This window comes from Mycetocola zhadangensis (assembly GCF_003668565.1).
GTDB lineage: Bacteria > Actinomycetota > Actinomycetes > Actinomycetales > Microbacteriaceae > Mycetocola_A > Mycetocola_A zhadangensis.
Genome location: NZ_RCWJ01000002.1, coordinates 682,705 through 795,302, shown reverse-complemented (window position 1 = coordinate 795,302; position 112,598 = coordinate 682,705). Strand labels below are relative to the sequence as shown.

At 64.0% G+C, this 112,598-nt stretch carries 110 protein-coding genes and 1 pseudogene (2 of these 111 only partly in view); 57 read left to right on the top strand and 54 right to left on the bottom strand.

Annotated features, from left to right (window positions below; all coding sequences use genetic code 11):
- Window positions 1-372, bottom strand: partial view of a prolyl aminopeptidase gene (gene pip, locus D9V28_RS10375; protein WP_121659605.1) — the start only. It extends 585 nt beyond the left edge of the window; the window shows 372 of its 957 coding nt (coding positions 1-372); the start codon lies at window positions 370-372; its stop codon lies off the left edge, out of view.
- 75 nt (window positions 373-447) lie between these two features.
- On the opposite strand from pip, the gene D9V28_RS10370 reads away from it, so the two are divergent.
- The 3 genes from D9V28_RS10370 to D9V28_RS10360 are packed head-to-tail and all read left to right on the top strand — an operon-like array spanning window position 448 to window position 3,161.
- Window positions 448-1,440, top strand: a complete 993-nt coding sequence (locus D9V28_RS10370; RefSeq protein WP_121659604.1) for a malate dehydrogenase — start codon at window positions 448-450, stop codon at window positions 1,438-1,440.
- A gap of 22 nt (window positions 1,441-1,462) precedes the next feature.
- Window positions 1,463-2,467 (top strand): aldo/keto reductase family protein, encoded by a 1,005-nt coding sequence (locus tag D9V28_RS10365; RefSeq protein ID WP_121659603.1) that lies wholly within the window; start codon window positions 1,463-1,465, stop codon window positions 2,465-2,467.
- 31 nt (window positions 2,468-2,498) lie between these two features.
- Window positions 2,499-3,161, top strand: coding sequence for an NAD(P)H-binding protein (locus D9V28_RS10360; RefSeq protein ID WP_121659602.1), 663 nt, complete (start codon window positions 2,499-2,501; stop codon window positions 3,159-3,161).
- A 21-nt stretch (window positions 3,162-3,182) separates the two neighbouring features.
- Here the strand turns inward: D9V28_RS10360 and D9V28_RS10355 are convergent, their stop codons facing one another.
- The gene (locus D9V28_RS10355; protein ID WP_121659601.1) at window positions 3,183-3,953 is read right to left on the bottom strand and encodes a TetR/AcrR family transcriptional regulator C-terminal domain-containing protein; all 771 of its coding nucleotides are present in this window, start codon (window positions 3,951-3,953) and stop codon (window positions 3,183-3,185) included.
- Between the two features lie 79 nt (window positions 3,954-4,032).
- Here D9V28_RS10355 and D9V28_RS10350 point away from each other — a divergent pair, with 79 nt between their 5' ends.
- Window positions 4,033-4,977 carry an ATP-binding cassette domain-containing protein gene (locus D9V28_RS10350; RefSeq protein WP_220700482.1) on the top strand — a complete coding sequence of 315 codons (945 nt, stop codon included), beginning with the start codon at window positions 4,033-4,035 and terminating at the stop codon, window positions 4,975-4,977.
- Complete coding sequence (locus D9V28_RS10345) at window positions 4,974-5,777, top strand: ABC transporter permease (RefSeq protein ID WP_121659599.1); 804 nt, start codon at window positions 4,974-4,976, stop codon at window positions 5,775-5,777. Before D9V28_RS10350 ends, D9V28_RS10345 begins: the two co-directional genes overlap by 4 nt.
- 209 nt (window positions 5,778-5,986) lie before the next feature.
- Here the strand turns inward: D9V28_RS10345 and D9V28_RS10340 are convergent, their stop codons facing one another.
- The 5 genes from D9V28_RS10340 to D9V28_RS10320 all read right to left on the bottom strand — a co-directional run bounded on the left by D9V28_RS10340 (window position 5,987) and on the right by D9V28_RS10320 (window position 12,724).
- Window positions 5,987-8,077 carry an acyl-CoA dehydrogenase family protein gene (locus D9V28_RS10340; RefSeq protein ID WP_121659598.1) on the bottom strand — a complete coding sequence of 697 codons (2,091 nt, stop codon included), beginning with the start codon at window positions 8,075-8,077 and terminating at the stop codon, window positions 5,987-5,989.
- A 451-nt stretch (window positions 8,078-8,528) separates the two neighbouring features.
- A complete protein-coding gene (gene recQ, locus D9V28_RS10335; protein WP_121659597.1) occupies window positions 8,529-10,400 on the bottom strand; it encodes a DNA helicase RecQ in 1,872 nt (623 codons plus the stop codon).
- A 124-nt stretch (window positions 10,401-10,524) separates the two neighbouring features.
- Window positions 10,525-11,250, bottom strand: coding sequence for a copper resistance CopC family protein (locus tag D9V28_RS10330; protein ID WP_121659596.1), 726 nt, complete (start codon window positions 11,248-11,250; stop codon window positions 10,525-10,527).
- Window positions 11,251-11,254: 4 nt separating this feature from the next.
- Window positions 11,255-11,971 carry a YcnI family copper-binding membrane protein gene (locus D9V28_RS10325; protein ID WP_121659595.1) on the bottom strand — a complete coding sequence of 239 codons (717 nt, stop codon included), beginning with the start codon at window positions 11,969-11,971 and terminating at the stop codon, window positions 11,255-11,257.
- A gap of 138 nt (window positions 11,972-12,109) precedes the next feature.
- Window positions 12,110-12,724 carry a hypothetical protein gene (locus D9V28_RS10320; RefSeq protein WP_121659594.1) on the bottom strand — a complete coding sequence of 205 codons (615 nt, stop codon included), beginning with the start codon at window positions 12,722-12,724 and terminating at the stop codon, window positions 12,110-12,112.
- 79 nt (window positions 12,725-12,803) lie between these two features.
- On the opposite strand from D9V28_RS10320, the gene D9V28_RS10315 reads away from it, so the two are divergent.
- From D9V28_RS10315 to D9V28_RS10285, 7 genes are all read left to right on the top strand, one after another.
- A complete protein-coding gene (locus tag D9V28_RS10315) occupies window positions 12,804-13,679 on the top strand; it encodes an EamA family transporter (RefSeq protein WP_121659593.1) in 876 nt (291 codons plus the stop codon).
- An 88-nt stretch (window positions 13,680-13,767) separates the two neighbouring features.
- Window positions 13,768-14,082 carry a GNAT family N-acetyltransferase gene (locus tag D9V28_RS10310; protein ID WP_220700481.1) on the top strand — a complete coding sequence of 105 codons (315 nt, stop codon included), beginning with the start codon at window positions 13,768-13,770 and terminating at the stop codon, window positions 14,080-14,082.
- A complete protein-coding gene (locus D9V28_RS10305; RefSeq protein ID WP_121659592.1) occupies window positions 14,079-15,035 on the top strand; it encodes a pirin family protein in 957 nt (318 codons plus the stop codon). The genes D9V28_RS10310 and D9V28_RS10305 overlap by 4 nt, the downstream gene beginning before the upstream one ends.
- Before the next feature lie 98 nt (window positions 15,036-15,133).
- Window positions 15,134-15,700: an ECF transporter S component gene (locus D9V28_RS10300; RefSeq protein WP_183086491.1), complete on the top strand. Its 567-nt coding sequence runs from the start codon at window positions 15,134-15,136 to the stop codon at window positions 15,698-15,700.
- A gap of 8 nt (window positions 15,701-15,708) precedes the next feature.
- On the top strand, window positions 15,709-17,436 hold the full coding sequence (locus D9V28_RS10295) for an ABC transporter ATP-binding protein (RefSeq protein WP_121659590.1): 1,728 nt from the start codon (window positions 15,709-15,711) through the stop codon (window positions 17,434-17,436).
- A complete protein-coding gene (locus D9V28_RS10290; RefSeq protein ID WP_121659589.1) occupies window positions 17,433-18,242 on the top strand; it encodes an energy-coupling factor transporter transmembrane component T family protein in 810 nt (269 codons plus the stop codon). The genes D9V28_RS10295 and D9V28_RS10290 overlap by 4 nt, the downstream gene beginning before the upstream one ends.
- 85 nt (window positions 18,243-18,327) lie before the next feature.
- Window positions 18,328-19,905, top strand: a complete 1,578-nt coding sequence (locus D9V28_RS10285) for an Rv2578c family radical SAM protein (protein ID WP_121659588.1) — start codon at window positions 18,328-18,330, stop codon at window positions 19,903-19,905.
- Window positions 19,906-20,031: 126 nt separating this feature from the next.
- Here D9V28_RS10285 and D9V28_RS10280 read toward each other — a convergent pair whose 3' ends face one another.
- On the bottom strand, window positions 20,032-22,116 hold the full coding sequence (locus D9V28_RS10280; RefSeq protein ID WP_121659587.1) for a DEAD/DEAH box helicase: 2,085 nt from the start codon (window positions 22,114-22,116) through the stop codon (window positions 20,032-20,034).
- Window positions 22,117-22,489: 373 nt separating this feature from the next.
- On the opposite strand from D9V28_RS10280, the gene D9V28_RS10275 reads away from it, so the two are divergent.
- The 4 genes and pseudogenes from D9V28_RS10275 to D9V28_RS10260 form a co-directional block, all read left to right on the top strand.
- Window positions 22,490-22,765 (top strand): GlsB/YeaQ/YmgE family stress response membrane protein, encoded by a 276-nt coding sequence (locus D9V28_RS10275; protein ID WP_121659586.1) that lies wholly within the window; start codon window positions 22,490-22,492, stop codon window positions 22,763-22,765.
- Window positions 22,766-22,923: 158 nt separating this feature from the next.
- Window positions 22,924-23,208, top strand: a complete 285-nt coding sequence (locus D9V28_RS10270; RefSeq protein WP_121659585.1) for a Fe-S cluster assembly protein HesB — start codon at window positions 22,924-22,926, stop codon at window positions 23,206-23,208.
- A gap of 71 nt (window positions 23,209-23,279) precedes the next feature.
- Window positions 23,280-23,789: a GNAT family N-acetyltransferase gene (locus tag D9V28_RS10265; protein ID WP_121659584.1), complete on the top strand. Its 510-nt coding sequence runs from the start codon at window positions 23,280-23,282 to the stop codon at window positions 23,787-23,789.
- Window positions 23,790-23,834: 45 nt separating this feature from the next.
- A pseudogene (locus tag D9V28_RS10260) lies at window positions 23,835-24,371 on the top strand (DedA family protein); the annotation flags it as partial.
- 146 nt (window positions 24,372-24,517) lie between these two features.
- On the opposite strand, the gene D9V28_RS10255 reads toward D9V28_RS10260, so the two are convergent.
- Window positions 24,518-25,273 (bottom strand): IclR family transcriptional regulator, encoded by a 756-nt coding sequence (locus D9V28_RS10255; protein WP_121659583.1) that lies wholly within the window; start codon window positions 25,271-25,273, stop codon window positions 24,518-24,520.
- A 100-nt stretch (window positions 25,274-25,373) separates the two neighbouring features.
- On the opposite strand from D9V28_RS10255, the gene hutH reads away from it, so the two are divergent.
- From hutH to hutI, 3 genes are all read left to right on the top strand, one after another.
- On the top strand, window positions 25,374-26,960 hold the full coding sequence (hutH, locus tag D9V28_RS10250; RefSeq protein ID WP_121659582.1) for a histidine ammonia-lyase: 1,587 nt from the start codon (window positions 25,374-25,376) through the stop codon (window positions 26,958-26,960).
- A 127-nt stretch (window positions 26,961-27,087) separates the two neighbouring features.
- The gene (gene hutU / locus D9V28_RS10245) at window positions 27,088-28,743 is read left to right on the top strand and encodes a urocanate hydratase (RefSeq protein WP_121659581.1); all 1,656 of its coding nucleotides are present in this window, start codon (window positions 27,088-27,090) and stop codon (window positions 28,741-28,743) included.
- On the top strand, window positions 28,740-29,918 hold the full coding sequence (hutI, locus tag D9V28_RS10240; RefSeq protein ID WP_121659580.1) for an imidazolonepropionase: 1,179 nt from the start codon (window positions 28,740-28,742) through the stop codon (window positions 29,916-29,918). Before hutU ends, hutI begins: the two co-directional genes overlap by 4 nt.
- 1 nt (window position 29,919) lies before the next feature.
- On the opposite strand, the gene D9V28_RS10235 is transcribed toward hutI, so the two are convergent.
- Complete coding sequence (locus D9V28_RS10235) at window positions 29,920-30,264, bottom strand: RNA polymerase sigma factor (protein ID WP_220700480.1); 345 nt, start codon at window positions 30,262-30,264, stop codon at window positions 29,920-29,922.
- A gap of 186 nt (window positions 30,265-30,450) precedes the next feature.
- Entirely contained in the window at window positions 30,451-31,056 is a 606-nt protein-coding gene (locus tag D9V28_RS10230; protein ID WP_121659578.1) for a hypothetical protein, read from the bottom strand.
- A gap of 218 nt (window positions 31,057-31,274) precedes the next feature.
- Between D9V28_RS10230 and D9V28_RS10225 the strand changes: the two genes are divergently transcribed.
- Together D9V28_RS10225 and D9V28_RS10220 are read left to right on the top strand one after the other, a co-directional pair.
- Window positions 31,275-32,312, top strand: a complete 1,038-nt coding sequence (locus D9V28_RS10225; protein ID WP_121659577.1) for a hypothetical protein — start codon at window positions 31,275-31,277, stop codon at window positions 32,310-32,312.
- Entirely contained in the window at window positions 32,309-32,692 is a 384-nt protein-coding gene (locus D9V28_RS10220; RefSeq protein WP_121659576.1) for a GntR family transcriptional regulator, read from the top strand. The genes D9V28_RS10225 and D9V28_RS10220 overlap by 4 nt, the downstream gene beginning before the upstream one ends.
- Window positions 32,693-32,694: 2 nt before the next feature.
- Here D9V28_RS10220 and D9V28_RS10215 read toward each other — a convergent pair whose 3' ends face one another.
- From D9V28_RS10215 to yczR, 3 genes are all read right to left on the bottom strand, one after another.
- Window positions 32,695-33,606: an arginase family protein gene (locus tag D9V28_RS10215; RefSeq protein ID WP_121659575.1), complete on the bottom strand. Its 912-nt coding sequence runs from the start codon at window positions 33,604-33,606 to the stop codon at window positions 32,695-32,697.
- Window positions 33,607-33,708: 102 nt separating this feature from the next.
- Window positions 33,709-37,269: an efflux RND transporter permease subunit gene (locus D9V28_RS16315; RefSeq protein ID WP_229727803.1), complete on the bottom strand. Its 3,561-nt coding sequence runs from the start codon at window positions 37,267-37,269 to the stop codon at window positions 33,709-33,711.
- A 234-nt stretch (window positions 37,270-37,503) separates the two neighbouring features.
- The gene (gene yczR / locus D9V28_RS10200) at window positions 37,504-38,934 is read right to left on the bottom strand and encodes a MocR-like transcription factor YczR (protein ID WP_121659574.1); all 1,431 of its coding nucleotides are present in this window, start codon (window positions 38,932-38,934) and stop codon (window positions 37,504-37,506) included.
- A 62-nt stretch (window positions 38,935-38,996) separates the two neighbouring features.
- Here yczR and yczE point away from each other — a divergent pair, with 62 nt between their 5' ends.
- Window positions 38,997-39,650, top strand: coding sequence for a membrane protein YczE (gene yczE, locus D9V28_RS10195; protein ID WP_121659573.1), 654 nt, complete (start codon window positions 38,997-38,999; stop codon window positions 39,648-39,650).
- A gap of 12 nt (window positions 39,651-39,662) precedes the next feature.
- Here yczE and D9V28_RS10190 read toward each other — a convergent pair whose 3' ends face one another.
- Both D9V28_RS10190 and D9V28_RS10185 read right to left on the bottom strand, forming a co-directional pair.
- Window positions 39,663-40,013, bottom strand: coding sequence for a hypothetical protein (locus tag D9V28_RS10190; protein ID WP_121659572.1), 351 nt, complete (start codon window positions 40,011-40,013; stop codon window positions 39,663-39,665).
- A gap of 104 nt (window positions 40,014-40,117) precedes the next feature.
- Window positions 40,118-40,861 (bottom strand): MerR family transcriptional regulator, encoded by a 744-nt coding sequence (locus D9V28_RS10185; RefSeq protein ID WP_121659743.1) that lies wholly within the window; start codon window positions 40,859-40,861, stop codon window positions 40,118-40,120.
- A 147-nt stretch (window positions 40,862-41,008) separates the two neighbouring features.
- Here D9V28_RS10185 and D9V28_RS10180 point away from each other — a divergent pair, with 147 nt between their 5' ends.
- Together D9V28_RS10180 and D9V28_RS10175 are read left to right on the top strand one after the other, a co-directional pair.
- On the top strand, window positions 41,009-41,308 hold the full coding sequence (locus D9V28_RS10180) for a rhodanese-like domain-containing protein (RefSeq protein ID WP_121659571.1): 300 nt from the start codon (window positions 41,009-41,011) through the stop codon (window positions 41,306-41,308).
- 60 nt (window positions 41,309-41,368) lie between these two features.
- The gene (locus D9V28_RS10175; protein WP_121659570.1) at window positions 41,369-42,019 is read left to right on the top strand and encodes a dihydrofolate reductase family protein; all 651 of its coding nucleotides are present in this window, start codon (window positions 41,369-41,371) and stop codon (window positions 42,017-42,019) included.
- 4 nt (window positions 42,020-42,023) lie between these two features.
- Here the strand turns inward: D9V28_RS10175 and D9V28_RS10170 are convergent, their stop codons facing one another.
- Entirely contained in the window at window positions 42,024-42,539 is a 516-nt protein-coding gene (locus D9V28_RS10170) for a GNAT family N-acetyltransferase (protein ID WP_183086490.1), read from the bottom strand.
- 198 nt (window positions 42,540-42,737) lie between these two features.
- Here D9V28_RS10170 and D9V28_RS10165 point away from each other — a divergent pair, with 198 nt between their 5' ends.
- The 6 genes from D9V28_RS10165 (at window position 42,738) to D9V28_RS10140 (ending at window position 47,533) form a co-directional block, all read left to right on the top strand.
- Entirely contained in the window at window positions 42,738-43,634 is an 897-nt protein-coding gene (locus D9V28_RS10165) for a DUF4097 family beta strand repeat-containing protein (RefSeq protein ID WP_121659568.1), read from the top strand.
- Entirely contained in the window at window positions 43,631-44,260 is a 630-nt protein-coding gene (locus D9V28_RS10160) for a PadR family transcriptional regulator (RefSeq protein ID WP_121659567.1), read from the top strand. Before D9V28_RS10165 ends, D9V28_RS10160 begins: the two co-directional genes overlap by 4 nt.
- A 132-nt stretch (window positions 44,261-44,392) precedes the next feature.
- Window positions 44,393-46,426 carry an APC family permease gene (locus D9V28_RS10155; RefSeq protein WP_229727805.1) on the top strand — a complete coding sequence of 678 codons (2,034 nt, stop codon included), beginning with the start codon at window positions 44,393-44,395 and terminating at the stop codon, window positions 46,424-46,426.
- A 10-nt stretch (window positions 46,427-46,436) separates the two neighbouring features.
- On the top strand, window positions 46,437-46,847 hold the full coding sequence (locus D9V28_RS10150; RefSeq protein WP_121659566.1) for a fluoride efflux transporter FluC: 411 nt from the start codon (window positions 46,437-46,439) through the stop codon (window positions 46,845-46,847).
- Entirely contained in the window at window positions 46,844-47,215 is a 372-nt protein-coding gene (gene crcB / locus D9V28_RS10145) for a fluoride efflux transporter CrcB (protein WP_121659565.1), read from the top strand. Before D9V28_RS10150 ends, crcB begins: the two co-directional genes overlap by 4 nt.
- Window positions 47,216-47,335: 120 nt before the next feature.
- On the top strand, window positions 47,336-47,533 hold the full coding sequence (locus tag D9V28_RS10140) for a DUF3073 domain-containing protein (protein ID WP_121659564.1): 198 nt from the start codon (window positions 47,336-47,338) through the stop codon (window positions 47,531-47,533).
- Window positions 47,534-47,555: 22 nt separating this feature from the next.
- On the opposite strand, the gene D9V28_RS10135 is transcribed toward D9V28_RS10140, so the two are convergent.
- The 7 genes from D9V28_RS10135 to D9V28_RS10110 all read right to left on the bottom strand — a co-directional run bounded on the left by D9V28_RS10135 (window position 47,556) and on the right by D9V28_RS10110 (window position 52,335).
- Window positions 47,556-47,897, bottom strand: coding sequence for a TIGR02611 family protein (locus tag D9V28_RS10135; protein ID WP_183086489.1), 342 nt, complete (start codon window positions 47,895-47,897; stop codon window positions 47,556-47,558).
- Window positions 47,898-47,947: 50 nt separating this feature from the next.
- A complete protein-coding gene (locus D9V28_RS10130; protein WP_121659563.1) occupies window positions 47,948-48,451 on the bottom strand; it encodes a MarR family winged helix-turn-helix transcriptional regulator in 504 nt (167 codons plus the stop codon).
- A 70-nt stretch (window positions 48,452-48,521) separates the two neighbouring features.
- On the bottom strand, window positions 48,522-48,803 hold the full coding sequence (locus tag D9V28_RS10125; RefSeq protein WP_121659562.1) for a hypothetical protein: 282 nt from the start codon (window positions 48,801-48,803) through the stop codon (window positions 48,522-48,524).
- 31 nt (window positions 48,804-48,834) lie between these two features.
- On the bottom strand, window positions 48,835-48,996 hold the full coding sequence (locus D9V28_RS16110) for a hypothetical protein (protein ID WP_183086488.1): 162 nt from the start codon (window positions 48,994-48,996) through the stop codon (window positions 48,835-48,837).
- A gap of 289 nt (window positions 48,997-49,285) precedes the next feature.
- Entirely contained in the window at window positions 49,286-50,743 is a 1,458-nt protein-coding gene (gene purF / locus D9V28_RS10120; protein WP_121659561.1) for an amidophosphoribosyltransferase, read from the bottom strand.
- 45 nt (window positions 50,744-50,788) lie between these two features.
- On the bottom strand, window positions 50,789-51,904 hold the full coding sequence (purM, locus tag D9V28_RS10115) for a phosphoribosylformylglycinamidine cyclo-ligase (RefSeq protein WP_121659560.1): 1,116 nt from the start codon (window positions 51,902-51,904) through the stop codon (window positions 50,789-50,791).
- Between the two features lie 2 nt (window positions 51,905-51,906).
- Window positions 51,907-52,335, bottom strand: coding sequence for a hypothetical protein (locus D9V28_RS10110; protein ID WP_183086487.1), 429 nt, complete (start codon window positions 52,333-52,335; stop codon window positions 51,907-51,909).
- A 90-nt stretch (window positions 52,336-52,425) separates the two neighbouring features.
- Here D9V28_RS10110 and D9V28_RS10105 point away from each other — a divergent pair, with 90 nt between their 5' ends.
- The gene (locus D9V28_RS10105) at window positions 52,426-53,211 is read left to right on the top strand and encodes an EI24 domain-containing protein (RefSeq protein WP_121659559.1); all 786 of its coding nucleotides are present in this window, start codon (window positions 52,426-52,428) and stop codon (window positions 53,209-53,211) included.
- Window position 53,212: 1 nt separating this feature from the next.
- Here the strand turns inward: D9V28_RS10105 and D9V28_RS10100 are convergent, their stop codons facing one another.
- On the bottom strand, window positions 53,213-53,581 hold the full coding sequence (locus tag D9V28_RS10100) for a sterol carrier family protein (RefSeq protein ID WP_121659558.1): 369 nt from the start codon (window positions 53,579-53,581) through the stop codon (window positions 53,213-53,215).
- Window positions 53,582-53,600: 19 nt separating this feature from the next.
- On the opposite strand from D9V28_RS10100, the gene purD reads away from it, so the two are divergent.
- Window positions 53,601-54,890 (top strand): phosphoribosylamine--glycine ligase, encoded by a 1,290-nt coding sequence (gene purD, locus D9V28_RS10095; protein WP_121659557.1) that lies wholly within the window; start codon window positions 53,601-53,603, stop codon window positions 54,888-54,890.
- Between the two features lie 134 nt (window positions 54,891-55,024).
- On the opposite strand, the gene D9V28_RS10090 is transcribed toward purD, so the two are convergent.
- The gene (locus D9V28_RS10090; RefSeq protein WP_121659556.1) at window positions 55,025-55,699 is read right to left on the bottom strand and encodes a TetR/AcrR family transcriptional regulator; all 675 of its coding nucleotides are present in this window, start codon (window positions 55,697-55,699) and stop codon (window positions 55,025-55,027) included.
- 121 nt (window positions 55,700-55,820) lie between these two features.
- Here D9V28_RS10090 and D9V28_RS10085 point away from each other — a divergent pair, with 121 nt between their 5' ends.
- Together D9V28_RS10085 and D9V28_RS10080 are read left to right on the top strand one after the other, a co-directional pair.
- Window positions 55,821-56,861, top strand: a complete 1,041-nt coding sequence (locus D9V28_RS10085; protein WP_229727806.1) for an NAD(P)-dependent alcohol dehydrogenase — start codon at window positions 55,821-55,823, stop codon at window positions 56,859-56,861.
- 96 nt (window positions 56,862-56,957) lie between these two features.
- The gene (locus D9V28_RS10080) at window positions 56,958-57,458 is read left to right on the top strand and encodes a DUF6326 family protein (protein ID WP_121659555.1); all 501 of its coding nucleotides are present in this window, start codon (window positions 56,958-56,960) and stop codon (window positions 57,456-57,458) included.
- A 60-nt stretch (window positions 57,459-57,518) separates the two neighbouring features.
- Here the strand turns inward: D9V28_RS10080 and D9V28_RS10075 are convergent, their stop codons facing one another.
- Window positions 57,519-59,549: a hypothetical protein gene (locus tag D9V28_RS10075; protein WP_121659554.1), complete on the bottom strand. Its 2,031-nt coding sequence runs from the start codon at window positions 59,547-59,549 to the stop codon at window positions 57,519-57,521.
- A 63-nt stretch (window positions 59,550-59,612) separates the two neighbouring features.
- Entirely contained in the window at window positions 59,613-60,674 is a 1,062-nt protein-coding gene (locus tag D9V28_RS10070; protein ID WP_229727807.1) for a LacI family DNA-binding transcriptional regulator, read from the bottom strand.
- A gap of 127 nt (window positions 60,675-60,801) precedes the next feature.
- Here D9V28_RS10070 and D9V28_RS10065 point away from each other — a divergent pair, with 127 nt between their 5' ends.
- From D9V28_RS10065 to D9V28_RS10030, 8 genes are all read left to right on the top strand, one after another.
- Entirely contained in the window at window positions 60,802-62,103 is a 1,302-nt protein-coding gene (locus D9V28_RS10065; protein ID WP_229727808.1) for an ABC transporter substrate-binding protein, read from the top strand.
- A gap of 63 nt (window positions 62,104-62,166) precedes the next feature.
- The gene (locus tag D9V28_RS10060; protein WP_121659551.1) at window positions 62,167-63,051 is read left to right on the top strand and encodes a carbohydrate ABC transporter permease; all 885 of its coding nucleotides are present in this window, start codon (window positions 62,167-62,169) and stop codon (window positions 63,049-63,051) included.
- Between the two features lie 3 nt (window positions 63,052-63,054).
- Window positions 63,055-63,948: a carbohydrate ABC transporter permease gene (locus tag D9V28_RS10055; RefSeq protein WP_121659550.1), complete on the top strand. Its 894-nt coding sequence runs from the start codon at window positions 63,055-63,057 to the stop codon at window positions 63,946-63,948.
- Window positions 63,949-63,956: 8 nt separating this feature from the next.
- Window positions 63,957-66,569, top strand: coding sequence for a glycoside hydrolase family 78 protein (locus D9V28_RS10050; protein WP_121659549.1), 2,613 nt, complete (start codon window positions 63,957-63,959; stop codon window positions 66,567-66,569).
- A complete protein-coding gene (locus tag D9V28_RS10045; protein ID WP_121659548.1) occupies window positions 66,566-67,465 on the top strand; it encodes a phosphoribosylaminoimidazolesuccinocarboxamide synthase in 900 nt (299 codons plus the stop codon). The genes D9V28_RS10050 and D9V28_RS10045 overlap by 4 nt, the downstream gene beginning before the upstream one ends.
- An 11-nt stretch (window positions 67,466-67,476) precedes the next feature.
- Complete coding sequence (locus tag D9V28_RS10040) at window positions 67,477-68,934, top strand: MFS transporter (protein ID WP_121659547.1); 1,458 nt, start codon at window positions 67,477-67,479, stop codon at window positions 68,932-68,934.
- Between the two features lie 17 nt (window positions 68,935-68,951).
- Window positions 68,952-69,446: a GNAT family N-acetyltransferase gene (locus D9V28_RS10035; RefSeq protein ID WP_121659546.1), complete on the top strand. Its 495-nt coding sequence runs from the start codon at window positions 68,952-68,954 to the stop codon at window positions 69,444-69,446.
- An 83-nt stretch (window positions 69,447-69,529) separates the two neighbouring features.
- The gene (locus tag D9V28_RS10030) at window positions 69,530-70,420 is read left to right on the top strand and encodes a VOC family protein (RefSeq protein WP_121659545.1); all 891 of its coding nucleotides are present in this window, start codon (window positions 69,530-69,532) and stop codon (window positions 70,418-70,420) included.
- Here the strand turns inward: D9V28_RS10030 and D9V28_RS10025 are convergent.
- From D9V28_RS10025 to D9V28_RS10000, 6 genes are read right to left on the bottom strand one after another with little or no spacing between them, the layout of a single operon-like run.
- Window positions 70,417-71,577: an alcohol dehydrogenase catalytic domain-containing protein gene (locus D9V28_RS10025; protein WP_121659544.1), complete on the bottom strand. Its 1,161-nt coding sequence runs from the start codon at window positions 71,575-71,577 to the stop codon at window positions 70,417-70,419. The genes D9V28_RS10030 and D9V28_RS10025 overlap by 4 nt on opposite strands.
- 39 nt (window positions 71,578-71,616) lie before the next feature.
- Window positions 71,617-72,366, bottom strand: a complete 750-nt coding sequence (locus tag D9V28_RS10020) for a phosphonatase-like hydrolase (RefSeq protein ID WP_121659543.1) — start codon at window positions 72,364-72,366, stop codon at window positions 71,617-71,619.
- Window positions 72,363-73,553 (bottom strand): TIGR03364 family FAD-dependent oxidoreductase, encoded by a 1,191-nt coding sequence (locus D9V28_RS10015; protein ID WP_121659542.1) that lies wholly within the window; start codon window positions 73,551-73,553, stop codon window positions 72,363-72,365. Before D9V28_RS10015 ends, D9V28_RS10020 begins: the two co-directional genes overlap by 4 nt.
- Window positions 73,550-75,271 (bottom strand): PhnE/PtxC family ABC transporter permease, encoded by a 1,722-nt coding sequence (locus tag D9V28_RS10010; RefSeq protein WP_229727809.1) that lies wholly within the window; start codon window positions 75,269-75,271, stop codon window positions 73,550-73,552. The genes D9V28_RS10015 and D9V28_RS10010 overlap by 4 nt, the downstream gene beginning before the upstream one ends.
- Complete coding sequence (phnC, locus tag D9V28_RS10005; RefSeq protein WP_121659541.1) at window positions 75,262-76,194, bottom strand: phosphonate ABC transporter ATP-binding protein; 933 nt, start codon at window positions 76,192-76,194, stop codon at window positions 75,262-75,264. The genes D9V28_RS10010 and phnC overlap by 10 nt, the downstream gene beginning before the upstream one ends.
- 4 nt (window positions 76,195-76,198) lie before the next feature.
- Window positions 76,199-77,125, bottom strand: coding sequence for a phosphate/phosphite/phosphonate ABC transporter substrate-binding protein (locus tag D9V28_RS10000; protein ID WP_121659540.1), 927 nt, complete (start codon window positions 77,123-77,125; stop codon window positions 76,199-76,201).
- A gap of 232 nt (window positions 77,126-77,357) precedes the next feature.
- On the opposite strand from D9V28_RS10000, the gene D9V28_RS09995 reads away from it, so the two are divergent.
- Window positions 77,358-78,557, top strand: coding sequence for an alpha/beta hydrolase (locus D9V28_RS09995; protein WP_229727810.1), 1,200 nt, complete (start codon window positions 77,358-77,360; stop codon window positions 78,555-78,557).
- Here D9V28_RS09995 and D9V28_RS09990 read toward each other — a convergent pair.
- Complete coding sequence (locus D9V28_RS09990; protein WP_121659539.1) at window positions 78,554-79,177, bottom strand: response regulator; 624 nt, start codon at window positions 79,175-79,177, stop codon at window positions 78,554-78,556. The genes D9V28_RS09995 and D9V28_RS09990 overlap by 4 nt on opposite strands.
- The gene (locus tag D9V28_RS09985) at window positions 79,174-80,424 is read right to left on the bottom strand and encodes a sensor histidine kinase (protein ID WP_121659538.1); all 1,251 of its coding nucleotides are present in this window, start codon (window positions 80,422-80,424) and stop codon (window positions 79,174-79,176) included. Before D9V28_RS09985 ends, D9V28_RS09990 begins: the two co-directional genes overlap by 4 nt.
- A 113-nt stretch (window positions 80,425-80,537) precedes the next feature.
- On the opposite strand from D9V28_RS09985, the gene purS reads away from it, so the two are divergent.
- Window positions 80,538-80,792, top strand: coding sequence for a phosphoribosylformylglycinamidine synthase subunit PurS (gene purS / locus D9V28_RS09980; RefSeq protein WP_121659537.1), 255 nt, complete (start codon window positions 80,538-80,540; stop codon window positions 80,790-80,792).
- A 2-nt stretch (window positions 80,793-80,794) separates the two neighbouring features.
- The gene (gene purQ / locus D9V28_RS09975; RefSeq protein WP_121659536.1) at window positions 80,795-81,490 is read left to right on the top strand and encodes a phosphoribosylformylglycinamidine synthase subunit PurQ; all 696 of its coding nucleotides are present in this window, start codon (window positions 80,795-80,797) and stop codon (window positions 81,488-81,490) included.
- Window positions 81,491-81,809: 319 nt separating this feature from the next.
- On the opposite strand, the gene D9V28_RS09970 is transcribed toward purQ, so the two are convergent.
- The 3 genes from D9V28_RS09970 to D9V28_RS16105 all read right to left on the bottom strand — a co-directional run bounded on the left by D9V28_RS09970 (window position 81,810) and on the right by D9V28_RS16105 (window position 84,670).
- Entirely contained in the window at window positions 81,810-82,625 is an 816-nt protein-coding gene (locus D9V28_RS09970; protein ID WP_229727811.1) for an ABC transporter permease, read from the bottom strand.
- Window positions 82,622-83,527 carry an ATP-binding cassette domain-containing protein gene (locus D9V28_RS09965; protein WP_121659535.1) on the bottom strand — a complete coding sequence of 302 codons (906 nt, stop codon included), beginning with the start codon at window positions 83,525-83,527 and terminating at the stop codon, window positions 82,622-82,624. Before D9V28_RS09965 ends, D9V28_RS09970 begins: the two co-directional genes overlap by 4 nt.
- A 150-nt stretch (window positions 83,528-83,677) precedes the next feature.
- Entirely contained in the window at window positions 83,678-84,670 is a 993-nt protein-coding gene (locus D9V28_RS16105; RefSeq protein ID WP_183086486.1) for an LPXTG cell wall anchor domain-containing protein, read from the bottom strand.
- A gap of 425 nt (window positions 84,671-85,095) precedes the next feature.
- Here D9V28_RS16105 and D9V28_RS09955 point away from each other — a divergent pair, with 425 nt between their 5' ends.
- From D9V28_RS09955 to D9V28_RS09945, 3 genes are all read left to right on the top strand, one after another.
- Window positions 85,096-85,566 carry a DUF3817 domain-containing protein gene (locus tag D9V28_RS09955; protein ID WP_121659534.1) on the top strand — a complete coding sequence of 157 codons (471 nt, stop codon included), beginning with the start codon at window positions 85,096-85,098 and terminating at the stop codon, window positions 85,564-85,566.
- A gap of 79 nt (window positions 85,567-85,645) precedes the next feature.
- On the top strand, window positions 85,646-87,952 hold the full coding sequence (gene purL, locus D9V28_RS09950; RefSeq protein ID WP_121659533.1) for a phosphoribosylformylglycinamidine synthase subunit PurL: 2,307 nt from the start codon (window positions 85,646-85,648) through the stop codon (window positions 87,950-87,952).
- A 419-nt stretch (window positions 87,953-88,371) separates the two neighbouring features.
- On the top strand, window positions 88,372-90,099 hold the full coding sequence (locus D9V28_RS09945; RefSeq protein WP_229727812.1) for an MFS transporter: 1,728 nt from the start codon (window positions 88,372-88,374) through the stop codon (window positions 90,097-90,099).
- Window positions 90,100-90,205: 106 nt separating this feature from the next.
- Here D9V28_RS09945 and D9V28_RS09940 read toward each other — a convergent pair whose 3' ends face one another.
- Window positions 90,206-90,871 carry a TetR/AcrR family transcriptional regulator gene (locus tag D9V28_RS09940; protein WP_121659532.1) on the bottom strand — a complete coding sequence of 222 codons (666 nt, stop codon included), beginning with the start codon at window positions 90,869-90,871 and terminating at the stop codon, window positions 90,206-90,208.
- A 120-nt stretch (window positions 90,872-90,991) separates the two neighbouring features.
- Here D9V28_RS09940 and D9V28_RS09935 point away from each other — a divergent pair, with 120 nt between their 5' ends.
- Window positions 90,992-93,796 carry an MMPL family transporter gene (locus D9V28_RS09935; protein WP_121659531.1) on the top strand — a complete coding sequence of 935 codons (2,805 nt, stop codon included), beginning with the start codon at window positions 90,992-90,994 and terminating at the stop codon, window positions 93,794-93,796.
- Window positions 93,793-95,760: a YhgE/Pip domain-containing protein gene (locus D9V28_RS09930; RefSeq protein WP_121659530.1), complete on the top strand. Its 1,968-nt coding sequence runs from the start codon at window positions 93,793-93,795 to the stop codon at window positions 95,758-95,760. Before D9V28_RS09935 ends, D9V28_RS09930 begins: the two co-directional genes overlap by 4 nt.
- A 242-nt stretch (window positions 95,761-96,002) precedes the next feature.
- On the opposite strand, the gene D9V28_RS09925 is transcribed toward D9V28_RS09930, so the two are convergent.
- The 6 genes from D9V28_RS09925 to D9V28_RS09900 all read right to left on the bottom strand — a co-directional run bounded on the left by D9V28_RS09925 (window position 96,003) and on the right by D9V28_RS09900 (window position 100,964).
- Complete coding sequence (locus tag D9V28_RS09925; RefSeq protein ID WP_121659529.1) at window positions 96,003-96,386, bottom strand: nuclear transport factor 2 family protein; 384 nt, start codon at window positions 96,384-96,386, stop codon at window positions 96,003-96,005.
- 43 nt (window positions 96,387-96,429) lie between these two features.
- Window positions 96,430-97,347 (bottom strand): SDR family NAD(P)-dependent oxidoreductase, encoded by a 918-nt coding sequence (locus D9V28_RS09920; protein WP_121659528.1) that lies wholly within the window; start codon window positions 97,345-97,347, stop codon window positions 96,430-96,432.
- The gene (locus D9V28_RS09915) at window positions 97,344-97,643 is read right to left on the bottom strand and encodes a chorismate mutase (protein ID WP_121659527.1); all 300 of its coding nucleotides are present in this window, start codon (window positions 97,641-97,643) and stop codon (window positions 97,344-97,346) included. The genes D9V28_RS09920 and D9V28_RS09915 overlap by 4 nt, the downstream gene beginning before the upstream one ends.
- A gap of 97 nt (window positions 97,644-97,740) precedes the next feature.
- Complete coding sequence (locus D9V28_RS09910; protein WP_229727821.1) at window positions 97,741-99,135, bottom strand: FtsX-like permease family protein; 1,395 nt, start codon at window positions 99,133-99,135, stop codon at window positions 97,741-97,743.
- A complete protein-coding gene (locus tag D9V28_RS09905; RefSeq protein ID WP_121659525.1) occupies window positions 99,132-99,908 on the bottom strand; it encodes an ABC transporter ATP-binding protein in 777 nt (258 codons plus the stop codon). Before D9V28_RS09905 ends, D9V28_RS09910 begins: the two co-directional genes overlap by 4 nt.
- Window positions 99,909-99,998: 90 nt before the next feature.
- Complete coding sequence (locus D9V28_RS09900) at window positions 99,999-100,964, bottom strand: DMT family transporter (RefSeq protein ID WP_308472466.1); 966 nt, start codon at window positions 100,962-100,964, stop codon at window positions 99,999-100,001.
- Between the two features lie 196 nt (window positions 100,965-101,160).
- On the opposite strand from D9V28_RS09900, the gene D9V28_RS09895 reads away from it, so the two are divergent.
- Complete coding sequence (locus D9V28_RS09895; protein WP_121659734.1) at window positions 101,161-101,892, top strand: GAP family protein; 732 nt, start codon at window positions 101,161-101,163, stop codon at window positions 101,890-101,892.
- 34 nt (window positions 101,893-101,926) lie between these two features.
- Here D9V28_RS09895 and D9V28_RS09890 read toward each other — a convergent pair whose 3' ends face one another.
- Together D9V28_RS09890 and D9V28_RS09885 are read right to left on the bottom strand one after the other, a co-directional pair.
- Window positions 101,927-102,562 (bottom strand): GNAT family N-acetyltransferase, encoded by a 636-nt coding sequence (locus D9V28_RS09890; RefSeq protein ID WP_183086485.1) that lies wholly within the window; start codon window positions 102,560-102,562, stop codon window positions 101,927-101,929.
- Entirely contained in the window at window positions 102,562-103,689 is a 1,128-nt protein-coding gene (locus D9V28_RS09885; protein ID WP_183086484.1) for a lactonase family protein, read from the bottom strand. Before D9V28_RS09885 ends, D9V28_RS09890 begins: the two co-directional genes overlap by 1 nt.
- Window positions 103,690-103,727: 38 nt before the next feature.
- Here D9V28_RS09885 and D9V28_RS09880 point away from each other — a divergent pair, with 38 nt between their 5' ends.
- The 4 genes from D9V28_RS09880 (at window position 103,728) to D9V28_RS09865 (ending at window position 106,882) form a co-directional block, all read left to right on the top strand.
- The gene (locus tag D9V28_RS09880; protein ID WP_121659522.1) at window positions 103,728-104,336 is read left to right on the top strand and encodes a maleylpyruvate isomerase N-terminal domain-containing protein; all 609 of its coding nucleotides are present in this window, start codon (window positions 103,728-103,730) and stop codon (window positions 104,334-104,336) included.
- Window positions 104,337-104,412: 76 nt separating this feature from the next.
- A complete protein-coding gene (locus D9V28_RS09875; RefSeq protein WP_121659521.1) occupies window positions 104,413-105,426 on the top strand; it encodes an ATP-binding cassette domain-containing protein in 1,014 nt (337 codons plus the stop codon).
- Window positions 105,423-106,280 carry an ABC transporter permease gene (locus tag D9V28_RS09870; RefSeq protein WP_121659520.1) on the top strand — a complete coding sequence of 286 codons (858 nt, stop codon included), beginning with the start codon at window positions 105,423-105,425 and terminating at the stop codon, window positions 106,278-106,280. The genes D9V28_RS09875 and D9V28_RS09870 overlap by 4 nt, the downstream gene beginning before the upstream one ends.
- 182 nt (window positions 106,281-106,462) lie before the next feature.
- Window positions 106,463-106,882: an Hpt domain-containing protein gene (locus D9V28_RS09865; protein WP_121659519.1), complete on the top strand. Its 420-nt coding sequence runs from the start codon at window positions 106,463-106,465 to the stop codon at window positions 106,880-106,882.
- Here D9V28_RS09865 and D9V28_RS09860 read toward each other — a convergent pair.
- The 6 genes from D9V28_RS09860 to D9V28_RS09835 form a co-directional block, all read right to left on the bottom strand.
- Window positions 106,879-107,733, bottom strand: a complete 855-nt coding sequence (locus tag D9V28_RS09860; protein ID WP_121659732.1) for a response regulator transcription factor — start codon at window positions 107,731-107,733, stop codon at window positions 106,879-106,881. The genes D9V28_RS09865 and D9V28_RS09860 overlap by 4 nt on opposite strands.
- An 86-nt stretch (window positions 107,734-107,819) precedes the next feature.
- Window positions 107,820-108,560 carry a hypothetical protein gene (locus D9V28_RS09855; RefSeq protein WP_121659518.1) on the bottom strand — a complete coding sequence of 247 codons (741 nt, stop codon included), beginning with the start codon at window positions 108,558-108,560 and terminating at the stop codon, window positions 107,820-107,822.
- Window positions 108,557-109,549, bottom strand: a complete 993-nt coding sequence (locus D9V28_RS09850; protein WP_121659517.1) for a hypothetical protein — start codon at window positions 109,547-109,549, stop codon at window positions 108,557-108,559. Before D9V28_RS09850 ends, D9V28_RS09855 begins: the two co-directional genes overlap by 4 nt.
- Window positions 109,546-110,241: a SipW-dependent-type signal peptide-containing protein gene (locus D9V28_RS09845; protein WP_183086483.1), complete on the bottom strand. Its 696-nt coding sequence runs from the start codon at window positions 110,239-110,241 to the stop codon at window positions 109,546-109,548. The genes D9V28_RS09850 and D9V28_RS09845 overlap by 4 nt, the downstream gene beginning before the upstream one ends.
- 2 nt (window positions 110,242-110,243) lie before the next feature.
- Window positions 110,244-110,840 carry an alternate-type signal peptide domain-containing protein gene (locus D9V28_RS09840; protein WP_121659515.1) on the bottom strand — a complete coding sequence of 199 codons (597 nt, stop codon included), beginning with the start codon at window positions 110,838-110,840 and terminating at the stop codon, window positions 110,244-110,246.
- A gap of 160 nt (window positions 110,841-111,000) precedes the next feature.
- Window positions 111,001-111,546 (bottom strand): alternate-type signal peptide domain-containing protein, encoded by a 546-nt coding sequence (locus tag D9V28_RS09835; protein ID WP_147440963.1) that lies wholly within the window; start codon window positions 111,544-111,546, stop codon window positions 111,001-111,003.
- A 323-nt stretch (window positions 111,547-111,869) separates the two neighbouring features.
- Between D9V28_RS09835 and D9V28_RS09830 the strand changes: the two genes are divergently transcribed.
- Both D9V28_RS09830 and D9V28_RS09825 read left to right on the top strand, forming a co-directional pair.
- Window positions 111,870-112,424, top strand: a complete 555-nt coding sequence (locus tag D9V28_RS09830; protein WP_121659513.1) for an AMIN-like domain-containing (lipo)protein — start codon at window positions 111,870-111,872, stop codon at window positions 112,422-112,424.
- A gap of 128 nt (window positions 112,425-112,552) precedes the next feature.
- A protein-coding gene (locus D9V28_RS09825; RefSeq protein ID WP_121659512.1) for an HNH endonuclease signature motif containing protein crosses the window boundary here: on the top strand, window positions 112,553-112,598 show its 5' portion. The gene runs 2,507 nt beyond the window's last position; 46 of the gene's 2,553 nt are visible here — the first part of the coding sequence; the start codon lies at window positions 112,553-112,555; its stop codon lies beyond the right edge, outside the window.

Below are 112,598 nucleotides of genomic sequence, written 5' to 3'. Positions count from 1 at the left end.
ATAGGCGAGAGCCAGCGAACTGCCCCAGGAGCCGCCGAACACCTGCCAGGTGTCGATCCCGAGGTGCTCGCGCAGCTTCTCGATGTCGGCGACGAGGTGCCAGGAGGTGTTGACCGACAGATCCGCCTCCGGCGCGCTCGCGTGCGGGAGGCTCTTGCCGCAGCCCCGCTGGTCAAACAGGACGATGCGGTACTTCGCAGGGTCAAAGACTCGACGCTGGCTCGGGTTGGTTCCGCCGCCGGGGCCACCGTGGAGAAAGACGACGGGCTTGCCCTCTGGGTTGCCGCTGGTCTCCCAGTAGATCTGTTGGCCGTCGCCGACGTCGAGGTGGCCGGAGGCGTACGGTTCGATCTCGGGATACATTTCGCGCATACCCGACCGTATCGCGATCCTTCAATTGAGCGGATGCTGTCGGTAGGCTTGCCGGCACACCTTTCGGAGGGCGCTATGTCAACTGCCACATCCTCACCGATCACCGTGACGCTGACGGGAGCTGGCGGTCAGATCGGTTACGCGCTGCTCTTCCGTATCGCCGCCGGCGAGCTTCTCGGACCGAATGTGACAGTGCGGCTGAAGCTTCTCGAAATTCCCGCGGGCATCGCCGGGGCTGAGGGCGCTGCGCTCGAACTGCAGGACGGCGCCTTTCCGCTCCTCGACAGCGTGAACGTCACCGACAGTGCGGCTGCCGCCTTTGATGGCACGAACGTCGCGCTTCTGGTCGGCTCGCGCCCGCGCGGCCCCGGCATGGAGCGGGCAGACCTGCTCGCCGCCAACGGGGCCATCTTCGGGCCGCAGGGTGCTGCGATCAATGAGCACGCGGCATCCGACATTCGTGTTGTGGTCGTCGGGAACCCGGCGAACACCAATGCTCTCATCGCGCAGGCGCACGCACCCGACGTCCCGCGTGAACGATTCACCGCCCTCACCCGCCTCGACCACAACCGGGCGCTCGGTCAGTTGTCCGCCAAACTGGGCATCCCGGTGCGCGACATGGACGGTGTCACGATCTGGGGAAACCACTCGGCAACGCAATACCCTGACGTTTCGCACGCGACAGCCGGCGGCACACCGGTGCGCGACCTGGTCGACGATGCGTGGCTTGCGAACGAGTTTATTCCGCGGGTGGCGAACCGCGGTGCCGAGATCATCGAGGTGCGCGGTTCGAGCTCGGTGGGGTCCGCGGCGAGCGCCACAGTCGACCATGTCTTCGACTGGGTGAATGGCCAGCGAGGGCGGTGGACGAGCGTCGCTCTCCCGTCGGACGGCAGCTACGGTGTGCCGGAAGGACTGGTCTCCTCGTTCCCCGCCGAAAGCGTCGACGGCAAGTGGCGCATCGTTCAAGGGCTGGAACTGAACGCCTTCTCGACAAGCCGCATCGCGGCATCCGTTGCGGAACTTGCCACAGAACGTGAGCAGGTGCAAGGTCTGGGTCTTCTGTAACTCGCGGGCGTAGCGTGGCCGCATGGACTATCGATACCTCGGCAACTCTGGCCTGAAAATTTCGGAAATCACCTACGGCAACTGGCTGACCCACGGGTCGCAGGTCGAGAACGACACGGCGAAGCAGTGCGTCGCGGCCGCGCTCGAGAGCGGTATCACCACCTTCGACACGGCTGACGCCTACGCGAACACCGCTGCGGAGACCGTGCTCGGCGAAGCGCTGGCGAACGGACGCCGCGAGTCGCTGGAGATCTTCACCAAGGTGTACTGGCCGACCGGTCCGAAGGGTCCGAACGACTCCGGGCTCAGCCGCAAGCACATCATGGAGTCGATTCACGGCTCGCTGACCCGGCTCGGCACCGACTACGTCGACCTCTACCAGGCACACCGATTCGACTATCACACGCCCCTCGAAGAGACCATGCAGGCGTTCGCGGATGTCGTGCGGCAGGGCAAGGCCCTGTACATCGGTGTCTCGGAGTGGAACGCCGACCAATTGCGCCAGGGTGCTGCTCTCGCGAAGGACCTCGGCTTCTCGCTCGTCTCCAACCAGCCGCAGTACTCGATGCTGTGGCGGGTCATCGAGGACGAGGTCGTTCCGGCGTCGCGTGAACTCGGTATCTCCCAGATCGTCTGGTCTCCGGTCGCGCAGGGCATCCTGTCTGGCAAGTACCTGCCTGGCCAGCCGCTGCCGGAGGGTTCGCGTGCGACAGACGAGAAGGGCGGCGCAGACACGGTGAAGGCGTTCCTCCGCGACGAGGTGCTCACCGCCGTTCAGAACCTGAAGCCGATCGCCGACGAGAACGGTCTCACCCTCGCTCAGTTGGCGATCGCCTGGGTGCTCGCCAACGACAATGTCGCTGCCGCACTCATCGGCGCGTCTCGCCCCGAGCAGGTGCGCGACAACGTGAAGGCGTCAGGCGTGAAGCTCTCAGCTGAGACCCTGGGACGCATCGACGAGGTCCTCGGCTCACTGCCTGAGACCGACCCGGCGAAGACCACATCACCCGAAAACCGCCCGTCCTAGCCGACGGCGCACACCAGCAAGGGAGAATCACATGAGTCGCATCGTGCTCATCGGAGGTCACGGAAAGATCAGCCGCATCCTCACAACACAGTTGGTCGACAACGGCGACGAGGTGGTCAGCGTGTTCCGCAACGCCGACCACGCGTCAGACATCGCCGGCCTGGGTGCTGAACCTGTGGTCTGCGACATCGAGACGGCGTCCGTCGATGACCTCGTTCCAATTCTGACGGGGGCGGATGCTGTTGTGTTCGCCGCTGGGGCCGGCCCCGGTTCCAGCGCGGAACGCAAGCACACCGTCGACTACGAGGGTTCGGTCAAGTCGGCGGCCGCAGCCGAGCGTGCAGGCGTGAGTCGTTTCGTGCAGATTTCGGCGATGGGGATCGACGGCGAGATCGACACGGGCGACGACGTCTGGGCCGCCTATGTCGCTGCAAAGCGCAATGCGGACATCGATCTGAAAAAGACGTCGCTGGCGTGGACAATCCTGCGCCCGGGAGCACTCACCGATGACGAACCGACCGGCATGGTCAAGCTCGAGGCGAGCACCGGCAAGGGTTCGATCCCCCGTGCCGACGTCGCAGCGCTGGTCGCCGCAGCGCTGACCTTCCCGGAAACGGCCGGCTTCACCTGGGAAGCCATTTCAGGCGAAACCCCGATCGCGGCCGCGGTCGCCGCTGGGGTTTCGGCCGGATAGCCGGTTGAGGCGGGCGGCGCCTCAGCCGCCCGCCTCAACGAAGACCAGAATTCCGTCGAGGACCCGTGCGAGGCCGAACTCGAAAGCCAGCTCGGGATTACTGGCCGCCTGGTACGCCTCACCAGCCGCCTGCCCGACGCGTCCGGCGATGGGATACTTCGATCCATCCATCACCTTCTCCAGAACCGGCGCATTCACCTCCCACCACTCGGCATCGCTCACTCCCGATTGTTGCTGGGTGACTTCCTGATCTCTCGCGGTCCGGGCTGCGCTCGACACAAACCCGGCGATCAGGGTCACGACCTGGTCCATGTCGATGTCGCTGATTCCCACGCCATCGACCGCTGACAGCTCCCATTCGTATCGGTTCGAAACGTGGGGTCCGAGTGCGGGCCTGGACGTATCGACCTGTAAGAGCCACGGGTGCCTGCGGTATTCATCCCAGAGGTGCCTGGCCACGGTGTCGAGCCGGCTTCGCAGATCGCCGTCGAGCGCTGGGTGCTCCACCTCACCGGTGACCTGGTCCACCATCAACCCGATCAGCTCCTCCCGCCCAGGCACGTAGGTGTACAGACTCATCACCCCCATCCCCAGGCGCTCCGCTACCTTCCGCATCGAAAACGCGTCGAGTCCTTCATCATCGGCGAGAGCGATGCCGCACTCAACGACGGCGTTCACCGTGGACTTTTGTTTCGGCCCGCGCGCCGGTGGGTGTTCGCCGAGCTCGTGCCGCCAGAGCAGTGCAAGGGCGCGGTCGGGGTCGCTCTGTGCTGTCGGATCGTTCGGGGCCATTGCCCTAGTGTACTTATTCCGTATGGTGTACGCTCATTAATCCTGCTAACTCCGTAGGGCGTACGACATAAGGAGTATTGTGCCTTCCCCCCTCTCCCTCACCGCCTCAGGGCTGCACAAACGCTACGGCGATGTGAAGGCCCTCGACGACTTCTCCCTGGACATCCCGCCAGGCACGATTCACGGGCTGCTCGGCCCAAACGGCGCTGGCAAAAGCACCGCGGTGCGTGCGCTGGCGACGCTCATCGACGTCGACAGAGGCGAGGCAAGCGTCGCCGGGCACAACGTCCGCACGTCTCCGGCAAAGGTTCGACAACGCATCGGACTCGTCGGGCAGGCCGCCGCGGTCGACGAGATCCTCGGCGGCACCCAGAACCTCGTGATGTTCGGCCGACTGTTCGGCCTCAGCAAGAGCGCCGCAACCGCTCGAGCCGCGCAACTGCTCAACGCCTTCGACCTCACCGAAGCGGCCGGGCGACCGGTGTCGGGATACTCGGGTGGCATGCGCCGACGGCTCGATATCGCTGCGAGCCTGATCCTTTCCCCGGCCGTGCTTTTCCTCGACGAACCGACGACGGGACTCGACCCCCGCGGACGCAATGAAGTCTGGCGCACCATCCGCACCATCGCAGCACAAGGAACGACAGTGCTGCTCACTACCCAGTACCTCGACGAGGCCGATCAGTTGGCCGACAGCATTTCAGTGATGAACGCCGGACATGTCGTGCAGTCTGGGACACCCGATGAACTGAAGAAGCAGCTGGGTGCCGACCGAATTGTGATCACGGTAACGGATGCCGCAGAGCTGGCGCGCGTCGCAGCATCCGTTCGTGTCCATACGGAACCGACGATCGACGAGGCCGGTCGCTCGGTGACGATCGAGGCACCAGCCGGAACGGCAGCGCTGATGGCTGCGGTTCGCGCCCTCGACGACGCCGGCATCGAACCTGTCGACCTGGTTCTGCGGCGCCCGACACTCGATGAGGTCTTCCTCGCCCTGACCGCCCAGGAGAACGCATCATGACCACTCTTTTGACGCCACGCTCCCCCGCTCTCCGCAACGGGTGGATCCTCACCCAGCGCGAACTGCTGCACTGGGTTCGCCAGCCAGCACTGCCGATCTTCGGCCTGCTTTTCTCGATCATGCTCCTGCTGATGTTCGGGTTCCTGTTCGGCGGCGCCATCGAGGTGCCTGGCGGCGGCGACTACATCAACTTCCTCCTGCCGGGCATGTTCACCCTCACCATGCTGTTCGGGCTCGAAGGAACCATGCTTGCGATGTCGACGGATGCCACGAAGGGCATCACAGATCGCTTCCGTTCGATGCCGATCCACAGTTCAGCGGTGGCATTTGGCCGGTGCGGAGCCGACATGGCGTCTTCGGTTCTCAACCTGGCCGTGCTGATCGTCGGTGGGCTGTTCATCGGGTGGCGCATCACGACAGATCTCGGGTCTGCGCTCGTCGCTGTCGCACTCCTGCTGTGGCTACGATTCGCCCTGCTCTGGATCGGTATCTTCCTGGGCATCGCCTTCCGCAGTCCGGCCGCGACGATGGCCGTCCAAGTGCTGGTGTGGCCGGTCGGGTTCCTCTCCAACGTCTTCGTGGCACCCGAGACGATGCCGGGTTGGCTCGGCGCCATCGCGCAGTGGAACCCGATATCGGCGACAGCAACGGCGACCAGGCAGCTGTTCGGGAATCCAACCGGAGTAACGTCGGGCTGGATGACCGAGTGGGCCGTGCCCATGGCTTTGCTTTGGCCCCTGGTCCTGACGCTGGTGTTCCTGCCGCTCTCGGCTCGCGCGTATCGGCACCTGCGCCGGTAGCGAAGCACACGGGTGAACACTCGACGAGCACGAATGTTCGTTCCATTCATCGAGTCGGCCCAAAAGGTCATTCGCTCGATCGATCGGTCCGAAAGGGTCATTCCGCCCGAGGCGGAACGACCCTTTCGGCCGGATCGATTTGCTCAGCGTGAAAACGCACGATGCCGCCCTCACCGTGATGGCGAAGGCGACATCGTGCGTTCGCGGAGTTACTTTTTGGGAGCCTTGAGCGACTTCTCGGCAATCGGGGTTTCACCCGAGGCGCGCAGCTCGGCGAAGTACGCCGCCGCTTCCTCCTGACGCTCGGCTTCGATACCCGACGAAATGGGTGCACGCAGGTGCTCCTGGGTGTAGCCGAACGCTTCGACGAGATCGAGCGCGTGCGGGCGGATCCGTGCGAGCAACCGGTCGATGTACGCGGTCACCGCCGACGCGCGCTGACCGGACAGACGCCCATTGATGAGGTACCAGGAGAGGTGCTTCTCAACGAGGCCGAGGCCGAACAGGTCGCGCAGCCAGGTCAGCACCTTCTTCGTGCCGGGGTCGGTGACCTTGGCGAGGGCCTCGGTGAACGCCTCCCACTGCAGCAACTCGGCGTGCGCCCGAGCAGCCTCGATGAGCTCGTTCTGGTTGGCGTTGAACAGCGCTGCGCCCTCGGCCGGTGTGAGTTTGCTCGCGGCACGCAGTCGTCCGGCGACTCCTGCAACCATTCCCTCGACCCGGTCGGTGAGCAGTTCGCGCTGTGTCTCCTCGTTCTGCAGGTGTCCGACGGAGCGAGCGGTCGACCCGAAGTCAGAAACCGTCTGCGCAAGCGAACGGAGACCCGTGCCGTGCACGACCTTGCCACGCGCCTGCTCAGCGGCGAATCGGGCGAGCGTTGCGGCATCCGCTCCCTTGAACCGCTTCGCGTAGTCGCCGAGCAGTCGCTTGCCCACGAGCTGCAGCAGCACGTTGTTGTCACCCTCGAACGTGACGTAAATGTCGAGGTCGGCGCGCAGACTGGTCAGGCGGTTACCCACCATGAAGCCAGCACCACCGCAGGCTTCGCGCGCTTCCTGCAGAGTGTCGAGCGCGTGCCAGGTGGAGAGCGACTTGAGCGCTGCCGCGAGCGTCTCGAGGTCCTGCCTGTCGTCGGGGGTGTCACTCTTGCCGCTGAAAACTCCGTCGAACTTCACGAGCAGCTGATCGTGCGCAAACATCGCCGCGTACGTCGTCGCAAGCTTCGGCAGCAGGCGGCGCTGGTGCCGCTGGTAGTCGAGGATGACCTCTTCACGGATGTCGCTTGACGCGTTGAACTGGCGACGCTGGCTTCCGTAGGTGATCGCGATTTGCAACGCAACAGCGGATGCCGCGACGGCGGCTCCATCGAGCGACACGCGTCCCTGCACGAGAGTGCCGAGCATGGTGAAGAAACGTCGGCCCGGGCTGGAAATCGGTGACGAATAGGTGCCGTCCTCGGCAACGTCGCCGTACCGGTTGAGCAGGTTCGTGCGCGGGACCCGGACATTCGTGAAGTGCAGTTTGCCGTTGTCGATGCCGTTGAGGCCGCCCTTGATTCCGTCGTCTTCACCTCCGATGCCCGGCAGGAACTTACCGTCGTCGTCCCGGATGGGCACATAGAAGCAGTGCACGCCGTGGTTGACGCCGTTCGTGATGAGCTGGGCGAAAAGCGTCGCGGCCTTACCGTGCACTGCGGCGTTGCCGAGGTAGTCCTTCCAGGCCGCGCGGAACGGCGTGTGGATGACGAACTCCTGGGTGTCAGCGTCATAGGTCGCCGTCGTGGCGATCGATGCGACGTCAGATCCGTGGCCGACCTCGGTCATCGCAAACGCACCGGGGATCTCAAGGCTCATGATGCCTGGCAGCCATTTCTCGTGATGCTCCTTCGAGCCGAGGTGCATGACGGCCGAACCAAAGAGCCCCCACTGCACACCAGATTTGATCTGCAGCGACGGGTCGGCGGTGACGAGTTCTTCGAAGCCGGCGATGTTGCCGCCGTGGTCTTCCTGTCCGCCGAGATGTTTCGGGAACGCGCGGTGTACCTGCCCGTTCTCGACGAGGAGTTTGAGCTGCTCGAACACACGATCTCTGTGCTCGTCGAGCGATAGACCCTCGATGCGGTGGAACTCTTCCCGCGCCGCAAGGGTGCGTGCCTTGCTTCGCGCGTCAGGCCAGGTTCCGAGGAGCTGGTGCGCGAGCTCGGGCACGTTAATCCGCGAGCCGTCCGGGCCGCCGGCTGGAAGGTCAGCGAGCACGTCGTCGCGGTGAATTTCGTCCGGTCGGACGGAGGTGTCAACCATTATCGATCCTTTGTCTTTCGGCACTGAAGCACGTCTCCATACCGTACGAGCGGCATCCGTTTGGCGTAAACAAGCCGTTCCCCGACTACAAACCGAACCCGGCGTCGGCACATACCGACTGTGGAAAGCTACAGTCCGGCGGTCAATTACTCGGACACACCCGACAAAGGCCGCGGGTGTGACGGGCCCTCGGTCTGGGAACGTGACCTTCAGCGCGATACGGCGTATGGTCGAGGAACACAGCCGGCGCGGCTGCAGGTCAAAGGAGCACCCATGCCTAGTAAGTCACCCCAGAAAAACTCTGCCAAGAAGGAACCGGCGAAGTCGCTGAAGGAAAAGCGCGCCGACAAGAAGGCAAAGGGCGAGGACAAGGCCCGGAAGGGCTAAGTTCGCCCACACACAAACCCAGGCACAAGCGCTGCGCTCGACTCGAGCGGGGCGCTTGTGCTCGTTAAGCGTCGGAAAGAATCGGCTCACGCCCGGCCACGACGTCGAGCAACTGCTGCCCGTAGGTTGCCCGCTTCTTTTCGCCGATGCCGCTGATTGAACCGAGAGCGTCAAACGAGGCGGGCTTCTCGGTGGCAACGGCACGCAGGGTGGCGTCACCGAAGACGATGTACGCGGGGACACCCTGCTGTTTGGCGGCAGCCGCCCGCCAGGACCGCAGCGCTTCAAACAGCTCAGCGTCTCCTGGGGCGAGGTCGGATACGCTCTGGCGGCGCGCCTTGCTGACCGAGGAGCGCCGTTCGGGCTCGGTGCGCATCGGAACCGACCGAGAGCCGGAGAGAACGGAAGCGCTGTCTTCGGTGAGGCCGAGGGTGCCGTACTCGCCGCGGGTAGCCAGGAGTCGCTTCGCGAGGAGCTGGCGGATAACTCCCCGCCACTGCTGCTCGCTGAGGTCCTGCCCAATGCCCCACGTCGCAAGTGCTTCGTGTTTCCACTGTGTCGTTCGGGGAGTTGTTTTGCCTCGGAGGATGTCGATGAGGTGACCGGCTCCGAACTCCTGGTTGCGTTCCCGCTTCAGGCGAACAACGGTCGAGAGGAGTTTCTGGGCGGGAACTGTGCCGTCCCACACCTCGGGCGGGTCGAGGCAGGTGTCGCAGTTTCCGCATGGCTCCGATGGCTGGCCGAAGTAGCTCAGCAGGTTGGTGCGCCGGCACTCGACGGTCTCGCACAGGGCAAGCATGGCATCGAGGTGTGCCGACATGCGCCTGCGGTGGGGGAGGTCGCCTGGCGACTCGTCGATCATGCGGCGCTGCTGGACGACGTCCTGCAGGCCGTAGGTGAGCCAGGCGACGGACGGTTCGCCGTCTCGACCGGCGCGTCCGGTCTCCTGGTAGTAACCCTCGACACTCTTCGGCAGGTCGATGTGAGCGACGAAGCGCACGTCTGGTTTGTCGATTCCCATGCCGAAGGCGATGGTGGCGACGATCACGATGCCGTCCTCCCTCAGGAAGCGCGACTGCGTCCGCTGCCGAAGCGAGGCGTCGAGGCCGGCGTGGTACGGAAGGGCATTGATGCCGTTCGCCTGAAGGTGGGCAGCGGTCTTCTCAACCGTGTTGCGGCTCAGCGCGTAGACGATGCCGGCCTGCCCCGCACCCTCTTTGGTGAGAAACTCGACGAGTTGCTTGCGCGGCTCGTTCTTGGGCACGATGCGGTACTGAATGTTGGGCCGGTCGAAGCTCGCCACGAAGTGAGCCGCGTTGCCGAGGTGCAGGCGATCCGTGATTTCGCGGTGCGTGGCATCCGTCGCCGTTGCGGTCAATGCGATGCGAGGGACGTTCGGCCAGCGTTCGACGAGTTCACCGAGGGCGAGGTAGTCGGGACGGAAGTCGTGGCCCCACTGCGAAACGCAGTGAGCTTCGTCGATGGCGAAGAGGGCGATCTTGCCGTTCGCGAGGAACCGCTTGGTCGACTCGGAGCTGAGCCGCTCCGGCGCGACGTAGAGCAGGTCAAGTTCACCGGCCAGGTAGGCCCGCTCTACCCGGTCGCGCTCGACCGCATCCTGGGTGGAGTTGAGGAACGCCGCACGCACACCGACCGCGAGCAGCGCGTCGACCTGGTCCTGCATGAGGGCAATCAGTGGCGAAATCACGATGCCTGTGCCGTCGCGCACGAGTGATGGCACTTGATAGCAGAGGCTCTTGCCACCACCCGTTGGCATCAGGACAACAGCGTCACCGCCGGCGATCACCTGGTCGACGATGGCCTGCTGTTCTCCGCGGAACGACTCGAAGCCGAAGACCGAGTGCAGCACGTCGAGCGCTGTGGGGGCGGTTTCGGGGAGGGTCACTCCCGAAACGATAGCCGCTGCACGGAACATCGGTTAATTTCGGCGGCCGCCTGGGGATGCGCTTTCGAGCGTGATCTCGTACTGGGGAGAAGCGCGCGGGCAACAGGTTCCCCTGTCGCCCGCGCAAGGACGGCGACGAGCGCGCCGTTCGGGTTTACTCCGGTCGTGTGTCGTCCGCTGAACTGCCCGCCGAGGAGTCGTCGGCTGGGGAGTCTTCGGTCGAACCGGCGGTCTTCGTGCCCTTCCGTCGAACCACAAGAAGGACAACGACCGCGGCGGTCACGACGATGGCGAGAGCAGCACCGATCCAGAGGATGTCGCTCGGAGCAGCCGATGTGTCTTCCGGAGCGAGTGCATCCGACGTCCCAAGCGAGTCCGTTTGGGTGGTGAACGTCGGCTCCGGAGTCGGCGTTCCCGACTCAACGGGTACCTGCGACACGCCGCAGACCGGTGGCGCAGCCAGTCCAGCGGCGAGCTCCTGCCCGTCGACCGGCTGCCAGGTGAACGTGAACTCACCGTCGATCGGGTGTCCGTCAGCGGAAACAACCTGCCAGATCAGCGTGTACTCCCCCGGCTGCCCGAGGGAAACCGGGGTGGTCAGGGTTTGGCCGTCGATCGTCATGCAGCCATCGCCGTAGTAAAGAGGTTCAGCGCCAGGTCCACGAACCTGGATGGCGTTGGCTGAGCCGCCGGCTTCGAGGAGGGCGTCGTTGGTTGTGATCGAGAAGGTCCCAGGCTGCTCGGTGACCACGGAGCCCGCGGCCGGGTTCGAGGAGACCAGGGAGTTGTGAGCCTGGGCCGGAGCTGCGGCCAGCCCAACCGCAGCGGCGGCGAGCATGCCGGTGAGCGTTCCGATTGCGAGCAGTCGACGGATGCGCATCTGCCTAACCTTCCTTCGATGGGGTGATGGGCCGACGCGCGACCACAGCGAGAATTACGCCGATCGCACCGACGAGAAGTCCGCCGAGGCCGAGTATACGGGCGAGGACATCGGGTTTCGTTGGGACGGCTACTGCATCTGTGCCTGCGGAGGTGCTTGCGATCAGGGCCGTCCCACTGTCGCTTGCCGAAGCATCCGTCACCGTGATTATTGGAGCAGGGGACTCAAGATCGTGCGGGTCTTGCCCGTCGGCCGCGATGTCGGTCCATGCGGTCTCGCCGAGAACGCATGACTGCACAACCGGGAAGGCGAGGCTGTGCCCCGCGGAGTTCTCGGGGAGGGTCAGCTGGAGGGTGACAGTGTCGCGGTAGCCATCGGCGAGCGGCTGCTTCGCTGTGTAGATGACCTCACCCACGCGCTGCGTGAGCGCGGTACCGTGCGCGTCTTCAACCGGGTCGGCGAGGTCGACGCTGGTTTTGGAGACGTCCCAGTTGGGGTTCACGGTCGGTGTGACGGAGAGGACTTCCTCAGGGATCGTGAAGATCAGCGCTGTGGTGGCCGAGCCGTCACAGCCGTGTCCGACCGAAAAAGTGAGTTGGGCGGTTGAACCCGCCGCTGCCGAGCTCGGTGTGACGGAGACGTGTGCGCTGGCCGCGAGGGGCGAAGCGACAACGAGGAAAGCGGAGGCGACGGCTGAGGTCGCCAGGGTGGAGCGTTTCATGGGTGTCCTGATTCGAGAAGATGCGACCGGGCGCGCACAGCGCTGCCGAACGGTCGGTAAGAAAAATGGCTGCGTGGAGCCGAAGCAGTCCCGTCCGCTGCAGCATTCACGCCTACCGGGCAACCCGGTCGACGTGTGTCAGGCGAAGGAGAGAGCCGTTCGGCGAGCGGCAACCGGCGGACCGCGGTGCCGCATCGCCGAAAGCAGGACCCGCTGGTTCGCACCGAGAACCGGAAGCCAGTCGGCGTTCGGCATGGCCGGTCGCCGCACAGGCGCCAGACGAATGCCGACGAGAAGCACGCGAACGCCCAGGCGCAGCGTGTCGAACAGGGAAAACAGCAGCCGCTCGCCGTACACAAGAGCAGCGACGGTGATCATGGCGGCGAGCGCGTGGCCTAGCCACATTGCAGGGCTTGTCGACGCGTGGACGTGAGTTGTGGCATCCGTCGTCATCATCACCATGTCGGCGTGGTGGCCGGGTGCGGTTACGACGGAGCCTGTCGATGCCGGCACGAGAGCGAAGAGCAGGTGATAGCCGAGCTGGCTGAGCAACACCGACGCGGTGAGGCGCCAGGTCGACAGGGTGCGACCGGCGAGCGCGATACACAGAAAGATTGAGAGAACGGATGCTGCCACAAGCGCAAACAGACCGGGAACCTCCGCGCCTGACACGACGTGCGAGAACGCCGCGAAGAAGGTCGCAACGGCTGCAGCGGCGATGCCGCGTGCAACTCGAATTCGCCGAGCGCGCATGTTGCCTCCTTCCTCTCCCACTGTACTTCGGAGCCGATGGGCATCTGGTTCGCGTGTCGCGGGCCATTACGCTTTTCGCATGCTCACCGCGATCATCGGCCTCACCGGAGCGCTCGTCTACGGTGCGGCCGATTTCCTCGGCGGACTCGCGTCGAAACGAATCAGCCCCGTGCGGGTCACGGCGCTGTCGGCGGTGTCGGGTCTGGTCGCCCTTCTCCTCGTCCTGGCTCTTGGTTTCGGGGAGTGGTCTGCCGAGGCTGTGTTCTGGGGTGCGCTCTCCGGGGTCAGCGGAGCGCTCGCGATTTCGCTGCTCTACGCCTGCCTCGCCATCGGGCCGATGTCGATCCTGTCGCCGCTCACCGCCGTTGTGTCGGCGATCGTGCCGATGACCTGGGGGCTAGCGACAGGGGACAAGCTCGCCCTGGTGGGATACCTCGCACTCGGGCTCGCGCTCATCGCCGTGGTTCTCGTGGGCTTTGTGCCCGAGAAGGGCGCAGTGCGACCGAGCTCCCGGGGCATTCTGATGGCACTCGGATCGGGAACGATGATCGGCACCTTCCTTATCCTCATCGACCAGACGCCCGAGGACTCAGGCGTTGTTCCACTCATCCTCAACCGTGCCGTCAGCGCGGCGATCATGTTCACGGTTGTACTCGTGCTGTGGATGCTCGCGCGTCGGGCTGCACCGGGCATCACGCTCGGTCGCCCGAGCACCGGCTGGCGCCCAGGGCTCACCCTCGCCCTGGCCTGTGGAGTGATCGACGCGACAGCGAACCTGCTGCTCCTGATCGGCCTTCGCATAGGTGACCTCGCTGTGATGAGCGTGCTCACCGCGATGTACCCGGCGGGGACGATCCTGCTGGCAGCGCTCGTGCTCAAGGAACGAATCGCGCCGGTGCAGTGGGTTGGGCTGGCGCTCGCGCTGGTCGCGGCTGGGATGCTCGCTCTCGCCTGACCGCGCACATTTCATGCTCGCGCATGGACGTTGCCGGGCATAGGTTGGACAGACACCATCACGTCGTGCGCGAGGAAGCAGAAAATCAGTGGTTGACCAACCTGACCAGACTCTCGTGGTCACCCGCAACGATGAGGCATCACAATATGAGATCCGGATCGGCGACACCCTCGCGGGCTTCGCCGCGTTCCGCATGCACCCCGGGCGAATATCGTTCACCCACACCGTCATCGAGAACGAATTTGAGGGTCGCGGTCTCGGCAGCACTCTCGTGCGCGAGGCCCTCGCCGACGTTGCGGCGCGGGGTGAGACGATCGTTCCGTTCTGCCCGTTCGTTCAGGACTGGCTGAAACGTCACCCGGACTTCGATGGCACCGTCGACTGGAAACCGATCCCCGAATGACCCGCCTCGATCTTCCCGTGAGCGAGACGTTGAGCGCTCGCTGTGACCCCACCGGCGCCACGAGCCGCCTGTTGAACGCGCGCGAAGTGCCACTCGGCGGCATCCGAGGCATCCTCGTTCACCGCTCTTTGCCTCAACGCGCCCTGCCCATGGTCGGCGCGTGGTGTTTCCTCGACCGGTTCGACGACGAAGAGGTTGGCATGCGCGTGCTTCCCCACCCGCATACGGGCCTGCAAACGGTGACCTGGCCCGTCGAGGGAGTGATCCGGCACCGCGACAGTGTCGGCAGCGACGTCGAGGTGCACCCGGGTGAGCTCAACATCATGACGAGCGGCTACGGCATTTCCCACTCAGAGTTCTCACTCGGCAGCCAGGGCCGTCCTCTGCGTGGGCTGCAGCTCTGGATCGCACTCCCCCGCGACGTTGCCGACATCGACCCGTTCTTCGAGCGCCACACCAACCTCCCTGTCTTCGAAACCGGGGGGCTTCGCGCGAGCGTTCTGGTTGGCCACCTCGGCGGAGTCGAATCGGACGCCACGGTTTTCACGGAGTTGATGGGGGCGGATGCCACTATCGACGCGGGTGCACACGTCACGATTCCAGTGGAGTCACATTTCGAACACGCGGTGATGGTGCTGTCGGGGCGCGTGACTGTTGCCGGGACTCCGCTCGATCCCGGCCCGCTCCTGTACCTCGGCACCGAACGCGAGTCGCTCGAGCTCCAGAGCGAGCACGGTGCCCGGTTCGTTCTGCTCGGCGGTGTTCCGTTCGCCGAGGAACTCATTATGTGGTGGAACTTCGTGGCACGAAGCCATGAAGAGATCGTCAGCGCGCGCAACGCGTGGGAGTCGCGCAGCATCCGCTTCGGTGTTGTGAATGGTCATGGCGACGAACGTATTCCTGCCCCGCCACTCCCGGCTGTGCGGCTGACGCCCCGCCGCCGTTCCATCTGACTCGCAAACCTTCAGGCCACCGCCGCTAAACTTAGGGTGACCTCAGTACTTCATTTTTCAGCACAGCCGCGACCCGAACCGAGAGCCCCATGCGAAATGTGAGCACCCGCCTTCTGCTCACCTGCGCGGCCATCGGTGTTGCTGGCGGACTGGTGTTCGTGGTCAGCGGCTACCTCAACGGAGTGATGTCCGCGGCAGTGCCGATCCTGTATGGCTCCCTCGTCGGCGTGTACTTCCTGCCAGGTGTCGTGTCGCAGTCGCTGCTCCGCCGCGGCGGAGTGGCTCTTCTCACCGGACTGTTCGCCGGACTCATCGCCGCAGCGTTCAGCCCCCAATGGTTCCTGCGTTACTTCGGCGCCGGACTCGCGATCGGGCTCCTGCAGGAGGTGCCATTCCTGATCGGACGCTATCGCTACTGGCGAGGGTGGGTCTTCTACCTGGCGGCCGCGATCGCCGGTCTGATCTTCGGTGCCGGCGTGTTCGTCGCGATTGGTGCCGAAAAGTTCGAACCCCTGGCCAACATCGTGTACTTCGGCCTCTTTGTTGTGAGCCCGATGATCTTCACCTGGCTCGGCCGAATTCTCGCCGCCCGCATCGACAAGACCGGAGTGGCCCGCGGCCTGCAGCGTGAGGTCGACCGGCGCGCTCCGCTTCCCACCTCGTGATCCGCTGAATGCCGAAAACCGACCCTGCCCTGCGGCTGAGTGATCTGCGCGTCCGTTATGACGAACGCACCGAGAACCGGCCAAACGGGGTGAGTTTCGACGTCGCACGGGGCGAGGTTGTCCTTGTCCTTGGGCCGTCTGGCTGCGGCAAGTCGACGCTCGCACTTGCACTCAACGGACTGGTCCCACACGCGCTTGCAGCGACGATGACCGGCTTCGTCACCGTCAATGGAATTCGAACGACGGATGCTCCTGTGTCGCGTTTGTCGCAAGAGGTCGCGATGGTCTTCCAGGACCCGGACGCGCAAATCGTGACGGGCACAGTTCTCGACGAAGTCTGCTTCGGCCCCGAGAACCTGCTGCTGCCCGTCGCCGAGGTGCTTGAGCGCTCCGAGCATGCGTTACGCGCCGTCGGGCTCTGGGAACGTCGCCTCGACAACCCGGATGTGCTGTCCGGCGGAGGAAAACAACGACTGGCCATCGCCTGTGCCCTGGCCATGGACACCCCGATCCTCGTGCTGGACGAACCGACAGCGAACCTCGACCCGGTCGGAATCCGTGACGTTTACGCCGTTCTCGGCGATATCGCGGCCGCGGGCACCCACGCGGTCGTGCTGATCGAACACAACCTCGACGCGGCCATCGACCTTGTCGACCGGGTGGTTGTCCTCGATGGCGATGGGGCGCTTGCTGTCTCGGGTCCGACTCGAGAGGTGCTGGCCGGCTCGGCTGAGGAGCTCGCCGCGCTCGGCGTGTGGCTACCGGTGGCAACGCTCGCGGGTCTCCGCCTGCGCCGCGGCGGCATCGAACTCGATTCGCTCCCGCTCACCCCGGATGAGCTCGCGAACATGCTCAATGGCATCCGCTCTCTTCCCGTCCGCCCCGCGAACACACCGAAATCCTCAAACGCAACCGGCGACGTCGCTGTTGCCGTGCGCAACCTGACGGTGACGCGGGCCAAAACCCGGATTCTGCACGACGTCTCGCTCGAGATCGGTGCGGGGGACTTCGTCACGGTGATCGGCGCAAACGGCGCCGGCAAGACGACACTTGTGCAGGCGCTGGCTGGAGTGGTTGCTCCGCCGAGAGGAACGGTTCGGATCGGCGATCTGGATCCGGCGACGAGTGATGCCCGGGCGTTGGCCGAACATGTCGGGTTCGTGTTCCAGAACCCGGAACATCAGTTTCTTGAGAACACCGTGTTTGATGAACTGGCTCACGGGTTGCGGGTGCGGCGGCGGTCGACGCCGGGGTTGAGCGACGCTGAGATTGAGGTGCGGGTAGCCGTCATGCTCGAGCGGTTCGGGCTTGAACGGTTACGAGATGCACACCCATTCCTGCTCTCCGGCGGGCAGAAACGCCGGCTGTCTGTCGGCACCGCACTGATCACGGGCGCGCCGGTACTCGTGCTCGATGAGCCGACGTTCGGCCAGGATCGTGAGCGCGCGAATGAGCTGCTCGCTCTGCTGTCAGGACTTCATCGTTCTGGCACGACGGTGATCACGGTTACCCACGACCTGCAGCTGGTCGCGGAGTATGCGAGCCACGTCGCTGTGATGCACGATGGGCGCCTGCTGGCGTTTGGTGCGGCCGGGGACATTCTCGGCGACCAGGAGTTGCTCGAGCGCGCGGGGCTCTCCCTCCCTCCACTCGCGCGAGCGATGCGGGGTGTGACGAGTCATCCGTCGTGGAGCACTCTCACCCGGATCGCTGACCTTCCAGAGAGCATCGAATGAGCGGGGCGCTCGACCCGTATTCGGCCCGCCCCGGCGTGACGGCGCGGCACTTCCTGCACTGGCTCAATCCGCTGGCAAAGATCGCCGGTCCGCTGCCGTTCATGGTCTACCTTCTGTTCGTGCGCGACATCGCAACGCCGCTCGCATTTCTCTGTTTTGCCCTGCTGCTCATCACAGCGGGCGCTCGACTCACTCCCCGCATGGCGATGGCGCTGTGGCTCGGCCTCCCAGCCGTGGTTGCGGTGCTGTCGGTGAGTTTTGCCCTGTGGACGGATGCCACGCGTGTCGACGACACGCTTCTCCTGTTTCAAATCGGCGAGTACCGTTTCTACCTCGGAGCCTGGCTGATCGGGCTCGCCACAGCCTGCCGTCTCGGGGCGCTGCTCGCACTCGCCCTGATCTCGGGGCTCACGATGACCGGTCCTGACCTGGTGCGGGCGCTCGTGCAGCAGCTTCACGTGCCCTATCGGATCGGGTACACCGCGCTCGCGGCGTACCGTTTTGTGCCGCGGTTCCGGCACGAGCTTGGTGGCATTCGCCAGGCCCATCGGGTGCGTGGGGTGTCCGGAGGCCGAGGCCCGATCGCCGGTCTGCGACGCTACCTCGGATACGTCGTGCCCCTGCTCGTCGGGGCGATCCGACATGCGGAGCGCGTCGCCCTGGCCATGGATTCTCGAGCCTTCGGTGCCCATCAGTTCCGAACGGAGCGGTACCTCGTGCCGTTCCGCGTCCGCGACGGAGTGTTCATCGCCTCTTTCTGGTCGGTCGGCGCTGCATTGATCGTTGCCGCAGCGCAAGTCCCGTAGGTGGCGGCGAGGGACAGTAGAACGACTTTGTGCATCACCACCGTTAGCGGGGTGATTTTCGTCGAATCCATGTTCTAATGGGTGCATGAGGTGGAACGGCCAGCAACTCGGCACGGAGGAGCCGTCGGCCCTGCCAGGGCTGGCCAAGCTCAACAACCTTGTTCGCAGCGTCCAGACGCCGGACTTCGCCGGAGTGACCTTTCACGAGGTGCTCGCGAAGTCCGCGCTCAACAAGGTGCCGCGCCAATCTGAGATGCCGTTCGGCTGGACGATCAACCCCTACCGAGGCTGCAGTCATGCCTGCGTCTATTGCCTAGACCCCGACACCCCGATCCTGATGGCTGACGGCCGCCAAAAGCCGTTGCGGCTGGTCGAGGTCGGCGACGAGGTAATGGGAACCAAGACTCGCGGTTCCTACCGGCGCTACGTGAGGACACCGGTTCTCGCAGCGTGGAACACGGTAAAGCGCGGGTTCCGCATCACCCTCGCCGATGGAACCGAGATCACCGCAAGTGGCGATCATCGCTTTCTCACAGAACGCGGGTGGAAGTATGTGCAGCGCGCGACCGACGGCAGCCAGCGACCGACACTCACCCTGAAGGAATCATTGCTCGGGTTCGGGCAGAGTGTGAACGAGATCAACGATCCAGCATCGATTATCGAAGAGGTCGTCAGGACCAACAACGGGCTGCGCATCCTCTCCATCGAAGACCTCGGCTCCGAGATCGACATGGTCGACATCACCACGGGCACCGGCGACTTCATTGCAAACGGCGTCATCAGCCACAATTGCTTCGCGCGCCCCACCCACACCTATCTCGACTTCAACGCCGGCGACGACTTCGATAACCAGGTCGTCGTGAAGATCAATGTGGCCGACGTGCTCGCCAAGGAAGTCGCAAAGCCGAGCTGGGGAAGGTACCCGGTGGCGCTCGGCACCAACACCGACCCGTATCAGCGAGCGGAGGGCCGCTACGCACTGATGCCGGGCATCATCGAGAGCCTGGCGCACTCCGGCACACCGCTGTCCATCCTCACCAAGGGCACGCTGCTCCGTCGCGACCTGCCGCTGCTCGCCGAGGTGGCCCAAACGGTGCCAGTCGACCTCGCCATGTCGATCGCGATCTACGACGACGAACTGCAGAAGTCGATCGAACCGGGCACCCCGTCAGCGAAAGCACGCCTCGCCACAGTGACCGCTGTCCGCAACGCCGGACTGGATTGCAGCGTGTTCCTGATGCCGATCCTCCCTTACCTCACCGACACCAAGGCACACCTCGACGAGGCGCTGCGGCGGGTGAAGGAAGCGGGCGGAACGAGCGTGCTGTTCAGCTCCCTCTACCTCAAACCGGGAGTGAAACCGTGGTTCATGCACTGGCTCCAGCGTCAGCATCCTGAGCTCGTGCCGAAGTACACCGAGCTCTACGCCCGCGGCCAGTATGCACCGAAGGAGTACCGCACGTGGCTGGCCGCACGCATTTCTCCGCTGATCCGCGCGCACGGCCTGGAGCGGGGCCGCGAAGATCCGGCGACCGGAGGCATCCGTTCGAAAGCGCTCGGAATGCTACGCAATGACGCGGGCGAACGGGTTGCCTTTGCGAGTGATGACGGTTCGACAGGCGCGCGCATTCTGCCGTCGACAGAGCAGGCAACACTGTTCTAGCTAATCGAAAAGGCGAGCGGATGTGAAGCTCGTGAACGGCCGCGTTCTTTTAACGCGAAAACGCCCGTTTCAGACAAGAGCCGGAGGACTCTCGTTCGAAACGGGCGTTTCGGGGATGCTCTGCTGTTAGGCGGTGAGCTTCGCGTTGGTCATGCGACCAGCGAGTTCCTCGATGATCTCGTCGCCGGGGCGAGCCTGAACGTAGTCAGCCTCAATCTCAGCGCGACCGAGCAGGTCGGTCATGCGACGCTGACGCGCCTTCGGGATGATCGTGACGACGGTACCGACCTTGCCCGCGCGGCCCGTACGGCCCGAGCGGTGGAGGTACGTCTTGTACTCGTCTGGCGCGTCGGCCTGGATGACGAGGGTGATGTCGTCAACGTGGATGCCACGAGCGGCGACGTCGGTCGCAACGAGCACGTTCACTCGCCCTGAGGTGAGTTGCGCGAGGTTGCGGGTACGACGGGCCTGGTTCAGGTCACCGTGCAGGGACACCGCACGGATGCCTGCATCCTCGAGCTGGTCAGCGAGACGCTCGGCGTACGCGCGGGTGCGCGAGAAGATCAGCGTCTTCTCGTTGCGGTTGGCGAGCTCCTCGATGATGCGGTCCTTGTCGCGGTGCTCGACCACGAGAACGCGGTGGTCGATTGTCGCAGAGGCCTGGTCTTCACCGGCAACTTCGTGCACGGCGGGCGACGGGAGGAACTCCTTGACGAGCGAGGCAACACCCTTGTCGAGGGTGGCCGAGAACAACAACTTCTGGCCGCCGTTAGCGGTGAGACGCAGAATGCGCTGCACGGGCTCGAGGAAACCGAGGTCACACATGTGGTCAGCCTCGTCGAGAACCGTGATGGTCACTTCGGAAAGGTCTAGACGTCCCTGCTCGATGAGGTCTTCGATACGACCAGGGGTACCGACAATGATGTCGACGCCGCGCTGAAGGGCGCCCACCTGACGGTTCTGCGGAACGCCGCCGTAGATCTGGGTGGTGAACAGGCCAACGCTGCGCGCGATTGGCTGAACTGTACGGTCGATCTGCAGGGCGAGCTCGCGCGTCGGTGCGAGGATCAGCGCGCGGGGCTTGCGACCCATGGCACGCTTCTTGCCTCCGCCGTTCTCCATGAGCTTCTCGACGAGCGGTGCGCCGAAGGCAATGGTCTTGCCCGATCCGGTGCGGCCGCGGCCGAGGACGTCCTTGCCGGCAATGACGTCCGGGATGGTCGCTGCCTGAATCGGGAACGGGCTCGGTGCGCCGAGCTCTGCAAGGGCGGCGATGATGTTTCCGCCAAGGCCGAGGTCGGAGAACGAGATGCCCTCGACGTCGACGGCCAGCGTGGCCTGCGCTTCGAGACGCTCGAGTACTACGTCATCCTCGGGCGTGAAGTTGCCCTTGGCGTCGCGGTTCGGGTAGAAGTTCTTGTCGACTCCAGCGTCGCGGCGCGGACGGTCGAAGTTGCTGTCGCGACGAGGTGCGCGGTCATCGCGGCCCGAGGAGACCCGGCCGGTCGACGGACGCTCAATGCGCTGGCCGCGTGTGAACGGGCGGTCAGCGTTGTAAGCGGGACGCTCGGCACGGTCGCTGCGAGGGGCACGGTCGTCACGGTTGTACGCGGGGCGTTCGGTGCGGTTTTCGCCACGGTTGTACGCGGGACGCTCTGTGCGGTTCTCACCACGGTTGTACGCGGGACGCTCGGTCCGGTTCTCACCACGGTTGTACGCAGGACGCTCGCCGCGGTCACTCCGCGGAGCGCGGTCGTCACGGTTGTATGAGGGGCGCTCGGTCCGGTTCTCTCCACGGTTGTACGCGGGACGCTCGGTGCGCTCGGTGCGCTCGGCGCGACCATAGGAGGGACGCTCGGTCCGCTCGCCACGGGGTGCACGATCATCGCGACCGTACGCGGGACGCTCGGTCCGGTTCTCACCACGGTTGTATGCGGGGCGCTCGCTGCGGTTCGCCTGTGCGCCGCCGTCGTAACGGTCGTCGCGGGGAGCGCGCTGTTCGCGGGGCTCGTCGGAGTGGCGGCGAGCGGCACGCTCGTCGGCGTTCCAACGCGCCTTCTTCGGTGCGTCACCCTCGACCGGGCGGTAACCGCGGTGTCCAGGGCTCCTGCTGCCGGTTGTCGTTCCTGCCGGGCCGCCGCTTTTACGCGCGTAGCTCGGGTCGAAATTCCTGGCGGGGCGGCCGCCTGCTGGTTTTTTGTTCTTGGGCATAGATACTTTCCGGGTTTTAGATCATGCGTGAAGCGCAAATGCACGCAGCAGAGAGCAGCGGCGTACTTATACCCGAGCAGTCGATGACCGGGACCGTTTCACATCAGAGTGAATACAATTCGCGTTTTCGCGATGTATAACCGGCCCACCAGACTTACAAACCCTTCCGCGGTACATCCACGGTGTCCAGAGCCGACTTGGCTACATTACGCCTCTCAGGCGGAATTGTCACGCAAAAAATTTGTTTCCGCAAGGACTAAGAGCAACTCCTCAGAAAACGCCCAAAAGGGGTAATCTCGGGTTACACCAGCCTAACCGGGCGGGTCAAAGGAACTCCGGTAACGGATGTCCACGAGTAAATGGAGGTGGAGCCTTGAGCTTCCTGGCATTTCTTCTTCTCGGTCTGATTGCTGGAGCAATCGCGAAAGCCATTCTTCCTGGCAAGCAGGGCGGCGGCTGGTTCATCACACTGATTCTCGGTGTGGTCGGCGCCCTTCTGGGTGGTTGGCTTGGCGGCCTGCTGTTCGGCATTGACATGGCTGAATTCTGGAGCATCTCGACCTGGCTGACCGCCATCGTCGGATCCATCGTCGTGCTCCTCATCTACGGACTCGTCACGCGCAACTCGCGCAGTGGCAGCCGCGCATAACTCAAAGCGCAAAACGGATGCCTCCTCGCCTTCGGGCGGGGAGGCATCCGTCATTTCCGGACCTCCGTCTTTGGTGTGAATGGGCGGCCTCAGCTTGAGGTCGGTTGGCAGGTTCGGAATGGTAGGACACTCGTATCCGCCAATCGCAAAGGAAGCTCATGCTCACCCTCACCGAGAACGCAAGCACCATCGTCAAGACCATCACCCTGCAGACCACGGGAACCGAGGATGCGGGTCTCCGAATCTCCAGCCCGGCCGCAGCATCGACCGATCTGTCTGTCGCCGTTGCCAGCTCCCCCGAGGCGACCGACGCCGTAATCGAAAGTGGCGGAGCACGCATCTTCGTCGACGAGAACGCCGCACCCGTGCTCGACGACAAAATTCTGGACGCTCAAGTCGATGAAGCCGGAGCCGTCCGCTTCGCCATCGGCGAGCAGGCCTGATAGCACAGGATTTATCACGACGTTGTGCCGCTCGTAATACCGGCGAAACAGGGATGCGGTTTGCTTGCGGGATGACCCTGCCGCAGCCGACCACTTCAGAATCATCCTCGACGCGGCACACGGTGCGGGTGTCGATCGAGTCGCCCCGCCAGCCAGACGTCGTCGAACTGCTCGCACTCGGCACCGCATACGCTGAAGCGCTCTACCCACCCGAGAACACCTTCCTCCTCAATGTGGACGAACTCGAACAACCCGGGGTCAGCGTATATGTCGCCAGGGACGAGGACGGCCGTGCGCTTGGGATGGCCGCCCTTGTTCCGTGGGGCGTCGCCGTCGCTGAACTCAAACGCATGTTTGTCCGCCAAGAGGCGCGCGGGCGAGGTGTCGCATCGAACCTGTTGACGCGGATGGAAGCCGATGCTCGCGCGGCCTCACTGCGCCAGATCGTCCTCGAGACGGGCACCAGGCACGACGCGGCCGTCGCGCTGTATCGCCGCTCCGGCTTCGCCGAGATTCCGCTCTTCGGTAAGTACATCGGCGAACCGTTCAGCGTGTGCATGGCAAAAATGCTCTCGCTGTGAACGAATGTGGTCCCTGAGGCCGACGGCTGGCAATACCTGAGGTGGATGCGTTGCTCCTCCGGGCTTTCTAGCCTCGATACCGGTGCCGCACTTTCGCGGTGCCGTGATCGAACGGTAGCCATGGAATTCCTCACCGATGCCATCCTCTCGACAGTGGCGTCACCCTGGGTGTACGCCGTCATCTTCCTCGTTGTGGTCGTCGATGGCTTTTTTCCACCGGTGCCGAGTGAGACCGTCGTTGTCGCCGCCGTGGCAATCGGGGTTTCCACTGGCTCACCGTCTCCGCTATTGATCGTCCTCGTTGCGGCCCTTGGAGCGGCGCTCGGTGACAATATCGCCTACCTGCTCGGTCGGAGCATCGGCACTGAGCGGTTTCGTTGGATGCGTCACCCCCGAACCATCAGGGCTTTCGACTGGGCCGCGGCCGGGTTCCGCCACCGCCCTGCCGCGCTGATCATCACGGCGCGGTACATTCCGATCGGTCGGATCGCCGTCAACATGACGGCGGGAGCAACCCGCTTCCCCCACCGGCGGTTCTGGCCACTCACCGTTCTCGCCGGAGCGTCGTGGGCGGCATATTCCGTCGGTATCGGCCTCGTGGCCGGGCATTGGGTGAAGGATCAGCCGCTGCTTGGCGCGGCCATCGGCATCGTTCTGGCCATCACGCTCGGCGTTCTCATCGACCGGGTGACGAGCACCGTCAGCCGCCGCCGTGCGGCGAAAGCTCCTCAGCCGCCGATGCGTCGCGAGAGCTCGGCGGCAGCGGCAGACACCGCGGAGACGAGAGTCGTTCTCTCCGAATGGGTGTCGCTTGGAAACGTCACGGCAATGGACGCCGCTGGCCAGCCGACGTGGTCCCTCACCACAACGGCGACGGATGCCATTCCCTCGGTCACTTCACCATCTTCCGTCGCGAATCCCTCGGACGATACGGTGTCGAGCAACGCGCGCAGTTCCCGGTAGCGTGCAGGACCGCTGCCCGTCCGATCGACAAACGCAGTGGCATCCGGAAACAGGGCACGCACTTGCTCTCGAGGCAGGGACGCGAGCATGGCCCGGCCGGACGCGGTGAGGTGCGCCGGGAGCCGCACGCCGACATCCGTGACGAGGTGCGGACGCCGCGGCGCGCGCTCCTCGACGATGTAGAGAACGTCGCGCCCGTGCATCACGGCGAGGTGAGCACTCTCCCCCACCCGGTCGACCAGGTCGGCGAGCAGCGGGTGGCCAAGCCGGCTCAACGGTTGCTGGCGGGCGAATCCGCCCGACAGTTCAAACGCTGCCACTCCGAGTCCATACCGGCGGGCTTCGGGCAGGTGCACGACAAACCCTCGTTTCTGCAGGACTCCGAGCAGGTGGTAAACGGTGGATCGGGGCAAATCGAGCGCGGTGGCAAGGGTCGCGGCAGCAACCGGACCACGCTGGGTCGCGAGGTGACTGAGAATGCGAAGCGTGGCATCCGCTGCTGGAACCTGCGAACCGGGCATTGGTCACTTCCTCATCACCCTTGGCCGGGCGTCTGAGATCCCAGACTAGTGCGGCCGGCTCGCTGTTGTCCGCAAACCGTGTCGGTGATCGAATCGAGGCATGAACACCCTGCCGTCTCCCCCGCGAGCACCGCAAGCGTCCGCGCACGCCGAATCCGTCACTCTCAGCGCACGGCCGCTGAGTTTCGACGAGGTTGTTGCCGTTGCGCGCTTCAACGCTCGCGTGGACCTGGATGCCCAAGCCCTTGAGGCGGTCGCAGCCACCCGCAGCATCATTGACTCACTCGCCACAGATCCGGCTGGCCACTACGGCATCTCAACCGGATTCGGCGCTCTGGCCACCACGTACATTGACCCCGCCAGGCGCACCTCACTGCAGCGCAGCCTCATCCGTTCACACGCGGCCGGCTCGGGCTCCGAAGTCGAGCGGGAGGTGGTCCGCGCGCTCATGCTGCTTCGACTCTCCACCCTTATGTCCGGTCGAACCGGCGTGCGCACCGCGACCGTCGAAACCTACGCGGCCCTTCTTAACGCCGGCATCACCCCGGTCGTCTACGAATACGGGTCGCTCGGTTGCTCGGGCGACCTCGCCCCCCTTGCGGCCTGCGCCCTGGCCGTGATGGGTGAGGGGCAGGTTCGGGATGCCGCCGGGAGCCTCCTCGATGCAGCCGACGCTCTCGGGGCGGCCGGTATTTCATCGATCGAGCTCGCGGAGAAAGAAGGACTCGCTCTCATCAACGGGACAGACGGCATGCTCGGCATGCTTGTTCTCGCCCTCTCCGATCTGCGTGTGCTGCTGCAGACTGCCGACATCGCGGCCGCAATGAGCGTTGAGGCGCTCCTCGGAACGGACGCCGTTTTCGCTGCGGACCTTCAGGAGCTCCGCCCCCAACTGGGTCAGGCCGATTCCGCGACGAACCTGCGGGCGCTGCTGGCCGATTCCCCTCTCGTGGCCTCGCACGCCGGGCCGGAGTGCACCACGATTCAGGACGCGTACTCCTTGCGCTGCAGCCCACAGGTGCACGGCGCTGCTCGTGACACTGCAACACACGCCGCGCTGGTCGCCTCCCGCGAACTGGCAAGCACGATCGACAATCCCGTTGTCACGGTCGACGGCCGGGTCGAGTCCAACGGAAACTTCCACGGCGCCCCGATCGCTTACGTGCTCGACTTCCTGGCCATCGCCGTCGCCGATGTGGCGTCGATATCCGAACGGCGGATCGACCGGCACCTTGACGTGTCTCGCAACAAGGGGCTGCCGCCGTTCCTTGCCGCCGAGGTCGGCGTCGACTCGGGGCTGATGATCGCCCAGTACACCGCGGCCGGCATCGTCTCCGAGCTCAAGCGACTGGCAGCGCCCGCATCGGTTGATTCGATCCCTTCCTCCGCAATGCAGGAGGATCACGTTTCAATGGGCTGGGCCGCCGCCCGCAAGCTGCGCCGGTCGATCGACGGTCTCGGCCGGGTGCTGGCCATCGAGGTGATGACCGCCTCTCGGTCGCTCGACCTGCGTGCCCCGCTCAAACCGGCGCCAGCAACCGGTGCCGTCCGTGATCTCGTTCGCACCGTTGTGGCCGGCCCCGGTCCAGACCGGCACCTCTCGCCCGAAATCGAGTCGGTGTATGACCTCGTCCAAGCTGGATCGATAACGGATGCCGCAACCACCATCACGGGGAGGTTGCGATGACGCGGCAGTCCATAACTCAGCCAATCAGTTCCGGAAAGGCCGATTTGTCGAGGATTTCCGGCCTTCAGCCACGTGCAGGCGGAGTTACGTACACAAGCGCAGGCGCATTCGCCACGAAAGGACCGCAATGATCGACACCCGCATCATCCGCTCCCCCAGGGGTTCAACGCTGACGGCGAAGAGTTGGCAGACCGAAGGTCCGCTGCGCATGCTCATGAACAACCTCGATCCGGACGTCGCCGAGCGGCCGGACGACCTCGTCGTCTACGGCGGCACCGGAAAAGCAGCGCGCAGCTGGGAAGCATTCGACGCGATTGTGCGCACCCTCGAAACGCTTGAGTCGGATGAGACCCTGCTGGTGCAGTCGGGCAAACCGGTGGGTGTCTTTCGTACCCATGAGTGGGCGCCGAGGGTGCTCATCGCCAACTCCAACCTCGTCGGCGACTGGGCAACCTGGCCGGAGTTCCGCCGACTCGAGTCGCTCGGCCTCACCATGTATGGCCAGATGACCGCGGGTTCGTGGATTTACATCGGCACGCAGGGCATCCTGCAGGGCACGTACGAAACCTTCGCGGCGGTCGCGGCGAAACGATTCGGCGGCAGCCTCGCCGGGACCCTCACCCTCACCGCCGGCGCTGGCGGAATGGGCGGCGCGCAACCCCTCGCCGTGACAATGAATGACGGCGTCGTGCTCATTGTCGACGTGGATATGACCCGACTTCAGCGTCGGGTCGACCACGGTTACCTCGACGAACTCGCACCGTCACTCGACCGGGCGATCGATCGGGTTATCGGGGCAAAGGCACAACGCACTGCACTCTCGGTCGGTGTCGTCGGCAATGCGGCCACCGTCTTCACCGAGCTGCTCGAGCGCGGTGTGCCCATCGATGTTGTGACCGATCAGACCAGCGCCCATGACCCGCTGAGTTATCTGCCCGAGGGAGTGTCAGTGACCGACTGGCATACCCTCGCTGATCACGACCCGGCGAGCTTCACCGAGCTGGCCCGAGCCTCCATGGCGAAACACGTCAACGCCATGGTTGGATTTCAGGACGCTGGCGCCGAGGTCTTCGACTATGGCAACTCGATCCGGGCGGAGGCGAAGCTCGGCGGCTGCCAGCGCGCCTTCGACTTTCCCGGGTTCGTACCCGCATACATCCGCCCGTTGTTCGCCGAAGGTAAAGGCCCGTTCCGGTGGGCTGCACTCTCCGGCGACCCTGCGGATATCGCCGCGACGGATCGCGCCATCCTCGAACTCTTTCCTCACGACGAGCACCTCCACCGGTGGATCACCAAGGCGCAGGACAAGGTGCAGTTCGAGGGGCTGCCCGCTCGCATCTGCTGGCTCGGGTATCAGGAGAGGCACCTCGCCGGGCTGAAATTCAACGAAATGGTTGCATCCGGCGAGCTGAGCGCGCCGCTCGTCATCGGCCGAGACCACCTCGATTCCGGCTCCGTCGCCTCACCGTACCGCGAGACCGAAGGCATGGCCGACGGCTCGGACGCCATCGCCGACTGGCCCCTCCTCAACGCGCTGTTGAACACGGCGTCCGGTGCGACCTGGGTGTCGATCCACCATGGCGGAGGCGTCGGCATCGGCCGTTCCATTCACGCGGGCCAGGTGATTGTCGCCGACGGCACTCCGCTCGCCGCCGAGAAAATCGCGCGGGTCCTGGTCAACGACCCCGGCTCGGGTGTGATGCGCCATGTCGACGCCGGCTACGACCGCGCCGCCGAGGTTGCACGAGATCGCGGCCTGCGCATACCGATGCAGGAATCATGACCACCCGGCTCATCACCAACATCGGGCAGCTGGTCACCAACGATCCCGAGCGCGACGGTCTCCTCGGCCTGATTTCGAACGCCGCAGTGCTGATGGAGGACGAACACATCGCCTGGGTCGGCAAGGCAACTGCGGCACCTGACGCAGATTCGGTGACGGATGCTGCCTGTCACGCGGTCCTGCCCGGTTTCGTCGACAGCCACACCCACCTTCTATTCGGCGGTGATCGGGCGAACGAATTCGAGGCGCGGATGGCCGGGAAACCCTATGCCGCTGGCGGTATACGAACAACGGTGGCCAGCACACGGGAGGCACCGGAGGATGAGCTCAGACTCCGGCTGGCCGGGCTTGTTCGTGAACTGGCCGTGCAGGGGACGACGACATTTGAGATCAAGAGCGGGTACGGACTCGACGTCGACACTGAGGAACGACTCGTTCGCCTCGCTGCGGAGGTCACCGACGAGGTGACGTTCCTCGGGGCGCATGTCGTCCCACCGGAGTTCCAGGGCCGCGCTGACGAGTACGTCGACCTCGTAATCGGTCCCATGCTGGATGCGTGCGCGCCCCACGCCAGGTGGATCGACGTGTTCTGCGAGACCGGCGCGTTCAGCACGGAGCAGGCACGGCGTGTGCTCGAAGCTGGCGCCGCGCGGGGACTCGGTATCCGAATGCACGCGGGCCAACTGGGGAAGAGCGACGGAGTCCAACTCGCTGTCGAGCTTGGCGCCGCAAGCGTCGATCACTGCACTGCCTTGAGTGACGATGACGTGCGGACACTCGCATCATCCGACACCGTGTGCACCCTCCTGCCCGGGGTCGAGTTCTCGACGAAACAGCCATACCCGAACGCACGTCGGCTTTTCGACGCTGGTGTGACCATCGCGTTGGCCAGCGACTGCAACCCGGGCTCCAGCTTCACGTCGTCGATGGCATTCTGCATCGCGGTTGCGGTGCGTGACATGGGCATGACGCCCACGGAAGCGGTGTGGTCCGCCACCGCGGGGGGTGCGGCTGCACTCCAGCGAACCGACATCGGCCGGATTGTCGTCGGAGCTCGTGCTGACCTGGTCGAGCTACGCGCACCAAGCTATCTGCACCTGGCCTATCGGCCTGGTGTTCCGCTGGTCGAGCGCGTGTGGAGGGGCGGCGAGCTCGTCTCGTTCGACGTTCCTTGACTCACTCGGGCTGCGCCATCGCGTCCCCGGACGGAACCAGCCGCGCGACTGGCGCGTCGGCGGCGGGTCGGAGCGAATCGTGAAGCCGTTTCCTTGCACGCTCGTAGCGCCCACGGGCCGTTGACTCTGACACCCCCGCGATTCCCGCCGCCTCGCGCAGAGAGAATCCGTCCCAATGGACCAACTGAACAAGCTCGCGCTGGTTCGCAGGCAATGCTTCGATCGCCTCGCGCACCTCGGAGTATTTGTCAGGCTCGTCGACGTACGAGAGTCTAATCGTTGCCCGCCGCACTGCTCCACGGCGATGGTTCGCGAGAACCCGGCGAGCAACCCCGAACAGCCACATTCGCGCCTCCTCGCTGTCGTCGGGCAGCCTGTCGATTCGCCGGTATGCCACCATAAAACGTTTCGCTCAGCAGGTCCGCCGCGTCTTCAACCGGTGACACCCGCCTGGCCAAATAGTTCAGAAGCGAGCCAGAGGCCGCCTCATAAAGAAGCGTGAGGCGCTGAGCGTCGCTCCCGTCGAAAGTGCTCACTCGCCCACCTCGTCACAGGTTCCCATGGATTCAAGCCAGACGCCGTGTTTGAGGTAGCCCGCTTCTTCGAACTCGGAGGTGATCTCATTTGAGGCCAGCATGGACAGGAGGTGCGGATTCGAGATCCCTGCTTCCTCCCGCAACGCTCGTTGCTGTGGGGTCATGGCATCGAGGTATGCCTCGACGTCGTCGAGATCTACGGTGATGTCCGACCAGTCCCCGTCCTGAAGAAATCGTCGCGCCTCGTCCAAATGACGTCCCGCATCCGCGCCACCCGCGTGCTCGTCCTGGCCGACCCGCACGATGACGACGCAATTGGTCAGCTCACCGCCGTCAGTCACGGGAAATTCGCGGCTCACCACCAGATCGGGTTCCCAGGGCGCCCATGCCACCAGCGGCGGAATCGCCGCTGCGGAGGCAGCAACGGCCACCGTGCCAAAGACGAGAAAATTCCACCACCGCGGCCGTCGGGGGCGGAAGGGCTGACCTTCTCCGCTGGCAGCACCGGCCGCCACCTCTCGCGCTCTGTCCGCGACGCCGGGCAGCGCCGTCGCGTCGGGTGGCCTGCTTTCGTTCAGCAATCGATCGAGCCTGTCCGACATATCGCACCCTTTCCTAAATCCGCCCCTAACTACGACATGTCCGGACGACGACACAGTTACACGGTCACGCAAAATCTTTTGCTTGATTGAACCGCACAGTCCCGGGGAACGGGTCGTCAGACGGGGACCGGCGCGAATTTGATGTAGCCGGCTGCACCTTGTACTCGCTATGCGGTACAAGTTGTGCTAGAAAGACGGTACAACTTCGAAGGAGCACAATGCCACCGAGCCCACTCTCCTCCCTCGGCCTGGGGGATCTTGTCCGTGCCGCTCTGTCACTACCGCTGTTCTCGCTCCTGCTCGCGGTTCTGGTCTTCGCCATCGTCCTGATGGTGAACAGGCGACAGGAATCCATCGACCGTTCGGCTGCGGCGCCCCACGTAGTGACCGTGCGGTACCGCCACGAACACCGCATACTCGGCATCGGTTCCCTCGTCGTGATCGCCGTCTTCTCAATCGAGAACGTTGTTCGCGGCTACCTCGTCATGACGCCGGATGTTGTTTCCTGGTGGCGTTTTGCAACGCCGGTATTTGCGGTTTTCGCCGTTCTCGCCGTGGCCCTTGGCTCCATCCTTGTTCGACGGTCGGCACTACCGACGCAGCCGGTGATGCCGCTCGGGCGCCGAACGTGGAGGACCTTCAACTCCACCAGCGACATCGCTCTTGCTCTTTCATCAGTTGCCGCCTTGCTTGTGACGACGATTCTGGCGGGTTTGGCGTCATCTGCTGACAGCCGAGGACGTTTCATTCATCTCCAGATCCCCGTGCCGAACTCGACGGTGGACCCCCTGCGGCCGTGGTTTTATGGCTGGGCGTACGGAGTTCCTGTTCTGATCGGTCTTGCCGGGCTCGCCGTTGTGACAGCGCTGACACTTCATGCCAGTGCGGCGCGCTCGTTTCTTCGCCCGGATACCGTGGGGCCGGAACAGGGCGAGCGGATGAAGACCGCCTCGGGGGTTGCGCGTTTGGCCGCGGCGGCCAGCCTGCTTGCGCTCGGCGGAGCGCTTCGTTTCATCGCGAGAGCGGGTTCGCTTTCAGGCGTGTCCATCGAGGATGGCAATGGGCAGAGCAATACCTACGAGATGATTTGGAAGTACGCAGAATTCGCCGTTGTGGGCGGCTGGCTTGCTCCGGTACTCGAGGTCGTCGCGTTCCTGCTGCTTCTCCTTGTCGCCAATCGACTTCTGCGTCGGACGCCCGCTGCCAGGACCATCGGGCCCCGCGACACCGCGCAGCCGGCGGGGGCCGCGCGTTGACCCTGCAGCCCCTCCAGACATCGGCTGAGGAAACAAACCGGTCCCTCGACATCTACCGCCAATTTCGTGGTCTCATCGTCTCGGGTCAATTGGGCGCTGGTGAACGCCTGCCCACCGTGCGACAGACAGCGCGAGACCTCGACGTCGCGCCGGGTACAGCCGCGAAGGCGTACAAGTTGTTGGAACGGGACGGTCTGGTAGTGACTCGCACGGCCGCCGGTACGCGCGTGGCGGCGTCGGCGGGCACCCTCCCGCTCGCGGTCGTGCGGCGGATCCGCGACCTCGCAGCCGAGGCGCAGGCGGCTGGTGTCGCTGCCGAGGACGTCGCGGATGCGCTCAGAGCCGTTTGGGAGTTCAGCACCACCGAACCCATTCCGTAGCGTTACCGGGCGGCGACGCCCGCCGCGATCTCCAGGACGCACAGCGCGGCGAGCCGCACAGTGCGACCGTCCGGCGCATCGGCAAGGGCGTCGATCTCAGTGATGTCGATCGAACGAACCCGGCCATCACGCCCGGCGGCACGTGCTGCGGCTCGCAACTCATGAGCAGCGAGCCCGCCGGGCACGGACGCGGGGCAGGCGGGGGCGACGGACCGGTCACACACGTCGACGTCGATGTCGACATGGACCGGTCCCCCGGCTGCTCCGGCGACGTCGAGGGCCTCAGCCAGAACATCGGCCATCGGCCGCCCGTGCAGATCGTCGCGACGGACGACCGTGATACCGAGGTCCCGAGCCCGGTCGGTGTACGCCCTCGAGTTGGCAAAGTCGGCGATCCCGATCTGAACGACACGTCGCCCGTCCAGGCCCGCCTCGAGAAGGCGGCGCACGGGCGATCCGTTTGACACACCGTCGCGAAGGTCGTGATGTGCGTCGAGCGTGACAAGACCGGCACTGTCGATCGCGTCGCCCCATGCTCCGAGTGCGGCAGGCACAGTCGCGGCGTTGTCACCGCCCAAGGCGACGGTGACGGCGGCGCGACCGACAGCATCCGTCATTGCCGAAATCGCACGTCGCTCACCTTCGTCACCGTCCGGGTCGATCACATCTCCGACGTCGGCGAACACCAGGTCGTCGACGTTACGACCGTCGAGGGACGCCGCGAACGGCGAGTACCGGCGGAGCGCATTCCGAATCGCCGCCGGAGTAGCTTCAGCCCGGGTCGGCGACAGCGAGGTGCGCCAGGTCGGGATGCCGATCAGGGCCAGATCGATGGCACCGACGATGTCCTTCGGCGACGGCCAGGACCCCGCACGTGGCCACAGCGGATCGGCGGGCAGCGCTGAAGTGACCATGCCGAAACGCTAGCAAGCTGATTCACGCGCGCGACAGCATCCGCTCGCCGTTATGGTCTGGGATTCCAGACGCCCGGTGAGCTGACCTTAATCGAAGGAGAGCTAGGTCGCCGGTGTCGGGTCAGCGACCTCGGCCCGCTCCTTCGCATCGTGACGGTTCTGCCTGCGCTCTCGAGCACCTTCGACGAGGTTGTACAGCGTCGGCAACACCACGAGCGTGAGGACCGTGGACGAAATCAGTCCGCCGATCACCACGATCGCCAGCGGTTGCGAAATGAATCCGCCGTGGCCCGTGATGCCGAGCGCCATCGGCACAAGCGCGAAGATGGTCGCGAGCGCCGTCATGAGGATCGGACGGAGCCTCCGCGACGAACCGTGTCGCACCGCGTCGGTCACCGCCATGCCCCTCGCCCGATACTGGTTCACCAGGTCGACAAGCACAATGGCGTTCGTCACAACGACACCGATGAGCATGAGCACACCGATCAGCGATGCGACACCGAGCGGAACGCCGGTGATGACCTGCAGGGCGATGGCGCCCGTCGCCGCGAACGGCACGGAGATCAGCAGGAGCAGCGGCTGCCGCAGAGAGCGGAAGGTCGCAACCATAACGATGTACACGATGAGGATGGCCGCAAGCATGGCGAGGCCGAGCTGCTGGAACGCGGTTCCCTGGTCGGCCGTGACGCCTCCGAGGGTGGCCGTCGTTCCGGCCGGAAGGTCAGTCTCGTCGAGCATGGTGGCAACCTCAGCGCTTGCCGTTCCGATGTTGTCACTCGCCGGGGTGAGGGCGACGGTCGCTGATCGCTGCCCGCGCACCGAGGTGATCGTCGATGGACCGTCGACCTCTTCGACCGAGGCGAGACTGTCGAGGCGGACCGGTCCGAGGAGGGTCGGCACCTCGAGCGCGGAGAGTTCCTCGATTGACGCTGGCTGGTTCTCCGTGGCGATGTAGATGTTCAGGGTGGTCTCATCGATCACGATGGTTCCGGTTGTTGTCGGCTGCATGGCCTGCGAGACGAATCCACCGAGTGCCACCTCGCTGTATCCCGCTGCGGCGGCGGAGTCACGGTCGACCTGGACAGCGACGTACGGGCGGGAATCGCTGAGGTTATTTGTGACCTGACGCATTCCGTCGAGGTCCTTGCCAGCGTTCGTGATGGCATCCGTTGCTTCCTGCAACGCGTCCTGGTCGGGAGCGGTGATGTCGACCTCGATATCGCTGGATCCGCCGAACCCGCCAGCTGCGGCGAGTTCGATCTCGCCTGCACCGGTGATGTCAGCGAGCTCGGACCGCACTGTGTCTTGCAGCGCTTCCTGATCGGCCGACTCGTCTGTTGTTACCGAGTACGTGATGCCACCTTCGCCGCCCCCAGCGAATGCGGAGAACAGTGAGTTGCCTGACGAACCGATGGTGACCTGGACCGTGTCGATGCCTTCGATGCTGCGCAGGGCATCTTCCACCTGGGTCGCGGCGGCGTCCTGAGCGTCGAGGCTTGTACCGACCGGCAACTGCTGCGAAACGCTGAGCGTGTTCTGACCTGAATCGCCGAGGAAGTTCGTCTTCATGAACGGCACAAGCGCCAGGGTTCCACCGAGCACGAGCACAGCGAGCAGGATCGTGGCGACCGAGTGCTTGAGCGTCCAGTTGATGATCGGCAGGTAGCCCTTTTGCAGCAGCGTGGGGTGGTCGAGTTCGTCTTCTTCTTCGACACCTGACTTGCGGCCGCGTCGTGTGGCGACCTCTCCGGTCGCGGCAGCCATCACGGGCTCGCCCTCCGCGACGGGTTCTGGCTCGGCGTCCTCGACCGAAACGGGGCCCTCAACCGGCTCGACCGAGTCGTTCGTGATCGACGCTGCGTCGGAATCCGTCGGTTCTGCCGCACCGGAGTTGTCGACAGTTGTGTCTGTGACAGCCTTCGGCCGTGCGATGTACGACGGGTCCACGATCGATGGCGAGGCGGACACACCGGCCGGGAGCGCCGTGGTCGGTTCCTCGACCTCCGCCGCGGCGGTGTCGACCTCGGTGTACAGCACCGCGGCCGGTTCACTGGCGGAGGAGCCGTCGGACGCGACGAGCGCCGGCTCCGGGATTGTCGAAGCCTTGGGCGCCTTCGCCGGCTTGGGAGCCTTCGCCGGCTTCGGCGCCTTGACTGGCTTGGCACTCTTGTCGGTGCGAACCTTCGCCCGCAGGAACCAGTACGCGAGCACGGGAACGATGGTGAGCGACACAAACAGCGAAGCGAGCAGCGCAATGGTGACCGTGAGGGCGAACGGACGGAACAGCTCGCCGGTCATGTCGCCAACGAAGGCCAGCGGCAGGAAGACGGCAACCGTCGTGATGGTCGACGCGGTGATGGCACCGGCCACCTCGCGCACAGCGGTGACGATCGAGAAGGCGCGCCCGTCAGCGGAGCGGTCGCGCGCGGACGTCATGTGTCTCTTGATGTTTTCGATCACAACGATCGAGTCGTCAACAACCCGACCGATTGCGATGGTCAGGGCACCGAGGGTGAGGATGTTGAGTGTGTAACCGGTGGCCTGCAGTCCGATGAACGTGATGAGTACGGACGTCGGGATTGAGATTGCCGTGACGAGGGTTGCCCGCACGTCGAGCAGGAACACGAGGATGATGAGGACGGCGAAGATGAGCCCGAGCACACCCTCGGTGGCGAGCGACTCGATCGACTGCTGGATGTACGGAGCCTGGTCGAACACGATGGTGAGCGTGACATCTGAGCCGAGCGTTTCCTCAAGCTCGGGCAGCAGCGCGTTCACGGCCTTCGACACGTCGACGGTGTTGGCCGCGGGCACCTTGGTCACGGCGATGGTCAGCGCTGGTTCGCCGTTGACGCGGGAGATGCTCGTCACCGGATTGTCTGTGAGTGAAACGGATGCCACGTCGCCAAGGGTGAGGACGGCGCTTCCCGGTGCTACCGGGGCTGCGCTGACCAGCGGGAGTGCGGCGAGATCGTCGACCGATCCAAGCTTGGATCCGGTTTGGACCGCGAAGGTACTGTCTTCCTGGGTGATTTCGCCTGCCGGGAGGAGCACGCCATTCTGTTCGAGGGTCGTGCTGATGTCACCGCGGTTCAGTCCGGCCCCAGCCAGCCGAACAGCATCCGGAACTATGGTGATCCGCTGGCCGACTTCGCCAATGAGGGCAGCCTCGCGGACACCCTCGATGTCCTCGATGTCGGGTACGGCGTTCTGCGTGAGGCTCTCGGCCAACGCGTCGGTGTTCTCGCCTGAGCCCGATGCCGCGATCTGGATAACCGGAAGATCGTCGAGTCCCCCGGACAGGACCTCAGGCTCAACGCTCTCGGGGAGGGTCGACTTGATGCGGTTGATCGCCTGGTTGATCTTCTGCTCGGCGGTGGCCAGGTCGGTACCGTATGTGAAGGTGGCTGAGATGAGGCTGAGGTTCGTCGACGAGGTGGTGCTCGTCGATTCAATACCAGGGACACCCTGAATTGCCGTCTCGATCGGCGTCGACACGTCGTTGTTGACCACCTCGGGCGCAGCGCCCGGGTAGCTTGCCACGATCGCCAGCTGCGGGAAGGTGACACTCGGTGCGAGTTCCTGCTTGAGGCTGCCCATCGCGATGCCCCCGAACACGGCTGCAACGATGGTGACGAGCGCGATGAGCGCGCGGTTTTTCATGCTTAGAACAGCAAGGACGTGCACGGTTCTCCTGAGGGAAATGCGAGGGCTGCCGCGAACGCGACGAAACGGGCGGCACGGGCCGCCTATCCCTGAAATTGTGTCACAGCGCCCGTGCAGTAACTGCATGATGGACAAACGCACAGGGTTCCGTTACCGGCGTGGAACACGCGTGAATTCGAACTGCGGGCCAGTGCGGAGAACCGACGCCGGTGACTGAGCGAACGCGCCCGCTCAGACGACTTCTGAGAGGAGCGCCGACTCGGGAACCGGCGCGCGGAGAATCGACTGCCACGCTGTCGCGAGGGCGTCGATTGCCAGTTCGGTGTCATCGACCCCGTAGGTGATCGGAATGCGAATGAACCTCTCGAACGCGCCGTCGATGCCGAACCGCGGGCCGGACGCGATGAGAAGCCCCTGGGTGCGAGCGGCGAGCGCGAGTTGGGAGCTGACCGGAACACCCAGATTGACCCAGATCGACAGTCCGCCGTTGACGCGCGGAACGTCCCAGTACGGGTACCGCTCACCGAGCAGCTCCTCGAGGCGGTCGCGAGTCGCCTTCAGCTGCCCACGCCGGACCTCGAGAATTGCCGGCATCTCGGGGAGCAATTCGAGCACGGTGAGTTGCTCAAGGATGGGTGTCCCGAGGTCACCGATCGACCGCGCGGCCACGAGCTTGCGGATGACGCCACGGTCAGCACGAATCCAGCCGAGGCGGATGCCGCCCCACACAGTTTTTCCCACCGACCCGACGGTAATGATTTTTGCTCCGGCCTCGTCGGTGGCCGCAAAGGGTGGGAAAGAGTCCGGTCGGTCAATGTCGAGGTCACGCGTCGTCTCGTCGATGACAAGCACGGTTCCCTGCCGTGCGGCCGCCCGGCACACCCGGCGGCGAGTCTCGAGCGGCATGCTCGCGCCCGTCGGGTTGTGGAAGTCGGGCATCAGGTAGGCCAGGGTCGGCGAGGAGTTGTCGAGCGCATATTCGAGGTCACCGGCGTCCCAGCCGTCCTCGGCCGTCACCGGGATGGGTACCAGACGAGCTCCGGCCGAACGCAGTGCGTCGTGCGCGTGCGGATAGGTCGGGTGCTCGATCAGGGCGCGGTCGCCGCGGGAAAGGTGGGTGCGTGCGATCAGTCCAATCGCGTGCTGGGCACCGAGCGTCACCATGATTTCGTCCGGGGAGGTGGGCAGCCCGGCCTCAAGGTACCGATCGGCAATCGCCGCCCGCAGCTCTGGCAGGCCAATGGTGTCGTAATCGAAGTCGTCGAGGTAGCGCGGGAGCCGCGCGGCTGCACGAACGGCTGCACCGGTCATCGCTCCGATAGCGGGAAGGGCGGCCTTGCTGAAGTCGAGGTACCCCGACCGCTGGGCCGTCACCGGCCCTGGCCGCACCCCGGGTAGCTGAGCCACGCTGCCCGAGCCACGCACGCTCTCCAGGAAGCCGTTGTCCCGCAGCTCCTTGTACGCGGCCGTCACGGTGGTGCGGCTCACGTCCAGTCGCTCGGCGAGGTCCCGTTCGGCCGGCAGGCGAGTGTCGGCCGGGATCCGTCCGTCCAGGATCAACAGTCGAATCCGATCGGCGAGGCTGCGATAAGCGGCATCGTCGCTGCGCCAGGGGCCAAGGAGGGCGGAGAGCGCACGCGCGGTGATGTGGACGTCGACCATGAGGCCACTATAGGCAGATTGGCCTCTTGCCAGAAGGCCAATTGTGAAATTGGATTGTCTTTATGATCCGCCGTGTCGTCCAACTCTTCCTCGGGCTCTTCCTCTATGGAATCGCCCTCGCCCTCATCATCAGGGCGGCCATCGGTGTCTCACCGTGGGATGTGCTCAGCCAGGGCATCTCGCTCAAGACGGGATGGGGATTCGGGCTCATCACCGTCGTGGTCGGCGCGATCATCCTCCTGCTCTGGATTCCCCTTCGCCAGAAGCCCGGAATCGGCACCGTCTTCAATGTCCTGCTCGTCGGGCCGGCAGCCGACCTCGGTCTCTGGCTGATCCCCGAGAACCTCGACCTCTGGGCGCGGATTCTGTTCTTCGCCGCCGGCCTCTTTCTGCTCGCCCTTGCAACGGGCCTCTACCTGGGTGCCCGCTTCGGCGCCGGCCCGCGGGACGGGTTGATGACCGGCGTACACGAACTCACTGGCTGGCCGATCTGGGTCGGCCGCACCGGCATTGAGATCGTCGTGCTCGCGGCCGGCTGGATGCTCGGCGGCAACGTCGGCATCGGTACAGTGCTGTTCGCCGCGCTGATTGGGCCGCTCTGCAGCACCACCATCCCGTGGTTCCGCATCGCGCTGCCAAGCGATGTGAGCACAGATGAGCGGCTGGAAAGCACGGTCGAGCCGAGCGAGCCGCTTCTCGACTCCCCCGCGCACTGACCCGGGCGCGGCTCAGGCGCGCTCGGCGCGGTATCGCACCAGTAGCCGGTCGAGCAGTGAGCCGAGTTCGGCCGCGAGCTCATCGTCCAACGATGAAAAGGAGAACGTCGCCCGTCCGGTACGCCGAGACTGCAGGGCTTCAGCGGCCAGGGCGACATCCTCGGGGTAGCGATCAGCGATGATCAGATAGAGCCCGACCTTTTCTTTGCCCCGCTTGAGCGCCGCAAAGTAGTCATGCCCCGTAGCCCCAGGCCACACCAAAGCCGGAACACCATAGATCGTTCCGTCGACGAGCTCAGGTCGATAGCGATCCAGCAGCGCCCACAGCCGCTCCTCCACCTGCTCAACGTTCGCTGCGGTCACACTTGCAGCCTAGGGATATCCGCCCAATCCGGATAGCAGTTTTTTCACGTCACCACGTGACATCCGCCGAATTAATGAACGGATGCCACGTGGCCTTCTCTGCACTACAGGTTGCGGTTCGCGTAGATCGCCAGCGCATCGCGCACAAGAGTGGCGCCTGCTTCGCCGCCGTAGTTCGCCGCGAACCGCTCGTCGGCGACGTACATCTCGCCGAGGCCTGTGACGTACTCCTGAACCGCGCCTGGCGTTCCGGGGATCGACGTAAGCCACTCGACGTGGCGTCGAGCGAGTGTCTGCGCCTCGTCACTGTCCGGCGCGACGCCGGCTCCGGCAGCGGCGGTCCAGTCCGAGCTCAGTGACGCGACCTGCGCCTGCCATTTAGCCTTCTCGGCGGCGCTCATAGACCGCCACCAGGAGTCACTGCGCGAGTACGCGTCCTCGCCCCATCGCTCGACGACCTCGTCCTTGTACTGCGTGTGGTCGAACCCGTCAAACATGTTCTCTGCCATCAGTTGTTCACCTCTCTCCATTCTCCGTATGGTCTCTGTCACCGACGCGACCTGCCTGCCGATTCGGTCCTGTTCTTTGTGCAACCAGCTCAGGTGGTTGCGGAGTGCGCCAGTGGCATCCGTCGCCGTCTTCAAAACGTCGGCGATAGCGGGCAGCCCGAGCCCGAGATCACGCAACAGCAGAATGCGCTGCAGCCGCACGAGTGCGGTTGCGTCGTAGTAGCGGTAACCGTTTGATCCGATTCGCGTCGGCGGAAGCAGACCGATGTCGTCGTAGTGGCGGAGCGCTCGCGACGTTGTACCCGCGCGCTTCGCGATGTCTTGAATTGACCACTCCACGTGCTGTTGCATCCGTCCCTCCTCTCGAACAACAGCAACGTTAGAGGTTGACGCAGCGTCAAGGTCAAGGGAAATCTTCCGAGCCGTTTTGCGCATGTTCACCGACGAGCGGAGAATCGAACCGACAGTTCTTGGGAGGACCGCACCATGCAGAGCATCACCGTTACCGAACTCGCCGCGCTCGAGGGAGCCACCGTTATTGACGTACGCGAGCCGGACGAATTCCGTCAGGTGCGTGCTGCTGGCGCTGTGAGCATCCCGATGAGCCAGATCATCGACAGGGTCGACGAACTCCCCGAGGACGAAACGATCTACCTCGTCTGCGCCGTCGGCGGCCGCAGCAGCAAGGTCGCCGAATATCTGGAATCCCGCGACTTCGATGTCGTCAACGTCGATGGCGGCACCTACGCGTGGACGGACGCGGGCCTTCCGGTCGAACAGGGCTAAGCGATACCCTGCTGTTCGCCGCGCCTCACGCCGGGGTATCGCGAACCGCAGGGAGAGATTGTGAAGCTGACGCTCACCGAGTTCCTGAGTCTGGATGGCGTTTGCCAGGGCCCGGGGTCGCCGGATGAGGACACCAGCGATGGCTTCTCGCGAGGCGGATGGTTTGTTCCGTACATGGACGACGGCTTCGTTCGCCAGGCATCGGACTGGCTTGGTGAAGCAGACGCCCTCCTTCTTGGGCGGCGCACCTACGACGCATTCGCACGGGACTGGCCCCAAATCACCGACCCGAACGATCCCTTCACCTGGCGCATGAACAATCTGCCCAAGTACGTCGCGTCCCACACTTTGACGGTTGGCTCGTGGAACCCGACCACGATCCTCTCCGGCGACGTCGCGGCGCAGGTGGCCGAACTGAAACGGCAGCCGGGTCGGCAGCTCCAGATCCACGGCAGCGCCAGGCTCGCCCAGTCCCTGCTCGCAGCGGGCCTGATTGACGAGATACGGCTCGCGATCGCTCCTGTGGTCGTCGGTCAGGGCCGCAGGCTCTTCGCGACGGATGGCCCTTCGATGGGACTGCGGCAGACAAAGAATGAGACAACTCCGGGCGGCCTCACAGTGCAGGTCTATGAGCTGGCAGGCTCAGCTCCGTTTGCGACATACACGGGCATCTCCGACATTCCTGACATTCACGGAACTGTCGACAACTGACGGCCTACCAGTTCAATGCGAACACGATGTCGTCGCCGAGTGCGTCACCAGTCGCTAGGTCAAGATCGGGTCGACGCTCCAACCCAACGGCAAGCGCGGTGCGCTGCGACGCGACGTTGCCGTGCTTCGTATAGGCGATGAGCGGATGCTCGGAGTGATCGGCACGCCACAGCTCGACGGCAACGGCGGCGACTTCTGCGGCGTAGCCATGTCCCCAGGCCCGGGGTATGTACCGGTATGCCAGATTGAGCACGGGACGATCACGCCAGGTTGAGCGGCGGACGCCGGAAAATCCGATGATGCCCGCGTCGTCTCGCACCGCCCAATAGCCGAAGCCATGCTCCCGCCAGTGCCCAAGCCATTCCCCGAACATCTTTTGCGCGGCCGAACGTACAGTGAGCGGCCCAGCCGGATTGAACTGATTGGTCTCCGGGTCGGCGTGAATGGCCCACATCGCGTCAAAGTCCACGACGGAAAGCCGGTCGAGGCGCAGGCGGGCCGTTTCGACGGTCGCACTCATGCGAGGTGCCCCTGGGATGCTGTCATGCTCAAATCCTGCCAGCCACCTCCGACAGCGCACCCCTCTCTCTTCCTGAGTATCACTCGAAAGCCCTTGCCACATCGCGCAACGCGATATATCGTGACTTTCAACAGATCGCGATATATCGCGTTCGAAGCAGCCAGGGTTCTTCAGGGACCGGCAGGAGAAGGAAATCACATGGCACTGGAAAAATGGATCGTGCTCCCCGGTGAGTCACGCGTCATCGATGTTGAACTCGTGCGGTCGCTCAAAGTGGGACTCATCGGCGGACAAATCGACATCCTCGCCCACGACGAACCGGGCGCCCGCGTCGAGGTTCACTCGGTCTCCGGCAAGGACCTCAAAATTTCGATCGACGGAGACGTCCTCGAGATCGACCACCCCCAGTTGGGCTGGGAAAACTTCCTCGACGTCTTCAAGTCGTTCGGCCAGAACTCCGCCAAAGCGCAGATCAGCGTGCTGGTGCCGCGCAAGGTCGCGCTGACCTTCGGGATGGTTTCGGCGAACGCCCTCATCTCAGGCCTCTCGACAAGCGCCCGCCTTTCGACAGTGAATGGTGAGCTGCAGATCGAGGGCGTCACAGGAGACCTCGACCTCAACGCCGTCTCCGGCGAGATCAACGTGCAATCACACACCGGCGCCATCAACGCTCACAGCGTCTCAGGCGACATCGCCGCGTCTGGCAAGATCACCAAATTTTCGAGCGACACCGTCTCGGGCGCGGTCTTCGTTGACGCTATCGGCCGGTGCGACAGAATCTCGACCAACAGCGTCTCAGGCAGCCTCACCGCACGGCTCGATGCGAGCTCAGGCACACGGTACGTGGTCAACACGGTGTCCGGCACGCTCCAGCTCGACAGTTCCGTCATCAAGGGCACCAGGGGTCGAGGGTTCTCAAGCACCACCGAGGGTGACGGCAATTTCTACACCGATGTCCTCGCGAATTCGGTGTCGGGCAACGTCACAGTGATCCGGCGGTCGCAATCCGAAACGGATGCCACGGCTTCCGATTCGCAATCCACTCCCGAAGGCGACGACGACGTGAACGCATTCACCGCCGGAGGTCACGCATGACCCCGGTCTTCAGCCACGGCAGCCTCCGTCTTTACCTGCTCAGCCTTCTCGCGGAAGGCCCCAAGCACGGCTACGAGCTGATCCAGGCGCTGTCGGATCGCTTCGGCGGCACGTACTCACCGAGCGCGGGAACGATTTACCCCCGACTCGGCAAGCTCGAGGAGGACGGCCTGGTCACCAAGGAGAGCGACGGCCGCAAGACCGTGTACTCGATCACTGAGGCCGGCAGGCGGGAGCTTGAGAATCGACGGCTCGATCTCGACGCGATCGAACTCGAGGTCACCGACTCCGTCCGCCGCCTCGCGGACGAGGTGCGCACCGGGGTAACGGATGCGATGCGAAGCCTCAAAGCGGACCTTGCCTCGGCCGCTCGCCAGGCCAAGCAATCCGCAACCAGTGCACCGTTCGTATCGACAGACTCCCCCGACCCGCGCACCACAAGCAGGGTCGCGATTCACGACGCCGACACAGTGCTCGCCGACTTCCGGCAGGCTGTGCGCACCGAACTCCGCTCACACGTCGGGGACGGCGGCACAGTGACAGACAGCCTCGTGCGGCAACTGAAGGATGACCTCGACCGCGTGCAGGCCAGCTTCCGGTCGGCCCTCAGCAGCAGGCAGGGCTGACCAGCCTCATCCACAAGAGCCAGTGATCCGTCCGCGAGGAAGGACCACTGGCTCTTGTGCAACTCCCGCGCGCCGTGATTCCTCTTCGCGACCCGCTTGACTCCGGGAGCCGAAAGAGTAGTGTTCTCGCTCGTGACGAATCAGGGCAAAGAACCTGGGCCTGACAACCGAGTGGTCAAACGTCTTCTTCTCGGTGAGCCTCTCCCCACAGCAAAACTTGAAGGCCAGCTGCTCTCCAAACGACTTGCGCTGCCTATCTTCGCCAGTGACGCGTTGTCCTCTGTGGCGTACGCGCCCCAGGAACTGTTGATGATCCTGACCCTCGGCGGGCTTGCCTTCCTGAGCTTCGCACCCTGGGTTGCCGCCTGCGTCGTCCTGCTGCTGCTCGTCGTGGTTGCCAGTTACCGACAGCTCGTCAAGGCGTACCCGTCAGGTGGTGGCGACTACGAGGTCGCCCATAAAAATCTCGGCGAGAGGGCCGGGCTCGTCGTCGCCTCCGCGCTTCTGGTCGACTATGTGCTCACCGTCGCGGTCTCCGTGGCATCCGGTGTCGACAACATCATCTCCGCGCTACCGGCACTGAACGGCTGGCGGATTGAACTGGCGGTCGGCTTCGTCGTTATCCTCATGGCGGTCAACCTTCGCGGTGTGCGCGAGTCGTCAAAAGCCTTCGCCGTGCCCACCTATCTGTTCATCGCGAGCGTTCTCCTGATGCTCATCGTCGGCCTCATCCGCACCGCCTTTGGAGACGCGCCCGTAGCATCGAGCGCCGCGTACACCGTCGAAGGGGAAGACCTCAGCCAGGCCGCCTTCATCCTCCTGCTCCTCCGCGCGTTCTCGAGCGGATGCAGTGCGCTCACCGGCGTCGAAGCAGTTTCCAATGGTGTTCCGGCGTTTCGACGACCGAAGGTCAAGAACGCGCAGGCGACACTCGTGTTGATGGGCGGGACGGCCATCGTCCTGTTCGCCGGGCTCACCGCTGTCGCGCTCATCTCGCAGGTGCACTACGCCGAGGACGCTTGCCACCTCATCGGGTTCCAGAATTGCGAAACGACACCTCAACCGAGCCTCGTCGCTCAAGTCGCGACCGCGGTGTTCGGAGCGAACAGCGTTCTCTTTTACGTCATTCAGGCGGCAACAGCGTGCGTGCTGCTCCTCGCAGCCAACACGGCTTTCAATGGGTTCCCGCTTCTCGGCGCGGTTCTCGCCCGTGATTCCTACGCCCCGAAGTCGCTCAACACGCGGGGTGACCGACTCGTCTTCTCCAACGGCATGATTGTGCTCGGCCTCGCCGCGTGCGCCATCCTCGTGGTCTATCGGGCCAACCTCACCCAACTGATTCAGCTCTACATCATCGGCGTCTTCGTCTCATTCACGCTTGGGCAAGCCGGTATGGTGCGGCACTGGATGGGTCTGCTTCGCGGCGGCTGTACCAACCGCTCCGAGGTGTGGCGCGGACTCGTGGTCAACGCCGGAGGGGCCGTGCTCACCGCCGTCGTCCTCATTGTGGTGACCATCACGAAATTCACGCACGGCGCCTGGCTGGTCTTTGTGCTCATGCCCGTCCTGTACACACTCATGCTCGGGGTCAACCGGTACTACCGCGACGTCGAGACAGAGATCGAGGTCGACGAAACAACTGCCTTCGGCGCCGATGGTGATCACGCCATTGTTCTCATCAACAAGATGCAGAAGCCGGCGCTCAAGGCGCTCGATTACGCCCTCGCCGCCAGACACCAGTCGATTGTCGCCATCCACATCGCCGCAGATGAGCAGACGGCCCAACGACTGGAACAACAATGGCAGGAACAGAACATCCGCGTTCCCCTCATTGTTCTCGAGTCGCCCTATCGGGACTTCGCGGTGCCGATCATCAGATACATCGCGAAGTACCGCGAGAATCACGGGCCAACTGTCGTGACCGTGTACCTGCCTCAATACATCGTTGGCCACTGGTGGGAGAGCATCCTTCACAACCGTCGCGCCAACCGCATACGTCAGCAACTGATGCTCGTGCACGGCGTCACCATCGCGCTCGTCCCGTGGTTGCTGGACTCGTCTGAACTAATTTATGGGCGTCGCTCACGACCGCTGCCCGGTCAGGAGAGGCGCGGCGAGCCGGTGCGGCCAGGCACACGCGAACGGGTGAGCCACCCGAGGAGATAACCTTGGCGGCATGCTGATGCGCCTTGCTGCCGTCTTCGTCGGCGGCCTGGTCGGCACCGCGCTGCGGTGGGCCGCAGATGCGCTTCTCGCCAGCCCGAACGACGCGTTCCCGTACAGCACTCTGCTCGTCAACGTAATCGGTTCGTTTGTTCTGGCCCTCCTGGTCGGATCGGTATGGGTCAGGCCAGCCGTACCTGACTGGCTCCGTGCCGGATTGGGTGCTGGCGTGCTCGGCTCGTTCACCACATTCTCTGCACTCGCGTCGGCCGTCGTTGTTCAACTCGCGTCGGAACAGTTCGCACTTGCCGCTGTGCACCTCGCCGCCTCACTGGTGCTCGGCCTCGGGGCTGCCTTCGTCGGCATTCGACTGGGACACCACTTCGGGCGCGGTGTAGAACCATCCGACTGGACCACCGAATGACCCCGGCGCTTGCTGCGGCCGTTATCGGCGCCGGTGCCATCGGCGCCGTCCTGCGTTATCTCACCACCCTGCTGTTTCCCCACGATGCCGCGACGGGCAGGCTCCCGCTCGGGGTTCTCGCGGTGAATGCGATCGGGTCGTTTCTCGCCGGCCTGCTTCTCGGTCTCGCCACGCAGTCGCACCTGTCGAGCGAATGGTCGCTCATTCTCATCACCGGGTTGTGCGGTGGGCTGACGACCTTCTCGACGTTCAGCGTTGAGGCGATTCAGCTGGTCGAGAGGGGACGCTGGAGAACGGCGGCCGCGTCGATCGGCGCGAATCTGGTTCTCGGCATCGGGCTGGCCGCGATCGGCTTTATCCTCGCCTGACCGGCCAGCGCTGAGGGTGGGCCATGCTAAGATCGAATTTAGTCTTTATCGTTCCCTGGTTGGTTTAAACCATAGGGCGGATCTCCACCGCCTCGCTACTAATTCGTAAGGGGGTCTCGCATGGGGCGTGGCCGTCAGAAGGCAAAGCACACGAAGATCGCACGTGAGCTGAAGTCGTTTAGTCCCGACGTGAACTACGACGCTCTTGAGCGCGAACTCACGGGGCACGCGCACGACGAGTCGTATGCAGATGAGGCAGCGAAGTGGGCCGAGTACGCCGACGAATACAAGGCGGCAGACGAGCCCAAGCGAGCCTGACCCGACGGTCGGCTACTCGTCGTCAGCTAGCGGCGCGCATGGATTTGCGCGCATCCCACCATGCCCAGAATCTGGCGAGTTGACGCTTGACGAAGGCTGCGAGCCGGTGCGCCCAGGCGAACTCGGTGCCGAGTATCGCAAGGCCGAGAAAAACCACGAGCCATCCCGGGCCAGGTAGCGGCACGAGGATCAGGCCCAGCAGCGCGATGAGTCCGCCGAGCAGGCCGACTCCGATTCGATAGCTGAGGCGGAGCCGTGGGTGGGTATCGATCCAGGAACGGATGCGTCGAAGCATCCGCCGGATCGGGCGGCCCTTGCTCTCGCCCAGGGCAATCTCGCGTTGAAGTTCGCTCTCGGAGACCATCTCCTCAGGGTATTGAGTAAGTCTGGGATTTCTCCTGATGCCGAAGGGCGTTACTTACTGTCGGCAGACTCGAGCCGCTCGATCACATCGGACAGCACCTTCTCAACCGTCGCGGCATCAGCTGGCGACAGTCCCTCCATCACCTCAACCACCGACTGGTGAAAGTTGCCATAGGAGCGCTCGATATTTTCGGCGCCGGCCTCGGTCGGCTGCAGGATCCAGGCCCGGCGGTCCGTCTTGTGCGGTGACCGACTGAGGTGGCCCAGTTCGACCAGGTTGTCGACGATCTTCGTCACCGAGGCGCTCGACAGACCGAGCATCACTATGAGGTCCTTGGGACCCATTTCGCGCTGCTCGCGCTGCGCCTGCAGCAGGTAACGCATCGCGTGAAACTCGTTTTTACCAAGTCCGGATGCCTGACGTACCCGCTCGATGCTGACTTCTTCCGCCCGGTGGAGGCGAAGAACGGCCTGAATCGCTCCGCGGGCGAACGCCCGCCGCGGTTCCCGGGCATACAAATGCTCGGATTCGTGTCGCACGACATTGAGGGGCATGCGTGGCGCATCCTTTCCGATTGTGGCGGACGGAACGCGCGGCCACCCTCGAGCCGAGCTGGTTCGGGGACTACGGCCGGTCGCGCTGCTCCGTGAGCAGTGACTCAAGGTGATCTTCGAGTCTCCGTTGGGCCATCGCGAGATCGGAGTAGTCTCCGATGTAACTTGCGAAGGTGTCGCGGACAAAGTAGTGATCACCCTGCTTGTCAATTGTGCCACCGAAGTAGCCGCGATAGGACGCCGCCCAGAAGTCGGTGTCCGCGAGTCGCCACTCAGCGCGAGTTCGAGGTGCTTCCTCCGTCGCCGGGGCCCATGTGGTTGGGGCCGGTGCGGAGTTGTCAAGAAGTGTCATTGGGGTGCTTTCGTTGCGATGTTTCGAGGCGTTAGTTCCAGCTGGAACCGAGAGCGACGGTAACCACAGCTGTGGCCACCGAGATGAGTCCGGTGGCGCTGGCGACGGTCATCAGGACCTGGTCGCGCGCTTCTTCTCGAACCTCGGTGAATGGGCTGTGCAGCCGCCCGGTGTTTCGCTGTGAAATGCTCATTGCTCTCTCTCCCGTCTTCCAAAACTCTGTCACGAAGTAAGAGATTCACGAAAAAACATTGTCCGCGGTTGACAGGCTTGCGCGTTAATGCGAAGCGTTTGACGTGCCCCGTTCGAGGGGCGATCATCGTGACGGTTCGAGCCGACCAGGCCGATCAGATCGGCGCGGGAAACGCCCATCGCCGGGCATTGCCTCGTATTTACACGCAGACGGATGCCACGGGGCTAGCGGCCACGTGGCATCCAGCACACGCCAAGTCGCGGAGCGCCATCGCGGACGCTTCAAACGGTTAGGAGAGCTGGTTGCGCTCGACCCAGTCGAGGTACTCAGGGGTGACGTTTCCGGTGACGTATTCGCCGGTGAAGCAGCTCATCTCGAGCTCGGTGACGTTTGATCCCTGGATGATCGCCTGCTGCATGTCTTCGACCTCCTGGTAGATGAGGCGGTCGGCACCGAGCTCACGGGCGATCTCGGGAATCTTGCGGTTGTGTGCAACGAGTTCCGTGCGAGACGGCATGTTGATGCCGTAGACGTGCGGGTAACGAACGGGCGGCGCGGCCGAGGTGAATGTCACCTTGTTGGCGCCGGCCGCTCGAGCCATGTCAACGATCTCCTTCGACGTCGTGCCGCGCACGATGGAGTCGTCGACGATGAGAATGTTCTTGCCCTTGAACTCCATCGACATCGCATTCAGCTTCTGACGGACGCTCTTCTTACGCTGGGCCTGGCCGGGCATGATGAATGTGCGGCCGACGTAACGGTTCTTGTAGAAACCCTCGCGATATTCGATGCCGAGCTTCTGCGCGACCTGCATGGCGGCAGGGCGGGACGAGTCGGGGATGGGCATGACAACGTCGATGTCACCCATCGGTGTGTGCTCGGCGATGGTGGTTGCCAGCCGGTCACCGAGGCGGAGGCGAGCCTCGTACACGGAGATGCCGTTCATGACTGAGTCTGGACGAGCCAGGTAGACATACTCGAATGAGCATGGGACGAGGCGCGGATTCTTCGCGCACTGGCGAGAGTACATTTCACCCGAGGTCGTGATGAAGATGGCCTCGCCCGGCGCTACCTCGCGAACCACGTCGTAGCCGGCGCTCTCGAGCACGAGCGACTCGCTCGTCACGATCCACTCCTCGCCGACCAGCCCGGCTGAGCGCTTGCCGAGGATGAGGGGACGGATGCCATACGGGTCACGGAATGCGAGAAGGCCGTGCCCGGCGATCATGGCGATGGCGGCATACGACCCCTCAACACGCTCGTGAACCTGCGACACAGCGGTGAACACCTGGTCGGGGTCGAGCTCGAGGCCGGTGATCTGCGACTGCAGTTCGGTAGCGAGCACGTTGAGCAGCATCTCGGTGTCGCTGGTCGAGTTCACGTGGCGACGGTCGATGTGGAAGAGGTCGTCGGCCAGTTCACGAGTGTTCGTGAGGTTGCCGTTGTGCACGAGGATGATGCCGTACGGAGCGTTCACATAGAACGGCTGGGCTTCCTGCTCGTTGTCGGCGACGCCCTTGGTGGCGTAACGCACGTGGCCGAGACCCATCTTTCCGAGCAGCGAGCGCATATCGCGAGTGCGGAACGCCTCGCGCACCTGCCCCTTGGCCTTGTGCATGTGGAAGGTCGGACCGTCGGCGGTCGCGATGCCCGTCGAGTCCTGCCCACGGTGTTGCAACAGCAGAAGAGCGTCATAGACCTGCTGGTTGACGAGCTCAGGGGAAACGATGCCGACGATGCCGCACATACCTAGCGGGCTCCTTGCGTTGCGGTGGTGTGAACTGCTGAGTTGTTAGTTTGCGTAGCTTCCGACGAGTCGAACGGCGCCGCCATCGACACCCTTCGCTCCCTGCTCGAAACCGCTGATGTCCCTTGAACCAATGTGCACTGTTCCGGCTTGCCAGGCCGGGATGCCGCCGGACGTGAGGTCAGCGATGACCGCTGAAGCGGCATCCGCTTTCACGATTGCAAAGAAGCCGATGCCGAGGTTCCAGGTTCCTTCAGCGCTCTCCAGTGTTGAGCCGGCCATGTCGCTGAGCGCCCGGAAGACGGGAGCGGGTGACCAGCTTGCGCGGTCGACCTCTGCCCAGCTGCCGACGGGAAGCACGCGCGCCAGGTTGGCGGCGATACCACCCCCAGTGACGTGGGAGAGCGAGTGGATGGCGCCGGGGTGACGACCGATGAGGTCGAGAAGAGGCGAGGTGTACAGGCGGGTCGGCTCGAGGAGCACTTCACCGACGACACCCCCGAGGTCAGCCGAGGTGTCGGTGAAGGAGATCTTTCGCTGGGCCAGGATGTGGCGCACGAGCGAGTAGCCGTTGGAGTGCAGTCCGGAGGATTCGAGGGCGATGATCGCGTCGCCGTCCTCAACCAGGTGCGCGCCGAGCAGGTCGTCTGCTTCGATCACGCCGGTGGCTGCTCCGGCGACGTCGTAGTCGTCCGGGCCGAGGAGCCCGGGGTGCTCAGCGGTTTCGCCACCGACGAGCGCGGTTCCAGTTGCCGAGCAAGCGCGGGCGATACCGGCGACGATGTCGGCGATGCGCTGGGGCACGACCTTGCCACAGGCGATGTAGTCGGTCATGAACAGCGGCTTTGCACCGACGACCACGATGTCATCGACGACCATGCCGACGAGGTCCTGGCCGATGGTGTCGTGCTTGTCGATGGCCTGGGCGATGGCGACTTTCGTGCCGACACCGTCGGTGGATGTGGCGAGCAGCGGTCGCTTGTACGAGGTGAGGAACGAAACGTCGAAGAGCCCGGCGAATCCGCCGACGCCGCCCAAAACTTCGGGCCCGTGCGTGTTCGCGACTGCCGACTTCATCAGCGAGACGGCAAGGTCTCCCGCCGCGGTATCAACGCCGGCCTCTCGGTAGCTCGTTGAGGCGTCGTCGATCGGGGAGTTCATGCTCACGCGTTGCCCTCGTTTGTCGTGGGGGGAAGTTGCGGGGGGTTGTGCTCGGAGGATGTGTTCGATGCCGGCAGTTCGGTCTCTGTTCGGGCGTCCGTTTCGTCGGCCCGCACCTCGTGCACCTCCACCTTATCGGCTCGCACGTTGTGCACCTTTCGCCCGACGACGCGGTCAAGCACGATGGCAAGCAAACCGAAGAGCGCGACGCCGACGGGGACGCAGAGAAGCAGCAGGAATCCGAAGACCTGAAGTCGCCCGAACTCGGGGTTCTCAGGGAACGCGAGGGTGAGCACGAACGCCGCAAGAGCACCGACGAGCGCGCCGAGAAGCATGAAGTTCGTGTATCGAGGCGAGCGGCGAACCTGGACGGTTGCCGGGTCTCCTGTCGAACGTGCGGGTGTTACAGGCCGGTCTGGCTCGGAGTTCATGGTTCCATTGTCGCCCATGAATCTGAGCCGGGGCCGCCCGTCGCGACGGGGCGCTCATCGGCCCGGCTGCCGAGCCATTACCCTGAGGTCATGACGATGGAACGAACGAAGCCCGGTTTTCTGGCGGGTTTTGTGATGGGCGTCCGCCTCCTCGGTCGAGGGTTCCGGTTGTGGGTGACCTCACCGCGGCTCATGCTGATCGGGGCAATCCCCGGCCTGATCACGTTTGTCCTCCTGGTTGCGGCAGGTGTTGCGCTCGGCGTCAACCTGGAGAACCTCGGCACACTTCTTACCCCGTTCGCCGAGAACTGGGACGAGGTGTACCGAACGGGCATCCGCATTCTCGTGATGGCGGCACTCGTCGGCGCAGGCGTTCTCATCTTCATCTACAGCTACACGGCGATCACCCTGCTGATCGGGCAGCCGTTCTTCGAGCGAATTTCGGAGCGTGTTGAGGGGTCACTCGGTGGCGTTCCGAACGAGGTCGATGCCCCGATCCTTGCGTCAATCGCGCGCGGCATCGGCGAGTCGCTTCGGATCCTCCTGCTGACAATCGCCATCGGACTCGGCCTGTTCCTGCTCGGCTTCGTTCCGCTCATCGGCACGGTGCTTGCCTGGGTGTTCGGCGCGATCACCGGTGGCTGGTTCCTCGCGCTCGAACTGTCGACCGTCGCGTTCGAGCGACGCGGGCTCCCGCTCAAACAACGCAGGAAAGCGCTCGGCGCTCAGCGCTCAACAACCCTCGGTTTCGGCATCGCCGCGTTCCTGCTCTTCCTCGTGCCGCTTGGTGCTCTCGTCACCATGCCCGCCGCAGCGGCAGGTGCGACGCTCCTCGCTCGACGTTCGCTCGGCGAACCGGACCGCCCGCCGGCCTGAATCACGAGAAGGGCAGCCGCATCACGGGGATGTGGCCTGTGAGGTCTGCGCGCTGTCCTGAAGCCAATACGGTTCCGGATGTCGCGGCATCCGCCCATGAAATTCGCCCGGTCGCGAGGGCGAGCCACGTTTCCGCGTCCATCTCAATGACGTTCGGCGGAGTGCCTCGCGTGTGACGCGGACCCTCGATGCACTGGACGGCACCGAAGGGAGGAACCCGCACCTCGAGGGTGTTGCCCTCCGACCGTTCGGCGAGCAGCTGCAGGGTGTACCGCACAGCTGTGGCAATCTCATCGCGAAGGGCCGCCTCACGCACCGCTTTGTCGACGGCCTCACGCCCAACGTCATCAGAAATCCGTGCACGTGCCATGCGCTCTAGGCTAGTCCTCGTGAAGATACTTGTCCTCGGTTCCGGTGCCCGCGAACACGCCATCATCCTGTCACTTGTTGGAGAGGACGTCACTCACGACATCGTCGCCGCCCCGGGCAACGCCGGCATCGCGGGAACTGTCCCCACCGTGGAGCTCGACCCGAACGACCCGACCGCTGTAACGAACTACGCGATCGCCGAGGCCGTCGAACTCGTCGTCATCGGACCAGAGGCCCCTCTTGTTGCCGGTGTTGCAGACGAACTTCGCGAGCAGGGCATTCCCGTCTTCGGCCCGGGCAAGGCCGCTGCACAGCTCGAGGGCTCGAAAACCTTCGCTAAGCGCATCATGAACGTCGCAAACGTTCCGACCGGCCGTGCAAGCCGCGCAGCGACCCTCGCCGAGGCAGAGGCAGCGCTCGACGCGTTCGGTGCGCCGTACGTCGTGAAGGCCGATGGCCTCGCCGCTGGCAAGGGCGTGCTCGTCACGACGGACCGCGACGCCGCACTCGATCACGCGCGCACCTACCTCGAGCAGGGCAGCGTTCTCGTTGAGGAGTTCCTCGACGGCCAGGAGGTTTCCCTCTTCTTCGTAAGCGATGGCCACACAGTTGTTCCGCTCTCCCCCGCCCAGGACTTCAAGCGCCTCTCCGACGGCGACGAGGGCCCGAACACCGGGGGCATGGGCGCGTACTCCCCCCTGCCGTGGCTTGACGAGGCATTCGGCAGTGAAGAGGCGTTCGTCTCCGAGGTGCTCGAAACCATCGCCCAGCCCGTTGTGAAGCAGCTCGCCGAAGAGCAGACCCCGTTCATCGGCCTGCTCTATGCCGGCCTCATCCTCACCTCGAAGCGCGACAGCGACACCGACCGCGGCATCCGCGTGATCGAATTCAACGCCCGGTTCGGCGACCCCGAGACCCAGGTCGTCCTGCCTCGCCTCGAATCACCCCTGTCCGACCTGTTGTACGCGGCCGCAACCGGAACGCTCTCGACGCTCGACCGACCGACGTTCGCCGTGGCATCCGCTGTCACTGTCGTCCTGGCAAGCGAGAACTACCCGGCAGCTCCCGTGACTGGCCTGCCCATTTCGGGACTAAGCCAGGCGGATGCCATCGCTGGCGTCCACATCGCCCACGCCGCCACCGCGAAACGGGGCGACGAACTGGTGTCGACGGGCGGCCGGGTTCTCAGCGTGGTTGCGCTCGGGGACGGCTTCGCCGAGGCTCGCGCCCGGGCGTACGAGGCGCTCGGCCACGTCTCGCTCGAGGGTGCGCAGTACCGAACGGACATCGCGGCGCGCGTCGCCGACTGATCGGCCGCGTCGAGCGGCGCCGCAAGGTACCCTGCTCGCCACGCACACGATCAGATGCGCTCGAGCCCACTACGACACGGCGTTATGGATCGGAACGGCGGTCCAGAGGGCCGCGCGACGGCCCGAGTGCATCGCTATGCGGAGACTCGCAGGGGCTCGAGGGCGCCTAGAACGAGGTCAAGGCCGAAGAGAAACTCCTCCGCCGGGTCGTAGCCGGCAGCGAGGAGTGCTTGGGCAGACTCGTTGAGGTAGGGGAACTCATCGTGGGGGAGCTGGGGCAGGTAGTCGGCCTCGGCCATGTTCGCGAACTCGTCGGCGGTGCCGAACGGCAGGCTGGTTTCCTGCAAAGCGAAACCGTAGACGTAGCTGTCGAGCAACCAGTTGGCGTGCGTCGCCATCAAGACCGGGAAGCCAGCCTTGCGTAGGCAGGCGGTGACCGCTTCGTGGTGTCGGAGGTTCGCGGGCCCCGCCGATGTCCGCGACTCCATCAGACCGATCGCCCACGGGTGGCGCGCAAGAACCTGTCTGGCAGATATCGCCCGACGTCGCAATGCCGACTGCCAGTCGGCATCTTTGCGTGGGAGATCGATCTCCTCAAACACGATGTCAACCATGGCGTCAAGCAACTCTTCCTTGTTCGCCACGTAGTGGTAGAGAGACATCGCGCCCGCGCCGAGCGCGCCAGCCAGTCGGCGCATGCTCAGCCCGTCGACCCCCTCGCGATCGGCCAGCCGGACCGCCTCGGCCACCACTCGCTGCTTGCTGAGCCCCGCGTCTGACGCGGCCTCGCGTTGTTCCCTCGCAGACACTGATCTCCTTGCTTACTCGAACGGCTTGACAATGGTCCAGCGTACGGTCATAGTACAGTGTACGTGCGTAGTACAGCGTACGAGTTGGCGGAAATCGCCGCGGGGATGCAAGGAGGCTTCCATGGGAATCGAACAGCTAAAGAATGGCGGAGGACGCTCCGCGCCCGGGCGGAGTTCGGCCGGAGCGGCGACGATGCGAGCCGCCGTCCAGCGCCGCTACGGCCCGCCATCGGTACTCGAGTCGTCCGAGATTGGGCTGCCGCTGCCCGGTCGAGGCGACGTGCTCGTCCAGGTGGGCGCGGCAGCGGTGCATCCCGGGGACTACTTCGTCATGACCGGTGAGCCGTACCTGGTGCGGCTGGCGTTCGGGCTGCGTCGGCCGCGCCTCGGCATCCCCGGCAGGGACCTCGCTGGTGTGGTGGCAGCGGTCGGGAAGGATGTCACAGCGCTCCGCCCCGGCGACGAGGTTTTCGGCTGGAGCACCACGGGAACGCTCGCCGAATACGCGTGCGTCCCGGCCGGCAACCTCGTGTCCGTGCCCGCCAACCTCTCGATCGTGAGCGCGGCGGCAGTACCAACGTCGGCCATGACGGCGTTGCAGGCACTACGCAAAATCGCGAACGTTCAACCGGGCCAGACGGTGCTGGTCACGGGCTCATCGGGCGGCGTTGGCTCCTTCGCCATCCAGATCGCCAAGGCACTTGGTGCCGAGGTGACGGGCGTGTGCAGCACCCACAACGTCGACCTGGTCAGGTCGCTCGGCGCCGACCACGTCGTTGACTACACGAGGACCGACTTCACCCGCACCGAAAAGCGCTACGACGTCATCCTCGACAACGTGGAAGCCCAGCCCCTGGCGGTTGTCCGCCGAGCGTTGACGCCCACCGGCACCCTCATCCCCAACAGCGGACGCGGCGGACGCTGGCTCGGCCCACTCGGCCGGAACATCAAAGCGCGCGTGCTGTCCGGGTTCACCCGTCAGCGATTGAAGCCCTTCCTGTCGGTCGAGACGCACCAGGATCTGCTCACTCTGGCGGAGATGCTCGCGACCGGGCAGGTCAAGCCCGTCATCGACCGCACGTACCCCCTCGCAGAAGCAGCTGACGCCCTCCGCTACGTCGCTGCCGGCCACACCCGAGGAAAGGTCGTCGTCACCATATGACGACCGGACCCACGAGAACGACCCAACCCGTGCGCATGCACGCCCAAACCCGCCGCCCCTTTGGCGGTCGGCCCACCCCTCTCGAAAGACGAACCGATGACCATCCGAACGACAACATCGAGACCCCTCGACAACCCGCCGATTCCTGTGCAGGGGAAGATCGCGGCAGCCTGGACCAGCCTGATGTTTTTCGTCATATACATCGACTACTTCCACCTCTACCAGCCCGGCGCCATCGATCAAATCCGGGGTGGCCGCATCTTCGAGTTTGACATCAGCGGGACATTGTTGACCATTTTCGTGGTGGTCATCGGGATCCCGGCCCTGATGATCATGCTCTCCATGACGCTGCCCGCCCGGGTGAACCGTGCAACGAACCTCGCGGCTGCATCGCTCTGCATCCCGCTCATGGTGTTCAACGCGGCAGGGGCATCCTGGGACTGGGCCTCCTTCTACGCCCTCTCCATTGGCATCGAGGTGCTGATCCTGGCCTACATCCTTCGCTCCGCCTGGGCATGGCCCCGAACGGACTCGGTCCAAGCCGGCCGCGACGCGACCGAGCTTGAAGAGGATCTACGACAGGACCTACGACGGTAGGTGCCCGTGCAAACCTCCCGGCTCACGCCCGTCAGGTGCGCTCCTCCGCCGCGAGCTCGGCTACTCGAGCCAGGTGACCTCGTCTCCAGCGGAGTTTGTGTACACGATCCGCGGAGTGAACACCGTGCTAGATATGAAGACGACCTCGCCCGTGGTGCACTCGCCGGCGGCGAGGGTGCCTTCGCTGAGCTGGTCGTCGCTCTCGAGCAGTCGCCCCTCTGTCCCGTCCTCGTTGACCAAGGCGAAGTCGTCAGGTGAAACTGTGCGTTGAACCTCCGGCGGGAGGTCTCTCATGTCGCTGTCGGAGCCCGCGCAGAAGTTGACTATCGCGGTGACGATGTAGTCAGGCTGCTCAGCTCGAGGGAAGAATACGTCGAACTGGCTCGCGGTGATTTCCGTCTCATTCGCGAGCCGCACGGTGTCGCCGAACGTCAACTCCTCCGTGACGGTGGTGTCGAAGATGGTGGGAACCACATTGACGGCTACAACCGCACCCAGTGCCACCGCCAATCCGGCCCATACGCCGGCCCGGCGTCGACGATCTGCCGGTGCGACACGGCGGCGGCGCGACCGGCCTTCTCGAGGTGCCGGAGGGGGTGCGGTCGGCAGCTGCACTTCGCCGAGGAACGACAGTCTCGCCACTCCCGTGAGGTGCTCTTCGACGGCCCGCATGACCCTGTCCGGGTGCGCGAATTGGTTGGGCGCGATGGACACGTTTCTCATGGCCTCGTCGATGAGCGTCACGGTGCCGACCGGATCTTCAACCCTTGCGAGCAGTCGAGAGGTATCGACACCATCCCATTGAACGGCGGGGCCGGCTTCACTCCCGGTGCGGCGGACCGGAACAACAATGCTGTTCGGGGTGACCATCAACGACGTGGAGGGGACGTCATCGGTGGCGAGAGTGTGGAACTCCTGCTCGCCGTCGAAGTTGGGAGCCCAGTAATTCTCGAGGGGCTTGAGGTCTTCCGCGACGCCGCCGAGGTTGAGCCGTGAACCGTTGTCCAGCTCAGCGGCGCTGAGGTCGAGCGCCAGGTGAAGGGTCTCAACGGCGCCGGTGATCGCCCGCTTGATATCGGCGGACGTCGCCGGAAGCACGGGGTCCAGCCCGAAGAGGGCGCGTTCCCGTTCCAGCCGAGGAGACAGCACTCGACTGGATTCGGCCAGGGCGATCTCGATCCAGGGGTCGGGGACAAGACCGAGCATCCTGCTGAATTCGCCCAGAACTGAGCGACGTGTTCTCTCGTCAGGAACTCGGTCTGCAAGGAGGAACACGCAGTACTCGACCCCGAGGCCAACGACGATGGCGCGAACGGTCAGACCGGCCCTGCCGTTGGCCGGGGTTGCATTGAGCTGCGCACGGAGGAGGTCCGCGGCGACGGCGCCCGCCGCTGAGCGGGGAAGCAGGGCCGAGGCCAACACGTCCTCCTCGGGTCGCGGCAGGAGACCGGCACGGTTCCGCGAGTTCCCAGCACCGTCATTGCTCGTACGACCGCCCCGCCGCGGGGCGCCATCGGCCCAGGTCGCCGCCGGGGCTGTCCCCTCGTCGTGCTGCACCGGGAATCCGAGTCCGACCAGCGACTCGTCTGTGGTGAAAAACACGACCGGAACATGACCGGTTGAGGGGTTCAGCTCGGCGAGAAGCCGCCGGGCACGCTCATGTGCGTCGGGAGCCGTCAGTTGCCATCGAGCGAGGGTCGCGGCGTTACGCCCGGTCCGAACGAGCAGATCAGCTGGCCACACCGGCTGCTCGGGTCGCAGCGGCAGCACATCATCCGACACGATGCTCCCGGTGAACAGGACCGGGAGTCGCCGCCAAGACGCTGACACGGCGTCGAGGCTTCCTCGGATGGCGATGGAAACAGTGTCCGTGTGAAGTTCGACGAGGCCTTCGGGGACGTAGGTCTCACCAGCGCCGAGCTCCACGGGACGGGTCAGCTCACTCGTGAGCGCGGCCAAGGCGATTGAGAGTGACCCTGCCGATTCAACCTGTTCATTCAACAGCCCGATACCGAAGGTCACTCCGACCATGGTCAACGGGCCATCCTGATCGATCAGTTGCCAGTTGTTGCCTGCCCACGCTGTCGACATTCGGCTCCCAGGATTGGCTCGTCCACCCCCGGGCTCGGAAGCAAATCGACGCCAATGATATCGTCAGCGGAAGTCTGGGAGCGCCGTGCTCGCCCGCTCGAAGAGCTCCGGAGCGAGAATCACCGTCCTGTGCTCATGCTCTCCCCCTGCCATTTCCTCGAGCAACAGGCCAGCAGCAATGCGACCCATCTCATGGCCTGGTTGGCCAACGGTAGAGATCGGGATAATCGAATCGGCCGCAAAGTGGTTGTTGTCGTAACCGATGATTGCCACGTCCTCGGGAACGCGAACGTTGGAAGCCATCAGAGCTTGAACACACCCAGCCGCGAGCGCGTCCGCTGCCGAAACAATTCCGCTGGGCCGATCAGAAGCGCGGCGGGCCGCGATCTCCGCGCCCAACTCCCTGCCGCTTCGAATCGTCAATCGTTCGGTTTCCGCCACTTCAAGAGTAGCGCCATTGCCCCATTCGGCAACGGCACGCCGTGCACCCGCGAGACGCTCGGCGACGGCATGAAGGCTGAGCGGTCCGCCGGCGAATAACAAGCGGGTGCGACCGCGTTCGAGCAAGTGCGACGCTGCGATAAACCCGCCGTGCTCCTCGTCGACAGTGACGCCGCACGACTGCCCCTCTTCGCCTGGCCAGTTCACCGTGACGACAGGACGACCGTGACTCCGCACCCGCTGGGCGGCATCGAGAGGACCATCGAGCGGAGCGAGAAGCACACCACCAACACGCGCTTCGTCGAACCAGTCAAGATAGTCATTTTGGCTCTCGAAATTGACGTCACTATTGGCGAGAAGCAACTTCATTCCCGCATCGGCCGACGCCTCCTGGGCACCTCGAGCGATGTCGACGAAAAGGAAGTTTCCGATGTCGACGATGACAAACCCAAGGGTGTCAGCGCGACCGTTCGCGAGGGACCTGGCGAGATTATTTCTCACGAAGCCGAGCTCGTCTATTGCGGCGAGCACCTTTGCCCGTGTCGTCGGAGCAACGATCGACGGGCGATTCAGCACGTTGGATACGGTCCCGAGCGCCACCCCAGCACGCTTGGCGACGTCGGACATACTCGCTGTTCCCGGCGCTACGAGCGCGCCGGAGCCTCTCAGATGTGCGTCGACCATGTCAGAGCGACCTCCCTGTCACCGTCGTGAATCGTTATAAAAGTTCCGCTTGCAGATTTTCTAGTCACAGACTAGCTTGTTCGTTGAAGCGCTTCAATACGCCAAACGGGCGCCCATTCAAGGAGGAATGATGACAATCACGACCACGCGCAGCCGTCGCTTATTGGCTGCAGCAGCAGGAGCCGGGATCACCGCTCTTGTCCTCACCGGCTGCGGAGGCGGAGGCGGAGGCGCTAGTTCAACCCCTAAAGAATTCAGCGTCCTGACTAACGCCGAAAACACGGAGATCCCCGACGTTCTCTCCACGCTTTCCGATGACCAGTGCTCCGCCGAAAACAAGACCCTGCCGCTCGACCTTGAAACCGTGCCGCAGACCAATCTCGACCAGCGCCTGCAACTGCTGGCCGGGCAAAATGCGCTCCCTGTGATGTTCTCAGCGGGAAATGCTCCCGCGCTCACGAAGACACTCGCAGATTCGGGCAATGTCCTCGATTTCGAGAAAGCGCTGACCGATCTCGACGCGATTGACAACATCGAGCCGGCGGCAATCTCTACCATCGAGTCGCTCTATGGCGGGTTCAACGCTCTCCCCTTCGAGTACAACATCGAAGGAATCTGGTACAACAAGCTACTCTTCGCCGACAACGGAGTGACCGTCCCCGAGACGTGGGACGAGCTGGTGACAGCGGCGGAAACTTTCAATGCAGCCGGCCTGACGGCTTTCTCGGCAAGCGGTGACCAGGGCTGGCCGATCACCCGCCTCATCGGCAATTACATCTTCCGAACGCTCGGACCCGACGCACTTCAAAAGGTTGCGGACGGTGACGCCAAGCTGACCGATCCTGAGTACGTTGAGGCCGCGCAGGCGATCGCCGACCTCGGCGCCGCCGGTTTCTTCGGGAAGGGTGTCGGGTCAATCGACGCCGACACAGCCGCCAACCAGTTCATGAACGGCAGCGCGGCCATGTACTACATGGGCAGCTGGACGCTCAGCGACTTTGCCGACGCGGAGCGGAACCAGATCGGTGAGGAAAACATCGGATTCATGCCGTTCCCCTCGGTTGAAGGTGGCAAGGGCGACAGCTCGCAGCTCGCAGCCAACGTCGGCCTCCCAGCGACGTTCAACGCGAAGAGCTACGACGACAACGTTGGGGCTTGGCTGGACTGCATCTCGGAAAACTACGGAAGCACCGCACTTTCGGAGAAGCAGCGAGTGTCCGGTTTCAAGCTCAACACCCCGGTCGCGGACATTCCGCCACTGACGGCGGAAGTGCAGGAGCGCATCGGAGCTACGGACGAGACCGTGCTTTGGTTTGAAGCCCTGTTCACCACGAAGGCTACGACAACCAGCCAGACAAACGCGGCGCAGCTGGTCACCGGCGATCTTTCTGCCGAGGAGTTCATGTCCCTCGTTCAAAACGATCTCTAGTATTCACTCCGCGGGAGGGGGCGCGCACCCGCGCCTCCTCCCCAAAAACCCCAAAGGCTCACCATGAAACAGGTCCTGGGCGATAGAAAGTCCATCCTCATCCTGATCGGCCCGGCATTGCTGGTCTACACACTCGTGATGCTCGTGCCGGTTGTGTGGTCGCTCGGCTACACACTCTTCGAGGGCAACGCCATCGTCGGCTTCACCTTCGTTGGCCTCGACAATTTCGCGCGAATGCTCACGGACGCCCGCGTTCACGAAGCGCTGTGGTTCACCATCAGGTACGCCGTCGTCATCACCGTCGGTCAGGTCTTCTTCGGGTACCTGCTGTCACTGCTCTATGTCTTTGTGCTGAAAAAGTCGTCCGGCATCATCCGCACCCTCGCGTTCTTCCCGGTGGTACTCCCTACCGTCGCTGTAGCGCTCATGTTCCAGAAGATGTTCGAGATCGCTCCCCAGAACGGCCTGGTCAACGAGTTCCTCAACCTTTTCGGAGTGGAGTCGGTCGACTGGTTCGGCAGCTCGGGATCAGCTTTCCTTGTGATCGCCATCATGGACATCTGGCGCTCGATGGGTTTCTACGGGGTCCTTCTCTACGCGGGGCTCGTTGACATTCCCGAGGACGTACTCGAGTCGGCGCGAATCGATGGTGCGAGCGGTTGGCGCCTCGTCCAACACATCGTTCTCCCACTCTCGCTCCCGGTTCTGTTGTCATCCATCATTTTCAGCATCAACGGAACGCTCAAAGTCTTCGACAGCATCCTTGCGCTCACCAATGGTGGGCCTGGGACGAGCACGAGCCCGCTCACGATCTACATGTTCCAGACCTCGTTCACCTACGGCGAATACGGGTATGGCAGCTCAATCGCCTTCCTGCTGACCCTGCTCTGCCTCGTGGTCACCCTCTTCATTTTCCGTTCCTCGCGTCGCGACCTCACGAAGGGCTGACACATGTCTACTTCGACGCTCACAGCGCCTGCCCGACCGCAAGCGCCGGCTCAGCGTCGCCCGCGGCGCGCCCGCTGGCTGAAAAAGCTGCCGACGACGATCATCGTCGCTCTGCTCCTGATCGTTGAAATCTACCCGCTCGTCTGGCTGCTCCTCGGTTCGTTCAAAACCAACAAAGAGTTTCTGGAAGAGCCTGTCTGGTCTCTACCCGCGTCTTTCAACTTCGACAATTACGTCGATGCCTGGACGACCGGAAACATCGCGCAGTACGCGACAAACAGCATCCTTGCGGTATTCCCCGCCCTGTTCCTCATGCTGGTCATGGGGACGGCTGCCGGTTTCGCCCTCGAGGTGATGGTTTGGAAGGGCCGCAACGGCGTGCTTCTCGCGTTCCTCACCGGAATCATGGTCCCGGGTCAGATGATTCTGCTCCCGCTATTCACCGTGTACTTCCAGACCGGGTTGACCGGCACTCTGTGGCCTCTGATCATCACATACACCGCAACGGGCCTCCCACTGACGGTGTTCATGATGGCCACGTACTTCCGGTCGGTACCGCGGGAAGTCTTCGAGGCATCGACCCTGGACGGAGCCAACATCCTGCGCTCGTTCTTCTCAATCGGACTGCCAATGATCAAGAACGCGATCTTCACGGTGGCCCTCGTCCAGTTCTTCTTCATCTGGAACGACCTTCTCATCGCCCTGACCTTCACGAACTCGACCGATCTGAGAACCATCCAGGTGGGGCTTCTCAACTTCAATGGCGAGTACGGCAGCACCAACTACGGTCCGTTGTTCGCCGCGATCTGCATCAACGTCTTCGGCACTTTGGTGATCTACCTCTTCCTCAATCAACGTGTGCAAAAGGGCCTCACCGCCGGCTCTGTGAAAGGTTAACCAGCTTCATGACTGCTCAGATCAGCCGAGCCATTCGGTTCGAACACCTTCGCGACCCACTCGGAATCGGGATTGCCTCACCGCGCCTGTCCTGGCAAACCACGGCGGAACCCGGCTGGACCCAGGCCGCATATGAGCTCGAAGTTGAACGCGCGGGTACAATCACGACAACCGGGCGCATCGAGTCCGGCGAGCAAATACTGGTGCCATGGCCGACTGAGCCGTTGATCTCGCGCGAGCGTGCAACGTTGCGCGTTCGGGTGTTCGGTGTCGATGGTTCCGCCTCAGCATGGAGCGACCCGTCCACTGTCGAGGCAGGGCTTCTCAACGCTTCCGATTGGACTGCTCGACCGGTTTCGGCGGCGTGGGATGAGGACACGGACAGCGACCGTCGACCGTCGACCGTGCGGTCGGAATTCTCGATCACCGCTCCGGTGGCGAGAGCTCGTCTTTACGTTTCCGCCCACGGTCTGCAGGAGACGGAAATCAACGGAACGCGCGTAGGCGACGACATTCTCTCGCCTGGGTGGACCGTCTATGGCTCGCGCCTTCGTTATTACACCCACGACGTCACGGATCTCCTCCTGGAGGGCGCGAACGCGATCGGAGCCTTCTTGTCGGACGGCTGGTATCGCGGCCGGATCGGTTTCAATGGCGGTGCGCGCAACCTGTACGGCGACGACCTGTCACTGATTGCCCAGCTTGAGATTGAGTTCACCGACGGCACGCGTCAAACGGTGGCGACGGATGCCAGTTGGCAGGCGTCATTTGGCCCAATTCTGTTCTCGGGGCTGTACGACGGCGAAAGCTACGACGCGACACAGGAGCAGCCCGGCTGGTCAAGCCCGAATTTCCAGGGAACCGGATGGACGCCCGTGGTCGTCGGCGAGAGGGACCCGGCGACGCTCGTCGCGCCGGAAGGACCACCAGTGCGATGCACTGAGGAGCTGCTTCCGACATCGGTCGAGCGCACCGCTGACGGCAGGTACCTTCTCGACTTCGGACAGAACCTCGTCGGACGGTTGAGCATCCGGGTCAATGGCCCGAGCGGCACAACCGTCACGCTGCGGCACGCTGAGGTGATGCAGGACGGTGAGCTTTACACGCGTCCGCTTCGGCAGGCGGCCGCCACCGACACGTTCGTGCTGAGCGGGGACGGCCCTCCCGAGTGGGAACCGCGCTTCACGCTCCACGGGTTTCGGTACGCCGAGGTGTCAGGCTGGCCGGGCGATCTCACCACGGGAGATGTCATCGCCAAGGTGTATCACTCCGATATGGAACGCACGGGTTGGTTTGAGACATCGAATCCGCTGGTGAACAGGCTCCACGACAATGTTCTGTGGAGCATGCGCGGCAACTTCGTTGACATCCCGACCGACTGCCCACAGCGTGATGAGCGGCTCGGATGGACCGGTGACCTGCAGGTCTTCGCACCGACCGCTTCCTTCCTCTACGACGTCACCGGCATGCTCGGATCCTGGTTGAAAGACGTCGCCGTCGAACAACTCGACGACGGAACCGTGCCGTGGTACGTCCCCGTTGTGCCAGGAGGGAACCACTGGACCCCGATCCAGCCGGGAGCGGTCTGGGGCGACGTCGCCGTACTCACTCCCTGGACACTTTTCGAACGGTTCGGTGACGCTCAGATTCTCGAAACGCAGTACGAGAGCGCCAAGGCGTGGGTTGAACTCATCGATCGACTCGCCGGCCCCGATCACTTATGGAACGAAGGCTTTCAACTGGGCGACTGGCTGGACCCGGCTGCGCCGCCGCACGATCCCGCCGATGCTCTAACGGACCGCTACCTCGTCGCGACTGCGTACTTCGCACATTCAACACGGCGGCTCGCTGACACCGCTCGGATACTCGGCCGCGAGACCGACGCTGACCGTTTCGGGAAACTGGCAGATGGCATCCGTCAGTCATTCATTGGCGCGTATCTCGAACCGTCGGGACGAATGACGAGTGACGCTCAGACGGCGTACGCCCTGGCCATCTCATTCGGGCTGCTGCCGGATGACGAGCGAGCAACCGCGGCGAAGCGCCGTCTCGCTGAACTCGTCACGGAGGCGGGCAACCGAATCGCCACCGGATTCGCTGGGACACCGGCGATCTCCGATGCGCTAACGATCGGTGGTGCACTCGAAACCGCATACGCCCTTCTTCTCGAACGCGAATGCCCATCGTGGTTGTACACGGTGTTGCAGGGCGGAACCACGATCTGGGAGCGCTGGGACAGCCTGCTCCCAGACGGCACGGTCAACGCCGGCGAAATGACATCGTTCAACCACTATGCCCTCGGAGCAGTGGCCGACTGGATGCACCGCGTGGTCGGAGGCCTGGCAGCGGCCGAACCCGGATACCGCCGCGCGCGCATTCAGCCGCGCCCCGGCGGCGACCTCACATCGGCATCCGCCACGCACCTGACGCCGTACGGCGAACTCTCTTCGTCCTGGTCGATCGTCGACGGCGTCTTCGTTCTGGACGTCACCGTGCCGACGGGAACGAGCGCAGTGGTCATCCTGCCCGACGGCTCCGAGTACGAGGTGAGCTCCGGCAGCCACAGGTTCAGTTGCGCCGAATCGTCCGCTGCCACCCAGACCGCGATAATGGGAGGGTGAGCGAATCGACAGACCTGGCCGGCTGGAAACACGTCTACTCGGGCAAGGTCCGTGACCTGTACGAGCGAGCCGACGGCGCGGCATCCGACGCCCTGCTCGTTGTCGCCAGCGACCGGGTCAGCGCGTTCGACCACGTCCTCTCCCCCGGCATCCCCGGCAAGGGCGAACTGCTCACAACGCTGAGCCTGTGGTGGTTCGACCAGCTCAACGTGCCGAACCACCTGGTTCCCGACCACGAGCTGACCGCGGAGAACGGAATCGCAGAGGTGATTCCCGCACCGTTCGCCGGTCGCGCCATGCTCGTGAAAAAACTCGACATGTTTCCTGTCGAGTGCGTCGTGCGCGGCTACCTCACCGGCTCCGGCTGGAAGGAATACCTCGAATCGCAGAGCGTCTGCGGGATCCCACTGCCCGAGGGTCTCTCAAACGGCGACCGGCTGCCCGAGCCGCTCTACACACCGGCGTACAAGGCACCGATGGGTGAGCACGACGAGAACATCTCGTTCGAACAGAGTGTCGAACTGGTGGGTGAAACCGACGCCACCGCACTTCGTGACCTGTCCCTCGCGATCTACGCCGAGGCATCCGCTCTCGCTGAAAAGCGTGGTGTGATCCTGGCCGACACCAAGTTCGAGTTCGGTCGCGACAGCTCTACCGGTCTGATCACCCTGGCCGACGAGGTGCTCACCTCTGATTCTTCTCGATACTGGGATGCCACGGTGTACGCCTCAGCGAACACCCCGGCCGAGCGTATGGCCAGTTTCGACAAGCAGATCGTGCGCGACTGGCTTGCGGCGAACTGGGACCAGACCGGCACACCGCCCGAATTGCCGGAGGCCATAGTCGTCAAGACCGCCGACCGCTACCGGGAATTGCTCCGCCGCCTCACGGCGTAAAGTTCTGAGGGATGTCTGAAACTTCCCCTCACGACGCCCCCGCCGACCGCGTCAAGTGGCAATCATTCTGGGTGTGCGCCGGTGTGGCCTGCCTGACGATTCTCGACCTGTCCAAGGTCAACGTCGGCCTGACGTCGATCGAGGAATCGCTCGGCGGCGGCGCAACCGAACTGCAACTGATCGTGGCCGGTTACGCGCTCGCATTCGGGCTCGCGCTCGTGCCGTCGGGTCGCCTCGGCGACTTGCGTTCTCGACGCAACATGTTCCTCATCGGACTGACCTCGTTCATGCTGGCCAGTCTGCTGTGCGCTGTGGCACCGACGATCGAGGTGTTGGTGATCGGCCGCATCCTTCAGGGCGTCGCAGCCGGCATCCAGATGCCGCAGGTGCTCGGCCTGATCCAGCAGCTGTTTCAGGGGCAGGAGCGCGGTAAGGCTTTCGGCCTCTTCGGAGCGACCATCGGCCTCTCGACGGCGTTCGGCCCGACGATCGGTGGCCTTCTGATCGGCATCGGGGGGCCGGAGAACGGCTGGCGGCTGCTGTTCTGGATGAACATTCCGCTTGGCCTGATCGCAATCTGGTTCGCCTGGCGCCTTCTGCCCAAACACCAGGCGCACGAGGGCGGCACCGGCAACCTCGACGTTCCAGGCATCGTGTTGCTCGGCATCGCCACGTTCAGCCTCATGCTTCCGTTCGTGCTCACCACCGGCGGCCCGACCGACGACCCGAACCGCTGGTACTGGCTCGTCGGTTTCGTTCTGGCTGCCGCCGCGTTCGTCTGGTGGGAGCGCCGCTACCTCCGCATCGGTAAGTCACCGGTTGTGCACTTCGGGCTTTTGCGGCTCGCCTCGTATCGCAACGGCATCCTCATCGCGACGGCGTACTTCGCTGCGATCCCCGCAATGTTCCTGATCGTCACCCTGTTCCTCCAGCAGGGGCTCGGCCTCGAAGCCGTGTTCGCCGGCATGGTCTCCATCCCATTCGCGCTCGCCTCCGCTGCGACCTCGTGGATCGGTGGTCGCCTCGTCAACAGGCACGGCCGCAAAATCGTCGTCCTCGGAGTCGCACTCGCAGGAATCGGCATCGCGGCCACGCTGCCGATCAGTGCGTACGCGTCAGAGGCGTGGCTGCCCTGGCTGATGGCCGCCGTGCTCACCATCGCCGGAGCCGGTGGCGGTTTCGTCATTTCCCCCAACCAGACCCTGACGCTGCAGGACGTTCCCGTCACACAGGGCGGCGTTGCCGGCTCGGTCGCGCAGGTAGGCCAGCGTGTCGGAACGGCCATCGGTGTCGCCGTGGCGTCGAGTACCTTCTTCGCCACCCTCTACGCCGGCCAGGGACTGAACGACTCGACGGAGGTTTACCGGGAGGCCTTTGGTCGCGGGACCACCATCATCGTTGCCCTGCTCGTGATTGCGCTGGTGCTGAGCCTGCTCGACCTCCGCAAACGCAAGACACCGACAGCCTGATTCCCCCACGCCACGTCATGCAACAGCCCGCTCCAGCGTTGGCCATTGAGCGCCGGGACTACTCGCATCCCGATACCCGTCGGCTCGTGGAGCAGTTGCAGAACCTGTATGTCCGTATTTATGGCGGCCCAGACGAGACTCCGATCGACGATTCCGATTTTTCGCCACCGCACGGCGCCGTCGCTGTCGGTTACGTCGACGGCGAGCCCGTCGCGATGGGGGCGTGGCGGCGGATGAGTGACGGCAAAGCAGAACTTAAGCGGATGTTTGTCGTCGACAGTTTTCGGGGTCGGGGCTTTTCCCGCGCCGTGCTTTCGTGGCTCGAGGAGTCGGCGTATGAGCATGGCTCGACAGTGATGATGCTGGAGACGAACGAGAACCACCCCTCCGCGATCGCGCTCTACCGCTCGGTCGGCTATCGGGACGTTCCCCACTTTGGTTTTTATGCGAGCAACCCGATGACAGTCTCCCTGGCACGAGTGCTGCGGGGACCGATCGGTGCAAGCTCGTAGCGACCGCAAGCGGTTCGTACCCCACCCGCGCTTCCTTTCGGAGTTATGGGAATGTTGTCGCTACAACTATAGTTACACCCATCATGAACACGCTCGCACCCTCAGACAAACTGGCCGCAGACACCGCGATGGGCCCGGTCACGCTTCTCGTGGCAGACCTCGACGCGATGACAACCTATTACACGGATGCTGTCACGCTCGGTGTCCTGTCGGCCACCGAAAACTCGGTGACGCTCGGTCGCGGCGGCGTGCCAGCGGTCATCCTCGAGCACGCTCCCGAACTCAAACACGCCTCCCCCGGATCGGCTGGACTGTTCCACACGGCCATCGTGTTCGACTCGAAGGCCGCCCTGGCCGCCGCGCTGTACTCGGTCGCGCGCCAGGCACCCGGCACGTTCACCGGGAGCGCGGACCACCTCGTGAGCATCGCGTTCTACTTCACCGACCCCGAGGGAAACGGGGTTGAACTGTACTGGGACCGCGAGCGCACCGAGTGGAGCTGGGTGCACGGGCAGGTCGAGATGGCGACGCTCTACGTGGACCCCAACGAGTTTCTTTCGCAGAACCTCACGGCCGAAGGCCAGACCGCACCGGCCGATGAGTCGATCTTCGGCGGGGCGCAGATCGGGCACGTCCACCTCTCGGTCGGCGACGTCGCCACCGCTCGCGAGTTCTACGTGAACACGCTCGGCTTCGACGCCACCACCTCGCTCGGCAATCAGGCGCTCTTCGTCTCGGCGGGTGGATACCACCACCACATGGCCATGAACGTTTGGAACTCACGCGGCGCCGGCCCCCGCATGCCAGCGCTTGGCCTCGGGCGCATCGACATTCAGGTTCCGGGGGCCGACTCACTCGGCGAGCTGACCGAGCGCCTCACCCACCACAAGGTGCAGGTGCGCGACGACGGCCAGACCTTGAGCTTCGACGACCCGTGGGCGAACCTCATCCGCGTGCAGGCCGCATCGGCCTAAGCTCCCAGGTGCGGGTCGAGCGCCACCCGCTGGTGCGTGCCGGTCGCGGCGAGCGCGAGTGCGTCGTCGACCAGAGCTAGCGGAAAAGTGTTGCCGACGAGCTGCGCGAAGGGATACCGGTACCACGCGTGCTCCAGGTAGTCGACGGCGCTGATCAGGTGCCGCGCGGCGTAGTTGTGCACACCGCGCACGGTGATCAGTCCGCGGACCAGAGTTTCAGGATCGAGACGGATGCCATCACTCGGCGACACGCTCCCGACCAGGACGATCACCCCACCGACTCCGACCAGGTTCATTGCGGTCGACACAGCCGCGGTTGAACCAGACATCTCAAGAACGATGAGCGGTTCGGCCGCACCCGAAGCGGTGAGCGTCGCCAGCACTCCGCCGAGCCCGGTTGCCGATCGGAAACCGGACCGGGAATCGGCGACCGCCGCTGCACCAAAGCTGAGCGCAGCACTCCGACGGAGCGGATCCGGATCTGAGACCACAACGCGCGCGCCAGCATCCGTCGCCATTGCGGTCGCGGTGATGCCCAGCAGTCCGGCGCCGAGGACCACAACCGTCGCACCAGCCAATCGCACCCGATCCGCTGCGGCTTCGAGTGCGGCCGCGACCGTCGCCGTCGCGCACGACGCCGGTGCGGCAACGGCGGCTGGGAGGGCCTCGTCGACGAGGACAACTGTCGACCCGGCACGAACCTGAACGTGCGTCGCGAAGCCACCGCTCAACTCCCACCCACGGTGAACCCGGTCGTGGCCGTATTTCGCCAGCGCCCGGCACTTCTCGGCCAGTCCGCGCGAACAGCGATCGCAGCTGCCGCAACTGACGGTGACCGACCACACCACCCGCATCCCCACGATGAGCGGTGTTCCGTCCGAGGCCACTGCTCCCTCACCGACAGCCGTGACCCGGCCCACCTGCTCATGCCCGAGCACAAGCGGGGTCGGTGCGTGCCGGTGCCCGAGCACCGTGTGCACGTCGGACCCGCAGACGGTAGCCAGCTCGACCTCGACCAGCAACTCGCCTGGCGCCAGAGACACCCCAGGCACGGCGAGCGCTTCATGCGGCCGCCCCTCCCCCTGCCACACCATCGCTACGGGTGACGGTGTCACCAGAACATCGCGACCAATACCGTCACTCACTACTCGCGTCATTGCGATCACTCCCCCTGTTTTGTGGCCCAAGAACTGCGTCTATGCCTCGTCGAGCCCCAAAAGCCTCGGCAGCCCGGCGATGCTGTCGATCACCTCGTCGGCACCGGCGTCCCGAAGTGTTACCTCGTCGTGTGCTCCTGTGAGCACACCGACGACGAGGCCTGCGCCTGCGGCGATTCCCGACAGCATGTCGCTCGCCGTGTCACCGACAACAACGACGGCGTCGACCCGGCTCACCGAAGTGCGAAGCAGTGCCGTGAGAGGCAGGTCAGGGAACGGGCGCCCGCGGCCTGCATCAGCTGGCGACAGCGTGACGTCGACGAGCTCCCGCCACCCGAGGGCGTCAAGCAGGATGTCGCAGGTGCGGCGCGAGAACCCCGTCGTGAGCGCGATCTTCACTCCACCCTCACGCAGCTCTCTGAGCACGTCTTCTGCTCCGGCAATCGCTTCGACGCCCTCTGCTGTGGCGATCTCGGCATAGGCATCCTCGAACGCATCGTTGGCGCGTTCGGCGTCATCGTCATTGCCTGCGAGCGCCCGGAAGACATCGATCTTCGACTGGCCCATCGTCGCTCGAACGTAGTCCAGGGCCTCGTCGAGTTCGGGTCCGGCTGGCACGATGCCGGCGCGTTCGGCGGCGAGAGCGAATGCACGCTCGACCACCCCGTCGTCCTTCACCGTTGTTCCTGCCATGTCGAGCACAACAAGCTCGATCTCGATGGTCTCGATGTCGTCGTTGTGAAACTGAGTTGGGTCTTGGTCGATGAGGATCTCGTCGAAGGTTGTCATGAGAACTCTTTCTGCTGGGTCAGCGATGGGGATGAGAAAGTGGCGGAGGAAAGGGCGAACTCGACGACGTGCTCGGCGAGCCCGAGTCCCGTCGTCATGCCGATACCGGTGGTCGCTGCGGCCAGGTGCACGCCGGGCTCCACCTGTTCAATCAGGTACTCATCGGGACCGGAGGCATAAACCCCCTGCCACCGCTCGAGCACCCGCGGTCGCGGTGTTCCGAAGAGCTCAGCGGTGATGTCGAGCAGCGCGGCTGCTGCCCGCTCATCCTGAAACGGCGCGATAGCGTCCCCTCGGTAGTGCGTATCGCCGACGATGAGTGAGCCGTCCGGTTGCTGGGTGTACATCTGGTTGAGGTCGAGAGCGGCGAGATACGGATGCTGCGCGTGCAGTCGTTCCCGGATCCTTCCGGCTGCAGGAAATCGCGTGAATGCGCTGTAGCGCAACAACGACCAGCCGGTGAGAAGCGGTCCGGCGAGAGGAAAGCGGAGACCTGCGTTGACGCGGAGCATGTCGAGCCCACACCGCCGAATGCCGACGCGCTCCGCTACGTCAGGGTAGAGCTGGTCGATGTCGGCGTTGACAGCAACGACAACGATCCCCGCGTGAATGATCCCCCGCGTCGTTTCCACCCGTCCTGAGCGCACGGCGGTCACAGCCGTGCGCGGGAGAAACTCGACGCCGCGCTCCGCCAGGTGAGCGGCGATCGTGTGAACGGCGTCACGAGGGTTCACCTGCAGGTCGAGCCCGAGATGCGCACCGCCAACCGTCGACCCTGGTGCGACAGGAACACGCCCTTCGATCTCGGCGGACGTGAGCAGTTCCACCTCCGGCTGTTCGGATCCCGAGCTCAGTGCCTGTGAGCCAGCTCGACGAGCGGCGAGGTCCCCGAGCACTTCGAGTTCGTCCAAATGGCGAGCAACCACGAAGGTGCCCGTGCGCCGCACTTCAAGCTTCGCGTCGACGGCGAGTTGCAACCACAGCTCGCGGGAGGCCGCGGCGAAAGTTCTCGCGATTCCCGACTGGGGAGTAAAACAGAGGTGACCAAAATTGCGCACGGACGCACCCAGGATCTCGGCTGACCTGTCGATCACGATCACGCTCAGCCCTCGCCGGGTTGCGGCGAGAGCTGCCCCGAGTCCGACGATTCCCGAGCCGACGATGGCGACGTCGTACTGTGCCCTCATCGAAATACTCTCCTCATCCACATGGCCAGCCCTTCGACGAGCAGCACTGTGACGAAAATCAGGAGCACGATGCTCGTGACCAGGTCGTACTTGGAACCCTGGCCTGCGTTGAGCAGGTAGTAACCGACTCCACCTCCACCGACGATTCCGAGGATGGTCGCGGCTCGGATGTTGGTGTCGAGGAGATAAAAGCTGTGACCGAGCAGCGCCTTCATTCCCTGCGGCACGGTGGCGCCCGCGTAGACCTGTATTCGGGTCGCCCCGGCCGCGGTGAGCGCTCGCTCAGGCCCTGGCTTGACCTCCTCGAACGAATCGGCGATCAGTTTGCCGAGCAGCCCGATTCCACCGAACGCGAGGGCGAGGGTGCCTGCCTGGGTCCCAAGCCCAGTCACGACGATGAGCACGATGGCCAAAATGATTTCAGGTACACCGCGAATGCAGACGAGGAGCAGTCGCATGGCTCCGCGGACCCGTCCGTTTGGCGCGATGTTGCGCGCGGCCAGAGAGCCGATCACCATCGACACGATCAGGGTCAGCACCGTGGCAGCAAGCGCTATGGCGATCGTTTCGAGCATCGCCGATACCAGGATGGCCGCGTCATAGTTTCCGAAACTGGGCGGCCAGAAGCTCGCGGCGATCGACGGCAGGTAGCTCCACAGAGTGAGGAAGTCGCCCCAGGAGATGTCGCAGATCAGGACACTGCCGATGATCACGGCGACCGCGGTCCAGCCCCAGACGACAGTGCGAACACGTTCCCGAGTCCATGGACGGCGGAGTGCGTTTTCCACCGCGTCGCCGGAACCGACAGGCGCGGTAGTCGGCGGCTGCCGGTTTGCGAGCGCCAGCCGCACGAGCCTGTCGCCGAGACGGCCTCCGGTCGGGCGGGTGCCGAGCATTGACGTTCGCACAGCGCTCGACACGATTTCCATGGCCACGCAGAGCGCAAACACCACGATGGCGATGCCGAGACCGAGGGAGTAGTCCAGCGATTTGAACGCGTGTGCCATCTCCGCACCAAGTCCGGCGACACCGACGTATCCGAGGATGACCGAGCCGCGCAGGTTAATGTCGTTCCGGTGCAGAACCGTGGCGACCCACGACGGGAGGACCTGTGGCAACACACCCGAGCTGAATTCCTGTAATTTCGAGCCGCCGGCCGCACGGATCGCGAGGCGGGGTCCGTCGTCGACTTGCTCGATGGCATCCGCGAACATTTTGGAAATCATGCCGACGGAGTGGATGCCGATGGCCAGGATGCCCGGTAGTGAACCGAGTGAGAACATCAGCACGAACACCATGGCCAGGACGACGTCGGGGATGGCTCGAGTGAACACTCCGACGAAGCGACCGACGCCTCGCCAGAGCGGGCCAGGCGTTGTGTTGGCCGCGGAGATGTAGGCGACGGGCACAGAGAGCACCGCGGCAAGGAGCGTGCCGCACAGCACGAGGCTGACGGTAAACGCGGTGAGGTAAAGCAGCTCGTCGAGCGGCGGGAAGCTGACAACACCGACCCGGTCGAAGAACCGCACGGCGTTCGACCAGCTGTCGAGCATCGACGGAATTGAGATGTTCACGTCGACCAGCGACACGATCGAGACAACAAGCAGGGCGACGATGGTCAGCGTCGCGGCGACTCGTTCAGGCGGCAGACGCCGATAAGGCAGCGCGACGGGTTCGGGCGCCGCGTCAAGAACGGGGCGTTCGGTGATCAGGACCACTGGGGTGAGTTCCTCGGGGCGTAGTCGGCGTCGGCACTGTTCCCCGGCGCAGCGCCGACGATGGTGTCGTCGAGTGCGTCAGCGAGAATCTCGTAGACGTCGGTTTCACCGTCGCCGAGCACCTCGGCGACGGTGAGTTCGGTCGCGATGGCTTCAAGCTCTCGAGTGGAGGTGGCCACTCGGCCGTAGATCTCCATGACCTCGGCTTTGCTCAGGTCAGCGGTCGGAGTATCGAGCACGACCTCGCCGTGCCGCAGTCCGACGATTCGGTCGCCCCACGACAGGGCGAGATCAACCTGGTGCAGGCTGCAGACGACGGTGAGACCGGCGTCAGCGGCGATCTCGCGCAACAGCGCCATGATCGAATCGCTCGACTCGGGGTCGAGGGACGCCACAGGCTCGTCCGCAAGCAGAATTTCGGGGTTCTGGATGAGGGCCCTGGCGATCGCAACCCGCTGCTGTTGACCTCCGGAGAGGGTGTCCGATCGCTGGTAAGCCAGATGGGCGAGGCCGACCCGGTCAAGGTGGCCGAGCGCTGTGCGCTTCAACGCCGTGGAGTAACCCCACAGCCCGAAGCGTGGTCCCCGGATTGTCGCGAGTGCGCCGGTGAGGACGTTCTCCAGCACGGTGAGGCTCGGCACGAGTTCGAACGATTGGAAGACGAAGCCAACGCGCGAGCGCAGCGCCCGAAGGCGTCGACCGCTGAGGTTCGACACCTCTTCGCCGAGCACTGACACCCGGCCGCGGGTGGGAAGCTCGAGCCCGTTCAGATGCCGGAGGAGAGTGGACTTGCCCGATCCTGAGAGACCAAGCAGCACGACCACTTCGCCCTGTTCCACCGAGAGGGCAACGTTGCGGAGTGCGGTTGTCGTTCCAAATTTCTTCGTTACCCCGTCGACCCGGATAAGGGGTGTGCTCGTCATGGTCCTAGCCCTCACACTGTGTGGCTTTGGTCGTCTCGCAGATGTCACGGATGGTGTCGTAGTACGCGTCGTCGACTGGTTCGGTGGCGAAGAACGTGTTGCGGAAGGCGTCAGAGTCGGCACTGTCGATGCCTGCCGCGATGATCTCGTCGATGGTGACCTGGCCGAGCAGCGTTGTGAGGTCTGACTGGAGTTCGTCGGGCAGCGAGCCGGAGATCACGATGGGCGCTCCGGGCACCATCGTCTCGGCGATCACTTTGACGGCGTCGCTCTTTTTGACTTCGCTGTCCTCGGCAAACCCTGCTTCGCACTCTTTGCCCTCGCCGACCTTCTGCACGCTGACGTCGTGCTTACCGGCGAACACCGGGGTGATGTCGGTTTCCGGATCGATCCCAGCTTCAAGAAGGTTGTAACTCGGGAAGAGGTATCCCGATGTGGACGAAGGGTCGACAAAGCAGACCTTCTTGTCGGCGAACTCTTCGAGCGAGGAGATCTTGCTCGAAGCCGGGACGATCGCCTGCGCGAAGTAACCGGGTTCTTGCCCTTCGACGGTGACGATCGAGGAGATGGGAACGATGTCGGCGCCATTGTTGAGCGCGGTGACATAGGTGAATCCAGAGAAGGATGCCACGTCAATTTTGCCGGCGATTGCGGCCTCGATGAGTGCGGCGTAGTCGGTCGATTCGTGGTACTCGACGTCCTTCCCTGTCTCCTGTGCGATGTAGTCCATCAGCGGCTGGTAGTTGGTCTCCGTGTCAACGGAGTCGGGCACAACGCCGAACACCAGAGTGTTTTCGTTCACGGCAAAACTTGCTCCGTCAGCACGAGCCGCTCCGCCAGTTGCTGCGGTCGTTGCCGAACACGACGCGAGGCCGATTGCCAGCAGCGCCACAGCTCCAATAGCGAGCAGGCGGTTTGCGGAAGATTTCATCGGGGCACACCTTTCGTCACATTCGACGCGGCCGGAAAGGCCGCGACTGTGTCCTCGCAAGCAACGCTAGGTAGCGAAATTCAACGGCGCCCCTCCACCCGGTTACGCGCAGGTGAACGCCGCAAGGCGCGATGCTTCCGCGCACGGAATGGCGAAGTCGTTCGACTGCGCAACCCCCGGGCACTCGCCCACGCGGGTTGGTACTGTCGAGCCCACAGATAAGGAGGCAGTTGTGCCACTCGATCCGTATTTCCAGGAGATGTATCTGGCCAGACGGCGCGACATGATCGCCGAGACCAGGGGCATGGTGATGGGCGTTGTGACCGCCGCCGCCTCAAAGATTTTGCCGTGGCGCCAGCGCGCCGCCGTCCAAGCGCTCACCACATCTCCCGCTCGCACCGTCGGAAACAAGGTCGCTGGCACCGCCGTTGCTGGCGCGGAAGCGGCCACCCGCAAGCCGAAAGCGATCGGCCCAAAGCCTCCGCTCTCGCCGCAGGAGAAGGCGAAACGCAAGACACCGGCATGGAAGCGTCGAAACGCCGAGAAGTGGGACACCAAGCTCTTCGGGCGGGTCGGCCTGACCCCGCCCGACGTCGACATCACCGACCACACAGTTCCCGTCGACGGGTACCCATCGGTTCGAGTGCGGGTGTATCGCCCGCTCGACGAGACCGACGCGACACCGCAGCAATCGAAACTCCCCGCCGTTCTCGCCTTCTTCGGTGGCTCTTTTCAGCTCGGCGGGGTCGAGTACACCAGCATCGACGCCACCTTCCGCAGTCGCACCGCAGACGCGCGCGTGATCCACGTCGCTGTCGACTACGCCCTCGCGCCCGAGCACCGGTACCCCACCCAGATCGAACAGGGATACGCCGCGTTGCGCTGGCTCGTTGCGAACGCGAACGACCTCGGGATTGACGCTGAGAGGATCGGCATCAACGGCACCTCCTCGGGAGGCAACATCGCGGCAAGCGTCACCCTGCTCAACCGGGATCGCTTCGGCCATCCGCTCAAACTGCAGATTCTCGAGGTGCCGGTCACCGACCTCACTGGGAAGTCGATCGACATGGATCCGATCCGCGAGATGCGGATCCCCCGATTCCTCGCCAGACGCGAACTGGTGCAGGTCGTCGACGCTTACCTTGGCGATCGATCCCAGGCAACCGAGCCGTACGCGTCACCGGCCCGAGCGGTCACCCACCGGGGCCTCCCCCCTGCCGTGGTCTTCACGGCCGAGTACGACGCTCTCCGGCGTGATGGCGAGGCATACGCCGCCGCCCTGCGCGCGTCGGGTGTTGAGGCGAGCGCCGTTCGTTACCAGGGAGCAACCCACGAGGCCGCCATGTACACGAAGGTTGTTCCGCTCGCCCGTCGCTGGCATGCCGATGTTGTCACCGCGCTCCGAAGGCTGCACGACACCGACGCTTCCTAGGCTGAGCGAATCGCTCCACGTTCCCGAGCGGATGCCACGGCAGCCGTTCTCGAGGACACCTGCAGTTTCGTAAAGATATGGACGAGGTGACTCTTCACCGTCGCCTCTGAGAGAAAGAGCTGGCGGGCGATGTCCCTGTTGGACATGCCGTCGGCCACGAGGGTGAGCACCTCAGCTTCGCGGGAACTCAGCGCGTCGTCCGGAGCGTTCTGTCGAGCCTCGAGGCGTCCGGCAACGGTTGGAGCCAGCGCGCTTTCACCGCGAGCGGCGGCACGAACGGCGGCGATCAGCTCCTCAGGCGGCGCGTCCTTGAGCAGGTAACCAGCTGCACCTGCCTCGACGGCGCCAAGGATGTCCGCGTCGGTGTCGTAATTGGTCAGAACAAGAACGTGTGGCGCCCCCGAGCGTTCGCGGATGCGTCGAGTGGCATCCGCTCCCTGCATTCCGCCCCCGAACTGGAGGTCCATCAGGACGATGTCGACGCCAGCGTAACTGCGAGCGACGGCTTCCTCACCTGATGCGGCCTCGCCGACGACGATGAGGTCGGGTTCGGTTGCGAAGAGCGCGCCGAGGCCGGCGCGAACAACCGGGTGGTCGTCGGCGATGAGGAGACGGATCATGAACGAACCTTCGGCTGGGCGTCGGCGACGACGGAGTCGCTCGACTGCAGGATGGGCAGGGTTACGGCGAGTGCTGTGCCTTCGCCGTTTCCGGATTCGATTGTGAGGACTCCGCCGAGCGCATCGACCCGTTGGCGGATCGCGGTCAATCCGAACGAGCCGGCCGCTGCGGCGGAGATCGCGGCCTCCTCAGGGACGAATCCGATGCCGTCGTCGACCACATCGAGCGTGACGCTGTCGGATTGGTAGGTGAGCGTGACGTCGGCGCGGGTCGCTTTCGCATGGCGCGCGACGTTGGCGATGGCCCCCTGCGCGATACGCAGCAGGGTGGCATCCGCGGTCATTGGAAGCGGAACAGGGGTTCCCTCGACGAGGAAGTTCACCGCGGTGGGGGCTCCACCGGCACGCAGGGTCTGTTCAGTGGAAACGGCGAGTCGGTTGAGCGCGGCAGGCAGCGTGCGGTCGTCGAGCGCCGGAGGAGTGAGCTCCCGAATGATGCGACGCGTATCGACGAGCGAATCCGCAGCGGTCTCGCGGGCGAGTCGCAGTTGCTCGAGCCCTGGACGCTCGGCGTCCAGGCGCTCGGCCGCGTGCAGCAGCAGCTGGATACTCGACAGCGACTGGGCAACGGTGTCGTGGATTTCACGTGCGAGACGCTCGCGCTCGGCGAGCATGCCTGCCGACCGTTCGGCCGCCGCGAGTTCGCCCCGAGTCTCGAGCAGTTCGGTGATGAGTTGCTGACGTTCCTCGGCCTCGCGGTACAGGGCCCGGTATCCGAATCCGATGGTCACCGCGACGCCTGCGCCAATGAGGGGTCCGATCACCCCTCCGACAGCGAACCCTGATGGCACTCCGATCGCCAGGATGGTGATCGCCGTCGAGAGGGTGACCGCTGTGACGGCGGCCTTTGCGGGAAGCAACTGCAGATAGAGGAAGAAGAGAGGAAAAACGATGAAAGCGGCATCCGGTGTCACCGCAAGAAGCCCACCCCAGAAGATCGTGAGCAACGAGACCCACAGCAGCGGAACCCAGCGGGACGACGCCACAAACTCCGGTTCGAGATGAGCGACGAGCGAACCACCAAGGTATGTGGCCAACAGAAGGACGGACAGCGCATGGATGACGGCGGTTGCCGGGTCATCGACCATCACCGCGCGAACCATGACAACGACGATGAGCGCGATCAGTAGCGAGTGCAGCGACCAACGCAATACGGCGAATACCGGGGTGAGGGCGGAGTGGTTCATCGTCTCTCTTTCTCTCGGAAGCCTAGCCGCGCCGCTGGGAAGAGGCATCATTCGAAAGTTTCACGTCGGTTAGGATGAAAGCTCCTCCACATCGAACAGCCGGGAGCTCATCCGTGCCCACAATCGTCGTTGAAGTCATGCCGAAGGCCGAACTGCTTGACCCACAGGGCAAGGCAGTCGCCGGAGCGCTTGCTCGCCTTGGAAAGACCGAATTCTCCGGAGTCCGCATCGGCAAGCGTTTCGAGCTCACCGTCGACGGCGAGATCACGGATGCTGTCCGCGCTGACGTCGAGAAGATCGCTGACGAGATCCTTTCCAACTCGGTCATCGAGGACGTCGTGGCCATCACATACCCAGAGGCTGAGTAGCCGTGCGCATCGGCGTCATCACCTTCCCAGGTTCGCTGGATGAGCGTGACGCGCAGCGCGCGATCCGCATCGCCGGTGCCGAGCCCGTCGCGCTCTGGCACGGCGAACACGATCTTCACGGCGTTGACGCTCTGGTTCTTCCCGGTGGATTCAGTTACGGGGATTACCTGCGTGCTGGTGCGATCGCATCCGTTTCACCGATCATGGCCGAGGTTATCGACGCTGCGAATGCTGGGATGCCCGTGCTGGGAATCTGCAACGGCTTCCAGATGCTGACCGAGGCGCACCTGCTGCCCGGTGGACTGATTCGCAACGACCACGGCCTCTTCATCCGCCGCGACCAGGCGCTTCGGGTCGAGAACACCGACACGGCATGGTCGCGGGGTTTTGAGCTGAACGACGAGATCGTCATTCCGTTGAAGAACGGCGAGGGCGGATTCATTGCCTCCGAGGATGAGCTCGACCGGCTCGAGGGCGAGGGTCGTGTTGTTTTCCGCTACCTCGGCGTCAACCCGAACGGCTCGCTGCGCGACATCGCCGGCATCACGAACGAGCGCGGCAACGTTGTCGGCCTGATGCCGCACCCCGAGCACGCGGTTGAGCCTGGCTTTGGCCCGGACACCTCGCGCGCCATGCGCTCGGGCACCGACGGCCTCACCCTCTTCACGAGCGCGATCCAGGCGCTGCAGGCGGTTTAGCACTCGCTTCTCGTGTCGTGCGGCCGTGGTCGCCCGGCCGATTGACCAAAAAAGGCTCTCTGCCTCGCGAGATTCTCGCGGCAGGGAGCCTTTTTCGGCAATCGGACCGCGGGCCAGACGGTGGAGCACCAGGTGAGCCGCCGAGCCCGCCCGCTCTCGCCGCCCGCCCGCCCGCTCTCGCCGCCCGCCCGCCCGCCCGCCCGCGCCGGCGTCGAGTTCGCAAAAAGGACTCCCTGTCGACGTGTTTCAGGTCGACAGGGAGCCCTTTTTGGTAATCGGTTCGACGGGTCAGGCCCGTGCGACCGGCGGTGCCCTCCGGCTACGTGACGTCCCGCTTCCACGACACGAAGTAGCCGAGCACGCTGAGCACCAGCGCAAGAGCGGCGAGGAGGAGTCCGCCCTGCCACCACTCGAGCGTCTCGCCGGTCATACCCATCGTGAAGAAGCTCGGCGCGCCGAGAAGCGCGTCGCTGGCCGCTCCCGGGAGGAATTTGCCGACCGCGGCCGCCCACTCAGCAAACGAGACGATCGCACGCAGCGTCGGCTCGACGAACTGGGTGAACGCCAGAGTCACGACGATCGCGGCAACCTGGTTCGGGATCAACGCGCCAAGGCCTACGCCAATCACCGCCCACAGCGCGAGGGCGAGCACGGCCCGCCCCATCAGCGCCCAGGTGTCGCTGTCACCGAGCTGCGCGTCCAGGCCGAACAGGGCCAGGGCACCGGCGCCAGCACCGACAGACGCGATCACGCCGATCACACCGTAGAGAGCACCGAAGACCAGCAGCGCCACCGACTTCGCGGCGAGAACAACGCCGCGCTTGGGCGTAGCCAGGAACGTCGGCGTGAGCATCTGGTGCCGATACTCGCTCGTGATGGCCAGCGCACCGAGCAGCACGGGGAAAACATACCCGAACGTCGACACCGAGCCATACAGCATGGGCGCGAGCACATCGGTCGGCGGCGCCTGGGATGCGTCGGTCTCGGCTGACCTGGAGAGGAAGCCGAACAGAGCTCCAAGGCCGCCGGACACACCGGCGACGTAGAGGAAGAGGATGATCGCGAGGATCCACCAGATTTTCGTGGTGAGCAGTTTGGTGAATTCGGCTTTGAGGGCGGGGAAGAACAGGTTCACAGCGATCCCCCCTCTCCGACGAGCGCGAGGAATGAGTCCTCGAGTCCCGACTTCTGTCGGTGCAGCGAACTCACCTCCACTCCGGCCACAAAAGCAATATGACCGATCTCCGCTGGCTCCAGCCCGGAGACGAGAATGCCGGCACGCGCAATTTCAAACGAAGCGGATGCTGCGGTGAGCGCCGCGGCCAGCGCCTCACGATTCGGAGAATCCACGATCACCTTCGTAGCGGCGCCCTCGATTTCGAGGCTCGACAGTGGGCCGCGGTGCACCAGGGTGCCCCGCGCAATGATGACGACCTCGTCGACCGACTGCTGCACCTCGCTAAGCAGGTGCGATGAAACGAGGACCGTTCGTCCCTCGGCTGCGAGGGTGCGGAGGAATCCGCGGATCCACTTGATGCCCTCCGGATCGAGCCCATTGATGGGCTCGTCGAGGACCAAGACGCCGGGGTCACCGAGCAGTGCGCCTGCGAGGCCGAGCCGCTGGCGCATGCCGAGCGAGTATCCACCAACGCGACGGTTGGCGTACTCGCTGAGGCCGACGATGCCGAGGGCGATGTCTACCCGCTGAGGGTCGATGCGGCCAGCCTGCGCGTAGACGCGGAGGTGGTCACGGGCTGAACGGCCCGGGTGGAAGCTCGCTGCTTCGAGCGCGGCGCCGACCGTGGTGAGCGGCGATGCGAGGTCGCGGTAGCGGGTGCCGCCGATGGTGGCCGAACCTGACGTCGGCGCTACCAGGCCGAGCAGCATCCGGAGAGATGTCGTTTTCCCTGCACCGTTTGGGCCGAGGAACCCGGTGACCCTCCCCGGCTCGACGGTGAAACTCAAATCGGATACGGCGGCGACTGGGCCGAACCTCTTGGTGAGGCCGGCGAATTCGATGGGAACTCCCGTGGGCATTCTGCTCCTGAAGTAGATGGGCGGGGGTACGTGTCTACTCTGGCAGTTGCGGGTCCGTGGGGGATATCCCCCATGCGACGGAGATCTGACCGACAACGGCCCGGAAAGCGTGTCGCCTTCCGGGCCGTATCGAATCACAGGGATTCGCTGTTAGCTCTGGTTCTCCCGAGCCACGCGTCGCGTGCGCTGCATGAGCATCAGCTGGACGCCAACGAGGACGAGTCCTCCAGCGATCAGCACAACCCAACCGGCATCCGACCCGGTTTCAGGCAGCGTTTCGGCGACCGGAGACGCCTCGATGTCGTCGGCCTGGGCCGGTTGCGCAGCCGCAACCGGGCACTCGACAGGAGTAGCGGCGCGCTTGGCATCCGCGACGGTCGTCACAGGTTCGGCAGCAACCCACGTGCTGGTGGCCGTGTCCAGGTTCCATCCGGTGGAAACCGTCGTGGTCGTTGTGGTGACTTCCGCCATCGTGCAGTCGATCGCGTCGGCAGACGTAGAGGTGACGACCGGCTCAGGTTTCGTTGGAACCGGTACAGCGCAATTCTCGTTCGTCGGCGCGAGCGCCCCGAGGAGCACACCGGTGAAACTCACCGTGGTCTCACCATCAGCGAAGGTGTGGCCTTCGTTGGCGGTGGCGATGACCGAGTACTCTCCTGGGCCTGCCGCCAGGGTGGGCGTCGACCAGGTCGCGTTTACGACGTCCCCAAGGATGAGGCGCCCCGGTTCATCGCAGGTCGGCTCGGTGACCGAGACGGCAGCTGTCGCGTCAGCGGGGACTGCCCTCGGGCAGGCTTCCGTCTCCCCCTCGAACTTGCGGTCGTACGCGGTGCCTTCCGCGTCGACGGCCACCGTGTACTCGTGGCTCACCGTGGGGTCCTCGAAAGCGAACGATTCCGTGAATGAGGTTCCGAACCTTTCAGCCGCAACCTGCTCATCATCAATGATGACGGTGAGCTTGTTGGGTGTCGGTTCATCCGGCGTCGCGGCGTAACTGGTCAGCTCGACGGCGATTCCGCCGCAGGACTCGGAAACTTCAGGGGCATGGGCACTCGCCGGCGCGCTCCCGCCAAGGATCGCGAGCGCGGTACCAACGAGAAGTGTGGTGCTGAATCCAATAAAGGTTTTTGAACGGGTTTGCATGTGTATCCATTTCAGACGCACCACCGATACCTGATCGGCGTGCGTCATCGGTTCGGTTCGATGTCCTGGTCGAGGACATTTATCGACTCGATTTCTTCAGGCGCTATCTCGGTATTCGGCGCCTGCGGCGAAGGGGATTCCGCTCGCACTCTTCATGCTTTCCGCGACGAATTAAGATCAGATGTCAATAAAACGCAATTTCGCATCAATGTTTGCGCAAACATTGTGCGCAAGCGCTTAATTTGCTTCGTCTCGGCACCCCTGTTATGGTTCCCCTTTTAATGGGGATCCCCCGTTAGAGGCGCGGCGGGCATATCAGGCCTTTCCCAGCGCCAGGGGCGATCGCGCTGACAAGATAAGGCCGTCCGAATCTCCCAGCCACAGGCATCCGTTCGCCTCAACTGTCGACCTCTGGAGTGTCTTCCGTGTCTCCCCGCGTGTTTTACCGAACCCTCGCTTTCGCCGAGGCGGTGACGTGGACGCTGCTGATCGTCGGACTGCTGATGAAGTACGTGTGGACACCCGGGGAGCTCGGCGACCTCGCGGTTCGGATTGGCGGATCGATTCACGGTTTTGTTTTCCTGGCGTACGCCGGGACCGCGCTGATTGTCGGGCTCAACCAGCGCTGGAACTTGCCGCTGATCGTCGGCGCCGTCGCCACAGCCGTGGTGCCGTACGCCACGATCCCCTTCGACCTGTGGGCCGACCGCACCGGGCGACTCGATGGCGAATGGCGCCGCACCGCGACAGACGACCCGCGGGACCGGAGCGGGATCGACCGTTTGCTGCGCTGGTTCCTGACCCACCCCGTGCTCCTGGCCGTGCTGTTCGTCATCGCTCTCGTCGTCGTTTACACGATGCTTTTGATCGTGGGCCCTCCGGGAGGCGATCGCTAAGAGACTCAATCCACGCGAGGATGCGCGCCCGCATAGAATTGAGCCATTCCGGCATCCCTCGATCTAGGAGCCTCTCCCCGTGAGCAATCCCGTTACGTCTGTGGCCGACACCGTCTCGAACGCCATCGCCACCCCCGAGAAGGAGCAGCCGTTCGCGGCGCTCGGCCTCAAGCCCGATGAGTACGAGAAGATCAAGGAGATCCTCGGACGGCGCCCAACCTCGGGTGAACTCGCCATGTACTCGGTGATGTGGAGCGAGCACTGCTCTTACAAGTCGAGCAAGATCTACCTGAAGCAGTTCGGCCAGAAGGTCACCCCCGCCATGAAGAAGAACCTCATGGTCGGCATGGGCGAGAACGCCGGTGTCGTTGACGTGGGCGAGGGCTGGGCCGTCACCTTCAAGGTGGAGAGCCACAACCACCCGAGCTACATCGAGCCGTTCCAGGGCGCAGCGACCGGCGTTGGTGGAATCGTCCGCGACATCATTTCGATGGGTGCACGCCCGGTTGCCGTGATGGACCAGTTGCGCTTCGGTGCGATCGACGACCCCGACACCGCGCGCGTCGTGCACGGCGTCACGAGCGGCATCTCGTTCTACGGCAACTGCCTTGGCCTGCCGAACATCGGCGGCGAGACCTACTTCGACAAGGTCTACCAGGGCAACCCGCTCGTCAACGCACTGTCGGTTGGCGTCCTCCGCCACGAGGACCTACACCTCGCCAACGCCTCGGGCGTCGGCAACAAGATCGTTCTGTTCGGCGCGCGCACCGGTGGCGACGGCATCGGCGGCGCGTCGATCCTCGCCTCGGACTCGTTCGACGCTGCAGGCCCGACCAAGCGCCCTGCCGTCCAGGTCGGCGACCCGTTCGCCGAGAAGGTGCTCATCGAGTGCTGCCTCGAGCTTTACAAGGAGAAGCTCGTCGAGGGCATCCAGGACCTCGGTGCCGCCGGCATCTCATGCGCAACGAGCGAGCTCGCCGCGAATGGCGACGGTGGCATGTTCATCGAACTGTCGAACACGCTGCTTCGCGACCCGTCACTCACGCCTGAGGAAATCCTCATGTCGGAGTCGCAAGAACGCATGATGGCCGTCGTTGAGCCCGACAAGCTCGCGGGCTTCCTCGCGGTCACCGCGAAGTGGGACGTCGAAACATCAGTCATGGGTGAGGTCACGGACACCGGCCGCCTCATCATCAACTGGCACGGTGAGGAAATCGTCAATGTTGACCCGTCGACTGTTGCGGTTGATGGCCCCGTGTACGAGCGCCCCGTTGCGTACCCGACCTGGCTCGACGCTCTGCAGGCGGATACAGCATCCGCTCTGGAACGTCCGACCGATGCTGAGACGCTGCGTTCACAGTTCTTCGCGTTGCTCGGCTCAGCGAACCTCGCTGACAAGAGCTGGATCACGAACCAGTACGACTATTACGTCATGGGCAACACAGCACTGTCCTTCCCCGACGACGGCGGAATGATCCGTGTCGACGAGGAGTCCGGCCTCGGCTTCGCGATCGCCACTGATGCGAACGGCCGCTACTGCCAGCTCGACCCGTCCCTCGGCGCGAAACTCGCGCTCGCTGAGGCGTACCGCAACGTCGCTTGCACCGGCGCGGTTCCTGCGGCCGTCACCGATTGCCTCAACTTCGGCTCGCCCGAAAACCCCGAGGTGATGTGGCAGTTCTCGCAGGCGGTTGAAGGTCTGTCCGACGGTTGCCTCGAACTCGAAGTGCCCGTGACCGGCGGAAACGTATCCTTCTACAACCAGACCGGCGACACCCCGATCTTCCCGACGCCCGTCGTCGGTGTGCTCGGCGTCATCGACGACGTTGCTCGTCGTGTGCCGAGCGGCTGGCAGGACGAGGGCGACAACATCTACCTGCTCGGAACCACGAGCGAAGAGCTCTCCGGTTCGGCGTGGGCTGGCACCATCCACGATCACCTCGGTGGCCTGCCGCCCGCTGTCGATTTCGAGCGCGAGAAGGACCTGGCCGCCCTGCTGCACGCCGGTTCCCAGTCGTCGATCATCGCCTCGGCGCATGATCTCTCCGATGGCGGACTGGGCCAGGCCCTGGCCGAGAGCGTTCTGCGCTTCGGAGTTGGCGCCCGCGTCTGGCTCGGCGAGATTCTCGAGCGTGACGGCGTCGACGTGGCCACTGCCCTGTTCTCCGAGTCCACCGGTCGCGTGCTCGTGTCGGTGCCTCGCGAGGACGATGTGAAGTTCCGCGGCCTCTGCGAGGGACGCAACTACCCGGTCCTGCGCATCGGGGTCACAGACAAGACCTCGCAGTCACTCGAGATCCAGGATCTCTTCACCGCTCCCATAGATGAGCTGCGTTCGATCCACACCGCAACCCTCCCGGCGGCGTTCGGCCCGACGCTCGGCTAACCACCGCCCGACCAGGCCTCATTTTGCGAAGAAGGGCGAGAGTTCTCGAGAAACTCTCGCCCTTCTTGTCTTCGTCCTCGTTGCTCTCCATCGATGTCGCCGCTGTCCTGTGCTGCAACGTCGCGGAGGTGAGGATCCTCACCCGCTGAGTATGACCTGAACGCTAGTGCGCGCGGTTACCGTAGAGAACGCGCTCAAACCGTATGTCGCGTGCCTGACCGACGTTTCGCACTATGGCAGGATCGCTCATCCGTTTGGCTTGCCACGTCGAGCATTGAGGTGAAGATGAACGGAGTGCCAGTAGCGGCCAGCCAGCCGCGGTGGGTAGGCGGCGAGGATCCTCGCTTGGAAATTTCATCGGAAGAACCGTTCGTTCCGGCGACGCCCATCGGCGTGATGGCCCGCAGCGGATCATCGAGATGGACAGCCGATTCCTTCGCAACATCCAGGACCGCCCTGAAGCGCGCACACTCGAGCGGCAATCGATCGAAGGCTGGGAGATCGAACGAGACGGGGACGCAATGAAAAAGTGGCTTGTCGTCATCATCTTGGGTGCGGCTCAGTTCGTCATGGTGCTCGATGGAACCGTCATGAATGTCTCTATCTCGACCGTGGTCGTCGATCTCGATACCACGGTGACCGCGATGCAAACCGCGATTACCTTCTACACGCTGACCATGGCGGCTGTAATGCTCCTCGGCGCGAAGCTCGGCGACATCTGGGGCCGCAGACGAGCATTCGTCATCGGCTCGATCATCTACGCCATCGGTTCGCTCACCACAGCGTTTGCCCCGACCATTCAGGTTCTCTTCCTCGGCTGGTCGATCATCGAGGGCCTCGGTGCTGTGCTCGTGATCCCTGCCATCGCAGCACTAATCGCCGACAACTACACAGGCAAAGAACGGATCACCGCCTATGCGATCATCGGTGCCGTATCCGGGGCCGCTGTCGCCGCCGGTCCACTTATCGGTGGTTTCGTGACCACGTACTTCAGCTGGCGCTACGTCTTCGTGGCCGAGGTCGTCATCATGGCGGTCGTCGTGCTCACCAGTCGCCTGATCACCGACAGCACCCCGCGACAGAAAATCAGTATCGACCTCCTCAGCGTGCTGCTGTCGGCCTCCGGACTGGTGTTCGTCGTCTTCGGGATGCTCCAGAGCAAGACCTGGGGCTGGATCACCCCGCGCGACGCTCCGGAAATCAACGGTCAAGAATTAACCCCACTCGGCGTGTCGCTGACGTCGTGGTTCATGGTGATCGGCGGCATCCTTCTCTGGGCATTTCAGCACCGACAGTCGGCGCTCGCGGCTGCCGGCAAGTCCCCGCTGGTCCACGTCTCGCTGTTCAGCATCAGCTCGCTCCGCAGCGGTCTGTCTGTGCTGGGATCGCAGTACACGATCACCGCCGGGCTCTTTTTCATGGTTCCGGTCTACCTGCAGATGACGCTCGGGCTCGATGCCCTTGAGACCGGTGTTCGTATCTTCCCGTTGTCGATCTCGCTCATCTTGTTCTCGATCGTCGGCACTCGGCTTTCCCGCCTATGGTCGCCCCGCCGCATTGTGCGGTCCGGCCAGTGGATCCTCGTTTTCAGTTCCATCGTTCTGCTCGGCGCCGTCGACTTCGAACTAAGGAGCGTCGCGTTCGGCATCGGCATGTTTTTCGCCGGTGCTGCTCTCGGCCTCCTCGCCAGCCAACTCGGCAACGTCAACATGTCGAGCGTGACCGAGAAAGAGACCAGCGAGGTCGGAGGGTTGCAGGGGGTCTTCCAGAATCTGGGGTCTTCCCTCGGCACAGCCCTGATCGGGTCGGTACTGATCGGCGCTCTCACCACGTCTTTCGCCACAGGTGTAGCAAGCAGTGAATTGCCGGACGATGTGAAAGCCGCCGTGACCGAGCAAACCCAGGGCGCGATCCCTATTGTGCCCGTTTCCTCGGTCGCTCAGATCGCCGAAGACGCCGGTCTCACCGACAGCGAAGGCGAGGAGCTCAACAAGCTCTACACCGAGTCCCAGGTCTCTTCACTGCGGACAGCGTTCTTCGGACTCGTCGTTATCGCCCTCGTCTCGCTGCTGCTGAGCCGAGGCATCCCGTCCGTGGTTCCGGTTCGCCGCCGGCAACGAGCATCCGGTCCGCCTTCGGGGAAATGAAGCACGTTTTCCATGTCTCGATCAATGCTCGTTCGTCGCACTGTTTGGCACGTTTGTCCGCTCGATGGCGTCCGCACGCATCGACAGCCGAGCGCTCTAGCCCCGGCTAGAGCGGCCGGGTCAGCGACTGAATGAGCGGTGGCAACGTGCCGAGCACGATCGGCGACCTCGACATGTTAGGCACATTTGAGCCCTCGAGGATCGACTCCTGCATGGCCGACTCGTAGACGTTCACAATCATGCGCGTCACGGCAACGGGGTCGATCACAAAGCTCAGGCCGACCGACCGAAGCGCATCCTCGAGGCGTGCGGCCAGCTCGCCCTGGAAGTTGCGCTGGTACTCAAGGTACGACGCCGCAACTGTCGCATCGCGCATCGCAAGCAGACGAAACTCCGACTGCACGAGGCACCAGCGCCGATCGTCGCCTTGCATCTCAAGGAACTGCATGACGAGCGAGCTCAGCGTCTCGTCGGTAACGGCACTCGTCGCGTCGAGCCCCGGCAGGATCGAGTCGACGCCGTCCTGCAGCCGCTCAAACCGCAACCGGTTCTCCCGCTCGGCGAGGGCGAAGAACAACTCTTCCTTCGTGTCGAAGTTCGAGTAAAACGCACCGCGAGTAAACCCGGCGCGCTCGGTGATCATCTCGACCGACGCCGCGTGAATCCCGGTCTCGGCGAACACCTCGTACGCCGCGTCGATCAGCCGATCGCGGGTCTTGCGTCGGCGCGCAGAATCACCCTGCGATTCCAACTGTTCAACTGAAGTGGACACCCTGACACCTTACTGAGAGAGTTTGGCGATACACCAGTGTATCGGATACATTCGTGTATTGGATACGCCGGTGTATCTCTCGCGTATACGCTCACACACCCTGCCTTTCCTAGGAGACTCGTGTCCTCACTGCTCTATTCCCTCGGCCGTTGGGCGTTCCGCGCACGCGGCATCGTCGTCGGCGCCTGGATCCTCATCCTCGCTCTCGTCGGCGGAGGCGCACTCCTCTTCAACCAGGGCCTGGACAACTCGATCTCCATTCCGGGCACCGAGTCGCAGAACGCGCTCGACTCGCTGTCGACGACCTTCCCGCAGGTCAGCGGCGCATCCGCCCAGCTGGCCGTCGTCGCCCCCGACGGTGACTCAGTGAACGATGAGGCCGTCGCGAAGATCATCACGGACGGAGTCGACGCCCTCAACGACATCGACGGTGTCGAGAGCGCCATTTCGCCGTTCGACGAGAACATCGACGGCGCTGTGAGCGAGAACGAGCGCGCGGCCCTCATCAGCATCCAGCTCGACGGTTCGCAATACGAAGTCACCGAGGCGACCAAGAACGCCTTGATTGATGAAGCGGATGCCATAGCCAACGCACTCCCGGACGGTTCCGAATCCGCACTGGGCGGACAGCTCTTCAGCGCGAGTTTCCCCGCCCTCACGGCAACCGAACTCATCGGAGTCGGAGTCGCGCTCGTGGTACTTGTTCTGACGTTCGGCTCGTTCCTGGCCGCTGGAATGCCGCTCGTCACCGCGCTTCTCGGCGTCGGTATCTCGATCGCATTCATCTTCATCGCAACGGCGTTCGGTTCGATCACATCGACAACACCCATGCTCGCGCTCATGCTCGGCCTCGCTGTCGGCATCGACTACGCCCTGTTCATCATCTCGAGATATCAGGAGCAACTGAGAGACGGGATGGAGGCGGAAGAGTCCGCCGCACGCTCCGTGGCAACCGCTGGCAGCGCTGTGATCTTCGCCGGACTCACCGTCATCATCGCGCTCGTCGGACTCGGCGTCGCTGGCATCCCGTTCCTCACCGTCATGGGTGTCTCGGCAGCGGCCGGTGTCGCGGTCGCCGTGGTCATCTCGATCACGCTGATCCCGGCATTCCTCGGACTCGCAGGAGAACGACTTCGCCCCAAGCCGGCCAAGCCGTCACGAAAGGCGAAGCGTGCCCATGCAGCCGCACAGGTCCAGGCCCACGCCGAGTCTGCGGGCGAGATTGAGCCACTGGCATCCGCTCACCGTCCTAACCGCTTCTTTGCCGGCTGGGTGAACGCGGCGACGAAGTTCCCGATCGTCACGATCCTCGGCGTCGTTGCCGTGCTCGGCCTGGTGTCAGCCCCGGCGCTCGGCCTGCGCCTGGCCCTTCCAGACGCCGGCGGGCTGCCGGAGGGTGACCCGGCTCGTGTTACCTACGACATCGTCTCCGATAACTTCGGTGAGGGGTTCAACGGACCGCTCATCGTCACTGGGAGCATCGTCACCTCGACCGACCCGCTCGGGCTCATGGACGACCTCAAGACCGAGATCGAGAAGCTCGACGGTGTTGAGGCCGTTCCGCTCGCCACCCCGAACGAGACGGCAGACACCGGCATCGTCCAGGTCATTCCGACCGGCGGGCCAGATTCGGTTGAGACCAAGAACCTCGTGGCCGAGATCCGCTCGATGCACGACTACTTCCTCGACGAATACGACGTCGACCTCTCGGTCACCGGCTTCACGGCCGTCGGCATCGACATCTCCGACAAGCTCGGCAACGCGCTGCTGCCGTTCGGTGTCATCGTTGTCGGCCTGTCGCTGATCCTCCTTACCATGGTGTTCCGTTCGATCTGGGTGCCGATCAAGGCAACACTCGGCTACCTGCTCAGCGTCTGCGCCGCGTTCGGTGTTGTCGCGCTTGTCTTCGAGTACGGATGGTTCGCTGAGGCTCTGCACATTCAACCGGGCAGCCCCGTGATCAGCTTCATGCCGATCATCCTGATGGGTGTGCTGTTCGGCCTCGCCATGGACTACGAGGTGTTCCTGGTCGCCCGCATGCGTGAGGACTACGTGCACTCGGGCAAGGCGCGCGAGTCAGTCACGACCGGGTTCCTCGGCTCCGCGAAGGTAGTCACGGCAGCGGCGGTCATCATGTTCGCGGTGTTCGCGGCCTTCGTTCCGGAGGGTGACACGAACATCAAGCCGATCGCGCTTGGTCTCGCTGTCGGCGTCTTCGTCGACGCGTTCATTGTGCGCATGACCCTCGTTCCCGCCGTTCTCGCCCTGCTCGGTGAGAAGGCGTGGTGGATTCCGAAGTGGCTCGACCGTGCCCTTCCGTCGTTCGACGTCGAGGGTGAAGGTGTCGCCAAGGAGATCGAACTGCGCAACTGGCCGGCCGCGAGCTCAACCGACATTGCCACGGCCGAGGGGCTGACCCTCGACGCCGGCGAGACCAACCTCTATACCGACGTCTCGTTCGCTCTTCCCGAGACCGGCACAATGGTCGTCTCTGCCGGTCGCGATGCCAGCGTGACCGCGCTGCTGCTGACGCTGTCTGGACGCATGCAGGCCGACACAGGCATTCTCAAGGTCGCCGGGTACGTCGCGAGCGTTCGCGCGGCATCCGTTCGTTCACGTGTCGCATTCGTCTCCCTCAGCGAGGCGTCCGACCCGGTGGGTGACCTCACCGAGGCTCTTCGCGAGAAGCCGAGGCTCATCGCGCTGGATGGAATCGACCAGGTGACGGATGCCGTCACTCGCCGAAACATTTACGACGCGTTGGTTTCCGCCCAGGGTGCCGCTTCGCGAAGCGACTCGACACTCGCGATCGCGGTTGGCACCGCCAGCCCAGCCACCGTGGCTGACGCCGTTCCCGGTGTCGAAACCGCGGTCACACCCAACCTGACCTCAGAACTCGCGCACGAAGCAGGAGTATCCGCATGAGCACCCCACTCGCACGTTTTCAGGCATCTCGTGCCACCGGTCGCGTCACCTGGCGTTCGGTGCTCGGCATCCTGCTCGTTCCGCTCGTCGTTGCAGGTGTGCTGGTCTGGGCCTTCTGGAACCCGCAGGAGCGACTCGACACGGTGGACGCGGCCATCGTCAACCTCGATGAGCCGGTGGAGCTCGACGGGCAGACCGTTCCGCTGGGGCGGCAGCTCGCGGCAGGGCTCGTCGGAGGCGGCACCGAAACCTCGTCGACGACCGCGAGTGCGGCGGAAACCGACCTCTCGGACACGAACTACAACTGGGTGCTCACCGATGAGGATGACGCTACCGACGGACTGACCTCGGGCCGGTTCACGGCGGTTGTCACGATTCCGGAGAACTTCTCGGCGGCGGCGACCTCGTTCTCGGGAGAGGCAGCCGAGGCAGAGACGGCCACCATTGGGGTGGAGACGAGCGAGAAGAGCCGACTCGTCGATGACGCCATCAGCTCGGTGATCACCTCGACGGCCGCGAGCCTCGTCGGTAACCAGCTCACAACGAGCTACCTCGAGAACATCTACGTCGGCTTCAACACGCTCGGCGATCAGCTCGGAACCGCGGCTGATGGTGCTCAGGAGCTTGCAACGGGTGCGACCTCCCTCGCTGATGGTGCGGCCCAGCTCGCATCGGGAACCTCGGAGTTCTCCGGCGGAGTCTCGAGCTTCTCCTCAGGTGTCACCGAGTACACCCGAGGCGTGACCCAGCTGTCGAGTGGACTCACAACGCTGCAGCAGCAGACCGCGGCGCTGCCGGGCGGAGCCAGCCAGATCGCGACCGGCACGGCTGGCGTCGCCGATGGAGTCGATCTGCTTGTTGCAGGCATGGCAGAGCAGAATGCAGCTCTGAAACTACTCGCAGACAACTGCGCATTGGCGACCGTCCCTGTTGTGCCGCCCGTGGGGGACGCACCCACATTCTGTGAGAACCTCGAGGCTCTCTCGGAGGCGTCCAACAGCCCATCAGCAGCCGAGAACGCGGCGTTGCTCGCAAGCAGCGCCCGGCGGGTTGCCACCGGTGCAAGTACCTTCTCGGCAGGCATTCCGTCCCTGACCTCGGGTATCAGCACCATCGCAACGGGGGCATCGACGCTCGCCACCTCGGGTGAAACGGTCAACTCCGGTGCGATCGAGCTCGCAACGGGTGCCGCCAACCTCGCCACAGGAGCGACCGGAGTTTCTGAGGGTGCCGCAGGCGTGGCCGGTGGTGTCGGGACCCTAGCCTCCGGCCTGGGTGAGGCGACCGTGGCCATCCCGAGCTACACCGAGTCAGAGCGGGAAACACTCGCCACTGTCGTCGCGACCCCGGTGGTTGCTGAAGGCGGCAGCGGCGGGCTCTCATTCGGCACAACCGGAGTCCCGTTCTTCGCGGCACTCGCTCTCTGGCTCGGCGCATTCGCGAGCTTCCTCGTGCTGCGGGCACTGCCTCAGCGTGCGCTCGGCTCTACTCGCCCGTCGGCCCTCCTCGCGTTCAAGGCCTGGCTGCCCGGGGCCCTCGTCGGCGTTGTTCAGGGTGTGCTGGTCGCAGCGATCCTCCAGCCCCTCATGAAGCTCGACGCCGGTGACTGGTTTGCTTTCGCGGGCGTTGCGGCCATCGCGGCGATCGCCTTTGCGTCGACGAACCAGGCGCTCACCGCCCTGTTCGGTGGAGCCGGACGGTTCATCTCGATGATCGTCGCGCTGATCCTGATCGGAACGAGCATCATCGCAACGGCACCGGTTGCGCTCGACACAGCGGTGGGACTCACTCCGCTGCAGCCCGCCCTCAACGGCTTCCTGTCGGTGGTCAGCGATGGTGGCGGCCTCGCGGCTGCGATCGCCGGGCTGATCTTCTGGACGTTCGGAGCCTTCGCGGCTACCTGCCTCGCGGTGGTTCGCACCAGGTCGGTCACAGCGCGGCAGTTGGTTCCGCGCCTGGCCTAGCGTCGGCAGCTCGACCGAAATCGCACGGTTCGACGGACATCATGTCTTTCGAACCGTGCGATTTGTCATGAAACCAGAGGTGTGGTCAGTGCACGCATTGAGTCGGCCCAAAGGGTCGTTCGATTCGAATTGAATGACCTTCTGGGCCGACTCGATTGCACGAATGACCTTTTGAGCCCACTCGACTGCACGAATGACCTTTTGGGCCCACTCGATCGCCAGCGCGCCCGCGCGAGCATCCGTTAAGCGGGTACGACCGTTCCCTGATGGAACCGCATCACGGGTGAGCCAGACGACGTGTCCCACAACGAGGAGTGACGGCTCACCCCTCCCGGTCCTCGGAGGAGGTATGTGACCAGCGTGAGGTCGGCCGACACCTCCGTGAACGTCCACTCATCCGTCGCTGGCAGCTCTGCGTCAGCCTCATCAGCCACTGCGACAAGAGCCTCCGTGTCGGCCTCATCGGCCAGTGCAGCAACGATCTGTTCGCGCGACCAGCGGCGTCCAGAACGGCCAATCTCCACGAAGTCGGCGTGAAGCAGCGCTCGCACCCGCTCAGAGTTTCGCCGCACCGAGCGTGACAACAACGCGAGTTCGGCGTTTCGGAGAGCTGAGTACGTGTCCACCCCACCAGTGTGCCATCCCAGAACGCGTCCCCCGCTGGGGCGGCTAGAGCAGCGGAATGCCCGTCGCGACCTCTGCCTCAGCCCAGATCGCGGCGGCTACTCGCTCGTCCGTCGTGATCCGGGCGGGCTTCATCGCGACGGGCTCGCCCTTCATCAGGTAGCGCGGCCCATAGAACGTGCCACCCTCAGCGGCCGGGTCGATGGCCGCACGCACGATCGGCGATGCGCCGTCTTCCTTACCCTGGGTGAACGGAGTCTGCAGCGTGTCGACGAACCGGCCGAGCCGCGACGGCTCGTTGACGCCGGGCACCGTGCGCGTGCGCCCCGAGATCGAATAGCCGGGGTGGGCAACGAGCGATCGAGTGCCACTCCCCCGCGCGACCAGTCGCCGGTCGAGCTCATAACCGAACGACGAGAGCATGATCTTCGAGTAGGCGTACGCGTTCCAGCCCGAGTACCGCCGTTCCTGCTGCAGGTCGTCGGTGTTCAGCCGAACGAGCATACTGGCGAGGCTGCCGAGCGAGACGATGCGAGAACCCGAGGTCCGCTCAAGGGCGGGCAGCGCGGCGGCGGTGAGGGCGAACGCTCCGAAGAAGTTCGTCCCTGTGACCAGTTCGAGCCCGTCCGCCGTGAGCTCCCGGCGGCGCGGGGCGTGGACGATCCCGGCGTTGTTCACGAGCACGTCGAGACGCGGCAGGTCGGCGAGCCGAGCGCCAGCATCGCGCACGGACCCGAGGTCGGCCACATCGAGCGGCACCACAGTGAGGTCTGCGGTCGGTACGTGGGCGCGAATGGCTTGCACCGCGGCATCCGCTCGCTTGGAATTTCTCGTCAGGAGAATGACGGATGCTCCGGTGCCAGCGAGTGCATAGGCTGTCCAGAACCCGATTCCAGCGTTGGCACCTGTGACCGCGACGACCTTGCCTGTTTGCAGTGGCAGGTCGTTGGGGTTCCAGGTCATCGCTCGCCCGCTGCGATCTGTTCGTGGTGGTGGATGACCTCCGCCACAACGAAGTTGAACCACTTTTCGGCGAACGCCGGGTCGAGGTGGGCGTCTTCGGCGAGGGCGCGCAGCCGGGCGATCTGGCGCTTCTCTCGCTCAGGGTCAGCGGCGGGGAGGTCGTGTTCGGCCTTGAGACGCCCAACCTGCTGGGTGGCCTTGAAGCGTTCGGCGAGCATGTGGATGAGGGCCGCATCAATGTTGTCGATGGTGGATCTCAGGCTGAGGAGCTCGTCTGTTACTTCGTTGTCGACCATGAACTCAATCTATCGTGCCGACCGAGAATGCCCCGAGCCGCACCGCTCGGAAGCGGAGCGGGCACGGGGCAACGCGAGTAACGCGGGCGGTTCGGCGCTAGAGCCGTTCGGGCTCGCGGAGCACCCGGGTGAGCACAGGGCCGGTTGCCCGGAGCGCGAGCCAGACCAGGAAAACGCCGCCGATGAGACATCCGGCGATCACGATCAGCGACGCAGGGGCAACGATGAACGATATTCCGACGAGCGGGAAGACGAGCACGCCACCGACGAGCGCTGATCCGATCGTGACGAACCGCAACGGGCTCATGACGGTGCGTGAGCGGAACTTTTCGATGACCTCGCGGGGCATACCGAGCCGATCGAGGCTCACGTAGAGGTCGCGGCGGTCGAGGATGTTCGCTGCCTGGTTCACTCCGACCGAGCAGGCCACCATGAGGAAACTCGTCACAACGGTGATGATGATTCCGGTGCGAATGTCTGCCAGGAGCAGCATGGTGTCTTCCTCGTAGTCGCCGGTGAGGCTGCTCACGACAGCGATGCCCGTGCCCGCAACAACGGCGATGAAACTCGTCATGGCGACTCCGGACACCTGTCTCCACGCGGCCTTGGGTGACTCGAGGATTCCCCGGGCGGCGATGAGCTGGGCAGCGGATTTTGCCCGTCGAAGGGACAGCTTCGCTGCGATGCCGAGCGCCCACGGTCCGATGAGGTTGAGCACAGCGATGCCGATACCGATGCCTGTGCCAAGCACGGCGATGGTGAGTGCAGCATCGGCGATTCCCGACATTGAGCCGAGCAGGGCGTATGCACCGATGATCGCGAGAACGCCGACCACGATACGCGTCCAGTGCATTTTCGGAGCCGTCTGGCGCGTCCGAACGCCGAGCGGCGAGATGGTCACCCGGCGGAGGCCGATCGCAGCGCTGATCGCGGCCAGTGCGGCGACGGCGACAACGACGATCAGGAGAACCCCGGGACCAACCCACAACGCTCCGGCGCCGATGGCTTCACCCGCGAACGGAATGAGGCCGACGAAAGGCATCGCGATCAGGTAGAGCACGATGCCGACCAGAGACCCGAGCACCGCTATCGCTGTCGATTCGAGCACCGTCATTTGAGTCACGGTTCCTGGCGTTGCGCCGAGCAGCCGCAGGGTGGCGAGCCGGTCGTCACGGCGCCGAGCCGACAACCGAGCGGCAGCGCCACCGAGAGAGGCGAGCGGCACGAGCAACAGCACGAGGGCGAGCACGCTGAGCATTTGGTAGACGGTCGCGTCTGCGTTGTCATCGAGCGTCCAGCGCGAGAACATCATGCCGCCGCCGAGCACGATCAGCACGAGGGCTGTGGTCACCGCGAAAGCGAGACCCGGAAGCACGAGCAGGGCAGCGCTCTGGGCACTCGGCCTTGCAAGCAGCCAGGTCAGACGGGCGACGGGCGCCCGAGATCGAGAAGCGGATGCCATCGGTGGCGTAGTCGTTATTGTTGCGGTCATGCTGACACCGCGCGGCCTGTCGAACCGGCTGTCTGTGCGGACGGCAGCACTCGGCCGTCACGGAGGTGGATCACTCGAGAACACCGAGCAGCGACTGCGTCATCGTGGGTGACGATGACGAGCGCGTGCCCCTGGCCGACCGTTGAGCCGAGCAGGGCGTTCAGGACGTCTTCGCTCGTCGCCGAGTCGAGCGCGCCGGTTGGCTCGTCTGCGAAGACGACCGTCGCTCCGGTGACCTGCGCACGGGCGATGGCGACGCGCTGCGCCTGACCGCCGGAGAGTTCACCGATCCGGCGAGCTTCCATTCCAGCGAGGCCGAGGGCGGCGAGCCAGTGCTGGGCGCGTCCCTCTGCTTCACGGCGTGGGTATCCGGCGAGCATGAGTGGAAGGGCGACGTTCTCAATCGCGGTGAGCTCCGGAATGAGGAGTCCCTGCTGGAAGACAAAGCCGAACGCTTCGCGGCGGAGGCGTGAGCGGTCACGCTCGTTCATCGCCGTGACGTCCACCGACCCGGATGGGGACTGGAAGTCGACCCTGCCGGAGTCGGGCGAGGTGATTCCGGCGAGAGTATGGAGAAGGGTGGTTTTACCGGAGCCGGACGCACCCATGATCGCGACAGATTCGCCCGCCCGGATCGAGATGTCCATTCCGGCGAGGGCTGTGCTCGATCCGTAGGTTTTCACCAGGGCTGAGCCGGAGAGGATGGCCGGAGCCGAGAATGCTGTCGTGTGCGGTGTTGCGTTTGCCGGAAATGGAGGCGTCGAAAAGTTCATGGTTCCAGACTCGCCTGCACCGTGGCATCCGCACATCGTGCCGCAGGTTGACTGGGCGTCATCCTCGCGAGTGACATCCGCCCGGCCGGGTCAGCTCGAGGGAACGGCCCGCCTCGACAGCCGAAGGCGTTTCTGGGTCAGGAGAATACCGAGGAAGACAATGACCGCTCCGAGAGGTTCGTTCCAGCCGAGGGATTCAGAGAGGAGCAGGACACCGAGGATCACGCCGACAACGGGTGTGATGTACGTGACGCTTGAGGTCGCGGTCGGGCCCCACGCGGCGAGGACATTCATGTTCCAGATGTAGACGATGCCGGTACCAAACGCACCGAGACCGACGAGGCTGAGCACCACCCAAATGTCGAGGTCGACCGGGTGCCACGCCATCACCGGGGTGAGAAGAAGCATGATCACACCGGCGATGGCGATGTACGTGAACGCGGCGGTGATCGACGGTACGTGGTACGGCGCGAGAAACTTTTTAAAGTAGCCGAGGCTGAAACCGTACGACGCGACGGCGGCGATGCAGGCGACCTGGCCCTGCCATTCACCTGAGAACGTGCCCGCCTGCCACGGAGCGACGATGACGATCACTCCGAGAATGCCGACGGCGACGCCGAGGACCTGCCCGGCGCTGAGCTTCTCAACTCGGAAAAGCAACGTCGCTGCGAGTGCGGTCATGATGGGTGTGACCGCGTTGAGGATCGAGGCGAGGCTCGACGAGATGTACTGCTCAGACCAGGCGAACAGCGAGTACGGGATCACGCAGTAGGTGAGTGCGATGACCGTGAAGTGCAGCCAGATTTTCGGGTTGCGCGGCAGCTTCGCTCGAGTGACCAGCGCGATGACACCGAGGGTGATCGCGCCGAGCAGGATGCGCGTCCATGCCACCTGACCGAACGAGACGCCGGTCAACGCAACCTTCATGAAGAGGAAACTGGCACCCCAGACCAGCCCCATTGCGATGAACTGGAAGGTGATGCTGCGGGAGCTCCCCAGCGCGGTCAAAGTCGTGCCGGCTGATTGGACCGGAGCGGAGGGAGGGGCTGAAGACATTCCCACAATCTACTCGGGCGAGAAGAAGTCGACCGGCGGAAATCGGACACCGAACCTCGACTTTCTGCCCGATACAAAACGGAGAACGCCAGCTCCCCTGCGCGCGGTGTACTGTCACCCCAAAGATGTTCATGGCTCGGGAGGGCCGGTCGGAGAGGCGATTCGCGACGATGTCCGGCATCAGCAGGCTGTGACCATGACGATCACGCTCGCCGTCTCGCTTCTCGTGCTCGCGCTCATTGACTCGACAAGTTTCGGCACTCTGCTCATCCCGATCTGGCTGTTGCTCGCACCTGGAGCGGTGCGCGCGGGTCGTGTCCTTCTCTTCCTCGGGACGGTCGCCGGCTTCTACTTCGTGGTCGGAATCCTCCTGAGTGCCGGTGTCGGCAGGTTTTTGTCTGACCCCGAAATTTTGAACGGGCCCGTCGTGGTCCGCGTGCAGCTTGTCGTCGGCCTCGGCCTGTTCGCCTGGAGCTTCTTCCTCGGCAAGAAGAAACGCACCGCTGACGGAACACGCGAACAGGGACGGCTGTTGCGCTGGCGGGACCGAGCGATGAACGACGGCGGTGGCGGTTCAGTGGGAAGCCTCATAGCACTCGCCCTCGGCGCTGCAGCCCTCGAGCTCGCGTCCATGCTGCCGTATCTCGCGGCCATCGGACTCGTTGCCGCAGAGGGACTCGACCCACCGACGCGAACGCTTGTTCTCGCCGCCTACTGCCTTGTCATGATCACCCCTGCACTTCTCCTTCTGATCGGGCGCCTGGCTGCGCGTCGTGCCGTTGAACCTCTGCTCACACGAATCGCGAGCTGGATGGAGAAGAGGGGCGGCGAGACGACGGCATGGGTCGTCGGCATCCTCGGCTTTTTCATCGCGCGGGATGCACTCGTACGAATCCCCGAGTTCACCAGGTTCCTCGACTCCTTGTGAACCAGCCGTCGAACGCGAGCGCCCTCAGCGCGGGTCAGCGAGTGATGAGAACGATGGGCGCGTCCACACCGGCGAGTCTTCGTTCCAAGCCGGCACGGACCCCTGGCCACTCCTCGACGATGACAGAGAACATCGCCGTCGTGCGCCACGTGCCGTCAGCACGACGTTTATGCCGGCGGATCAGGCCCTCGAAGGTTGCGCCGATCTTGGCGATTGCGGCGCGCGAGCGTTCGTTGCGTTCGTCGGCCTGGATCGTCACCCGACCAAATCCACTGTCGAACGCTAGGCCGAGCAGCATTAGTTTCGCCTCAGCGTTCACCGCTGTCCCCCACACCCGTGGGTCGTATGCAGTCCAGCCCAGCTGTGTGTGCTCGTTGTGCTCGTCGAAGTCACCGAGAGTCGAGGTACCCGCGATCACCCCGTCCAATTCGCCGCCGACAAGTCGAATAGTGAACGACTGGTTGGCACCCTGCGCGTAGTACGACTCCGCGAACCGGACGAATCCGTCGAAATCTTTGGGAAGTCCAGCCGGACCGCCTCCGTATCCTCCGGCAAACACCTCAGGGCGAGCGAGTGCGGCGAAGAGTCCTGGGTAATCTTCGGGCGTCATCGGGTCGAGCCGGATGAACCGGCCAATCAGAGGCGCCGGCGCGGGAATGCGAGCCGCCACTACGCGCGCACCAGGCAAGTCGGCGAACCGGCTTCGACCGAGCCGAGGAGCTTCGACGGGATGCCGCGCGCGTCGAGCGAAAACGACGACACCTCGTTCGACCGCTGGTTGGCGACGTGCAGAAACCGGCCGGACTCGACGTGGTGGCGCGGCCAGTTGCCGCCGGAGTCGACGTCCGAAATGGCACGCAGTGTCGAACCGTCGCCACCGATCGACACGGTGGACACCCGGTTCGTCCCCCGAATCGAGACGTGCAACTGTTCCCGCGACACAGCAAGGCTGATCTCGGACGCGTTGTCGCCGTTCTCGATCGAGTCGGCTGTGGCGAGAACGGATGCCACGACTCGCCAAACGCCATCGTCACCGTGCCCGAGGGTGAAGATCTCGTTGGAGTATTCGGTGACCAGGTGAATGTGTCCTGATGGGTGCCAGACGAGGTGCCGAGGTCCCACACCAAACGGAAGCACAATCTCCTGGGCGAGGCTCACCCGGGTTCCGGCGCGACGCCAGATCCGGACGGTGTCGTGGCCGAGGTCGGTCGTTGCGATTCGTCCGTTCGGGAGCACGAGTGAGGCGTGGGCGCGAGACTGGCGGTCGACGGCAGCGTCATCGACCGCTTTGCGCAGGGCGAGTTCAGCGAACGGGTCGTCACCGAAGTCGGCATTCTCGAGCTCGGCCGCACGGGCCGCGAGGGGGTCACCGTATGGGTCATTCGACGCCGCAGCCGGAACACCGTCTGACGCGAACGAACCATTGGCTGCCAGGGCGTAGAGCAGAACCCGGCCGTCGCCATAACAACTGGCAATCAAAGTCGAGCCATCCGGGGTCACGGTCAGCTGGCAGACCGAGTCGCCGGCTTCGATCGGCTTGCCGAGCGGAAGGAGTCCGGATTCTCCGCGCCGCGCCAGGGCTTCCACCTGGCCGGATTTTTCCAGCGCCGCGTAGACGACAGGTAACGTCGGGTGCACGGCGACGAACGACGGGGAGTCGAGCTGCGAGTGCGACACCGGTTTGAGGGTGCCCTTTTCTTCCTGCCGCAGTGCGCTGATTCCGGCACCGGACCTGCCGGCATCCGCTGTGTAGGAACCAAGCCAGAACAGTGGGGTGGGGTTCTCGAGCTGAGCCATGCTCTTCAGTCTGACACCAGTTCGTGCGAGCATGAACCATGGCTACAGCTGAGAAGTTTTCGAGGGCTGCTGACGCGTTCGTTGATGTGGTTCGCGGCATCAAACCGGACACCTGGGAGACCCACGGGCTCGGAGTCTGGAGTGTTCGATCACTCGTCGGCCACACAGCTCGGGCGCTCATCACCGTGTGCGACTACCTCGAACTCGACCCGGCCAGCCAGGTCGATATGGAAACCGCAGGCGACTACTACGGCCAGATCTACCTCGTCTACACAAACCCCGAGGCCATTGCACAGCGCGGGGTTCAGGCGGGCATCGCGCTCGGGGATAATCCGATCGACGCTATCGAAGCGTTGAAGAAGCGTGCGCTCAACCTGATTTCAGCACAGGATGCCACGCGGCTGGTTTCCCTCGGCGGCATGGGCATTCCGTTGGACGAATATTTGAAGACCCGTGTCTTCGAGCTCGTGGTGCACTCGATCGATATCGCACGGGCGACCGGGCAGGAAGCCCACTTTACGGCGGACCTGATCGAGGAGAGCGCTTCGCTGGCGGCCGGGATCGCCGCTCGGAAGGGCGATGGCGAGCAGGTGCTCATGGCGCTGACCGGGCGTGAACAACTGCCGGAGGGCTTCAGCGTCGTCTGATCCTGCTCTCTCCGTCTCGAAACGAGTTCACGCCGAAGACCTTTTCTCCGGAGAACGCCCGGGGTATCTTCGGACGATGGGTTTCATCGAAGCTCGGGATCTACGGAAGATCTACACTCCCAAGGGAGCTGAGCCCGTTCACGCACTGGACGGGCTCGACCTCGACGTGCCAGAGGGCACGATCACCGCGATCCTCGGGCCGAATGGGGCCGGGAAGACCACCGCCGTCAAGGTGCTCACGACGCTCATCACGCCAGACAGCGGCACGGCGACGATCGGCGGCGTCAACGTGCTGAATCGGCCGGAGGCGATTCGGCCGATCATTGGAGTGTCTGGGCAATACGCCGCGGTCGACGAGAACCTCACCGGGTTCGAGAACCTCGATATGGTCGGGCGGCTGTACCACCTCGGAGCCAGGGCGTCGCGGGCGAGGGCGCGTGAGCTCATCGATCTGTTTGAGCTGTCCGAGGCGCAGAATCGCCCGGTCAAGGGGTTCTCCGGCGGCATGCGGCGGCGGATCGACCTGGCCGGCGCACTGGTGACCCGGCCGCGGGTGCTCTTTCTCGATGAACCAACGACGGGCCTCGACCCGCGAAGCAGGCTCGGCATGTGGGACATCATTCGCTCACTTGTCGATGGTGGAACGACGGTGCTGCTGACAACGCAGTACCTGGAAGAAGCGGACCAACTCGCGGACGACATCAGTGTGATTGACACGGGAAAGGTGATCGCGAAGGGCACAGCCGATGAGCTGAAAGCCTCTGTTGGCGGCCAACGGGTGGAGCTCAACCTCGTCACAGCGGAGAACGCGGCGGAGACGGTCGAGATCATGCGGCGACTCGGAACGGCGGAGCCTGCCGTGTCGAACGACTCCCGCACGGTGACCGTGAGTGTGGAGAGCGGGCCTGAGGCGCTGCGGGTTGTGCTTGCCGAACTGAGCGAACGGAACATCGCACTGTTCGACGCCGGAATGCGGCGGCCGACCCTCGACGACGTGTTCCTGCGCCTGACCGGGCACGTCGCGACAGACGAGTCTGACGACACAACCGAAACAGCGTCCGGGCGCACGAGAGCCAGGAAGACGACATGACCGGAACGACAGCAACACCGAGACCACCGGGAGTTGACGCGCCTCAGCAGCCGGGCGCACTCGCCGGGTGGTTCAACGACGGCTGGATCACCACGAGGCGCAACCTCATCAAGATCAAGCGCGTTCCTGACATCCTCGTTTTCACGACGCTTCAGCCGATCATGTTTGTGCTGCTGTTCACCTACGTCTATGCGGGTGTGATCGAGATTCCGGGGAGCACGTACGTCGACTTCATCATGGCCGGCATCTTTGCCCAAACCGTTGTGTTCGGTTCCACCTACTCCGGTTCGGCGATGGCGCAGGACCTCAAGGACGGCATCATCGACCGCTTCCGCACCCTGCCGATGAGTCCGTCAGCGGTGCTGGTCGGTCGGACCAATGGTGACCTGCTCATCAACAGCATTTCCATGGTCGTGATGATGGTCACCGGCTTCATCGTCGGCTGGCGCATCCACTCCAGTTTCCTTGAGGCCGTCGCGGGGGTTGCACTGCTCCTTTTGTTCGCCTACGCGCTGTCGTGGGTGATGGCGCTCCTCGGAATGATGGTGCGCAGCCCGGAAGTCATCAACAACGTGTCGTTCCTCATACTCTTTCCGCTCACCTTCATTTCCAACGCCTTTGTCCCAGCCGAGAGCCTCCCTGAACCGCTGCGAACCTTTGCTCTGTGGAATCCGGTCACCGCACTGGTGCAGGCCGCGCGTGAACTGTTCGGAAACGTTCCGCCTGGCACCCCAGTTGGCGACAGTTGGGTGCAGCAGAACCCGGCGATCGCCGTGCTGGTCGGCGTCACCGTGATTCTGCTCATCTTCGTTCCGTTGGCAGTACGGCGGTTCTCACAGGTCACCTCACGGTGAATTCGGGCCGTTTCCGATGCAAGAGGGTCGAATCTTGCAGAAAACTTGACCGGAGGCATCCGTCAATCCTGATCTTCGGACGTCATGCTTCCTATAGGTGGTTCCCCCCGATACCACCGGAAGGCGGTCCCCCCAGGACCGCTGGACGGGCAGGTGCCCGGCTGAGTTGAGATTGGTGCACGGTGACGTTTCCCCCGAACGACCCGAGCCTCTCCCTCGCCGGGCAGCTGCCCCTCTTTGATGGCGCCGCACTTTCTGAACTCTTCGGCGCACTCAACAACGATCGTGATGCCGTTATCGGTTTCGTGTCGGCCTTCATCGAGCAGTGGCCGAGCCGGCTCGCTCGAATCGACGACCGGATTCGTGCGAACAATCCGCCCGACGCGCTCACCGCTGTGCTGAGCCTCAAGGTGTCGAGCCAGATGCTCGGTGCATCGCAGCTGACCTCGATGTGTGCCGAGCTCGAGCGCATCATCGGTGATGGCGACTTCGCCGCGGCAATTCACCGGGTGGAAACCCTGTGCCTCATCGGCACCAATACGCTCCTGGCCCTTGAAAAACGTCGCCCGGTGATCGACACCGAGTTGCCCGGATCGCTCTAGGCTTTGCCCTGCAGGTCGCGTGCTGGCGGAAGCCGGTAGCCGACACCGCGCACAGTCTCGACCCACAACGGGTTCTTCGGGTCGTCAGACAGCTTGCGGCGCAAATTGGCGAAGTGGACTTCAATCGCGCGTTCCTCTGATTCGCTGACGTAGTCGTTGGCGACGTACTCCTCGTCGCGGAGATCGCGAACGAGGTCTGCCTTGGAGCGCACGCGGCGCCTGCTGCTGAGCAATGACTGGAGCAGATCGAACTCGGTGCGGGTGAGATCGAGTTCTGCACCGTTCAATTCGACGGTGCGGGTGTCGGCGTTGAGGGTGAGCCCGTTGTGGGTGAACACGAGTTCGTCGTTGTTCCCGGCCGGGGTTGGCTGGTGCGCCGCAGGTGCCTGGGCTGGGTGTTGAGCAGGTGTCTCGGAAACCGGAGCCGGTGTGCTGTCTGGAGCGACAGCATCCGTTGGGGAAGTCGCGGCCGAGGCGCGGGGGCGACGCATCATGGCTTCGATGCGTGCGCGTAATTCGCGGGGACGGAACGGCTTGATGACATAGTCGTCTGCGCCGGATTCGAGTCCGAAGAGAAGGTCGGCTTCGTCGCCCTGTGCCGTGATCATGACGATGTAGCAGTCACTGAACAGGCGGATACGACGGGCAACTTCGAGGCCGTCGATATCGATGAGTCCGATGTCGAGCGTCACGATATTCGGTGCGAGGGTTCGAACGAGTTCGACGCCGTCTGCGCCGTCTGCTGTTGACGAGACCTCGAAGCCAGCCTGACGAAGGACTGTTTCGATCAGTCCTCGAATATCGGCGTCATCTTCGATGACAACCGCGGTGCGGGTGGAGCGATCTGACATGTTTTTCGGCATTCCCCTGACGGTCGCACCGACTGCCCAGCTCTGGTCTCGATGCGTGTGTAACCCCCTGTCACACTTCTAGAACCTTAGCCCGGGTTGCCCGATTGGTGTGATTTTCGCTTACCCCCGAGAAGGATGAGCCCAAAAGTGGTAATCAGTGCGGCAACGATCAAGATTTCACGAACGGATGCTCCGGTGCCGGGAAGAAACGGAAGTATGGTTGCGAGGCCGCCGGGGTTCGCTGAGGTTGCCGGGGACTGCACCGGAGTTGGTGTGTTTGCGTCTGGCCCAGAAGTCGGAAGGTCTGCGGCTGTGAGAACAACCGAGAGATCGAGCTCCTGCTCCTGGGTGGCGTTGCTCGACGCAAATGGCAGTTCGAGGGAGATGTCAATGGGAACGTTCGCTGCCGAGCTGCGGCCGAGGTCGAGAACCGCGTCGCCTCTCATGAGGGCGGCGGCCGATGACTTGAGCTCGAGTCCGTTGACGCTGGCGGTGATGACCACATCGTCTTCGATCGGTGTTGGGAGTGCGTCGCTGTCGTCTGCGGGGTTCGCGAGGGTGATGAGAAGGCTGGATTCGCCAGGGCCGGTGCGGTGAGCGACCACTGTCGTTCGAAGCGTGTCTCCTGGGACGATCACGAGATCGGTGAACAGGTTCCCGACGGGGCTTCCATCGACCCGCGTCAGGTGGAGGGTGCGCTCCTCAGGTTCGGCGTGTGCTGCCGTTGCGCCGGCGAAAGCGAGCGTCGTTGCCACTGTCGCGACCGCCAGGGCGGCGCCGATGCGGCCGAGCTTGTGGCCGGAGGTGCGGAGGACGGGACTGATCATCCGACGAACACCTCCACCATGAGATCCGGTGCGGGAGGGGTTGTGCCCCACCACTCAAGGACAACCCACTGTGTCTGGGTGCTGCTCCGAAGAAGGTTGGCCGCTGAGGTGCCATTGACGTCGGCGACGGTGGAGGGGGTCGGGGTGCAGCACCGCGTCGCGTCGCCGTTTCCGTAGGTCTCGGCGAGGTAGGTCACCGATTTGGCGGTGTACGCGTTTGTTGCTGTCGCAACTGTGGTGGGGCTGGCCGCGCGCACGGTGACGCCGGTACCTGGCGTGACTCGACAGGATGAGGTTGAACACACCGGATCCGCTCCGGTGTTTGTGTTCGTTCTTCCGGCGTCGAGAAGCCAGCTGTAGCGGGTCGTCACGGGTTGCGGGTTGGCTCCGGCGGCTGCTCCGAGGAAGTTGTATCCACGGTGCAAATCTCGAAGTTCGGTCGCAGGCACCGTCCCGGTGTTTGTTGCGGCATTGGAGATCGGGTTCGAATTGGTCTGAAGACGTGCCGACGCAAACTGACCGACCGTCGGGGTTCCCGGCTGGCCCCAGACGAATCTGGATGGCTCGTACGATGTAGATCGCCACGAGGTCATCTTGAGGCTGGTTGAGTTGACAGCTGGCAGGTCTGAGCAGCTCCAGAGCCGTATCCCGACCTGGTTGGGGGCGGCCGTCACAGACTGGACCGGGGCGAAACTGGCGTCATCAATGACGGGAACGATAATCATCTGAACTGCAGTGGTTGCACCACTCCCCTCCGGTGCGTTCAGCGTGGGGAATTCGCTCACCTTGTAGACGTTCGTCTCCGCGGTGGGATTGGGCACCGAGCACCAGTTGCCGACACCGGACGCGCCGGTTTTTGTGACCTCGGCGCTCGTCAGGGAGGCATCGGTTGTGGCAGCCGGCATGCCAGCGAACACGACCGCCAGTGCGGCGATGGCGCTCAGCAGGGTGAGTTTCGACCCCCGGAGTCTCTTCGTGTGAATAGTCATCGTTCTTCCGATCGAGGGACCTGAGTAGTGAACGCCCGAACCTCGAAGTTGGCGACCGGTTTGAGTGCCGTTGACGTTCCGCGGCTGGAAGCGAGAACACGAGCAACGTCAACGCCGTTTTTCACGGCTGGAAGAGAGAGGTCGATGGTGATGGTGCAGGTGCGTTCGCTGACTGTTGGTCCCGGCTTCATCGTTTTTCCCTGAGTTGGCAGCAGGGTCCAGGTCAAAACGTCTCCGCTGACGGTTGGGGTCGGGTTGATGACACACATTCCGGTCGCTGTCGCGATGGCGTCCAGATAGCCGGCTGTGTACACGGCACCCCAGGCATCCTTTGCGGACGACGTGACCTGTCCGTTGACGTATCCCTGAGCTCCGTCGGTTGGCCCACCGGTCAGGGTGTACGTGATTCTTTGGCCGAGCTTGCCTGGGATAAGTCCGGTTGTGGACGAGGACACGGTCGAGGACACAAGGTTCGCGTTGTTCATGGCGTATGACGTGACTACCGGTTCTGCTGCGAGAAGCGAGAGGCCGGCGGCCGAATCGATGGTTTGGTTCGGCGATGCTGTCTGGTCGCTCCAGAATGCGAGTGTTCCGGGAGACCCGAGGAGAACAATGCCGGCAAGCACAGCAGCGGCTGACGCAGCGAATGGCGCAAGCCGAAATGCTGTGCGCCGGGATGATGCTGCGCTCACGATTAGCCGGCGGCGATCTGCGTGAGCGAGTATGTGGCACCGAGTGTGACTTTGCCGCCCATGGCAGCGTTGGAATCGCCGACCTTGCCCCAGGGGAACTTCACGACGAGAACGACAGGAACGGTTCCGTTGGTCACTGTCGATGGTGTGAGGGCGAGTTTGGCCGTTGTTGAGCCTGCTGCCGGCTTGCCGTTGATCGACGAGACTCCGATCGAGACGACCTTGCTCAGGGCAACATCAGCGGCTGGTTCCGTTGGCATTACTTTGGTCGGGGTGACTGCGAGCTCAGCTTTGAGGTTCTGGCCGACGAGTTTTACGGGGACGTTGACTGTGACATTGATGACATCACCGGGGACGATTGCGCCGCCCGTGTAGTTCACCGGCTGTGAGCAGGTCGTTTCGTTGCACTGAATGATGGTGGCGGCGGCGAAGCTTTCGGTGCCGATGGTTCCCAGGTCGAGTGAACCGGTTTGGATGTCCTGGGTCGTGCTGGTTGTGTCCGACCAGAAGGCGAGGGAACCTGCGCCGCCGAGGAGGAGGACGGCGCCGAGAAGAGCGGCGAGGGAGGAGACGAGAAGGGTGCGGATGGGCTTCTTCATGACGGTTCCTTCCGAGCCGGTGGGATGAACGAGGGTTGTGAATGCTGTGGTGGGGTGTTGCTTGTGCGGGAATCGGGCCCTGCCATGTCGGGTACGCGACAGGGCCCGTGGGATCAGCGTGATGGCTGATCCCGCCTCCGCTGCAGGTGAAGCTGTGTTATTACGGGGTGACCGTTGTGCCGGCCGCGACCTGGGTGAGCGTGTACTTGGCGGTGACCGTTGCCGTCTTGAGCTCGGTCACGTCGTCGAGTGCGTCAGCGCTGTCACCGAACGGGAAGGTGACCTTGATGGTTACCTTGGGGTTTGCGGTTGTCGTGAAGTCGGCAGTGGTGGTTGCGACGCCGTCGATGAGAACGGTGACGGGCAGTCCGGCAAGGGCGCCGGTGAGCGCGGGGGCCTCAACCTTGAGTGTTGCCTTGTTGTTGGTTCCCTGGAGAACGACAGGAACCGTGGCTGTGTTGGTGACGACGTCGCCCGGAACGATGGGGGTCGTGGCGGAGAAGGCGATCGAGGCGGTCGACTTGCCCTGGGCGGTCTGCTGGAGCTTCCAGTCATTTCCTACGGTGCCGAGGTCGAGCTTGCCGGAGTTGATGACCTGGCTGGTGGTGCTGTCGGTGTCAGACCAGTAGGCCAGCGTGCCTGCCCCGCCGAGGAGCAGAACCGCTCCGACCGTTGCAGCGATCGCTGCGGTTGTCGTCTTCTTCATGTTGAACTTCTTCACGGTGCGCTTCTTCCTGAGGGGCGGGGTGGCAGCGGAGGAGCTACCTGAGTTTGGGATGTTTTCCGCTTTCGCTTCCAACGAGTTCTATATTTCGCGGGCTCGATCAAGAACGACCGTCCGAGATCCGCAAGGTTCGAATAGTTCTTGAAGCGACCCATAAGGTTTCCGCAGGATTGACTACAGAGCGGATATGGGATGTCTGGGGCGATCTTGAGAATGACCACCAAACCGTGATTTGTGGCAGATCCGTGTGGGACGTGACCGGCGTAGCATCCGCTTTAAGAGTTCTATCGAAGGAGTGGATCGCGATGAAGCGTTCCGTTGCACTCATGATCAGCGCGCTCATGGGTGTCGTATTTCTCAGCGCGGGCAGCGTGACCGCAACTGCGGCCCCGTATTGCGGCATCACCTGGGGGTCACTTCCCGACTCCCAAAGCCTTTCGGCGCCGGACGCTCCGATCACAAATGCGAGATCGGGTGAACATCCCTGTTTCGATCGGTTCGTTCTGGATGTGCGTGGTGACATCCATGGATTCGATGTGCGTTATGTACCTGAGGTGTTATCGGATGGTTCCGGGACGCCTGTGCCGCTGCGTGGCGGAGCTGACCTCCGAGTGATTGCCCTCGCGCCTGCCTATGACATCAACAACAACAATGCGGTGACTTACGACCCGGCCGTCGACAGCGAAGCGCTCAATGTTGAGGGGTACGAGACATTCCGTCAGGTCGCGTTCGCCGGGAGCTTTGAGGCCCAGACTACGTTTGGCATTGGGGTGCGGGCTCGGTTGCCGTTCCGGACGCTGATACTGGATGGCCCGGGTGATGGCAGTCGCCTCGTGGTTGATGTCGCGCACAGATGGTGAGATTTCCCGCATAGTCGAGGTGCTCATCGACGGTGACTTCTGCCGAATCGCACATACCTACCAATCGCTGACCCCGGCTGATGACAGAAGTTCGAAGCTATGTCGGTGGTGTGGTGTTCACTTAGAGCATGGAAAACGACAGGGAAGTCGGGCCTTCCGGCGACGAGAACCACG

What these genes read in the sequence shown, in the direction of transcription:
- D9V28_RS09965 (WP_121659535.1), bottom strand. Translation starts at nt 83,527, where the DNA reads ATGCCCACGGGAGTTCCCATCGAATTCGCCGGCCTCACCAAGAGGTTC.
- D9V28_RS10360 (WP_121659602.1), top strand. Translation starts at nt 2,499, where the DNA reads ATGAGTCGCATCGTGCTCATCGGAGGTCACGGAAAGATCAGCCGCATC.
- hutI (WP_121659580.1), top strand. Translation starts at nt 28,740, where the DNA reads ATGACCACCCGGCTCATCACCAACATCGGGCAGCTGGTCACCAACGAT.
- D9V28_RS09875 (WP_121659521.1), top strand. Translation starts at nt 104,413, where the DNA reads ATGGGTTTCATCGAAGCTCGGGATCTACGGAAGATCTACACTCCCAAG.
- D9V28_RS10230 (WP_121659578.1), bottom strand. Translation starts at nt 31,056, where the DNA reads ATGTCGGACAGGCTCGATCGATTGCTGAACGAAAGCAGGCCACCCGAC.
- D9V28_RS10355 (WP_121659601.1), bottom strand. Translation starts at nt 3,953, where the DNA reads ATGGCCCCGAACGATCCGACAGCACAGAGCGACCCCGACCGCGCCCTT.
- D9V28_RS10165 (WP_121659568.1), top strand. Translation starts at nt 42,738, where the DNA reads ATGGCACTGGAAAAATGGATCGTGCTCCCCGGTGAGTCACGCGTCATC.
- D9V28_RS10160 (WP_121659567.1), top strand. Translation starts at nt 43,631, where the DNA reads ATGACCCCGGTCTTCAGCCACGGCAGCCTCCGTCTTTACCTGCTCAGC.
- D9V28_RS10040 (WP_121659547.1), top strand. Translation starts at nt 67,477, where the DNA reads ATGTCTGAAACTTCCCCTCACGACGCCCCCGCCGACCGCGTCAAGTGG.
- D9V28_RS09850 (WP_121659517.1), bottom strand. Translation starts at nt 109,549, where the DNA reads ATGACTATTCACACGAAGAGACTCCGGGGGTCGAAACTCACCCTGCTG.
- D9V28_RS10270 (WP_121659585.1), top strand. Translation starts at nt 22,924, where the DNA reads ATGCTCACCCTCACCGAGAACGCAAGCACCATCGTCAAGACCATCACC.
- D9V28_RS10295 (WP_121659590.1), top strand. Translation starts at nt 15,709, where the DNA reads ATGCCGAAAACCGACCCTGCCCTGCGGCTGAGTGATCTGCGCGTCCGT.
- D9V28_RS10035 (WP_121659546.1), top strand. Translation starts at nt 68,952, where the DNA reads ATGCAACAGCCCGCTCCAGCGTTGGCCATTGAGCGCCGGGACTACTCG.
- D9V28_RS10235 (WP_220700480.1), bottom strand. Translation starts at nt 30,264, where the DNA reads ATGTGGCTGTTCGGGGTTGCTCGCCGGGTTCTCGCGAACCATCGCCGT.
- D9V28_RS10170 (WP_183086490.1), bottom strand. Translation starts at nt 42,539, where the DNA reads ATGAGTGCGACCGTCGAAACGGCCCGCCTGCGCCTCGACCGGCTTTCC.
- D9V28_RS10055 (WP_121659550.1), top strand. Translation starts at nt 63,055, where the DNA reads ATGTCTACTTCGACGCTCACAGCGCCTGCCCGACCGCAAGCGCCGGCT.
- D9V28_RS10280 (WP_121659587.1), bottom strand. Translation starts at nt 22,116, where the DNA reads ATGCCCAAGAACAAAAAACCAGCAGGCGGCCGCCCCGCCAGGAATTTC.
- D9V28_RS09915 (WP_121659527.1), bottom strand. Translation starts at nt 97,643, where the DNA reads ATGGTCGACAACGAAGTAACAGACGAGCTCCTCAGCCTGAGATCCACC.
- D9V28_RS10030 (WP_121659545.1), top strand. Translation starts at nt 69,530, where the DNA reads ATGAACACGCTCGCACCCTCAGACAAACTGGCCGCAGACACCGCGATG.
- D9V28_RS10265 (WP_121659584.1), top strand. Translation starts at nt 23,280, where the DNA reads ATGACCCTGCCGCAGCCGACCACTTCAGAATCATCCTCGACGCGGCAC.
- D9V28_RS09910 (WP_229727821.1), bottom strand. Translation starts at nt 99,135, where the DNA reads ATGACCGCAACAATAACGACTACGCCACCGATGGCATCCGCTTCTCGA.
- D9V28_RS10320 (WP_121659594.1), bottom strand. Translation starts at nt 12,724, where the DNA reads ATGCGCGCTCGGCGAATTCGAGTTGCACGCGGCATCGCCGCTGCAGCC.
- D9V28_RS09990 (WP_121659539.1), bottom strand. Translation starts at nt 79,177, where the DNA reads ATGATCCGTCTCCTCATCGCCGACGACCACCCGGTTGTTCGCGCCGGC.
- D9V28_RS16110 (WP_183086488.1), bottom strand. Translation starts at nt 48,996, where the DNA reads ATGAGCATTTCACAGCGAAACACCGGGCGGCTGCACAGCCCATTCACC.
- D9V28_RS09870 (WP_121659520.1), top strand. Translation starts at nt 105,423, where the DNA reads ATGACCGGAACGACAGCAACACCGAGACCACCGGGAGTTGACGCGCCT.
- D9V28_RS09880 (WP_121659522.1), top strand. Translation starts at nt 103,728, where the DNA reads ATGGCTACAGCTGAGAAGTTTTCGAGGGCTGCTGACGCGTTCGTTGAT.
- D9V28_RS10345 (WP_121659599.1), top strand. Translation starts at nt 4,974, where the DNA reads ATGACCACTCTTTTGACGCCACGCTCCCCCGCTCTCCGCAACGGGTGG.
- D9V28_RS09860 (WP_121659732.1), bottom strand. Translation starts at nt 107,733, where the DNA reads ATGTCAGATCGCTCCACCCGCACCGCGGTTGTCATCGAAGATGACGCC.
- D9V28_RS09930 (WP_121659530.1), top strand. Translation starts at nt 93,793, where the DNA reads ATGAGCACCCCACTCGCACGTTTTCAGGCATCTCGTGCCACCGGTCGC.
- D9V28_RS09835 (WP_147440963.1), bottom strand. Translation starts at nt 111,546, where the DNA reads ATGAAGAAGACGACAACCGCAGCGATCGCTGCAACGGTCGGAGCGGTT.
- D9V28_RS10330 (WP_121659596.1), bottom strand. Translation starts at nt 11,250, where the DNA reads ATGCGCATCCGTCGACTGCTCGCAATCGGAACGCTCACCGGCATGCTC.
- purF (WP_121659561.1), bottom strand. Translation starts at nt 50,743, where the DNA reads ATGTGCGGCATCGTCGGCATCGTTTCCCCTGAGCTCGTCAACCAGCAG.
- yczR (WP_121659574.1), bottom strand. Translation starts at nt 38,934, where the DNA reads ATGGTCGACGTCCACATCACCGCGCGTGCGCTCTCCGCCCTCCTTGGC.
- hutH (WP_121659582.1), top strand. Translation starts at nt 25,374, where the DNA reads ATGAACACCCTGCCGTCTCCCCCGCGAGCACCGCAAGCGTCCGCGCAC.
- D9V28_RS10080 (WP_121659555.1), top strand. Translation starts at nt 56,958, where the DNA reads ATGACCATCCGAACGACAACATCGAGACCCCTCGACAACCCGCCGATT.
- D9V28_RS09830 (WP_121659513.1), top strand. Translation starts at nt 111,870, where the DNA reads ATGAAGCGTTCCGTTGCACTCATGATCAGCGCGCTCATGGGTGTCGTA.
- D9V28_RS09855 (WP_121659518.1), bottom strand. Translation starts at nt 108,560, where the DNA reads ATGATCAGTCCCGTCCTCCGCACCTCCGGCCACAAGCTCGGCCGCATC.
- recQ (WP_121659597.1), bottom strand. Translation starts at nt 10,400, where the DNA reads ATGTTCCGTGCAGCGGCTATCGTTTCGGGAGTGACCCTCCCCGAAACC.
- D9V28_RS09945 (WP_229727812.1), top strand. Translation starts at nt 88,372, where the DNA reads ATGGACAGCCGATTCCTTCGCAACATCCAGGACCGCCCTGAAGCGCGC.
- purM (WP_121659560.1), bottom strand. Translation starts at nt 51,904, where the DNA reads ATGAACTCCCCGATCGACGACGCCTCAACGAGCTACCGAGAGGCCGGC.
- D9V28_RS10290 (WP_121659589.1), top strand. Translation starts at nt 17,433, where the DNA reads ATGAGCGGGGCGCTCGACCCGTATTCGGCCCGCCCCGGCGTGACGGCG.
- D9V28_RS10225 (WP_121659577.1), top strand. Translation starts at nt 31,275, where the DNA reads ATGCCACCGAGCCCACTCTCCTCCCTCGGCCTGGGGGATCTTGTCCGT.
- hutU (WP_121659581.1), top strand. Translation starts at nt 27,088, where the DNA reads ATGATCGACACCCGCATCATCCGCTCCCCCAGGGGTTCAACGCTGACG.
- D9V28_RS10020 (WP_121659543.1), bottom strand. Translation starts at nt 72,366, where the DNA reads ATGACAACCTTCGACGAGATCCTCATCGACCAAGACCCAACTCAGTTT.
- D9V28_RS10340 (WP_121659598.1), bottom strand. Translation starts at nt 8,077, where the DNA reads ATGGTTGACACCTCCGTCCGACCGGACGAAATTCACCGCGACGACGTG.
- D9V28_RS10315 (WP_121659593.1), top strand. Translation starts at nt 12,804, where the DNA reads ATGCTCACCGCGATCATCGGCCTCACCGGAGCGCTCGTCTACGGTGCG.
- D9V28_RS10100 (WP_121659558.1), bottom strand. Translation starts at nt 53,581, where the DNA reads ATGGCACGTGCACGGATTTCTGATGACGTTGGGCGTGAGGCCGTCGAC.
- yczE (WP_121659573.1), top strand. Translation starts at nt 38,997, where the DNA reads ATGATCCGCCGTGTCGTCCAACTCTTCCTCGGGCTCTTCCTCTATGGA.
- D9V28_RS09885 (WP_183086484.1), bottom strand. Translation starts at nt 103,689, where the DNA reads ATGGCTCAGCTCGAGAACCCCACCCCACTGTTCTGGCTTGGTTCCTAC.
- phnC (WP_121659541.1), bottom strand. Translation starts at nt 76,194, where the DNA reads ATGACGAGCACACCCCTTATCCGGGTCGACGGGGTAACGAAGAAATTT.
- D9V28_RS10085 (WP_229727806.1), top strand. Translation starts at nt 55,821, where the DNA reads ATGGGAATCGAACAGCTAAAGAATGGCGGAGGACGCTCCGCGCCCGGG.
- D9V28_RS16315 (WP_229727803.1), bottom strand. Translation starts at nt 37,269, where the DNA reads ATGAAAAACCGCGCGCTCATCGCGCTCGTCACCATCGTTGCAGCCGTG.
- D9V28_RS10285 (WP_121659588.1), top strand. Translation starts at nt 18,328, where the DNA reads ATGAGGTGGAACGGCCAGCAACTCGGCACGGAGGAGCCGTCGGCCCTG.
- crcB (WP_121659565.1), top strand. Translation starts at nt 46,844, where the DNA reads ATGACCCCGGCGCTTGCTGCGGCCGTTATCGGCGCCGGTGCCATCGGC.
- D9V28_RS10000 (WP_121659540.1), bottom strand. Translation starts at nt 77,125, where the DNA reads ATGAAATCTTCCGCAAACCGCCTGCTCGCTATTGGAGCTGTGGCGCTG.
- D9V28_RS10140 (WP_121659564.1), top strand. Translation starts at nt 47,336, where the DNA reads ATGGGGCGTGGCCGTCAGAAGGCAAAGCACACGAAGATCGCACGTGAG.
- D9V28_RS10015 (WP_121659542.1), bottom strand. Translation starts at nt 73,553, where the DNA reads ATGAGGGCACAGTACGACGTCGCCATCGTCGGCTCGGGAATCGTCGGA.
- D9V28_RS16105 (WP_183086486.1), bottom strand. Translation starts at nt 84,670, where the DNA reads ATGCAAACCCGTTCAAAAACCTTTATTGGATTCAGCACCACACTTCTC.
- D9V28_RS09985 (WP_121659538.1), bottom strand. Translation starts at nt 80,424, where the DNA reads ATGAACCACTCCGCCCTCACCCCGGTATTCGCCGTATTGCGTTGGTCG.
- D9V28_RS10125 (WP_121659562.1), bottom strand. Translation starts at nt 48,803, where the DNA reads ATGACACTTCTTGACAACTCCGCACCGGCCCCAACCACATGGGCCCCG.
- D9V28_RS10215 (WP_121659575.1), bottom strand. Translation starts at nt 33,606, where the DNA reads ATGGTCACTTCAGCGCTGCCCGCCGATCCGCTGTGGCCACGTGCGGGG.
- D9V28_RS10025 (WP_121659544.1), bottom strand. Translation starts at nt 71,577, where the DNA reads ATGACGCGAGTAGTGAGTGACGGTATTGGTCGCGATGTTCTGGTGACA.
- D9V28_RS09895 (WP_121659734.1), top strand. Translation starts at nt 101,161, where the DNA reads ATGACGATCACGCTCGCCGTCTCGCTTCTCGTGCTCGCGCTCATTGAC.
- D9V28_RS09840 (WP_121659515.1), bottom strand. Translation starts at nt 110,840, where the DNA reads ATGAAGAAGCCCATCCGCACCCTTCTCGTCTCCTCCCTCGCCGCTCTT.
- D9V28_RS10325 (WP_121659595.1), bottom strand. Translation starts at nt 11,971, where the DNA reads ATGAAACGCTCCACCCTGGCGACCTCAGCCGTCGCCTCCGCTTTCCTC.
- D9V28_RS10050 (WP_121659549.1), top strand. Translation starts at nt 63,957, where the DNA reads ATGACTGCTCAGATCAGCCGAGCCATTCGGTTCGAACACCTTCGCGAC.
- D9V28_RS10065 (WP_229727808.1), top strand. Translation starts at nt 60,802, where the DNA reads ATGATGACAATCACGACCACGCGCAGCCGTCGCTTATTGGCTGCAGCA.
- D9V28_RS10180 (WP_121659571.1), top strand. Translation starts at nt 41,009, where the DNA reads ATGCAGAGCATCACCGTTACCGAACTCGCCGCGCTCGAGGGAGCCACC.
- D9V28_RS10070 (WP_229727807.1), bottom strand. Translation starts at nt 60,674, where the DNA reads ATGGTCGACGCACATCTGAGAGGCTCCGGCGCGCTCGTAGCGCCGGGA.
- D9V28_RS10060 (WP_121659551.1), top strand. Translation starts at nt 62,167, where the DNA reads ATGAAACAGGTCCTGGGCGATAGAAAGTCCATCCTCATCCTGATCGGC.
- D9V28_RS10105 (WP_121659559.1), top strand. Translation starts at nt 52,426, where the DNA reads ATGACGATGGAACGAACGAAGCCCGGTTTTCTGGCGGGTTTTGTGATG.
- D9V28_RS10135 (WP_183086489.1), bottom strand. Translation starts at nt 47,897, where the DNA reads ATGGTCTCCGAGAGCGAACTTCAACGCGAGATTGCCCTGGGCGAGAGC.
- D9V28_RS10255 (WP_121659583.1), bottom strand. Translation starts at nt 25,273, where the DNA reads ATGCCCGGTTCGCAGGTTCCAGCAGCGGATGCCACGCTTCGCATTCTC.
- D9V28_RS10150 (WP_121659566.1), top strand. Translation starts at nt 46,437, where the DNA reads ATGCTGATGCGCCTTGCTGCCGTCTTCGTCGGCGGCCTGGTCGGCACC.
- D9V28_RS10075 (WP_121659554.1), bottom strand. Translation starts at nt 59,549, where the DNA reads ATGTCGACAGCGTGGGCAGGCAACAACTGGCAACTGATCGATCAGGAT.
- D9V28_RS10110 (WP_183086487.1), bottom strand. Translation starts at nt 52,335, where the DNA reads ATGAACTCCGAGCCAGACCGGCCTGTAACACCCGCACGTTCGACAGGA.
- D9V28_RS10370 (WP_121659604.1), top strand. Translation starts at nt 448, where the DNA reads ATGTCAACTGCCACATCCTCACCGATCACCGTGACGCTGACGGGAGCT.
- D9V28_RS10305 (WP_121659592.1), top strand. Translation starts at nt 14,079, where the DNA reads ATGACCCGCCTCGATCTTCCCGTGAGCGAGACGTTGAGCGCTCGCTGT.
- D9V28_RS09920 (WP_121659528.1), bottom strand. Translation starts at nt 97,347, where the DNA reads ATGACCTGGAACCCCAACGACCTGCCACTGCAAACAGGCAAGGTCGTC.
- D9V28_RS10365 (WP_121659603.1), top strand. Translation starts at nt 1,463, where the DNA reads ATGGACTATCGATACCTCGGCAACTCTGGCCTGAAAATTTCGGAAATC.
- D9V28_RS09900 (WP_308472466.1), bottom strand. Translation starts at nt 100,964, where the DNA reads ATGTCTTCAGCCCCTCCCTCCGCTCCGGTCCAATCAGCCGGCACGACT.
- D9V28_RS10130 (WP_121659563.1), bottom strand. Translation starts at nt 48,451, where the DNA reads ATGCCCCTCAATGTCGTGCGACACGAATCCGAGCATTTGTATGCCCGG.
- D9V28_RS09905 (WP_121659525.1), bottom strand. Translation starts at nt 99,908, where the DNA reads ATGAACTTTTCGACGCCTCCATTTCCGGCAAACGCAACACCGCACACG.